The sequence below is a fragment of the Isoptericola sp. Y541 genome, from assembly GCF_059445465.1.
This window is the reverse complement of record NZ_JCAIUJ010000010.1, coordinates 1-105,545: the sequence shown is the minus strand read 5'-3', so window position 1 is coordinate 105,545 and position 105,545 is coordinate 1. Positions and strand designations below refer to the sequence as shown.

General features: G+C 73.4%; 103 protein-coding genes, 1 tRNA gene, 1 pseudogene and 1 riboswitch. Of the genes and pseudogenes, 57 read left to right on the top strand and 48 right to left on the bottom strand.

The features are described from left to right. Positions 1-177: 177 nt before the first annotated feature. From AC1C2V_RS18435 to AC1C2V_RS18420, 4 genes are all read left to right on the top strand, one after another. The gene (locus tag AC1C2V_RS18435) at positions 178-1,449 is read left to right on the top strand and encodes an AGE family epimerase/isomerase (RefSeq protein WP_495391099.1); all 1,272 of its coding nucleotides are present in this window, start codon (positions 178-180) and stop codon (positions 1,447-1,449) included. Continuing rightward, positions 1,446-1,904 (top strand): RrF2 family transcriptional regulator, encoded by a 459-nt coding sequence (locus AC1C2V_RS18430; RefSeq protein ID WP_495391098.1) that lies wholly within the window; start codon positions 1,446-1,448, stop codon positions 1,902-1,904. The genes AC1C2V_RS18435 and AC1C2V_RS18430 overlap by 4 nt, the downstream gene beginning before the upstream one ends. A 160-nt stretch (positions 1,905-2,064) precedes the next feature. Then, positions 2,065-2,985 carry a sulfite exporter TauE/SafE family protein gene (locus tag AC1C2V_RS18425; RefSeq protein ID WP_495391097.1) on the top strand — a complete coding sequence of 307 codons (921 nt, stop codon included), beginning with the start codon at positions 2,065-2,067 and terminating at the stop codon, positions 2,983-2,985. 230 nt (positions 2,986-3,215) lie between these two features. Further along, complete coding sequence (locus tag AC1C2V_RS18420) at positions 3,216-4,013, top strand: PAS domain-containing protein (protein WP_495391096.1); 798 nt, start codon at positions 3,216-3,218, stop codon at positions 4,011-4,013. Positions 4,014-4,040: 27 nt separating this feature from the next. On the opposite strand, the gene AC1C2V_RS18415 is transcribed toward AC1C2V_RS18420, so the two are convergent. After that, positions 4,041-4,307: a DUF4235 domain-containing protein gene (locus tag AC1C2V_RS18415; protein WP_495391095.1), complete on the bottom strand. Its 267-nt coding sequence runs from the start codon at positions 4,305-4,307 to the stop codon at positions 4,041-4,043. 141 nt (positions 4,308-4,448) lie between these two features. Further along, positions 4,449-4,551, top strand: a riboswitch (TPP riboswitch). A gap of 70 nt (positions 4,552-4,621) precedes the next feature. On the opposite strand from AC1C2V_RS18415, the gene AC1C2V_RS18410 reads away from it, so the two are divergent. The 3 genes from AC1C2V_RS18410 to AC1C2V_RS18400 all read left to right on the top strand — a co-directional run bounded on the left by AC1C2V_RS18410 (position 4,622) and on the right by AC1C2V_RS18400 (position 8,285). Further along, the gene (locus AC1C2V_RS18410; protein WP_495391094.1) at positions 4,622-5,731 is read left to right on the top strand and encodes a thiamine ABC transporter substrate-binding protein; all 1,110 of its coding nucleotides are present in this window, start codon (positions 4,622-4,624) and stop codon (positions 5,729-5,731) included. 116 nt (positions 5,732-5,847) lie between these two features. Then, the gene (locus tag AC1C2V_RS18405; RefSeq protein ID WP_495391104.1) at positions 5,848-7,485 is read left to right on the top strand and encodes an ABC transporter permease; all 1,638 of its coding nucleotides are present in this window, start codon (positions 5,848-5,850) and stop codon (positions 7,483-7,485) included. Further along, entirely contained in the window at positions 7,485-8,285 is an 801-nt protein-coding gene (locus AC1C2V_RS18400; protein WP_495391093.1) for an ABC transporter ATP-binding protein, read from the top strand. The genes AC1C2V_RS18405 and AC1C2V_RS18400 overlap by 1 nt, the downstream gene beginning before the upstream one ends. A gap of 25 nt (positions 8,286-8,310) precedes the next feature. On the opposite strand, the gene AC1C2V_RS18395 is transcribed toward AC1C2V_RS18400, so the two are convergent. Both AC1C2V_RS18395 and AC1C2V_RS18390 read right to left on the bottom strand, forming a co-directional pair. Next, a complete protein-coding gene (locus AC1C2V_RS18395) occupies positions 8,311-9,009 on the bottom strand; it encodes a response regulator transcription factor (protein ID WP_495391092.1) in 699 nt (232 codons plus the stop codon). Then, positions 9,006-10,274 (bottom strand): sensor histidine kinase, encoded by a 1,269-nt coding sequence (locus AC1C2V_RS18390; RefSeq protein WP_495391091.1) that lies wholly within the window; start codon positions 10,272-10,274, stop codon positions 9,006-9,008. Before AC1C2V_RS18390 ends, AC1C2V_RS18395 begins: the two co-directional genes overlap by 4 nt. Before the next feature lie 279 nt (positions 10,275-10,553). Here AC1C2V_RS18390 and AC1C2V_RS18385 point away from each other — a divergent pair, with 279 nt between their 5' ends. Continuing rightward, complete coding sequence (locus AC1C2V_RS18385; RefSeq protein WP_495391103.1) at positions 10,554-10,919, top strand: DUF6069 family protein; 366 nt, start codon at positions 10,554-10,556, stop codon at positions 10,917-10,919. Here the strand turns inward: AC1C2V_RS18385 and AC1C2V_RS18380 are convergent. Continuing rightward, positions 10,867-11,997, bottom strand: a complete 1,131-nt coding sequence (locus tag AC1C2V_RS18380) for a PrsW family intramembrane metalloprotease (protein WP_495391090.1) — start codon at positions 11,995-11,997, stop codon at positions 10,867-10,869. The two genes, AC1C2V_RS18385 and AC1C2V_RS18380, sit on opposite strands and share 53 nt — an antisense overlap. 39 nt (positions 11,998-12,036) lie before the next feature. Here AC1C2V_RS18380 and AC1C2V_RS18375 point away from each other — a divergent pair, with 39 nt between their 5' ends. Continuing rightward, entirely contained in the window at positions 12,037-12,651 is a 615-nt protein-coding gene (locus tag AC1C2V_RS18375) for a dihydrofolate reductase family protein (protein ID WP_495391089.1), read from the top strand. Positions 12,652-12,696: 45 nt separating this feature from the next. Here AC1C2V_RS18375 and pgi read toward each other — a convergent pair whose 3' ends face one another. Continuing rightward, positions 12,697-14,406 (bottom strand): glucose-6-phosphate isomerase, encoded by a 1,710-nt coding sequence (gene pgi, locus AC1C2V_RS18370; protein ID WP_495391088.1) that lies wholly within the window; start codon positions 14,404-14,406, stop codon positions 12,697-12,699. 138 nt (positions 14,407-14,544) lie between these two features. Beyond that, positions 14,545-14,832: a hypothetical protein gene (locus AC1C2V_RS18365; RefSeq protein ID WP_495391087.1), complete on the bottom strand. Its 288-nt coding sequence runs from the start codon at positions 14,830-14,832 to the stop codon at positions 14,545-14,547. A 147-nt stretch (positions 14,833-14,979) separates the two neighbouring features. Here AC1C2V_RS18365 and AC1C2V_RS18360 point away from each other — a divergent pair, with 147 nt between their 5' ends. The 3 genes from AC1C2V_RS18360 to AC1C2V_RS18350 are packed head-to-tail and all read left to right on the top strand — an operon-like array spanning position 14,980 to position 17,019. Continuing rightward, positions 14,980-15,771, top strand: a complete 792-nt coding sequence (locus AC1C2V_RS18360; RefSeq protein ID WP_495391086.1) for a copper homeostasis protein CutC — start codon at positions 14,980-14,982, stop codon at positions 15,769-15,771. Positions 15,772-15,779: 8 nt separating this feature from the next. Then, positions 15,780-16,478: a DedA family protein gene (locus AC1C2V_RS18355; RefSeq protein ID WP_495391085.1), complete on the top strand. Its 699-nt coding sequence runs from the start codon at positions 15,780-15,782 to the stop codon at positions 16,476-16,478. Between the two features lie 22 nt (positions 16,479-16,500). Continuing rightward, entirely contained in the window at positions 16,501-17,019 is a 519-nt protein-coding gene (locus AC1C2V_RS18350) for a hypothetical protein (protein ID WP_495391084.1), read from the top strand. A gap of 41 nt (positions 17,020-17,060) precedes the next feature. Here AC1C2V_RS18350 and AC1C2V_RS18345 read toward each other — a convergent pair whose 3' ends face one another. Next, positions 17,061-18,137 (bottom strand): LacI family DNA-binding transcriptional regulator, encoded by a 1,077-nt coding sequence (locus AC1C2V_RS18345; RefSeq protein WP_495391083.1) that lies wholly within the window; start codon positions 18,135-18,137, stop codon positions 17,061-17,063. A gap of 198 nt (positions 18,138-18,335) precedes the next feature. Here AC1C2V_RS18345 and AC1C2V_RS18340 point away from each other — a divergent pair, with 198 nt between their 5' ends. The 5 genes from AC1C2V_RS18340 to AC1C2V_RS18320 all read left to right on the top strand — a co-directional run bounded on the left by AC1C2V_RS18340 (position 18,336) and on the right by AC1C2V_RS18320 (position 24,552). Continuing rightward, positions 18,336-19,652: an ABC transporter substrate-binding protein gene (locus AC1C2V_RS18340; RefSeq protein WP_495391102.1), complete on the top strand. Its 1,317-nt coding sequence runs from the start codon at positions 18,336-18,338 to the stop codon at positions 19,650-19,652. 7 nt (positions 19,653-19,659) lie between these two features. Next, positions 19,660-20,628 carry a carbohydrate ABC transporter permease gene (locus AC1C2V_RS18335; RefSeq protein ID WP_495391082.1) on the top strand — a complete coding sequence of 323 codons (969 nt, stop codon included), beginning with the start codon at positions 19,660-19,662 and terminating at the stop codon, positions 20,626-20,628. Further along, entirely contained in the window at positions 20,625-21,518 is an 894-nt protein-coding gene (locus tag AC1C2V_RS18330) for a carbohydrate ABC transporter permease (RefSeq protein ID WP_495391081.1), read from the top strand. Before AC1C2V_RS18335 ends, AC1C2V_RS18330 begins: the two co-directional genes overlap by 4 nt. Before the next feature lie 14 nt (positions 21,519-21,532). After that, on the top strand, positions 21,533-23,971 hold the full coding sequence (locus tag AC1C2V_RS18325; RefSeq protein WP_495391080.1) for a beta-xylosidase/alpha-l-arabinosidase: 2,439 nt from the start codon (positions 21,533-21,535) through the stop codon (positions 23,969-23,971). Between the two features lie 86 nt (positions 23,972-24,057). Further along, complete coding sequence (locus tag AC1C2V_RS18320) at positions 24,058-24,552, top strand: nitroreductase family deazaflavin-dependent oxidoreductase (protein ID WP_495391079.1); 495 nt, start codon at positions 24,058-24,060, stop codon at positions 24,550-24,552. Between the two features lie 358 nt (positions 24,553-24,910). Here AC1C2V_RS18320 and aspA read toward each other — a convergent pair whose 3' ends face one another. Beyond that, positions 24,911-26,482 (bottom strand): aspartate ammonia-lyase, encoded by a 1,572-nt coding sequence (gene aspA, locus AC1C2V_RS18315; protein WP_495391078.1) that lies wholly within the window; start codon positions 26,480-26,482, stop codon positions 24,911-24,913. Positions 26,483-26,744: 262 nt separating this feature from the next. Between aspA and AC1C2V_RS18310 the strand changes: the two genes are divergently transcribed. Both AC1C2V_RS18310 and AC1C2V_RS18305 read left to right on the top strand, forming a co-directional pair. Then, positions 26,745-27,107 carry an RNA-binding S4 domain-containing protein gene (locus AC1C2V_RS18310; RefSeq protein WP_495391077.1) on the top strand — a complete coding sequence of 121 codons (363 nt, stop codon included), beginning with the start codon at positions 26,745-26,747 and terminating at the stop codon, positions 27,105-27,107. Positions 27,108-27,203: 96 nt separating this feature from the next. Further along, positions 27,204-28,385, top strand: a complete 1,182-nt coding sequence (locus AC1C2V_RS18305) for a dipeptidase (RefSeq protein WP_495391076.1) — start codon at positions 27,204-27,206, stop codon at positions 28,383-28,385. Between the two features lie 12 nt (positions 28,386-28,397). Here the strand turns inward: AC1C2V_RS18305 and AC1C2V_RS18300 are convergent, their stop codons facing one another. Next, positions 28,398-28,706, bottom strand: coding sequence for a hypothetical protein (locus tag AC1C2V_RS18300; RefSeq protein WP_495391075.1), 309 nt, complete (start codon positions 28,704-28,706; stop codon positions 28,398-28,400). A gap of 314 nt (positions 28,707-29,020) precedes the next feature. Here AC1C2V_RS18300 and AC1C2V_RS18295 point away from each other — a divergent pair, with 314 nt between their 5' ends. Then, entirely contained in the window at positions 29,021-31,099 is a 2,079-nt protein-coding gene (locus tag AC1C2V_RS18295; RefSeq protein ID WP_495391074.1) for a gluzincin family metallopeptidase, read from the top strand. Here the strand turns inward: AC1C2V_RS18295 and AC1C2V_RS18290 are convergent. Both AC1C2V_RS18290 and AC1C2V_RS18285 read right to left on the bottom strand, forming a co-directional pair. Beyond that, positions 30,983-31,537, bottom strand: a complete 555-nt coding sequence (locus AC1C2V_RS18290) for a GNAT family N-acetyltransferase (RefSeq protein ID WP_495391073.1) — start codon at positions 31,535-31,537, stop codon at positions 30,983-30,985. The genes AC1C2V_RS18295 and AC1C2V_RS18290 overlap by 117 nt on opposite strands. Positions 31,538-31,818: 281 nt before the next feature. Continuing rightward, positions 31,819-32,400 carry a 1-acyl-sn-glycerol-3-phosphate acyltransferase gene (locus AC1C2V_RS18285; protein WP_495391072.1) on the bottom strand — a complete coding sequence of 194 codons (582 nt, stop codon included), beginning with the start codon at positions 32,398-32,400 and terminating at the stop codon, positions 31,819-31,821. Between the two features lie 85 nt (positions 32,401-32,485). Between AC1C2V_RS18285 and AC1C2V_RS18280 the strand changes: the two genes are divergently transcribed. Continuing rightward, a complete protein-coding gene (locus AC1C2V_RS18280; protein ID WP_495391071.1) occupies positions 32,486-32,866 on the top strand; it encodes a VOC family protein in 381 nt (126 codons plus the stop codon). A 7-nt stretch (positions 32,867-32,873) separates the two neighbouring features. On the opposite strand, the gene AC1C2V_RS18275 is transcribed toward AC1C2V_RS18280, so the two are convergent. Next, entirely contained in the window at positions 32,874-34,058 is a 1,185-nt protein-coding gene (locus AC1C2V_RS18275) for an SLC13 family permease (RefSeq protein ID WP_495391070.1), read from the bottom strand. Between the two features lie 60 nt (positions 34,059-34,118). Between AC1C2V_RS18275 and AC1C2V_RS18270 the strand changes: the two genes are divergently transcribed. Beyond that, the gene (locus AC1C2V_RS18270; protein ID WP_495391069.1) at positions 34,119-34,412 is read left to right on the top strand and encodes a formyltransferase family protein; all 294 of its coding nucleotides are present in this window, start codon (positions 34,119-34,121) and stop codon (positions 34,410-34,412) included. 88 nt (positions 34,413-34,500) lie between these two features. Then, entirely contained in the window at positions 34,501-35,061 is a 561-nt protein-coding gene (locus AC1C2V_RS18265) for a hypothetical protein (RefSeq protein WP_495391068.1), read from the top strand. A gap of 74 nt (positions 35,062-35,135) precedes the next feature. On the opposite strand, the gene AC1C2V_RS18260 is transcribed toward AC1C2V_RS18265, so the two are convergent. From AC1C2V_RS18260 to AC1C2V_RS18245, 4 genes are all read right to left on the bottom strand, one after another. Next, a complete protein-coding gene (locus AC1C2V_RS18260; RefSeq protein ID WP_495391067.1) occupies positions 35,136-35,501 on the bottom strand; it encodes a DUF2255 family protein in 366 nt (121 codons plus the stop codon). Positions 35,502-35,532: 31 nt separating this feature from the next. Continuing rightward, on the bottom strand, positions 35,533-35,670 hold the full coding sequence (locus AC1C2V_RS18255) for a hypothetical protein (RefSeq protein WP_495391066.1): 138 nt from the start codon (positions 35,668-35,670) through the stop codon (positions 35,533-35,535). 270 nt (positions 35,671-35,940) lie between these two features. Next, the gene (locus AC1C2V_RS18250) at positions 35,941-36,957 is read right to left on the bottom strand and encodes an aldo/keto reductase (RefSeq protein WP_495391065.1); all 1,017 of its coding nucleotides are present in this window, start codon (positions 36,955-36,957) and stop codon (positions 35,941-35,943) included. Positions 36,958-37,052: 95 nt separating this feature from the next. Continuing rightward, complete coding sequence (locus AC1C2V_RS18245) at positions 37,053-37,943, bottom strand: aldo/keto reductase (RefSeq protein WP_495391064.1); 891 nt, start codon at positions 37,941-37,943, stop codon at positions 37,053-37,055. A gap of 126 nt (positions 37,944-38,069) precedes the next feature. Here AC1C2V_RS18245 and AC1C2V_RS18240 point away from each other — a divergent pair, with 126 nt between their 5' ends. From AC1C2V_RS18240 to AC1C2V_RS18225, 4 genes and pseudogenes are all read left to right on the top strand, one after another. Further along, positions 38,070-39,005, top strand: a complete 936-nt coding sequence (locus AC1C2V_RS18240) for a 1-phosphofructokinase family hexose kinase (RefSeq protein WP_495391063.1) — start codon at positions 38,070-38,072, stop codon at positions 39,003-39,005. Between the two features lie 78 nt (positions 39,006-39,083). Further along, positions 39,084-39,845: a 5'/3'-nucleotidase SurE gene (gene surE, locus AC1C2V_RS18235; protein ID WP_495391062.1), complete on the top strand. Its 762-nt coding sequence runs from the start codon at positions 39,084-39,086 to the stop codon at positions 39,843-39,845. Positions 39,846-40,098: 253 nt separating this feature from the next. Continuing rightward, a pseudogene (locus tag AC1C2V_RS18230) lies at positions 40,099-40,401 on the top strand (MmyB family transcriptional regulator); the annotation flags it as partial. Further along, positions 40,401-40,814 (top strand): (R)-mandelonitrile lyase, encoded by a 414-nt coding sequence (locus AC1C2V_RS18225; RefSeq protein WP_495391061.1) that lies wholly within the window; start codon positions 40,401-40,403, stop codon positions 40,812-40,814. The pseudogene AC1C2V_RS18230 and the gene AC1C2V_RS18225, both read left to right, overlap by 1 nt. A 74-nt stretch (positions 40,815-40,888) precedes the next feature. Here the strand turns inward: AC1C2V_RS18225 and AC1C2V_RS18220 are convergent, their stop codons facing one another. The 4 genes from AC1C2V_RS18220 to AC1C2V_RS18205 are packed head-to-tail and all read right to left on the bottom strand — an operon-like array spanning position 40,889 to position 44,453. After that, complete coding sequence (locus AC1C2V_RS18220; RefSeq protein ID WP_495391060.1) at positions 40,889-41,314, bottom strand: universal stress protein; 426 nt, start codon at positions 41,312-41,314, stop codon at positions 40,889-40,891. Beyond that, entirely contained in the window at positions 41,311-42,888 is a 1,578-nt protein-coding gene (locus AC1C2V_RS18215; protein ID WP_495391059.1) for a tripartite tricarboxylate transporter permease, read from the bottom strand. The genes AC1C2V_RS18220 and AC1C2V_RS18215 overlap by 4 nt, the downstream gene beginning before the upstream one ends. 12 nt (positions 42,889-42,900) lie before the next feature. Beyond that, the gene (locus AC1C2V_RS18210; protein ID WP_495391058.1) at positions 42,901-43,437 is read right to left on the bottom strand and encodes a tripartite tricarboxylate transporter TctB family protein; all 537 of its coding nucleotides are present in this window, start codon (positions 43,435-43,437) and stop codon (positions 42,901-42,903) included. Then, positions 43,434-44,453: a Bug family tripartite tricarboxylate transporter substrate binding protein gene (locus AC1C2V_RS18205; RefSeq protein ID WP_495391057.1), complete on the bottom strand. Its 1,020-nt coding sequence runs from the start codon at positions 44,451-44,453 to the stop codon at positions 43,434-43,436. Before AC1C2V_RS18205 ends, AC1C2V_RS18210 begins: the two co-directional genes overlap by 4 nt. A 195-nt stretch (positions 44,454-44,648) precedes the next feature. Here AC1C2V_RS18205 and AC1C2V_RS18200 point away from each other — a divergent pair, with 195 nt between their 5' ends. Both AC1C2V_RS18200 and AC1C2V_RS18195 read left to right on the top strand, forming a co-directional pair. Further along, positions 44,649-46,319 (top strand): sensor histidine kinase, encoded by a 1,671-nt coding sequence (locus AC1C2V_RS18200; protein ID WP_495391056.1) that lies wholly within the window; start codon positions 44,649-44,651, stop codon positions 46,317-46,319. Then, a complete protein-coding gene (locus AC1C2V_RS18195) occupies positions 46,316-47,014 on the top strand; it encodes a response regulator (RefSeq protein WP_495391055.1) in 699 nt (232 codons plus the stop codon). The genes AC1C2V_RS18200 and AC1C2V_RS18195 overlap by 4 nt, the downstream gene beginning before the upstream one ends. A 3-nt stretch (positions 47,015-47,017) precedes the next feature. On the opposite strand, the gene AC1C2V_RS18190 is transcribed toward AC1C2V_RS18195, so the two are convergent. The 4 genes from AC1C2V_RS18190 to AC1C2V_RS18175 form a co-directional block, all read right to left on the bottom strand. Beyond that, complete coding sequence (locus tag AC1C2V_RS18190; RefSeq protein ID WP_495391054.1) at positions 47,018-48,394, bottom strand: hypothetical protein; 1,377 nt, start codon at positions 48,392-48,394, stop codon at positions 47,018-47,020. Continuing rightward, a complete protein-coding gene (locus AC1C2V_RS18185; protein WP_495391053.1) occupies positions 48,391-48,969 on the bottom strand; it encodes an RNA polymerase sigma factor in 579 nt (192 codons plus the stop codon). Before AC1C2V_RS18185 ends, AC1C2V_RS18190 begins: the two co-directional genes overlap by 4 nt. A gap of 175 nt (positions 48,970-49,144) precedes the next feature. Then, positions 49,145-49,327: a hypothetical protein gene (locus AC1C2V_RS18180; protein ID WP_495391052.1), complete on the bottom strand. Its 183-nt coding sequence runs from the start codon at positions 49,325-49,327 to the stop codon at positions 49,145-49,147. 142 nt (positions 49,328-49,469) lie between these two features. After that, positions 49,470-50,339 carry an SDR family oxidoreductase gene (locus tag AC1C2V_RS18175; RefSeq protein WP_495391051.1) on the bottom strand — a complete coding sequence of 290 codons (870 nt, stop codon included), beginning with the start codon at positions 50,337-50,339 and terminating at the stop codon, positions 49,470-49,472. Between the two features lie 119 nt (positions 50,340-50,458). Between AC1C2V_RS18175 and AC1C2V_RS18170 the strand changes: the two genes are divergently transcribed. Continuing rightward, positions 50,459-51,121 (top strand): histidine phosphatase family protein, encoded by a 663-nt coding sequence (locus AC1C2V_RS18170; protein WP_495391050.1) that lies wholly within the window; start codon positions 50,459-50,461, stop codon positions 51,119-51,121. 92 nt (positions 51,122-51,213) lie between these two features. Next, the gene (locus tag AC1C2V_RS18165) at positions 51,214-51,579 is read left to right on the top strand and encodes a cupin domain-containing protein (RefSeq protein WP_495391049.1); all 366 of its coding nucleotides are present in this window, start codon (positions 51,214-51,216) and stop codon (positions 51,577-51,579) included. A 17-nt stretch (positions 51,580-51,596) separates the two neighbouring features. Here AC1C2V_RS18165 and AC1C2V_RS18160 read toward each other — a convergent pair whose 3' ends face one another. The 3 genes from AC1C2V_RS18160 to AC1C2V_RS18150 are packed head-to-tail and all read right to left on the bottom strand — an operon-like array spanning position 51,597 to position 54,288. Continuing rightward, positions 51,597-52,601, bottom strand: a complete 1,005-nt coding sequence (locus tag AC1C2V_RS18160; RefSeq protein ID WP_495391048.1) for an NAD(P)-dependent alcohol dehydrogenase — start codon at positions 52,599-52,601, stop codon at positions 51,597-51,599. 41 nt (positions 52,602-52,642) lie between these two features. Beyond that, positions 52,643-53,509: a sugar phosphate isomerase/epimerase family protein gene (locus AC1C2V_RS18155; RefSeq protein WP_495391047.1), complete on the bottom strand. Its 867-nt coding sequence runs from the start codon at positions 53,507-53,509 to the stop codon at positions 52,643-52,645. A gap of 41 nt (positions 53,510-53,550) precedes the next feature. Then, positions 53,551-54,288 (bottom strand): HAD-IA family hydrolase, encoded by a 738-nt coding sequence (locus AC1C2V_RS18150; RefSeq protein ID WP_495391046.1) that lies wholly within the window; start codon positions 54,286-54,288, stop codon positions 53,551-53,553. Between the two features lie 105 nt (positions 54,289-54,393). Here AC1C2V_RS18150 and AC1C2V_RS18145 point away from each other — a divergent pair, with 105 nt between their 5' ends. Next, the gene (locus AC1C2V_RS18145) at positions 54,394-55,329 is read left to right on the top strand and encodes a sugar-binding transcriptional regulator (protein ID WP_495391045.1); all 936 of its coding nucleotides are present in this window, start codon (positions 54,394-54,396) and stop codon (positions 55,327-55,329) included. A 50-nt stretch (positions 55,330-55,379) separates the two neighbouring features. Here the strand turns inward: AC1C2V_RS18145 and AC1C2V_RS18140 are convergent, their stop codons facing one another. The 4 genes from AC1C2V_RS18140 to AC1C2V_RS18125 are packed head-to-tail and all read right to left on the bottom strand — an operon-like array spanning position 55,380 to position 59,422. Then, positions 55,380-56,090 carry a glycerophosphodiester phosphodiesterase gene (locus tag AC1C2V_RS18140; protein WP_495391044.1) on the bottom strand — a complete coding sequence of 237 codons (711 nt, stop codon included), beginning with the start codon at positions 56,088-56,090 and terminating at the stop codon, positions 55,380-55,382. 34 nt (positions 56,091-56,124) lie between these two features. Continuing rightward, positions 56,125-57,510, bottom strand: a complete 1,386-nt coding sequence (locus AC1C2V_RS18135) for an ABC transporter substrate-binding protein (protein WP_495391043.1) — start codon at positions 57,508-57,510, stop codon at positions 56,125-56,127. A gap of 44 nt (positions 57,511-57,554) precedes the next feature. Then, positions 57,555-58,481, bottom strand: coding sequence for a carbohydrate ABC transporter permease (locus AC1C2V_RS18130; protein WP_495391042.1), 927 nt, complete (start codon positions 58,479-58,481; stop codon positions 57,555-57,557). Beyond that, on the bottom strand, positions 58,481-59,422 hold the full coding sequence (locus tag AC1C2V_RS18125) for a carbohydrate ABC transporter permease (protein WP_495391041.1): 942 nt from the start codon (positions 59,420-59,422) through the stop codon (positions 58,481-58,483). The genes AC1C2V_RS18130 and AC1C2V_RS18125 overlap by 1 nt, the downstream gene beginning before the upstream one ends. Before the next feature lie 197 nt (positions 59,423-59,619). Here AC1C2V_RS18125 and AC1C2V_RS18120 point away from each other — a divergent pair, with 197 nt between their 5' ends. The 8 genes from AC1C2V_RS18120 (at position 59,620) to AC1C2V_RS18085 (ending at position 68,254) form a co-directional block, all read left to right on the top strand. Continuing rightward, positions 59,620-60,351 (top strand): MgtC/SapB family protein, encoded by a 732-nt coding sequence (locus AC1C2V_RS18120; protein ID WP_495391040.1) that lies wholly within the window; start codon positions 59,620-59,622, stop codon positions 60,349-60,351. A 99-nt stretch (positions 60,352-60,450) separates the two neighbouring features. Then, complete coding sequence (locus tag AC1C2V_RS18115; RefSeq protein ID WP_495391039.1) at positions 60,451-62,034, top strand: HNH endonuclease signature motif containing protein; 1,584 nt, start codon at positions 60,451-60,453, stop codon at positions 62,032-62,034. Between the two features lie 114 nt (positions 62,035-62,148). Further along, positions 62,149-63,090 carry a cold-shock protein gene (locus tag AC1C2V_RS18110; RefSeq protein ID WP_495391038.1) on the top strand — a complete coding sequence of 314 codons (942 nt, stop codon included), beginning with the start codon at positions 62,149-62,151 and terminating at the stop codon, positions 63,088-63,090. Positions 63,091-63,569: 479 nt separating this feature from the next. Then, positions 63,570-65,453 carry a molecular chaperone DnaK gene (dnaK, locus tag AC1C2V_RS18105; protein ID WP_495391037.1) on the top strand — a complete coding sequence of 628 codons (1,884 nt, stop codon included), beginning with the start codon at positions 63,570-63,572 and terminating at the stop codon, positions 65,451-65,453. Beyond that, on the top strand, positions 65,450-66,094 hold the full coding sequence (gene grpE / locus AC1C2V_RS18100) for a nucleotide exchange factor GrpE (protein WP_495391036.1): 645 nt from the start codon (positions 65,450-65,452) through the stop codon (positions 66,092-66,094). The genes dnaK and grpE overlap by 4 nt, the downstream gene beginning before the upstream one ends. A 219-nt stretch (positions 66,095-66,313) precedes the next feature. Continuing rightward, entirely contained in the window at positions 66,314-67,336 is a 1,023-nt protein-coding gene (locus AC1C2V_RS18095; RefSeq protein WP_495391035.1) for a DnaJ C-terminal domain-containing protein, read from the top strand. Positions 67,337-67,357: 21 nt separating this feature from the next. Continuing rightward, complete coding sequence (locus tag AC1C2V_RS18090) at positions 67,358-67,789, top strand: heat shock protein transcriptional repressor HspR (protein WP_495391101.1); 432 nt, start codon at positions 67,358-67,360, stop codon at positions 67,787-67,789. Between the two features lie 156 nt (positions 67,790-67,945). Continuing rightward, complete coding sequence (locus tag AC1C2V_RS18085; protein ID WP_495391034.1) at positions 67,946-68,254, top strand: DUF1540 domain-containing protein; 309 nt, start codon at positions 67,946-67,948, stop codon at positions 68,252-68,254. A 45-nt stretch (positions 68,255-68,299) separates the two neighbouring features. On the opposite strand, the gene AC1C2V_RS18080 is transcribed toward AC1C2V_RS18085, so the two are convergent. Continuing rightward, positions 68,300-69,070: a hypothetical protein gene (locus AC1C2V_RS18080; RefSeq protein ID WP_495391033.1), complete on the bottom strand. Its 771-nt coding sequence runs from the start codon at positions 69,068-69,070 to the stop codon at positions 68,300-68,302. Positions 69,071-69,281: 211 nt separating this feature from the next. On the opposite strand from AC1C2V_RS18080, the gene AC1C2V_RS18075 reads away from it, so the two are divergent. Next, entirely contained in the window at positions 69,282-73,271 is a 3,990-nt protein-coding gene (locus tag AC1C2V_RS18075; protein WP_495391032.1) for a sigma-70 family RNA polymerase sigma factor, read from the top strand. 49 nt (positions 73,272-73,320) lie between these two features. Here the strand turns inward: AC1C2V_RS18075 and upp are convergent, their stop codons facing one another. Next, positions 73,321-73,956: a uracil phosphoribosyltransferase gene (gene upp, locus AC1C2V_RS18070; RefSeq protein ID WP_495391031.1), complete on the bottom strand. Its 636-nt coding sequence runs from the start codon at positions 73,954-73,956 to the stop codon at positions 73,321-73,323. 156 nt (positions 73,957-74,112) lie between these two features. Here upp and AC1C2V_RS18065 point away from each other — a divergent pair, with 156 nt between their 5' ends. Both AC1C2V_RS18065 and AC1C2V_RS18060 read left to right on the top strand, forming a co-directional pair. Further along, complete coding sequence (locus AC1C2V_RS18065) at positions 74,113-74,661, top strand: nucleoside deaminase (protein WP_495391030.1); 549 nt, start codon at positions 74,113-74,115, stop codon at positions 74,659-74,661. Between the two features lie 38 nt (positions 74,662-74,699). After that, on the top strand, positions 74,700-75,731 hold the full coding sequence (locus AC1C2V_RS18060) for a transglutaminase domain-containing protein (RefSeq protein WP_495391029.1): 1,032 nt from the start codon (positions 74,700-74,702) through the stop codon (positions 75,729-75,731). A 20-nt stretch (positions 75,732-75,751) separates the two neighbouring features. Here AC1C2V_RS18060 and AC1C2V_RS18055 read toward each other — a convergent pair whose 3' ends face one another. Continuing rightward, complete coding sequence (locus tag AC1C2V_RS18055; protein WP_495391028.1) at positions 75,752-77,305, bottom strand: phytoene desaturase family protein; 1,554 nt, start codon at positions 77,303-77,305, stop codon at positions 75,752-75,754. A gap of 111 nt (positions 77,306-77,416) precedes the next feature. On the opposite strand from AC1C2V_RS18055, the gene AC1C2V_RS18050 reads away from it, so the two are divergent. The 3 genes from AC1C2V_RS18050 to AC1C2V_RS18040 are packed head-to-tail and all read left to right on the top strand — an operon-like array spanning position 77,417 to position 80,294. Then, positions 77,417-78,769: a sensor histidine kinase gene (locus AC1C2V_RS18050; protein ID WP_495391027.1), complete on the top strand. Its 1,353-nt coding sequence runs from the start codon at positions 77,417-77,419 to the stop codon at positions 78,767-78,769. After that, positions 78,757-79,419 carry a response regulator gene (locus AC1C2V_RS18045; protein WP_495391026.1) on the top strand — a complete coding sequence of 221 codons (663 nt, stop codon included), beginning with the start codon at positions 78,757-78,759 and terminating at the stop codon, positions 79,417-79,419. Before AC1C2V_RS18050 ends, AC1C2V_RS18045 begins: the two co-directional genes overlap by 13 nt. Beyond that, on the top strand, positions 79,416-80,294 hold the full coding sequence (locus AC1C2V_RS18040) for a DUF4097 family beta strand repeat-containing protein (RefSeq protein ID WP_495391025.1): 879 nt from the start codon (positions 79,416-79,418) through the stop codon (positions 80,292-80,294). The genes AC1C2V_RS18045 and AC1C2V_RS18040 overlap by 4 nt, the downstream gene beginning before the upstream one ends. Positions 80,295-80,308: 14 nt before the next feature. Here the strand turns inward: AC1C2V_RS18040 and AC1C2V_RS18035 are convergent, their stop codons facing one another. From AC1C2V_RS18035 to AC1C2V_RS18000, 8 genes are read right to left on the bottom strand one after another with little or no spacing between them, the layout of a single operon-like run. Further along, positions 80,309-80,761 (bottom strand): thioesterase family protein, encoded by a 453-nt coding sequence (locus tag AC1C2V_RS18035; protein ID WP_495391024.1) that lies wholly within the window; start codon positions 80,759-80,761, stop codon positions 80,309-80,311. After that, on the bottom strand, positions 80,758-81,702 hold the full coding sequence (locus tag AC1C2V_RS18030) for a 3-hydroxyacyl-CoA dehydrogenase NAD-binding domain-containing protein (protein WP_495391023.1): 945 nt from the start codon (positions 81,700-81,702) through the stop codon (positions 80,758-80,760). The genes AC1C2V_RS18035 and AC1C2V_RS18030 overlap by 4 nt, the downstream gene beginning before the upstream one ends. Further along, complete coding sequence (locus AC1C2V_RS18025; RefSeq protein ID WP_495391022.1) at positions 81,699-82,586, bottom strand: beta-keto acid cleavage family enzyme; 888 nt, start codon at positions 82,584-82,586, stop codon at positions 81,699-81,701. Before AC1C2V_RS18025 ends, AC1C2V_RS18030 begins: the two co-directional genes overlap by 4 nt. Positions 82,587-82,645: 59 nt before the next feature. After that, entirely contained in the window at positions 82,646-83,791 is a 1,146-nt protein-coding gene (locus AC1C2V_RS18020; RefSeq protein ID WP_495391021.1) for a serine hydrolase domain-containing protein, read from the bottom strand. 12 nt (positions 83,792-83,803) lie between these two features. Next, positions 83,804-85,612 carry an ABC transporter ATP-binding protein gene (locus AC1C2V_RS18015; RefSeq protein WP_495391020.1) on the bottom strand — a complete coding sequence of 603 codons (1,809 nt, stop codon included), beginning with the start codon at positions 85,610-85,612 and terminating at the stop codon, positions 83,804-83,806. Beyond that, positions 85,609-86,475: an ABC transporter permease gene (locus AC1C2V_RS18010; protein ID WP_495391019.1), complete on the bottom strand. Its 867-nt coding sequence runs from the start codon at positions 86,473-86,475 to the stop codon at positions 85,609-85,611. Before AC1C2V_RS18010 ends, AC1C2V_RS18015 begins: the two co-directional genes overlap by 4 nt. Next, complete coding sequence (locus tag AC1C2V_RS18005; protein ID WP_495391018.1) at positions 86,472-87,539, bottom strand: ABC transporter permease; 1,068 nt, start codon at positions 87,537-87,539, stop codon at positions 86,472-86,474. Before AC1C2V_RS18005 ends, AC1C2V_RS18010 begins: the two co-directional genes overlap by 4 nt. 1 nt (position 87,540) lies before the next feature. Continuing rightward, complete coding sequence (locus AC1C2V_RS18000; RefSeq protein WP_495391017.1) at positions 87,541-89,091, bottom strand: ABC transporter substrate-binding protein; 1,551 nt, start codon at positions 89,089-89,091, stop codon at positions 87,541-87,543. Positions 89,092-89,243: 152 nt separating this feature from the next. On the opposite strand from AC1C2V_RS18000, the gene AC1C2V_RS17995 reads away from it, so the two are divergent. Further along, on the top strand, positions 89,244-90,038 hold the full coding sequence (locus AC1C2V_RS17995) for an IclR family transcriptional regulator (protein WP_495391016.1): 795 nt from the start codon (positions 89,244-89,246) through the stop codon (positions 90,036-90,038). 6 nt (positions 90,039-90,044) lie between these two features. Here AC1C2V_RS17995 and AC1C2V_RS17990 read toward each other — a convergent pair whose 3' ends face one another. Further along, positions 90,045-90,899: an NAD-dependent protein deacetylase gene (locus tag AC1C2V_RS17990; protein ID WP_495391100.1), complete on the bottom strand. Its 855-nt coding sequence runs from the start codon at positions 90,897-90,899 to the stop codon at positions 90,045-90,047. A 445-nt stretch (positions 90,900-91,344) separates the two neighbouring features. Between AC1C2V_RS17990 and AC1C2V_RS17985 the strand changes: the two genes are divergently transcribed. Genes AC1C2V_RS17985 through AC1C2V_RS17975 form a run of 3 tightly spaced genes read left to right on the top strand, consistent with a single transcriptional unit; the run spans position 91,345 to position 94,279 of the window. After that, positions 91,345-91,599 (top strand): hypothetical protein, encoded by a 255-nt coding sequence (locus AC1C2V_RS17985; protein WP_495391015.1) that lies wholly within the window; start codon positions 91,345-91,347, stop codon positions 91,597-91,599. Continuing rightward, complete coding sequence (locus tag AC1C2V_RS17980) at positions 91,596-92,657, top strand: FUSC family protein (RefSeq protein WP_495391014.1); 1,062 nt, start codon at positions 91,596-91,598, stop codon at positions 92,655-92,657. Before AC1C2V_RS17985 ends, AC1C2V_RS17980 begins: the two co-directional genes overlap by 4 nt. A gap of 47 nt (positions 92,658-92,704) precedes the next feature. Continuing rightward, positions 92,705-94,279: an NAD-dependent epimerase/dehydratase family protein gene (locus AC1C2V_RS17975; RefSeq protein WP_495391013.1), complete on the top strand. Its 1,575-nt coding sequence runs from the start codon at positions 92,705-92,707 to the stop codon at positions 94,277-94,279. A 22-nt stretch (positions 94,280-94,301) separates the two neighbouring features. Here AC1C2V_RS17975 and AC1C2V_RS17970 read toward each other — a convergent pair whose 3' ends face one another. Continuing rightward, on the bottom strand, positions 94,302-95,255 hold the full coding sequence (locus AC1C2V_RS17970; RefSeq protein WP_495391012.1) for a manganese catalase family protein: 954 nt from the start codon (positions 95,253-95,255) through the stop codon (positions 94,302-94,304). Positions 95,256-95,384: 129 nt separating this feature from the next. On the opposite strand from AC1C2V_RS17970, the gene AC1C2V_RS17965 reads away from it, so the two are divergent. Beyond that, the gene (locus AC1C2V_RS17965) at positions 95,385-96,692 is read left to right on the top strand and encodes an APC family permease (RefSeq protein ID WP_495391011.1); all 1,308 of its coding nucleotides are present in this window, start codon (positions 95,385-95,387) and stop codon (positions 96,690-96,692) included. Here AC1C2V_RS17965 and AC1C2V_RS17960 read toward each other — a convergent pair. Next, on the bottom strand, positions 96,689-97,888 hold the full coding sequence (locus AC1C2V_RS17960; protein WP_495391010.1) for an alcohol dehydrogenase catalytic domain-containing protein: 1,200 nt from the start codon (positions 97,886-97,888) through the stop codon (positions 96,689-96,691). The genes AC1C2V_RS17965 and AC1C2V_RS17960 overlap by 4 nt on opposite strands. Positions 97,889-97,890: 2 nt before the next feature. Next, positions 97,891-98,481 carry a DUF2231 domain-containing protein gene (locus AC1C2V_RS17955; protein ID WP_495391009.1) on the bottom strand — a complete coding sequence of 197 codons (591 nt, stop codon included), beginning with the start codon at positions 98,479-98,481 and terminating at the stop codon, positions 97,891-97,893. Between the two features lie 285 nt (positions 98,482-98,766). Between AC1C2V_RS17955 and AC1C2V_RS17950 the strand changes: the two genes are divergently transcribed. Further along, positions 98,767-98,961: a hypothetical protein gene (locus AC1C2V_RS17950; RefSeq protein ID WP_495391008.1), complete on the top strand. Its 195-nt coding sequence runs from the start codon at positions 98,767-98,769 to the stop codon at positions 98,959-98,961. A gap of 19 nt (positions 98,962-98,980) precedes the next feature. On the opposite strand, the gene AC1C2V_RS17945 is transcribed toward AC1C2V_RS17950, so the two are convergent. After that, positions 98,981-99,673 carry a PAS and ANTAR domain-containing protein gene (locus AC1C2V_RS17945; protein ID WP_495391007.1) on the bottom strand — a complete coding sequence of 231 codons (693 nt, stop codon included), beginning with the start codon at positions 99,671-99,673 and terminating at the stop codon, positions 98,981-98,983. Positions 99,674-99,886: 213 nt separating this feature from the next. On the opposite strand from AC1C2V_RS17945, the gene AC1C2V_RS17940 reads away from it, so the two are divergent. From AC1C2V_RS17940 to AC1C2V_RS17925, 4 genes are all read left to right on the top strand, one after another. After that, on the top strand, positions 99,887-100,597 hold the full coding sequence (locus tag AC1C2V_RS17940; RefSeq protein WP_495391006.1) for a PAS and ANTAR domain-containing protein: 711 nt from the start codon (positions 99,887-99,889) through the stop codon (positions 100,595-100,597). Between the two features lie 59 nt (positions 100,598-100,656). Next, positions 100,657-101,520, top strand: a complete 864-nt coding sequence (locus tag AC1C2V_RS17935; protein WP_495391005.1) for an SDR family oxidoreductase — start codon at positions 100,657-100,659, stop codon at positions 101,518-101,520. A 208-nt stretch (positions 101,521-101,728) separates the two neighbouring features. Continuing rightward, complete coding sequence (locus AC1C2V_RS17930) at positions 101,729-103,462, top strand: glycosyl hydrolase family 18 protein (RefSeq protein WP_495391004.1); 1,734 nt, start codon at positions 101,729-101,731, stop codon at positions 103,460-103,462. Between the two features lie 152 nt (positions 103,463-103,614). Further along, positions 103,615-103,703, top strand: a tRNA-Ser gene (locus AC1C2V_RS17925). 134 nt (positions 103,704-103,837) lie between these two features. On the opposite strand, the gene AC1C2V_RS17920 is transcribed toward AC1C2V_RS17925, so the two are convergent. Next, complete coding sequence (locus AC1C2V_RS17920) at positions 103,838-104,500, bottom strand: DUF2625 family protein (RefSeq protein WP_495391003.1); 663 nt, start codon at positions 104,498-104,500, stop codon at positions 103,838-103,840. A 42-nt stretch (positions 104,501-104,542) separates the two neighbouring features. On the opposite strand from AC1C2V_RS17920, the gene AC1C2V_RS17915 reads away from it, so the two are divergent. After that, positions 104,543-105,232 (top strand): YdcF family protein, encoded by a 690-nt coding sequence (locus AC1C2V_RS17915; protein WP_495391002.1) that lies wholly within the window; start codon positions 104,543-104,545, stop codon positions 105,230-105,232. Positions 105,233-105,545: the final 313 nt, after the last annotated feature.

Here is a 105,545-nt window from a genome sequence, read left to right as displayed (position 1 = left end):
GGGTGGGAGAGTAGGACGCCGCCGGACATCTATTCACGAGAGGCCCACCCCTGACCCGGGGTGGGCCTTTCGCGTACCCCGATACATTTCGCGTACCCCGATACAGGAGCGGCCCCGTAGCACGGCACGTGGCGGGCGACGCTTCGCCGTCGCGGCACCGGCCGATAGGCTCACCGGGTGACCGGAGCTGCCTTCCTTCCTCCCGCGGGCCCCACGTCGTCGTGGCGCGCTGACCACTTCTTGTCCCTCCTGGACTTCGCCCAGCCGTCCGTCGGCGCCGACGGCGCGGCGGGTTGGCTCGACGATGCGGGCGCGGTGGACGCCACCCAGCCCACGCACACGTGGATCACCTCCCGCATGACGCACACGTTCGGCCTGGGGCACCTGCTGGGCGTCGAGGGCGCCGGGGATGTCGCGGAGCGGGGCGTGGCGGGTCTGGATCGCGTGCTCGCCGATGCCGAGCACGGCGGTTGGGTGGCCTCTCGCGGCCCCGGAGCCGACGAAGTCGACGGGACCAAGCAGGCGTACGGCCACGCGTTCGTCGTCCTCGCGGGAGCGACGGGAACCTTGGCCGGGATCACCGGAGCCGAGCCGCTGCTCGAGCGCGCGCTGTCCGTGCTGGACGGGGAGTTCTGGGAGGCGGAGCACCAGCTGCACCTGGACGAGCGCTCGCGCGACTGGGCGGTCGTGGACCCGTACCGGGGCGTGAACGCCAACATGCACTCGGTCGAGGCGCTGCTGGCCGCCCATGACGCCACCGGGGAGCGTCGGTGGCTCGACCGGGCGGCGACGATCGCCGACCGCGTCATCGGATGGGCGTCGTCGAACGACTGGCGCATCCCCGAGCACTTCGACTCGTCCTGGCAGCCCCAGCTCGAGTACAACGCCGACCGGCCGCACGACCCGTTCAAGCCCTACGGCGCGACGCCGGGGCACGGGCTCGAGTGGTCCCGACTGCTGCTGCAGGTCGACGTCGCGGCCGGGGCTGAGGGCACGCGCGCGGACGCGGCGCGGAGCCTGTTCGAGCGCGCCGTGACCGACGGCTGGGACCCGTCGGGCGGCGGCTTCGTCTACACGACCGACTGGACGGGGCGGGCGGTCGAGCCGCGCCGCTTCCACTGGGTGGCCGCCGAGGCCGCCGCGGCGGCCGACGTGCTGCACCGAACCACCGGCGACGACCGCTTCTCCGGCCTCGCCGACGAGTGGTGGGCCTGGATCGACGCCCACCTGGTGGACCACGGCCAGGGCTCCTGGTTCCACGAGCTCGGCAGCGACAACCTGCCGTCGGGGCGCACCTGGGTCGGCAAGCCGGACATTTACCACGCAGCGCAGGCGGTCATCCTTCCGGAGCTCCCGCTCACCGGCTCGTTCGCGGCCTCGGCCCGGGCGGTCGGCCGGCTGCTCGAAGGGGCGCGGCTCGCTGCCCCGACGGAGAGCGCCGGGCGATGAGGATCTCCGCCAAGGCGGACTACGCGGTGCGGGCGGCGGCCGAGCTCGCGGCCTCCGTCGACGACGGTCCGGTGCCCGCCGAGGCGCTAGCCCGGGCGCAGCAGGTGCCGCACCGCTTCCTCGAGGCGATCCTCGGCGATCTGCGTCGCGAGGGGATCGTCGCGAGCCGTCGGGGGGCCGGCGGAGGGTATGTTCTCGCACGCCCGGCAGATCACGTCACCGTCGCCGACGTGGTGCGGGCCGTGGACGGGCCGCTCGTCTTCGTGCGCGACGCGCGCCCCTCCGATCTCGAGTACTCGGGGGCGGCGGCCGCGTTGCTGCACGTCTGGGTGGCGCTCCGGGTCAACGTACGGGCCGTCCTCGAGCAGGTGACGCTGGCGGACCTGGCGGCCAGAAGCCTGCCCGACGTCGTGCGGGAGCTCACGGACGGCGAGTCCGCCTGGCTCAACCCCTGACGTCGCCCCACCGCAACATGAAGGCCTGACGATCCGGGCGCCTCCAGCGTGTCTCACGGTACGGACAAATCAGCGAGACCCGTTGAATCCGATCGGACCGATCGGGTAAGTTCGCATAGGTCGCGGTGGACCGGCTGCCGTGCCGACGGAGGGAACACCCGTGCGGACTCTCGTGCTCCTTGCACTCGTAGGCCTCGGCGCGCAGCTCGTAGACGGCAGCCTGGGCATGGCCTACGGCGTGACCTCGACGACCCTGTTGCTCGCGATCGGCACCAACCCCGCGGCCGCCTCGGCGACGGTGCATCTCGCCGAGGTCGGCACGACGCTCGCCTCGGGCGCGTCGCACTGGCGCTTCGGCAACGTCGACTGGAAGGTCGTGGTCAAGATCGGCATCCCCGGCGCGATCGGGGCATTCGCCGGCGCGACGTTCCTCTCGTGGCTCTCGACCGAGATCGCGGGGCCGCTCATGTCCATCCTGCTGCTCGGCCTCGGTGTCTACGTGCTGCTGCGCTTCACGCTGCGCGGCCTGCGCACCGACCGCCTCGGGCAGCCGCTGCGCAAGCGGTTCCTCACTCCGCTCGGGCTCGTGGCCGGCTTCATGGACGCCACGGGTGGCGGCGGCTGGGGCCCGGTCGGGACGCCCGCGATCCTCGCGAGCGGCCGGATGGAGCCGCGCAAGGTCATCGGCTCGATCGACACCAGCGAGTTCTTCGTGGCGGTCGCCGCCAGCCTCGGCTTCCTGTTCGGCCTCGGTGTCGCCGGCATCAACCCCTCGTGGGCGCTGGCGCTGCTGATCGGCGGCCTGATCGCGGCCCCCATCGCCGCCTGGCTCGTGCGGCTGGTCCCGCCGCGGGTCCTGGGTTCCGCCGTTGGCGGCATCATCGTCCTCACCAACGCGCGCACCCTGATGAACCTGGACTCGTTCCCGGTGGACGGCGCCGTGCGCGGCATCGTGCTCGGCCTCATCGCCGTCGGCTGGGCCGGGGCGATCGTGTACTCGTTCCGCGAGCACCGTAAGGCCGTCGCCGAGGAGACGGCTGCCGCGCCCGTCGATCCCGCGGTCGCGACGCCCGCCGTCTGAACCAGGTCTGAAGCACAGGGAGGCGCACCCGCCGGTACGACACCCGCGGCCCCGCGCGGTCACCCGACCCCCTGGGCCGTGGGTGAGATCGTGGGCCGGTTCCTGGGGAAACCGGGCCACGTGCCCTCACCACCCCGGGCCGTCCGGTGGCGGTGCTGCCGTGTCCCGGTACGGTGGGGGAGCCAGGAGATCTGCGAGCCCGACCCTGAGCACGGATCGGGGGTGAGCCCATGTCGACGCACAGGACTCCGCACGACTCCCCGCGCCGTGAGCTGGTCGCGCTCGCGGAGCTGCTCGGGGCCGGGAGCCAGCTCCTCGTGGGCCAGTATCGGGTCGACGTCGCCACGGGGGCGTGGTGGTGGTCCGACGAGGTCTACCGGATCTTCGGCCGCGAGCCCGGGACGATCCCGCCGGGGCCCGAGGTGCTGCGCGCCCACCTGCATCCCGACGACCGGGAGCGGCTGTCGCGCACCGCGGTGGTCGCGCTCGGCACGGGCCGCCCGTTCGCGGGCGGGCACCGCATCGTGGACGACCACGGGCGTACGCACACCGTCGTCGTCACGGGGCAGGCGCGGCACGGCACGGACGGCGCGGCGTCACAGCTCGTGGGGTACGTGATCGAGGCGAGCCCCGTCGTCCGCGTCGCGCTCGACCGCGACGCGCACCGGGCCGTCTCGCGCGCGTTCGTCGCGGCGGCCGCCTCGGAGCGTGCCAAGGGCGCGATCATGGCCGTCTGCGGGGTGGACGAGGCGGTGGCCACCGAGGTGCTGGCGGACGCCGGCGCCCAGGTCGGCACCTCCGCGCAGTCGGCCGGAGAACAGGTCATGAAGGAGCTCGCGCGACCCGTCGGCGACGGCGACGGCGACGGCGACGCGGCGCTCACGGCGGCGGAGGTGGTCCGGTCCGCGCCGCCCGCGAAGGACGCCGCGGACCGGCTCAGCCGCGCGCTCGCCGCCGTGCACCTGGTGGACCGCCCGCACGGCCACGACGCGCAGCTCGCGAGGCGTCGCCCGCGGGCGAGCCGCTGAGCGGCTGCACCCGCGGAGGCGCCGTCGTCAGGCGCTGTGCACGAAGCGCCCGGCCGCGCGCACCGCGCCCTTGCGGGCCAGCCGCTTGGCGAAGACCGCGACGCCTCCCGAGACCGCCGCGAACGTCACCGCCTGGACGACCGAGATCTCGTCGTCGTCCACGTTGGTGGGTGCCGCGCTGCCGGTGGCCTTCTCCCAGACCACCCCGATGAGCTTCTGTGCGATCCATCCGGCGGCGATCGTCAGCACGACCGTGCCGACCTTCACCGCGATCGGCTGCTCGGTGTCTGCCACGTGGCCTCCTCGGTTCGTTCTCTCGTGCGTTCTCGGTGCGTGATCGTGGCGCGTGCAGGGGCGTCGTGGCACGTCAGGCACATCACACCCCGTCGACGCGGACGGCACCACGGTAGCGCGGCGCGGGTGTGTAGGCTCGTGGTGATACGACAGGGGAGCGCCACGGCGCTGAGAGTGCGGACCGCCGCAGACCCTCGAACCTGACCCGGTTAGCACCGGTGGAGGAAGTCGGGATTCTCGATCCCTGCGGGCATCCGCGCCACGACGACGCCCAGCGCCCGCAGGACCCCCTTCTCGACCGTTGAGGAGGAACCATGACCCACAGCGCGCAGCGCCCGCTCCCGGCGGGCCGCGAGCGGACGAGGACACGCACGACGGCGGGCCTCGCCGTGGTCGCGCTGCTGCCACTGCTCGCCGCCTGCGGGGCAGGCGAGGCCGGCGGTGGCGCGGCGAGCGGTGGGGACGACAGCACGGTGACGCTCGTGACCCACGACTCGTTCGCCGTCTCCGACGACGTCCTGGCCACGTTCGAGAAGGAGTCCGGCCTCACTGTCGAGCAGGTCGCGCCTGGTGACGCCGGCACCCTGGTCAACCAGCTGGTGCTCACCAAGGACGCGCCGCTGGGCGACGTCGTCTTCGGGGTGGACAACTCGTTCGCGTCGCGCGCGGTGGAGGCGGGCGTCTTCGAGCCATACCAGCCCGCTGACCTCGACCCGCAGGTCGCGGCGTACGCGCCGGACGACCTGGCCGGCACGCTCACGCCGATCGACGTGGGCGACGTGTGCCTCAACCTCGACGACGGCTGGTTCGCCGAGCACGACGTCACCCCGCCGGAGACGCTCGAGGACCTCACGAAGCCCGAGTACGCGGACCTGACCGTGGTGACGAACCCCGCCACCTCGTCGCCCGGGCTGGCGTTCCTGCTCGCCACGATCGGCGCGTTCGGCACCGACGGCTGGCAGGGCTACTGGGCCGACCTGCGTGACAACGGCGTCAAGGTGGCCGAGAGCTGGGAGGACGCGTACTACGTGGACTTCTCCGGCGCGGGAGAGGGCGGGCAGCGGCCGATCGCGCTGTCGTACGCGACGTCGCCGGCGTTCACCGTGTCCGAGGACGGGAAGTCCTCGACCACCAGCGCCATGCTCGACACCTGCTTCCGGCAGGTCGAGTACGCGGGCGTGCTCGCGGGGGCCGAGAACCCGGAGGGCGCGCAGCAGCTGGTCGACTTCCTCACCACGAGCGAGTTCCAGGCCGACGTGCCAGGCCAGATGTACATGTACCCGGCCGACCCGGGCGTCGAGCTGCCCGCCGAGTGGCAGAAGTTCGCGCCTCTGGCCGACGAACCGTTCGAGGTGGCGCCCGCCGACGTCGCCGAGCACCGCGACGAGTGGATCGAGCAGTGGACGGCCACGGTCGTCGGCTGACGCGGCCGCCCGCCCCGGCAACGCGTCCCGTCGCGCGCCCTTCGTCCCGGGCGTCGCTTCCGCGCGCCCACCGGTGGCGCGTGTGGCTCGGCTGGGGCGCCGCGGTCGCGCTCCCGATGGGCTTCCTCGCGGTCTTCTTCGCCTGGCCGGTGGTCTCGCTCGTCCTGCAGGGATTCTTTACGGACACCGCGGCGGGCCGGGTGCTGGACCTGTCCGGCTTCGCGGACGTGCTGTCGCAGGAGCGCACGTGGCGCATCGTCGGCCAGACGCTCGCCCAGGCGGTCGCGGGGACGGTGCTGTCGCTGCTGCTCGGCCTGCCCGGCGCGTACGTGCTGTACAGGTGCCGGTTCCCCGGGCGCACGCTGGTGCGCGGCCTGGTGACCGTGCCGTTCGTGCTGCCGAGCGTGGTGGTGGGCGTCGCGTTCCGCGCGCTCTTCGCGCCCGGCGGGCTGCTCGGCTGGGCCGGGCTTGAGGAGAGCTTCGCCGGCATCGTGCTGGCGCTCGTCTTCTTCAACTACGCGGTGGTGGTGCGCACCGTGGGCGGTATGTGGGAGCGGCTGGACCCGCGCGCCGAGCAGGCCGCCCGCGCGCTCGGCGCCACGCCGTGGCGGGCGTTCCGCACCGTGACCCTCCCCGCCCTCGGGCCGGCGATCGCGTCGGCCGCCGCAGTGGTGTTCCTGTTCTGCGCGACGGCGTTCGGCGTCGTCCTCGTGCTCGGCGGCCTGCGCTACGGCACCATCGAGACGGAGATCTGGACCCGGACCACCCAGTTCCTCGACCTGCGCTCGGCCGCCGTGCTGTCCGTCCTCCAGCTCGTGGTGGTGGCCGGGGCCCTGCTGGTCAGCTCGCGCGCGCGGTCCCGGCGCGAGCGCGCGCTGCACCTGACGAGCGACCGGGTGTCCGCCCACCGGCTGCGCCTGCGCGCGGGCGCGGACCTCGCCCCCGCCGTCGCGACCGTCGTCGTGGTCGCCGGGCTGCTGGTGCTGCCCGTGGCGGGGCTCGTCGCCCGCTCCCTGCGGACGGCCGACGGCTCCTGGGGGCTCGACAACTACCTGGCGCTCGGCACCACGGGGGGCCGCAACGCCCTGACAGTCACCGTGTGGGAGGCGCTCGGCAACTCCCTGCGGACGGCGGCGTGGGCGGCTGTGATCGCCGTCGTCGTGGGCGGGCTCGTGGCCCTGGTCGTCTCCCGCCGCCCTCGCCGCGCGGGGCTGCGGCGGGGCATCGGCGTCCTCGACGCGGCGTTCATGCTGCCGCTGGGCGTGTCCGCGGTGACGGTGGGGTTCGGCTTCCTGATCACGCTGGACCGGCCGCTCGGGCTCGACGTCGACCTGCGCACGTCGGGCGCCCTCGTGCCGATCGCGCAGGCCGTGGTGGCGATCCCCCTCGTGGTGCGCACGATGCTGCCGGTGCTGCGCGCGATCGACCCGCGGCTGCGCGAGGCCGCCGCCGCCTTGGGCGCGACGCCGGGGCGCGTGCTGCGCACCGTGGACGGGCCGCTCGGGGCACGGTCGCTGGGGCTCGCGATCGGCTTCGCCTTCGCCGTGTCCCTGGGCGAGTTCGGCGCGACGTCGTTCCTCGCCCGCCCCGACACGGCGACGCTGCCGGTGGTGATCTTCCGGCTGATCGGGAGGCCCGGGGCCGAGAACTACGGGATGGCGCTCGCGGCGTCCGTGGTGCTCGCCGTGCTCACCGCGACCGTCATGATGGTGGCCGAGCGCCTGCGGGGCGACCGGCCGGGAGGGGAGTTCTGATGGGGCACGCGAACGAGGCGACCCCGGGGGCGCCGGGCGGGCTGGCCGTGCGCGACGCCGAGGTGCGGTACGGCGCGACGCGCCGACGCGCGGGGGCCGTCGCCGTGGACCGGGTGTCGCTCGACGTGGCGGCGGGGGAGATCGTCGCCCTGCTGGGGCCGAGCGGCTGCGGCAAGTCGTCGCTGCTGCGCGCGGTCGCCGGGCTGGAGCCGCTCGCTGGCGGCAGCGTCGCGTTCGACGGCGAGGACCTCGCCGGCGTGCCCGTGCACCGCCGCGGCTTCGGCCTGCTCTTCCAGGACGGCCAGCTGTTCCCGCACCGCGACGTGGCCCGCAACGTGGCCTACGGGCTCGAGACGCAGGGCGTGCCGCGGGCCGAGCGGTCGGCGCGCGTCGCCGAGCTGCTCGCCGACGTGGGTCTGGCGGGCTACGAGCGCCGGTCCGTCGCGACGCTGTCGGGTGGCGAGCAGCAGCGGGTGGCACTGGCCCGCGCGCTCGCCCCGCGACCGCGGCTGCTGCTGCTCGACGAGCCGCTGTCCGCCCTGGACCGCCGGCTGCGCGAGCGGCTCGCCGTGGACGTCCGCGACACGCTGCGCGCCACCGGCACCACCGCCGTCTTCGTCACGCACGACCACGACGAGGCGTTCACCGTGGCCGACCGGGTCGCGGTGATGGACGCCGGCCGGTTGCTGCAGCTGGACGCCCCCGACGTGCTGCTGCGCGCCCCGGCGTCCGCCCGGGTGGCGGAGTTCCTCGGCCTCGCGCCGGGGGCCGAGGACCTCGTGCCGCGGGTCGAGGTCTGAGGGCAGAGGGCAGAGGTCTGAGGGACTAGGCGCCGGCGTCGTGCACGAGCAGCGCCACCTGCGTGCGGTTCTCCAGCCCCAGCTTCACCAGCACGCTCGACACGTGGGCCTTGACGGTGGGGACGCTGAGGTAGAGGCGCGCGGCGATGTCCGCGTTCGACGCGCCGCGGCCGAGCTCGACGGCGACGTCCCGCTCCCGCCCGGTGAGGGTCGCCAGCGCCGCGCGGGCCCGCTCGCGCGTCCCGCCCGACCCGGCCACGGCGTCCATCAGCCGCCGCGCCACGTCCGGCGCCAGCACGGGCTCGCCCGCGGCCGCCGCGCGGACCGCGGCGGCGATCCGGGCGGGTGGCATGTCCTTGAGCAGGTAGCCGGCTGCGCCGGCACGCAGCGCTCCGCCGACCTCCTCGGCGGTGTCGAACGTGGTCAGCACGACCACGGCCGGCGGCGAGGGGCGGGCGCGCACCCGCCGCGTAGCGGCGATGCCGTCGACGCCGGGCATGCGCAGGTCCATCAGGACGACGTCGGCCGGGTGGGCGTCGAGGACGGCGGGGACGTCCGCGCCGTCGGCGGCCTCGGCCACCACGCGCACCCCGTCCGCGCCGTCGAGCATGAGGCGCAGGCCCGCCCGGACGAGGGCGTCGTCGTCCACGAGCACGAGCCGGACCGTGCCGGCGGGGTCAAGGTTCGCGTCCGTGCCGGCGCCGGTGCTGTCAGGGGTGGTCACGGGCCCCACGGTAGCCACGCCTCCACCGCGAAGCCGCCCGACGCCTCCGGCCCGGCGGCGAGCGTGCCGCCCAGGAGCGTGGCCCGCTCGCGCAGGCCGACGAGGCCGGTCCCCGTGCCCGCCCCCGTCGTCGGGCCGCCGCGGGTGGCCCCGTCGTCGGCCACGCGCACGCGCACCTCGCCGCGCATCTCGTCATGGCGCGTCGTCGCGACCGTCACGCGCACGCCCGCCCCCGGCGCGTACCGACGGGCGTTGGTGAGCCCCTCCTGCACCACGCGGAAGACCGCGGTCGCCACGCCGGCGGGCGGTGCGGCGTCCGGCCGGAGGTCACCCGTGCGCTCGAACCGCACGTCGCCCCCGGCGGCGCGGGCGTCGTCGACCAGCCGGCGCACGTCGTCCAGGCCGGGCACCGGGCCGAGGTCGTCGGGGCCGGCGCGCAGCAGGCGGATCACCTGGCGCAGGTCCTCGAGGGCGTCGCTGACGCCCGAGCGGACCCGCCCGGCCGCCGCCGCGACCTGCGCCGGGTCCGCGTCCGGCCGGTACTCCAGGGCCCCCGCCGTGGCTGCCAGCAGGGAGAGCCGGTGCGCCAGCGTGTCGTGCATCTCGCGGGCGATGCGGGTGCGCTCGGCGGTGCGCGCCTCGGTCAGGCGCCGCTCCTGATCGGCCTCCGCCCGGCGGGCCCGGTCGCGCAGCGACCACACCACCAGCGCGCGCTCCCGGCCGTAGGCGCCCCAGCCGAGCAGCGCCGCGTGCACCGCGACGTCGCACAGCAGCCACCAGCCGATGGGCAGGCTCACCGGCCGCCACAGCGCCTGCACGGCGTGCCCGAGGACGCCCGCCGCCGCGACGGGGATCGCCGTCCGCACCGGGTACCAGCGCGCGACCTGCAGCGTCCCCACCGTCGCGGCCGGGGTGGCCGCCCCGGAGGCCGCCGCGAGGATCGCGAGCGCGACGGCGGCGACGACGCTGCGCCGTGTGAACAGCAGCGGCACGATCGCGACCGCGGCCACCGCCACGGCGATGTCGACGGCCGCGGGCACCTTCGGCACCGCCGCCAGGATCGCGCCGGGCCCGGGGACCGAGGTCACGACGGCGGCCGTCGATGCCGCCGTGAGCATGGCGATCAGCGCCCATGCGATCACGAGGAGGCTGCGCGGGGCGGGTGGCGGGCCGTCGCTGGGGGGCGGGCACGGGTCGCTCGTCGCCCAGCCGCCAGGAGTCGGGCGGGGCCGCGCCGCGGTCGGGGTGGTGCCGGAGGTGGTCATGACCGGGACGCTACGGCGGCGTGTGTGCCCGCGACACCGACCAAGGTCGGGGGTGGGGGCGCCGCAGGGTGTGCCGGTTGCCGACCGCGGGAGGGCGCGGTGTATGCCCGGTGCGCGGGAGTCTCGTCGTGTCGGCAGGGAGCCGGCAGAGGAGGGGACGAGACCATGGGCGCGACGGAGACACCGAGGACTCATCGGAACACGCGGAGCACCACGCCGTCGGGCACGAGGACGCCGCGTGGGCGGTGGAACCGCCCGACGAAGGTCGTGGTGGCCGCGATGCTCACGGGCTCGTTCGTGTACCTCGTCGGGATGCTGCTGGGCGTCGACCCGCAGGTGCGGGCCGGGTCGGGCACCCTCGAGGTCGTCATCTCGCTCGTCGTGGCCGCGAGCATGACGACGGCACTGGCAGGCTGGGGGGTCCGGGCGCTCCTGTTCCGCACGCGGAGCGGCGGGCGACGGGCCTGGCTGGTGCTGTGCGCCGTCGTCCTGCTGGTGTCGCTGCTCGGCCCGCTGGGCGCCGCCAACGGCGGCGCCATGGTGCTGCTGATGCTGGAGCACCTCACGGTGGGCGCGGTGATCGCCCTCGGTCTCAGCGGGGCGGGCGCCGCAGGGGCTCGAACACCTGCCGCGCCGCGTGCATGAGCAGCAGCAGGGGCCCGCGACGCAGCTCGAACCGGGGCCGGTCCACCAGCCCGCGCTCGGCGCGACGGTGCAGCATGGCGAGCTCGGTGGCCGCCTGCTGGTAGTCGCGCAGGGCGCGGGCGGGGCCCGGGCCGCCCGCGGCGCGGACCTGCTCGCGCGCCCGCCGGCGCGCCGGCAGCGAGGACAGCATCACGACGTCCGACGGGGTCACGACCCCGGCCGCCGCGTACGGGGGCAGGTAGCGGCCGATCAGCGCCACGATGCGGGCCCGGTCCGCGCGGACGACGGTGAGCAGCCCGACCAGGACGGCGAGGCCCAGGACGTAGACGGCGATCGTCGGGCCGACGCCGGCCGACGCGGCGCCGTTCCACAGCGCGTGGTAGGTCACGGCGCCCAGCAGCCCGAGCAGCACCGGCCAGACGCGCGACCAGCCGCGCGGCGCGAGCGCCGCCATCGCGATCCCGATGCCCGTGAGCGAGGTGCACAACGGGTGCACCAGCGGCGACGCGAGGCCGCGGGCCACGAACGTCAGCGCCAGCCCCTCCGGGCCGGCGACCGTGTAGTAGTGGATGTTCTCCACCGTCGCGAAGCCGAGGCCCACCATCGAGCCGTAGATGATGCCGTCGGTCGGCCCGTTGAGCTCGTGCCGGCGGAACCAGAGCATCCCCACGAGGACGAGGGCCTTGAGCGTCTCCTCGACGACGGGTGCGGTGAGCACCGCCGTCGCGACGAACCCCTCCTCCTGGCCGAGCAGCGGCGTCCACAGCATCGTGAGCCCCGCGGTGTTGATGGCCATCGCCACCAGCACGGACACGCCGGCGCCCCAGAGGAAGGCCAGGACCAGCGCGTCGGGGGGCTCGGGCTCGAGCCGGTCCAGGGAGAGCACGCCGGCGAGCAGCAGGGGCAGCGGCAGCAGGGCGAGCAGCAGGCCCTCGACGAACGTCGGTCCCTCCGCCGCGGTCATGACGAGCGCGGCGATGAGGCACAGCGACGACACGGCGATGGTGACGAGGGCGCCCACCGGTGGGCGACCGGGCGGCCGCCCGGCGAGGATGGCCTTCGGGTCGAGGGCTGCCATGGCCACCGATCCTAGGACCCCCTACCGGAAGGACCTCTCATGGCCTCGGTCGTCTCCACCCTGTTCATCTCGCTCGACGGCGTGGCCGAGATCGACCCCGCCTGGCACTTCCCGTACTTCGACGACCACATGTCGGGCGCCGTCGACGACGACTACCGCGACACCGACCTCCTCCTGATCGGGCGCGTCACCTACGACAGCTTCGCCGGCGCCTGGCCGGAGCGGGAGCTGGCCGGCGAGGAGGACGCGGCGTTCGCCAAGCGCCTCGGCGACATGCGCAAGGTCGTCGCGACCCGCCAGGACCACGACCTCGGCTGGCGCGGGGTCGAGCGCCTCGACGGCGACCTCGTGGCCGCCGTCGAGGCGCTGAAGGCGGAGCCCGGCGTGGAGAAGATCCTGGTCCCCGGCTCGCTGTCGATCGTCCGCCAGCTCCTCGCGGCCGGCCTCCTCGACGAGCTGCGCCTGCTGGTGCACCCCGTCGCGGCCCGGCACGGCGAGCGGCTCTTCGACGAGGGCGAGCCGATCTACCCGCTGACCCTGCTCGCCTCGGAGGCGTTCCCGACCGGCGTCGTGCGGCTGATCTACGCGCCGGGCGAGCTGCCCAACCAGGCCGAGTACGACGACGTCAAGGGCCAGGTGCCCAGCGCTGGTTGAGCTTGTCGAAACCCGGGTCTCGACAGGCTCGACCGACGGTAAGGATCAGGCGCGGTGGTCGCGGTAGTACCGGATGAGCGCGGCGGTGGACTGGTCCTGGGCGGCCAGGGCGGCGTCGTCGCCGGCAACGGCGGGCGCGACCTCGAGGGCGAGCTTCTTGCCGAGCTCCACCCCCCACTGGTCGAAGCTGTCGATGCCCCAGACCACGCCCTGGACGAACGTGATGTGCTCGTAGAGCGCGACGAGCTGGCCCAGGACGGACGGCGTGAGCGCGGGCGCGATGATCGACGTCGTGGGCCGGTTCCCGGGGAAGGTGCGCGCCGGGACGATCTCCTCGGGCGTGCCCTCGGCGCGCACCTCGTCCGCCGTCTTGCCGAAGGCCAGCGCCTTGGTCTGGGCGAAGAAGTTCGCCAGGAACAGCTCGTGCACGTCGGCGCCCGGGGACACGGCCTTGCCGTCGCCCTCGGCGTCGGCGAGCGGGTAGGCGGGGTTCACGACGGCGATGAAGTCGGCCGGGATGAGCCGCGTGCCCTGGTGGATGAGCTGGTAGAACGCGTGCTGGCCGTTGGTGCCGGGCTCGCCCCAGAAGACCTCGCCCGTCTGTGTGGTCACGGGCGAGCCGTCCCAGCGCACCGACTTGCCGTTCGACTCCATCGTGAGCTGCTGCAGGTAGGCGGGGAAGCGGTGCAGCTGCTGGGCGTACGGCAGCACGGCGTGCGTGTGGGCGCCGAGGAAGTTGACGTACCAGACGTTGAGCAGGCCCATGAGGGCGGGCACGTTGCGCTCGAGCGGGGTGGTGCGGAAGTGCTCGTCGACGGCGCGGAACCCGGCCAGCAGCTCGCGGAAGACGTCGGGGCCGAAGGCGATCGCCAGCGACGTCCCGATCGCGGAGTCCACGGAGTAGCGGCCACCCACCCAGTCCCAGAACCCGAAGGCGTTGGTGGGGTCGATGCCGAAGTCGGCGACCTTGTCGAGGGCCGTCGAGACGGCGACGAAGTGTGCGCGCACGGCGGCCTGCTTCGCGTCGGTGTCGTCCTCGATCGCCCCCGCGTCGATGAGGCGCTCCCAGAGCCAGGCCCGCGCGAGCCGGGCGTTGGTGAGGGTCTCGAGCGTGCCGAACGTCTTGGACGCCACGATGAAGAGGGTGGTCTCGGGGTCGAGGTCCGCCGTCTTCTGCGCGATGTCGGTGGGGTCGATGTTGGAGACGAAGCGCACCTCGAGGTCCGCGCGGCCGTAGGGCTTCAGCGCCTCGTAGACCATGACCGGCCCGAGGTCGGAGCCGCCGATGCCGATGTTCACCACCGTGCGCACGGGCTTGCCGGTGACGCCCGTCCACGCGCCCGAGCGGACCTCGTCGGCGAAGGCGGCGACCTTGTCGAGCTCCCCCTGGACGTCGGCGTCGACGTCCTGCCCGTCCACGACCAGCGGCGGCTGCGTGCCGGGCGGCCGGCGCAGGGCCGTGTGCAGCACGGCGCGGTCCTCGGTGACGTTGATGTGGTCGCCGGTGAACATCGCCTCGATGCGCTCGGGCAGGCGCACCTCGTGCGCGAGGCGGACCAGCAGGTCCAGCGTCTCGTCGGTCGCGAGGTTCTTCGAGAGGTCCACGTGCAGGTCGCCGGCGACGTGGGTCATCCGCTCGGCGCGCTCCGGGTCGGCAGCGAACCACCCGCGCAGGTCGCCCCGGAACTCCTGGTAGTGGCCGTACAGGTCGCCCCAGGAGGCCGTGGTGGTGGGATCGACGGGGGAGGAGGTCATGGGCCCCACGGTACTGACCTCCTCGGGACCCGGCCACGCTGGTTCGAGAGGACGGCCGAACAGGCGGTTGACACCGTTATCGGGGCCACGAGCGGCGGATTACGGTGTCAACCGCCTGTTCGGCAGGGAAGGGGGCGGTCAGGCAGGCTGCCAGCGGTTGCCCCAGCGCCGGGTGAGGGTGCCCCCGAACGTGTCCGCCAGCGGGTCGACCCCGTCCTGGACGGCGTCGGCGACCTGGTGCGCGACGTCGTCGTCGTCCGCGGTGAAGCGCACCGTGATGCGTGCGCGTCCGCGCACCACGCCGACGTCGTACGCCTCGACGGTGGCGAGCGCACGGGCCGCGTCGGCGGCCGCGGGCAGCACATCGGCCGGGCCGACGCCCGGCTGGAGCAGACCGATGGCGAGGCTCACGCGGTAGGAGGGCACCCGGAGATCCTGCCACCGACGCCCGCCGAGCCCCGACGCCGCCACCACCGAGTAGTCACCACCGAGTAGTTACCACCGAGTGGTCACCACCGCGCCGTCACAGGCTGCACCGATCGCGCACACGCGTGCCCCCGTAGACTCGCCGCCGTGACTGCCGCCCCCTCGACGGAACCCGTCCCCGAGCCCGTCAGCCCTGCTCACCGGGCCGTCGCCCTCGAGATCGCCGTGCAGGACGTCGCCGGTGCGCGCGTCGCCGCGGAGGGCGGCGCCGACCGCCTCGAGCTGTGCGCGGCCCTCGCGGGCACGGGCGGGCTCACGCCGTCGACGGGCATGGTCGCCGCCGTGGCGGACGCGTTGCGGGGCACGGGCGTCGGCGTGCACGTCCTCGTGCGCCCCCGCGCCGGTGGGTTCGTCTGCACGCCCGACGAGGTGGACGTGCAGGTGCGCGACGTCCGTGCCGTGCTGGACGCCGGCGCGACGGGCGTCGTGGTCGGCGCGCTGACCGAGGCCGGCGACGTCGACGCGTCGACCCTCGCGGCGCTCGTCGTCGCGGCCGGCGGTGCGGACGTGACCTTCCACCGGGCCATCGACCAGGTGGGCCGCCCCGTCGAGGTGCTGGAGACCCTGGCAGCCGCCGGTGTGCGGCGCGTGCTCACCTCCGGCGGCGCGCCCCGGGCGTGGGAGGCACTGGACGTCCTCGCCGCGCTCGCGGAGCGCGGCCGGTCGCTCGGCGTCGAGATCATGGCCGGCGGCGGCGTGCGGGTGCAGGACGTGCCCGCCCTCGTCGCGGCCGGCGTCGACGCCGTCCACCTCTCCGCACGACGCACCGTGGTCGCCGACGGCGGCCCGGGGGGCGGCGGCACCGGCGGGTACGACGTCACCGACCCCGACGTGGTCGCCGCGACCCGTGCCGCGCTCGACGCCGGGACCGCCCTGTGAACGGCGTCGTGAGCGCCGTGGCCGCGGCGACCACCGACCCGACCCAGGGGTACGACGGCTTCATCGGCTGGGTGCTCGGCCTGATGGTCACGCTCGGCGAGGTCGGCGTGGGCGCGGCCGTGCTCATCGAGACGTTCGTTCCGCCGATCCCGTCGGAGGCCGTGCTGCCCGGTGCGGGCTTCCTCGCGTACGCCGGGCACATGAACGCCTGGCTCGCGATCCTCGCGGCCACCGTCGGCGCCGTCGTCGGGGCGTGGATCTGGTGGCTCCTCGGCCTGCTGCTCGGCCGGGACCGCACGCGCGCGATCGTCGACGCGATCCCGCTCATGGACGGCTCGGACTTCGACAAGGCGGAGGCCTTCTTCGCGAAGTGGGGCCGCGTCGCCGTGCTGCTCGGCCGCTGCGTGCCGCTGGTGCGCAGCTTCATCTCCATCCCCGCGGGCATCGAGCGCATGCCGTTCTGGTCGTTCACCCTCTACACCGCCATCGGGTCCGGGGTGTGGAACGGCATCTGGGTGGGCCTCGGCTACGCGTTCGGCCCCGCCATCGAGCCCGTGCTGGAGCAGTGGAGCGGCATCATCTCCAACGGCGTGCTCGTGGTCATCGGGCTGCTGGTGCTGTGGTTCGTCCTGGTGCGGCTGCGCAGCCGGTACCTCGCGCGCCGCGCCCCCCGGGAGCCCGAGCGCCGGCACGGTCGCCAGCGCTGACTCGCAGGCCTACGCTCCCGGCATGTGGACCCGTGGCGGGTGGCCGGGCGGCGTGGCCCTGGCGTCGTTGGTGCTGCTCGTCGGCTGCGAGCTGGCCGACGACGACGCCCTCGACGACCAGGTCCTGGGATTCGACACGCCCCAGGTCCAGGCCCTCGACGAACCCGAGCTACGACCGTACTTCCGTGACGAGCCTGCGCCGCTCTCCGGTGAGCTGCGGGCGCTCACCAACGGCTGTCTCGTCGTGGACATCGACGGCGTCGAGCACGTGGTCTTCTGGCCGGAGGGCACGGAGGCCGTCGCGTCCGGTGACTCGAGCAGGAGTTCCACGATCACGCTCCCCGGCGGGGCGTCGCTCCAGGCCGGCGGCCGGGGCGGAGACCGCTTCACCGCCACAGGCACGGTGGCGGACTCGAACGGAACGATCGCCGTCGACCCCGAGCACCCGGACGGCGACTTCGCCGGCAGCTACCTCGGGTTCTGCGGTGTCGACGCGCCGCCGGTGATGTTCCCGGACGCCGCGACCTTCGTCGTCGACTGAACTACCTCGCCGAGGCTCGGACTACCTCGCGGAGATCCGAACTACCTCGCGGGATTCGGGACTACTTCGGCGGGGGGTGCGGTCGAGGCGCGGACGACGAGCGACGTCGGGAGCCGGAGGTGGCGCTCGCGGGCGGTGCCGTCGAGGAGGTCGAGCACCATCCGCAGGGCCTCGGCGCCCATGCGGTGCATGGGCTGCGCGACGGTGGTCAGCGGGGGAGTGCTGCTCCACGACTCGGGGATGTTGTCGAAGCCGACCACGGAGAGGTCCTCGGGCACCCGCAGCCCGAGCTCCTGCGCCACCTCGAGGACGTGGATGGCGGACAGGTCGTTGGCGGCGAAGACCGCGGTGGGCCGGTCGGAACGGGTCGGGTCGAGCAGGGAGCGCACCGGGGCGTCCGCGAGGTCGGGCCGGTAGCCGCCGACCTTGATCAGCAGCGGGTCGACGGGGATCCCCGCGCCGGCGAGCGCCTGGCGGTAGCCCAGCTCGCGCAGGCGCGCGGACTCGAGGTCGGCGCGTCCGCCGAGGTGGGCGATGCGCCGGTGCCCGAGGTCGATGAGGTGCTCCACGGCCTCGCGGGCGCCCGTGGTGTTGTCGGAGTCGACGGTGGGGGTGCCCTCGGGGCCGGTGTGCGGGTCGACGGCGACGACGGGGACCGGCGAGTCGGCGGACATCACCATCGTGGGCGTCACGACGATCGCCGCGTCGACGAGCGTGCCGGCGAGCCGGGAGAGCGATCGCCGCTCCCACCCGGTCTGCGCGCCGCCGTCGGTGCGCCCGGCGTAGGCGAGCAGCTCGTACCCGGTGCCGTCGACCGCCGCCGAGATGCCCTTGAGCAGCTCCGTGGAGTACGGCTCGAACTCGGCGACGAGCACCCCGATGACGTTGGTGCTGGTGCGGCGCAGGCTGCGGGCCACGAGCGACGACTCGTACCCGAGCTCCTCCACCACGGCGAGCACGCGCTTCGACGTGCTCGGGGAGACGCCGTACCTGCTGTTCACGACCTTGGACACGGTGGCCACCGAGACGCCGGCGACGCGTGCCACGTCGGAGATGGTCACCCGCCCGACGACGGGGGTGGGGGCGCCCGCGGCGGGCGGGTCGGCGGCGGTGCTCACGAGTCGACAGTATGCGGCATGCCCACGCCGGTCACCCCGCCGCGTCCCCGTCGTCGAGCCCGGGCAGGTGAGATGTCGAAATCGTTATCGACAACGATTGACGAAGCGCCGCCCGGCCTGCCAGTCTCGTGCTCAGGCACTCACCCACCTCGCGGCAGCGTCGCTGCCGTGCCCGTCGACGAAGACAAGGGATCGATGATGACGAGGACGAGGATCATGCGCGGCGCCACCGCGGTCGCGATCGGGACCACCGTGGCGCTCCTGGGCGCAGCCTGCGCCGGCCAAGGCGCGGGCAACCAGAGCGACGACGACACCGCCAGCGCCGACGGCGGCACCATCACCTGGTGGCACAACTCCAACACCGGCGACGGCAAGGAGTACTACGACAAGGTCGCCGCAGACTTCGAGGCGGCGCACGAGGGCGTGACCGTCGAGGTCAGCGCCATGCAGCACGAGGACATGCTCACCAAGCTCGACGCCGCCTTCCAGGCCGGCGACTCGCCCGACGTGTTCATGGAGCGGGGCGGCGGCGAGCTCGCCGACCACGTGGAGGCCGGGCTGCTCAAGGACATCTCGGAGCCCGCCGCGGACACGATCGGCACCCTCGAGCCGTACATGCCCGGGTTCCAGGTGGACGGCGCCTCGTACGCGCTGCCCTTCTCGATCGGCGTCGTCGGCTTCTGGTACAACAAGTCGCTCTTCGAGAAGGCGGGGATCACGCAGACCCCCACCACGATGGCCGACCTGTACGACACCTTCGACAAGCTCGAGGCGGCCGACATCACGCCGGTCTCCGTGGGCGCCGGCGACAAGTGGCCCGCCGCGCACTACTGGTACTACAACGTGATCCGGCAGTGCTCCGCGGACACGCTCGACTCCGCCATCGCGGACGTGGACTACTCCGACCCGTGCTTCGTCAAGGCGGGCGATACGCTCGACGAGCTGCTCGCCACCGAGCCCTTCAACAAGGGCTTCCTCACCACCGCGTCGCAGACGGGCCCGACGTCGGCGTCCGGCCTGCTCGCCAGCGGCAAGGTCGCGATGGAGCTCGCCGGCCACTGGGAGCCCGGCGTCATGCAGGGCCTCACCGAGGACGGCACGGGCCTGGGCGACGACACGGGCTGGTTCCCGTACCCGTCGATCCCCGGCCAGCAGGGCACCGAGTTCGCCCAGATGGGCGGCGGCGACGCGTGGGCGGTGTCGAACGACTCGCCCGACGTAGCGGTCGAGTTCGCGCAGTACCTGCTGAGCGACGACGTGCAGCAGGGCTTCGCCGAGCTGGACATGGGCCTGCCGACCAACCCGACGGCGTCCGCGTCCGTCTCCGACGCCGCGCTGGCCGAGCTGCTCAGGGTGCGGGACTCCGCGCCGGAGATCCAGCTCTACCTCGACACGCTGCTCGGGACCTCCGTGGGTGGCGCGATGAACGACGCGATCGCGCTGCAGTTCGCCGGCAAGGCGACGCCGCAGGACGTGGTCGACGCGGTGCAGTCCGCCGCGGAAGCGGACCAGTGACCGACCGATGACGGAGACCGCGGTCCGGTCCGCCGGCCGTGCCCAGGCACGGTCGGCGGACCGCCGTCCGGAGCGTCGCGGCCAGGCAGGGGCGTGGCGCAAGCGGGCGGAGATCGCCTTCTTCGTGACACCTGCTCTCGCCCTGCTGGTCGCGTTCATCGTGGTCCCCATCGCCACCGCCGTGCAGATGTCGCTGTACAAGTGGAAGGGCTTCGGCCCGATGGTCGACTTCGTCGGCCTGCGGAACTACGTCTCCGTGCTGACCAGCGAGGTCTTCACGGACGCCGTCGTGCACAACCTCATCATCGTGGTCGGCTCGATCCTGCTGCAGCTGCCGCTCGGCCTGGCGATCGCGCTGCTGCTCAACCGCAAGATGTGGGGCCAGGGGCTGCTGCGCACCATCATCTTCGTGCCGTACGTGCTGGCCGAGGTCATCGCGGGCGTCGTGTGGTTCCAGCTGCTGCAGCCGCAGTACGGCGTGATCGACTCGATGCTCGCCGCCGTCGGCCTGCACGGGCCGGAGCAGGGCTTCCTCGGCACCCCCGAGTACGCCCTGTGGACCGTGCTCGTGGTGCTGACCTGGAAGTACCTCGGGCTGGCCGTGATCCTGTTCCTCGCAGGCCTGCAGGGCGTACCCGGGGAGCTCTACGAGGCCGCTCAGCTCGACGGCGCGACCTGGTGGCAGGTGCAGCGCCGGATCACGATCCCGCTGCTGGGGCCGACCATGCGCACCTGGGGCTTCCTGTCGATGATCGGCTCGCTGCAGCTCTTCGACATGGTGTGGATCCTCACCGGCGGCGGCCCCGCCAACGCCACCACCACCATGGCCACGTTCCTGGTCAACGAGGGCACCAAGCGGCAGAACTTCGGCATCGCCGGCGCCGCGTCGGTGGTGCTGTTCGTCATCGCGCTGGTGCTCGCGCTGGTCTACCAGCGCGTCGTGCTGCGCCGCGACACTCAGGAGGACGACCGATGAGCGCCGTCACGACGTCCCCGGCCACGACCGCTGGTCGAGCCCGACGAGACGCGGGTTTCGACAGGCTCAACCGGCGGGGACGCAAGGCGCTCGTGTACGCGATCTCCCTCGTGGTGGTCGCCGTGACCCTCGGGCCGGTGCTGTACGGCGTGCTCGGCGGGTTCCGCACCAACGCGCAGCTCGCCGAGGACCCGGCCGGGCTGCCGAGCCCGTGGGTGCTGTCCAACTACGTGGGCGTGCTGTCCCCGGGCTCGCCGTTCTGGGGCTACTTCCTCAACTCCACGATCATCGCGGTGCTCACCACGGCCGTGGTCGTCGTCTTCGGCATCATGGCCGCCTACCCCCTCGCGCGGTACCGCTTCAAGGGGCGCGAGGCGCTGTTCATGGTGTTCGTCATCGGGCTGCTGTTCCCCGCCACCGTGGCGATCATCCCGCTGTTCATCCTGATCACGCAGAACTACCAGATGGGGAACACCTGGTGGGGTGTGGCCCTGCCGCAGGCGGCGTTCGCGCTGCCGATGACGGTGGTGATCCTGCGGCCCTTCCTCAAGGCGCTGCCCGCCGAGCTCGAGGAGGCGGCGCAGCTCGACGGCGCCAGCCGGATCGGGTTCTTCTGGCGGATCCTGCTGCCGCTGTCCGGGCCGGGGATGGTGACCGTGGGCGTGCTCGCGTTCGTCGGCTCCTGGAACGCCTACCTCCTGCCGCTGCTGCTGCTGCAGGGCGACATGCGGACGCTGCCCCTCGGCGTCGCCGACTTCTCCTCGGAGCACTCGGCGGACACCGCGGGCGTGTTCGCCTTCACGACGCTGGCGATGATCCCTGCGCTGGTGTTCTTCCTCGCGATGCAGAAGCGCATCGTGAACGGCCTGCAGGGAGCCGTGAAGGGATGACCCAAGGAGAGCACGTGACCCACCCTGTCCCCACGGCGCCGGAGCTGCCGAAGCTGCCCGTGGTGTCCGAGCGCGTCCGCGCGCTGCACGCCCGGATGACCCTCGACGAGAAGCTCGCGCAGCTGGCCGGCTACTGGCTCGACAAGGGCGGCGACGTCGTCGCGCCCATGCAGGGCGAGATGGGGGTCGGCGACGGCGGTCGGCTCGAGGAGGTCACGCGGCACGGCATCGGCCACTACACCCGGGTGTACGGCACGCGGCCGGTGGACCCGGCCGAGCGGGCGGCGTGGCTGTGGGCGGAGCAGCAGCGGCTGCGTCGTGAGACGCGGCTCGGGATCCCCGCCCTCGTGCACGAGGAGTGCCTCACCGGGCTCTCCGCCTGGAAGGCCGCGACCTTCCCGACGCCGCTGGCGTGGGGGGCGACGTTCGACCCGGAGCTCGTGGCGGAGATGGGCCGCGTCATCGGCGACTCGATGCGCGAGCTCGGCATCCACCAGGGCCTCGCCCCGGTGCTCGACGTCGTACGCGACCCGCGCTGGGGGCGCGTGGACGAGTGCATCGGCGAGGACCCGTACCTCGTCGGCACGGTCGGCACCGCGTACGTGCGGGGGCTGCAGGGCGCCGGCGTGCACGCGACGCTCAAGCACTTCGCCGGCTACTCGGCCTCGCGCGCCGGGCGCAACCACGCCCCGGTCTCGGCCGGCCCGCGCGAGATGGCCGACGTCTTCCTGCCGCCGTTCGAGATGGCCGTGCTGGACGGCGGCGTGCGGTCGATCATGGCGTCGTACGTGGACGTCGACGGCGTACCGATGCACGCCAGCGCCGAGTACCTCACCGGGATCCTGCGGGAGCGGTGGGGCTTCGACGGCACCGTCGTGGCGGACTACTTCGGCGTGGCGTTCCTCGAGGTGATGCACCGGGTCGCCGCCGACCGCGGCGAGGCCGCCGCCCAGGCCCTCCAGGCGGGGCTCGACATCGAGCTGCCGTCCGGCGACGCGTACCTCGAGCCGCTGGCGGCCCTCGTCCGCGAGGGCCGGGTGGACGAACGCTACGTGGACCGCGCAGTGCTGCGCGCTCTCGCCCAGAAGGAGGAGCTCGGGCTGCTCGACGACGACGCCTTCGCCGGCGAGCCGCCGGCGCAGGTCGACCTCGACTCGCCCGCGCACCGCGACGTCGCGCGCCGCCTCGCGGAGGAGTCGGTAGTGCTGCTGACCAACGACGACCTGCTGCCCCTGTCCGGGTGGAGCGCCGCGCCGTCGCGCGTCGCCGTCGTCGGGCCGAACGCGCACCGCAGCGACGCGCTGATGGGTTGCTACTCGTTCGCCAACCACGTGCTGGCGCACCACCCCGAGGTGCCCAAGGGCTTCGAGATCCCCACGGTGTTCGAGGCGCTCGGCGGCGCGTTCCGCACCGCGGGCCTGCCGCAGCCGGAGCTGGTGCACGCCGCCGGCTGCGACGTCGAGGGCGAGGACACGTCCGGCTTCGCCGAGGCCGTCGCGGCCGCCGGGTCCGCCGACGTGGCGGTCGTCGTGGTGGGCGACCACGCCGGGCTGTTCGGCCGCGGCACCGTGGGCGAGGGCAACGACGCGGAGTCCCTCGAGCTGCCCGGCGTGCAGCGCGGGCTGGTCGAGGCCGTGCTGGCCACCGGGACGCCGGTCGTGATGGTGGTGCTCAGCGGGCGCCCCTACGCGATCGACTGGGCGCTGGACGGCGACCGTCGGCCCGGGGCCGTGCTGCAGGCGTTCTTCCCGGGCGAGGAGGGCGGCACGGCGGTGGCCCGGGCCGTCGCCGGCGCGGTGAACCCCTCCGGGCGGCTGCCCGTCTCGCTGCCGCGGTCGGCGGGGGCGCAGCCGTACTCGTACCTGCACCCCGTGCTGGGCGGGCCCTCCGACGTGACCTCCACCGACTCGACGCCGCTGCGACCGTTCGGCTTCGGCCTGTCGTACACGTCGTTCGCCTACACCGACCTGGGGGTCGAGGCCGAGGTCTCGGCCGGCGGCACGTTCGCCGCCGCCGTCCGGGTGACCAACACCGGCACGGTCGCCGGCGCGGACGTCGTGCAGCTCTACGGCCGGGACGTGCTCGGCTCCGTCACCCGCCCCGTCGCGCAGCTGCTCGCCTACCGCCGGGTGTCGCTGGAGCCGGGGGAGTCGGTCGTCGTGACCTTCGCGGTGCCGACCACGCGGCTCGCGTTCTCCGACCGACGACTGGTGCGCGTCGTCGAGCCGGGCGAGGTCGAGGTGTGGGTCGGGTCGCACGCCGCCGCCACGCCCGACGTCGAGGCCGAGGACGTGCAGCACGCCACGGGGGGCGCGATCACCAGCGCGCGCCGGTCCGAGAAGCGCGACGTGCCGGGCACCGCGACGCCGCGCGCGACGCTCGTCGTCTCGGGCGACACCTACGAGGTGACGGCCGCCGACCCGCGGGTCGTGACGTCCGCCCTCGGGTCGTGACGTCCACCCTCGGATAGCGAGATCGGAGGGCTGGGTCGGAGAGCGAGTCGCGAGCAGGGTGGCCGTGCCCCGGTCAGGATGGGGGCATGGCCACCCTGCTGCACGTCGTCCGGTCCGCCGTCGCACCGCTGACGCGCACGCGCGCGTTCCGGGCGGCAGGGCCGGTCGTGCTGCCACCCGTCGAGCGCGCGCTGGCGTGGCTCACGCGCGGCCGGTTCCAGCTCAGTGCGGTGCTGGTGCCGTCGCTGGTACTGCACACGACGGGCGCACGGTCGGGGGAGCCGCGCGACACGTACCTGATGTACACGCCCGTCGGCGCGGGGCGGCTGGTCGTGGCGGGCACGGCCTTCGCGCAGGGCCGGCACCCGGCCTGGACGTACAACCTGCTCGCGCACCCGGACGCGGCCGTCAGCATCCGCGGCCGGCGGTTCGACGTGCGGGCCACACCCATCGAGGACGACGCCGAGCGGGACGCCGCGTGGGCGCGCATCGAGGCGCAGTGGCCGGGCTACCGCGCCTACGAGCGGGACTCCGGCCGGGTGGTGCGGCTGTTCCTGCTGGAGCGCACGCCCGCGTCGTGAACAGAACCGCCGCGCGCGGCTCAGCCTCTTCTGGGCGCGGCCGACTGACGCACGACGAGCTGAGGGGCGGGCTCGGTGATGCTGTTCCTCACCCTCCTGCTGATGGGTCGTCGTCGAGCCTGATCCGAAGCCGCTCTGGATCAGGTGCCCGTCGACCGCCGACGACGTGTGACCCCGCGATGCTCGCCCAGCATCGGGCCGAACGTCGGCGGCTACCTCCCGACCTGGGTCGCTCTGATGCTCATCTTCACGATCTGCTACGACGCGATGCTGGTGGCCCGGTCCGGGTTCATGTCGGAGCTGTTCGACGTGCGCCGCCGGACGGGCGCTCGGTGGCCACGGTCCCGGGTCAGTACAGCTAGGCAGCCCCACCCGGCTCAGACTCGTGCGCCGATTCGTGGTCAGGGTCGGGGTCGGACGGCGCCCCGCCGGCGTTGTCCGACTCCACGACGTGGGACGACCCGCCCTCCTCGTCGACCGGCGGGATGCCACGCTCGTCGGGCGGGTAGAACCGGCCGGTATAGCGCGGGTGCAGGAAGTTCTCCGTGGTGAGGATGGCGTCCACCTCCTCGGCGCTGAGCAGGCCGCGCGCTACGACGACGTCCCGCACGGACCGGCCGGTGACCGCGGCCTCCTTGCCCACCTTGTCGCCGTGGTGGTGGCCGATCACCTCGTTGAGGTAGGCGACGATGCCGATCGAGCCGAGCACGTGGGCGCGCGTGACCTCCGGGTTCGCGGTGATCCCGACGACGCACTTGGTGCGCAGCGCGTTGCACGCGTTGGTGAGCAGCCGGATCGACTCGAACATCGACTCCGCGAGCACCGGCTCCATGACGTTGAGCTGGAGCTGGCCCGCCTCCGCCGCGTGGGTGATGGTCACGTCGTTGCCCATCACCTTGAAGCAGACCTGGTTGACCACCTCGGGGATCACCGGGTTCACCTTGGCGGGCATGATCGACGACCCCGCCTGCAGCTCGGGCAGGTTGATCTCGTTGAGCCCCGCGCGCGGTCCGGAGGACAGCAGGCGCAGGTCGTTGCAGATCTTGGACAGCTTGGCGGCGAGGCGCTTCACGGCCGAGTGCACGGCGAGGTAGGCGCCGTTGTCGTAGGTGGCCTCGACGAGGTTCTCCGCGGGCACCGTGGCCAGCCCGCTCACCTCGGCGAGGCGCCGGGCCGCGACCTTGGGGTAGCCGGGCGGCGTGTTGAGGCCGGTGCCGATGGCGGTGGCGCCGAGGTTGACCTCCAGGAGCAGGTCAGCGGCGACGCTGAGGCGCTTGACCTCCTCGGCGACGTTCACGGAGAAGCCCGCGAACTCCTGTCCGAGGCTCATCGGCACGGCGTCCTGGAGCTGCGTGCGGCCCATCTTGACGACGTCCGCGAACTCCGAGGCCTTCTCGTCGAACGCCCGGGAGAGCCGTCGGACCGCGATGGTCAGCGAGCTGACCAGGGCGTGCACGGCGAGCCGGAAGCCGGTGGGGTAGGCGTCGTTGGTGGACTGCGACTTGTTGACGTGGTCGTTCGGGTTGATGACGTCGTAGCGGCCCCGGGGGAAGCCCGCGAGCTCCAGCGCGAGGTTGGCGACCACCTCGTTGGTGTTCATGTTGACGCTGGTGCCGGCACCGCCCTGGAACACGTCGATCGGGAACTGGTCGAGGCACCGGCCCTTGACGAGGATCTCGTCGCAGGCGCCCACGATGGCGTCCGCGATGTCGCGCTGCACGGCCCGCAGCTCGCGGTTCGCCAGGGCGGCGGCCTTCTTCACCATGACCATGCCGCGGATCATCTCCGGCACGTCGTTGATGGTGGTCCCCGAGATGGGGAAGTTCTCGATCGCCCGGACCGTGTGGATCCCGTAGTACGCCAGCGCCGGGACCTCCTTCGGTCCGAGCAGATCTTCCTCGACGCGCACGTCAGCCCTGGGTTCAGCCATGGGGCAGACGCTAGCAACCGCGGCGACCCGCCACCCGCCGGGACAGGGCGCTCCCTACCGTCGTGAGCCTGCCGAGCATCTGACGGGCGACTGCACCGCGGACGCGTTCGGCGCGCTGTTCCTCGCCAACCCGGACCTGCCTCGTCGGCTGGCCCTTCAACGCGCCGGACCGCACCACCTTCTCCGGGGACGACGCGCGCGGCTACACGGACTACCCGGCGCTCGCGGCCTGAGCCGCTCGCCCTCGTGAGAGGCTGACGACGTGCGAGCGGACGTGTGGCTGTGGGCGGTGCGGCTCTTCAAGAGCCGGTCGTCATCGGCTGCGCTGCTCCGGGCCGGTCGGGTGCGGGTGAACGACGTCGTGGCCAAGGCGTCGACGCCGGTGAAGGTGGGCGACCGCATCACCTGGCGTGACCCGCTGCGCGACCGCAACGTCGTCGTCGTCGAGCTGCTGCCCAAGCGCGTGGGCGCGCCGCTGGCGGTCAAGGCGTATCGCGACGAGAGCCCGCCGGTGCCCACCCGCACGGAGCGGGCCGCCGTCGGCATCCGCGACCGCGGCGCCGGCCGCCCCACCAAGCGTGAGCGGCGCGAGATCGACCGGCTGCGCGGCGCCCGCCGCGACTGATCCCCGTCGGTCGAGCGTGTCTCCCCGCCGGTCGAGCTTGTCGAGACCGGGGTTTCGACAAGCTCGACCGGCGAAGTGCGCCGATAGGGTCGCGGGATGACGACCGACCGCATCGCCGCCCTCCTGCGTGACCACCCCGTCTGGGACGGGCACAACGACCTACCGTGGGAGGCGCGCGCCCAGGTCGCGTACGACTGGTCGCGGCTCGACGTCGCCGCCGGCACCGAGGGCCGCACCCAGACGGACGTGCCGCGCCTGCGCGCCGGGGGAGTGGGCGCCCAGTTCTGGTCGGTCTACGTGCCGTCCAACCTGCCGGACAGCGCCGCGGTCACCGCGACGCTCGAGCAGGTGGACGCCGTGTGCCGCATGGTGGCCCGCTGGCCCGAGCACTTCCGCCTCGCGCTGGGCGCGGACGACGTGGTGGCCGCCTGGGCCGAGGGCAGGATCGCGTCGCTCATGGGCGCCGAGGGCGGGCAGTCGATCGACTCGTCGATGGGCGCGCTGCGGATGCTGTACGAGGTGGGCGTGCGGTACATGACGCTCACCCACAACCACAACAACCCCTGGGCCGAGTCGGCCACGGACACCCCCGCCCCGCACGGCGGCCTGTCCGCCTTCGGGCGCGAGGTGGTGCGCGAGATGAACCGCCTCGGCATGCTCGTCGACCTGTCGCACGTCTCGGCGGGCACGATGCGTGCCGCGCTCGACGTCTCCGAGGCGCCCGTGATCTTCTCGCACAGCTCGGCCCGCGCCGTCTGCGACGTGCCGCGCAACGTGCCCGACGACGTCCTCGCCCGCCTCGCCGACAACGGCGGCGTCTGCATGGTGACGTTCGTGCCGAGCTTCGTCACGCCCGCGATCGGGGAGTGGCGCGCCGCGGCGGGGGAGGCCGCGAAGGCGGCCGGGATCGCGCCCAACGACTACGCCGAGTTCGCCGCGTTCGCCGACGAGTGGGAGAAGAGCCACCCCAAGCCGCCCACCACGCTCGACGACGTCGTCGCACACGTCGAGCACGTGCGCGAGGTCGCGGGGGTCCGGCACGTCGGGCTCGGCGGCGACTACGACGGCGCCAGCGGCTTCGCGGACGAGCTGCGCGACGTCTCCGGCTACCCGAACCTCTTCGCGGCGCTCGCGGACCGCGGCTGGTTGGACGACGACCTGGCCGGCCTCGCCAGCGGCAACGTGCTGCGCGCACTGCGCGGGGCCGAGGACGTGGCCGCGCGCCTGCAGACCGAGCGCGAGCCGAGCGTCGCGCGCATCGAGGTCCTCGACGCCTGACTTTCTCGCGTGTCAGGCGTGGAGGGAGCGCTGCGACCAGCTCACTCCGAGCGTGCGCAACACGTCCTGCGGGTCGCGCTGGGTGGCGTCGGTGTAGGCGCGCAGCGACATCACCGAGGCCGTCAGCATCGTGGTGAGGACCTCGCGGGCGAGGTGCGCGTCGTGGCTCGCCTCGTCGAGCAGCTCCTGGACGACGCGAGACCGGATGCCGAGGTCGGGCTCGGAACAGGCGGTCAGGAGCGCGATCGTCAGCGACCCGGCGTCCACGCCGGGGTCGACGCCCGCGCCCGTGCTCCGGTGCGTGCTCTCGTCAGCGCTCATGGCGTCCCCCTCCGCGGCCCGACCTGCACCGGTCTACCGCACGCCGGGGGCTCGCGCACTCGGAACGTCCATCTCACCAGCGTCGACGGGCTCGCCGGGCGCGACCGGCGGGTGATGTACGGGTCGCGCCTTGCGGTGCCCACGCGCCGCGCGGCAGGATGCGGCGACCGATCACGTCGGTTCCTCCATCTCGGCACCGGGCGGCAGCTCCCGGAGCCCGCCAGCGACAGGACGCGATGACGCTTGTGGCCACCCCCCACGCATGCCCGGCCCGACGGCCGCGTACCCGCCGACAGACGCTCCGGCGTCGACGCGTGCTCCTGGGCCTCGGCGCCGGCCTCGTCGGCGCGCTCGCGCTCGCCGGCCCGGCCGCCGTCGCGGACGAGGGGCTCACGGAGGAGTCGGACAGCCGCTACGTGCTCCGGGCCAAGGACTCCGAGGTCGAAGCGACGGTGACCACCACCATCCGCAACGTCACGCCGGACCAGGGAAACACGTACTACTACTTCACGAGCTACACGATCCCGGTCCCTGCGGGCGCCGAGGACCTGCGCGCCGTCAGCGGCGGTGCGTCGCTGCCGGTGCGGCTGGAGAAGACGGAGGACCCGAGCACCCGGTACGCGACGGCCACCTTCGCGCCGCTGCGTTACGGCAGCTCCCGCTCCGTCGAATGGAGCTTCGTCATCCCGGGCGAGCCCGTCCGGTCGAAGGACTACACGCGGGTGGGGGACGGGTTCGCGACCTTCGCCGCCTCCAGCGTGGGCGACGCCGGGCGCACCCGGGTCGAGGTGGTGCTGCCCGCCTCGATGACGTTCGACGCCACGTCCGACGTCTTCACCGAGAAGCGCACGGGCAAGACCGTCACCTACACGGCCACGGAGAACACCGACCAGGACGGCATCTGGGCCGTGGTCTCGGCCCGCGACCCGAAAAAGTCCGACGAGCGGAAGGTCGAGGTCGGGGACACCTCGCTCACGCTGCAGAGCTTCCCGGGCGACGAGAAGTGGACCGGCTTCGTCGGCAAGCGGCTGGAGAAGGGGCTGCCGGTGCTCGAGGAGCTCGTCGGGCGGCCGTGGCCGGGCGGCCTCGAGACGATCCGCGAGGACGTCTCGCCGAAGGTGCTCGGCTATGCCTGGTTCGACCCGGGCAAGGACGAGATCGTCATCCCGGAGGACCTCGACGAGGTCACGCTGTACCACGAGCTCGGCCACGCCTGGCTGAATCCGGACCGGCTGCGCGAGCGGTGGCTGTCCGAGGGGCTCACCGAGGTGGTCGCCCACCGGGTGGTCGCGCGCACGGGCGGCACCAGCGACCCGTGGAAGACGCCCGACCGGCACGCGGACGAGGCCGTGCCACTGTCGGACTGGGAGGGCAACATCGGCGAGCTGGACGAGGACGTCGAGAACTACGGGTACGCCGCCTCGTACACGACGGTGCAGAAGCTGCTCGGCCCGCTCGAGGACGACGCGTTCACCGCGGTCGTCTCGGCGGCGCAGGCGGGCGAGAGCGCCTACGAGCGGCCGGGCTCGACCGAGGAGAACCACGGGCGCACCGACTGGCGCCGCTTCCTCGACCTCGTCGAGACGCGCGGGCAGGTGTCCGGGGCGCCGAAGGTGCTGCGTACGTGGGTGCTCGACCCTTCGACAGGCTCAGGGGAGACCGCTGACCAGGAGGCGCTCGCGGACCGGGCGCCGGCGCGTGCCGCCTACGCGGAGACGGACGAGGCCGACGGGGAATGGTCGCCGCCGCTCGGGCTGCGTGCCGCGATGACCGACTGGGAGTTCGAGGACGCCGCCCGCGTGCTCTCCGCGCTCGACGGCGTCCCGGCCGAGGCAGCCGCCGCCCAGGAGGCCGCCGACGCCGCAGGCGTCCCCGTGCCGGCCGCGGTGCGTGCGGCGTACGAGGGGGCCGACGCGGAGGAGGACTACGCGGCCCTCGCGACGCTGCTGCCCCGAGCCGCAGAGGTCACGACCGACGTCGGCCGGGCTGCGCGCGCCGCCGCGGCCGACCGCGACCCGGTGTCGGAGCTGGGCAGCCTCGTCCTCCGAGCCGACCAGGCCGCCGACCGCGCGCAGGACGAGCTGGCGGCCGGCGACCTGGACACGGCCGCCGAGGAGGCGGACGCCGCGGCAAGCCGCGCGGGGGCGGCGCCGTGGGGCGGCGCGGGGATCGTGCTGCTGGTGCTCGGCGGCGCCGGCGGGATCGCCGCGGGCGTGGTGCACCGACGGCGTCGGCGGCGGGCGGCGGAGGAGCGGGCTGACGTCCCCGCCGAGGGGTCAGTCGTGCAGGATGCGCTGGAAGAGCGCGTGGTCCTGCCAGCGTCCGGCGATGTTGAGGTAGCGCGGCGCGGTGCCGATCCGGTCGAACCCGGTGCGGGCGAGCACTCGCTGTGACGCCTCGTTGTGCAACAGGGTCGCGGCCTGGACGCGGTGAAGCCCGAGGTCGTCGCGGGCATAGGCGCACGCGGCCTCCACGGCCGCGGTCATGATGCCGCGCCCGCCCAGCCGCGCGTCGACCCAGTAGCCCAGGTGGGCGCTGTGGAACGCGCCGAGCACGATGTCGCTGAGGTTCACGCGGCCGACGATCTCGCCGTCGCGCTCCAGCACGAGGGGAGTCGACCGTCCGGAACCGTGCGCCAGCAGCTCCACCGGGATGCGCTGGGCGTGGTGCTCGGCGTCGTAGAACGACGCCGGGCGCGCGGGCTCCCACGGTTCGAGGTGGTCGCGGTTGCGCGCGTAGGCCGCCGCGATCGCAGGGCCGTCGTCGCGGTGCAGCAGCCGCAGGGTCACGTCGTCGGGCAGCGCCGTGCGCAGCGTCTCGGTGGGGGGCACGGGCGCGAGCCTAGTCCGGGGAGGGCCCGGAGTCGGACGGTGCGATCTGCCCCACGCAGCGCAGCGCGCGAGCGCGGCGTCTCCGGGTACGTGGTGGACGGGTCGTCCCGGCGGCCGGCCGTGCACATCGGCGACGCCACGCGGGCCGTGGCGCTCGCGCTGGCGAAGGCGCCCGCGGGTCCGTGGTGCACGCCGTCTGCTCGACGACCTGGCGGCCGGGGCGTTCGACCACGCGGCGCGCGGCTGACGCCGGGTCGCCCGTGCCGCCGGCGGTGTGCCGGTCAGGCCGGCCGGTCCTCGTCCTTGAGCCGCGGCTCGGTGCGCAGGCCGGGGCGCAGGCCCGCCTTGTCGGCGTAGAACGCGCGGATGACGCCCATGTCGGCGCGCACGTCGCCGGTGAGGCGGAGGGTCGGGCCGAGGCCCGTCGTCATGGTGGTGCGGTCCACGTACCCCAGGGTGACGGGCAGGTCGGCGGCTCGGGCGATGCGGTAGAAGCCGGACTTCCATCCGTCGCCCGAACGGGTGCCCTCCGGCGTGACTACCAGGTGGAAGACCTCGCCGGCCCGGACCCGGGAGAGCACGTCCTCGACCACGCTGCTGGGGTCGCGACGGTCCACCGGGATGCCGCCGAGCCGGCGCATCAGCGGCCCCCGCCAGCCGGCGAACAGCGTGTGCTTGCCGAGCCAGCGCACGTTCAGCCCGAGCCGCCACGCGATGGCCAGCATGAGCGCGAAGTCCCAGTTGGACGTGTGCGGCGCCCCCAGCAGCACGCCGGCCTGCGCCGGCACGGGCTCGCTGCGGAGGGTCCAGCGGCTGACCCGCCAGTAGACGCGGGCGAGGGCCCTCCGCAGGTTCCTGAGCATCACGCGACTCTACCGGCCGCCGTCCTCCCGCCCGGCCGCGCTGTCGCCCGGCCGTGCTGTCGGAGGCCCGCGGCACGCTGGGCCGATGAGCGAACACACGCACGGCGTCCACCACACCATCGACTACCTCGAGCTGCCGGTGACCGACCTCGCAGCGGCCCAGGAGTTCTACGGCTCAGTGTTCGGTTGGGAGTTCGTCCCGTACGGCCCTCAGTACGCGGGCATCCGCACGGCCGCGGAGCAGGCGCCCGCCGAGGCGGGCGGGCTGCGCCTCGCCGAGGCCGCCGACATCAGCCGGGGCGGCCCGTTCGTGCTGCTGTTCTCCGACGACCTCGACGCGACGCTCGCCGGCGTCACCGGCGCCGGCGGCCGGGTGGTCGACGGCCCGTACGAGTTCCCCGGCGGCCGGCGCTTCCACTTCCTCGACCCGAGCGGCAACGAGCTGGGGGTCTGGGCCACGTCCTGACCACGCGTCAGCCCCCGAGCGCGAGGGCTACGACGCCGGCACCGACGGCCAGCGGGGCCATGACCGTGCCCTGCAGCACCACTCGCCGCACCAGCCCGGACGGCGACGTCCAGACGTGCCGGCGGTACTGCTGCAGCCAGAGCAGCGTGGCGAGCGAGGCCCACGGCGTCACCAGCGGACCCGCGTTCACGCCGATGAGCAGCGCCGCGAGCCGGGCGTCGTCGCCGGTGACGGTGGGGGCGAGCGCCAGATAGGCGGGGAGGTTGTTCACCCCGTTCGCCGCCGTGGCCCCGACCGCCGCGACCTGGGCGAGGCTCGCCGCGTCGTGGCCGTCGCCCACGAGGTGGGAGAGCAGATCGGTGAGGCCGTGCGCGTGCCAGGTGCCGACCGCGACGAACAGGCCGGCCGTGACGACGACCGTGCGCCACGGCACCATCGCGCGCGCCGGGACCACGAGCGGGACGCGCCGCCAGGCCGTCGCGCCGCCGAGCGCGGCTGCGGCGACCAGCGCCGTCGGCAGCACGGGCAGCTCGGCCGCGAACGCGACGCCCATGAGGACCACCACCGCGGCGGCCACGCGCAGCAGCACCGGGTCGCGCGGCGCCGTCCGCTCCGGGACGGCGTAGCGGCCGCGCAGGGCGGGGGCGTGCAGGACGGCGAGGGCGGCCACCGCCACGACGAGCACCGCGGCGGCCGGCCACACCATCACTCCCACGTACCCGGCGTCGAAGGACCGGGCCGCCATGAGGTTGGTGAGGTTGGAGACCGGCAGCAGCAGCGACGCCGTGTTGGCCAGTGCCAGCACGGTGAGCGCGAGGGGGAGCGGGTCGCGGCCGGCGCGCCGGGCGACCGCCACGACGGCGGGCGTGAGCAGGACGGCCGTCGTGTCCAGGGAGAGCACGATCGTGCAGGCCGCGGCGGCGGCCACGACCAGCAGCCACAGCACCGCGGGGCGGCCCCCGGCGAGGCGCGCGGCGCCGTCGGCGACCGCGTCGAACAGGCCGGCCCCGGCGCAGAGCTCCGCGATCACGATGAGCACGACGACGAACGCGAGGACCGGGCCGGTGAGGGTGGCGAGCGCGGCGGCGTCGTCGGCGGGCAGTGCGCCGGTCGCCGGCAGGAGGACGAGCACGACGGCGGCGAGGACCCACGGCTGGGCCAGCGAGCGGAGCCGTCCGCGGCGTCCGGTCACCGCCGGCTCGGGTCGTGCGTCACGGCGTCGATCCTAGTGCGGCGCCGCTGTGCTGGCCGGGTGCTGCGATGCTCGCGTCGTGAGCACCGCGCCTGCACCCACCCGGCGCTCCTGCCGGAGTTCGGCGGCGCCGGCATGTTCGGCGACCGGGTGCACGCGGCCGTGCTCGCCGCCGGTCGCCCGACGTCCGGCGCCACGGTGCACCTGGTCACGGCCGGCTACGACGAGGGACCCGTCGTCGCGCAGGTCGAGGTCCCCGTGCTCCCGGACGACGACGTGCCCGCGCTGCGGGCGCGCGTGCAGGCGGCCGAGAAGGAGCTCCTGGTCGACGCCCTCCGGACCTGGACGGGCTGAGCGCCGGGACGCTGCGACGACGGACCCCGACGACAACGAGTTTTCGATCCTGGGTAGCGATCGCGGGGTTGCCGGCAATGGGGAGGGTATGGGGACTCGACGGCCCGGGGACAGCCCGGGCGGCCTGCTGTTCGCCCTCGTGGCGTGCGGCTGCCTGACGGTATGGGTCGTGGGCGCCGGAGTCCTGCTGCTCACGAGGCCGGGGGACGACGTCGCCGCCGGCGGCTGGGCGTGCGTCGTCGCGGGGTCGGTGGTGCTGGTGGGCCTCGCGGTGACCGTCGTGTCACTGCTGCGCGGCCCGACGACGATCGCCGTCCACAACGAGGCCGGGACGAGCTGGTCGCTGCGGACGTCGCCCGTGCCGCTGCGGCTGGCGAGCTCCGCCCGGCTCGTGGCGGGATCGCGGGGGGAGGCGCTCGCGGCCCAGGTGGTGCGCGCTGCCGCCCGCGACGGGGGCCACCGGGTCGACGTCGCGCACGCGGTGCCGGTGCTCCAGGGGATCCTCGAGATCGCCTCGTCGGACGACGAGAAGGAGTGGTCGCGCGTGCGCGCGGCCGTCGTCGACCTCACGCTGCGCGCCTCGGACCACCCGCCGCACCCGGTGACCCTGCTGCCATGGGAGGAGCACCTCTCCGTGCCCCCGCGCTGACGGGCACGCTCGTGCCGGGGGGCGTCAGGGACTCGAGGAGGTCGGGAACCCGCCGATCGTAGGGGACCGGCGGCTCAGGCCGGGTCGACGCGCAGGGTGGTCGCCGTCGCGTCGGGGCTGGTGATCGAGCGCACGGCCGAGCCGTCGCCGTACTTGACGTGGTACGCCTGGTCGACCGCCTTGTCGTGGGCGTCGTCGCGGGTGAACGTCACCTCGGCGTGGATGCCGCCGGCGTCGATGGTTCCGGTGCCCGTGCGCCGGACGCCGCGGTACCAGGAGCCCTCATCCCCGCGGACGGAGCGGATGAACAGGTCGTCGTCGACGACGACGTGCCAGACGGTCCGCGGGGTGCGGAGCGTGCCGTCGGGCCGGTGCGCCGCGACACGCAGCTCGCCGTCACCCTCGATCGCGGCGAGGTCGGCAGGGTTCCAGCCGGTCATGGTTCCTCCCAGGTCAAACAGGTCCGACAGGTCAGTGCTGTGCGGGGACGACGTCGTCGAGGGCCCGCAGCCCGTTGAGCGTGCGGGGGTACCCGACGTCGGGCAGGAGGCGCGTGAGCACCGCCACCAGCGTCCCGCGGTCGTTGCCCACCCGCACGTTCGCGCGCACGTGCCCGGCCACCTGCCGGGTCGGCGCCGCCGAGCGCGACGAGCAGCGCGATGGCGATCAGCTCGCGCGTGGGCACGTCGATCCCGTCGCGCGTGTAGTGGTCGCCGAAGCAGTGCGCAGACAGGTAGCGCTGCACGTGCTGCTCGTCCGCCGGGGCGTTCGCGTACATGGCGTCGAGGGCGGCGCCGAGCGACTCCCGGAACATTCGGCGGCCGCCCGTCGCGACCAGCGCGGCGAGCCGCACCAGCACCTTGAGGGCCTCGCGGCTGTTCAGCGGCGCCGCTCGCCGGGTGTGAGCTCGTGGGCGCCGTAGCTGTTGTCGTCGGGGTTGACGGTGACCCCCGGAGCGACGAGCTCGTCGATCCGGTCGAGGACGTCGGCGGTGAGCGTGAGTCCCGTGGCGGGCAGGTACGACTCGAGCTGCTCCATCGTGCGCGGCCCGACGATCGCCGAGGTGACGCCGGGGTGGTTGATGACGAACGCGATCGCCAGCTCGAGGAGCGGCATGCCCGCCTCCTCGGCGAGCAGGGCGAGCTCCTCGACGACGTCGAGCTTGCGCTGGTTGGCGGGGCTGCTCATGTCGAAGCGGGCACCGGGCCGCGCGCTCGACGTCGGGGCGGACGCGGCGCCCTTGCGCCACCGGCCGGAGAGCCAGCCGCCGCTCAGCGGGCTGTACGTGAGGGTGCCCATGCCGTGCCGCCGCACGGCGGGCAGCACGTCCTCCTCGATGCCGCGCACGAGGATCGAGTACGGCGGCTGCTCGGTGACGAACCGCTCGAGGTTTCGCTCCCGGGAGGCCCACTGGGCCTCGACGATCTGCGACCCGGAGTACGACGACGAGCCGAGGTAGCGGATCTTGCCCTGCCGCACGAGGTCGGTCAGCGCGCCGAGCGTCTCGGTGACGTCGGTGTCCGGCGACGGCCGGTGCACCTGGTAGAGGTCGATGTGGTCGGTGTTCAGCCGGCGCAGCGAGCTCTCGACCTCGCGGACGATCCACCGGCGGGAGCCGCCGCGGTGGTTCGGGTCGTCGTCCATCGGCATGAAGAACTTGGTGGCGAGGAACACGTCGTCGCGGCGCCCGGAGATCGCCTCGCCGACGATCTCCTCGGAGACGCCGGCGGAGTACACGTCGGCGGTGTCGACCACGTTGATCCCGGCGTCGAGGGCGCGGTGGATGATCCGGGTCGCGTCCTTGCGATCGTCGTTGCCCCAGGGGCCGAACATCATGGCGCCGAGCGTGAGCGGGCTGACCTGGACGCCGGTGCGTCCGAGCGGGCGGTACTGCATGGCTCAGGCCTCCGATTCTGTGGTCGGCATGTGTCTGCGCTCCGCGTCGTGCGGGTGCCTCGTTGCTCGGCCCCCACCCTGTGCTGCGCTCCGACTCATGCCTCGGGGATGTCGCGGCCGAAGGTCTCGAGCGTGATGGCGTCGGGCTCGGGGCCGCCGCGCACGCCGGTGTCGAGGGCGTCGATCGCGGCGAGCTCGTCGGTGGTGAGCTCGAAGTCGAGCACGTCGAAGTTCTCGGCGATGCGGCTCGGGGTGACGGACTTGGGGATCGCGGAGCGACCCTGCTGCAGGTGCCAGCGCAGCATCACCTGCGCGGCGGTCTTGCCGTGCGCCTGGCCGATGCGCAGGATCGTGGGGTCCTGCAGGGTGCTGGTGTGCTTGCCGTCGCGGTAGAACGTGATGCCACCGATGGGCGACCAGGCCTGCGTGAGGATGCTGTGGGCGGCGTCCGCGGCCAGCACGTCGGGCTGGCGGAAGTAGGGGTGCATCTCGACCTGGTTGACGGCTGGCACGACGGTCGTCGCGGCGAGGAGCCGGTCCAGGTGCTCGGGCATGAAGTTGCTGACGCCGATCGCGCGGACCTTGCCGTCGGCGAGCAGCTTCTCCAGGGCCTGGTAGGCCCCGGTCGTGAGGTCGAAGCGGCTGGGCAGGGCCTGGTGCAGGATCAGCAGGTCGATCGTCTCGACGCCGAGCTTGCGGGCGCTCTTGTCGAACGCGTGCAGCGTCGCGTCGTAGCCGTAGTCGCTGATCCAGATCTTGGTCTCGAGGAAGACGTCGGAGCGGTCGACGCCGGAGCGGCGGATGGCCTCGCCGACCTCGTGCTCGTTGCCATAGGCGGCGGCGGTGTCGATGTGCCGGTAGCCGGTGGCGAGCGCGGCCTCCACCGCGGTCACCGTCTCGTCCGGCGGGGTCTGGAAGACGCCGTACCCGCGGGCGGGTATCTCGACGCCGTTGTTCAGGGTGAGGCTGGGAACGGAGTTCGTCATGCCCCCACGCTAGGCACGGTCCGGCGGACTCGGGAGGTGCTGCTGGTACCCCGCTCGTCGGCACTCCGATCACCGTCCGGGCCGCCGACCCGGCGGACACCCCGGATTCTGCCTAGGGTCCGAGGCATGGCATCCGAAAGCGCCCCCACCGTCTGTGTCGTGGCCCCCGAGCCGCTGCTCACGATCGAGATCGAGACCGACCGCGTCCGGGACGCGCCGGAGATCCACGTGCATCCGGGCGGCCAGGGCCTCTGGGTCGCGACGATGGCAGGTTCCCTCGGGGCGGACGTCGTCGTCTGCGGACCGTTCGGCGGCGAGACGGGGGAGATCACCGCCCACCTCGCTCGCAGCCGGGGCCTCGAGCTGCGGGCCACCGTGCAGGGCGGAGGCGGGACCCTGCTGCGCGACCGGCGGAAGGGAGGGGACCCCGAGCTCGTCACGATGCCGTCGATGCGGCTCGACCGGCACGCGCTCGACGACCTCTACGGCACGGCCCTCGTCGCCGCCCTCGAGGCCGACGTCTGCGTGCTGACGGGCATACAGCACGACATCGGGCTGCCGCCGGACTACCTCGCCCGCCTTGCCCGGGACGTCGCCGCGTCCGGGACTCCGGTCGTGGCGGACCTGAACGGCGAGCTCGCCAGCGCCGTGGGCAGGGAAGCGATCGCGGTGCTCAAGATGAGCCACGAGGAGATGGTCGACTCCGACCTCGCCGCCGACGACTCGGTGCCGGCGCTGCGCCGCGCCGCCGAGGGGTGGATCGACGAAGGGCTGGGTGCCCTGGTCGTCTCCCGGGCGCACGAGCCGGCGCTCGTCGTGACGGGCGAGGGCACGTCGACGATCACGACTCCGTCGGTGTCGACCGTCGACCACCGCGGCGCCGGCGACTCGATGACGGCCGGCATCGCGGTGGGGGTCGCGCGCGGGCTGCCGGTCGCCGACGCCGTACGGCTCGGTGCCGCGGCCGGCGCGCTCAACGTGGCGCGGCACGGCCTGGGCTCCGGCCGGCGCGACGAGATCGAGAGCTTTGCCGCGAGGGTGACGGTCGAGCCCATGGACTGAGGAGCCGGTCCTCGCGGGGCGCGGGCGGGCCGGAACGACCGACGGATCGGCAGACGGGAGCAGGCGATGCTGGCGCTGGTGACGAACGACGACGGGATCGACTCCCCGGGCCTCGGGGTTCTCGCCCGGTGCGCCGTCGAGCGGGGGCTCGAGGTGCTGGTCGCCGCCCCGCGGGAGGAGTCCTCCGGTGCCTCGGCGGCCCTGCATGGAGCCAAGCAGGACGGTCGGCTCATCGTCGAGCCGCACCGGGCACCCGGCGTGCCCGACGGGGTGACGTCCCTGGCCGTGGCGGCCGACCCCGCGCTCATCACGTTCGTCGCCGCGTACGGCGCCTTCGGCCCCGTCCCCGACGTCGTGCTCTCCGGGGTCAACCGCGGGCCCAACATCGGCAACGCCGTCCTGCACTCGGGCACCGTGGGCGCGGCCCTGTCCGCGACGTCGCTCGGCATGCGGTCGCTCGCGGTCTCGCTCGACGCCGAGCAGCCGCGGCACTGGGACACGGCAGAGCGGGTGGTCGCCCACGTGCTCGACTGGGTGCTCAGCACCCCGCCCAGCCGCCGGACCCTCAACCTCAACGTGCCGGACGTGCCGGCCCACGAGCTGCGCGGGCTCCGGCAGGCGCCGCTCGCCACGTTCGGGGCGGCGCGCGCGCGGGCGGCGCAGGCCGACGACGACACCGTTCTCGTGGTGCGGTACGAGGGCACGGAGCGGTCCTCCGAGCCGGAGTCCGACGCCGGCCTGCTCGCTCAGGGCTGGGCGACGGCCTCCCTGCTGGTGGCCCCGTACGCGGACGAGTCGGTGGAGGTCCCCGGTTTCGAGGGCGGGTTTCCGGCCGGGTGACCGTCCCGAGCAGTCCTCGCCCGGGTGGTCGTCACCGGCCGTCCCGGGTATCGCCAGTACCTGCCGTGCCGCGGCGGCCGGACGTACCGTCGATGACATGGACCTGAAGCCGAGACGCGAGAGTTCCTGGCCCGTCCGGGTCGAGGAACTGGAACCGTGCCGTGTTGACGGGCTTGTTCGCGGGGCGCTCCGGGGAGTCGTACAGCGGCGCGTAGAGGGCCCGGCCCATGAGGTTCGCGCATTCGCCGGTTCACTCACCGCCCTGGTGGGCGAGCTGTCCACCCGCAGCGAGGACTTCCGCCGGCTGTGGGCCTCGCACGACGTGCGCCTCCACCGCACCGGCACCAAGGTCTTCGACCACCCCGCGGTCGGTGCGCTCGAGCTCGACTACGAGGCGCTGGTGCTGCCCGCAGATCCCGGGCTCCAGATGAACGTGTACACCGCCCAGCCCGGGTCGCCGTCCGACGACGGGCTGAAGGTGCTCGGGTCGTGGGCCGCCACGACGCTCACGGCGCCGGCCGAGAACGCCGCCACCCGAGAAGGAGTCTCCGACTGATGCAGAAGAAGCTCGCCAGGCCCGCGACCACCAAGAACCCGCCGGAGATGTTCGCCGGCGACGTGTGGCTCGACCCGATCGCCTCGCCGCAGGACAGTGACCAGCGCATGACGGTCGCGCTGGTGCGGTTCGCGCCCGGCGCCCGCACCGCGTGGCACTCGCACGCCCGGGGCCAGACGCTGCACGTGACGTCGGGCGTCGCGCTGTTCGGGAGCCGCGACGGGAGCGTCATCGAGGCACGTCCCGGCGAGACCGTCTACTGCCCGCCGGGGGAGGAGCACTGGCACGGCGCCACGCCCGACGCCTTCATGGAGCACCTGGCGATGCTCGAGGGCGCCGATGACCCCGCCGCCACCACCACGTGGCTCGAGCACGTCACCGACGCGGAGTACGCCGCGCGCAGCGCCGGCTGAGCCTGCCGACGTACCGCTGGTTGAGCCTGTCGAAACCAGGTTTCGACAGGTTCAACCAGCGGGTTTCGACAGGCTCAACCGGCGGAGGGCTTGACCGCCAGCACCGGGCACGCGGCGGTGAGCAGGATCCGCTGCGCCACGGAGCCCATGAGCAGCTTCCCCACGGGGCTGCGGTGCCGCAGGCCCACCACGACGAGGCGGGCGTCGAGCTCCGCCGCGACGTCGAGCACCTGCTCCGCGACGTCGCGCCCCATCTCCTGCCGCACCACGTGCGGAAGCCCGGTGCCGCGCAGCCGCTCCGCCAGCGCGGCGAGGCGGTCGCCGGTGGCATACCGCTCGTCCACGAGGGCGTCGCCGCGGGTGCCGTTGACCACCGCGACGCCGCGGCCGCCCTCGTGCGCCCACGCGACCGCGTGCTCCAGGGCGGCGTCGCCGTACTCGTCGGGCGTCCACGCCACCACCACCCAGCCGTCGGCCGAGGGCTGCTCCTGCTCGTTCATCGCGCGTTCCCTTCCGTCACCGTCTCCGCCTCGTCGGCCCCGTCCGCCTCCGCGACGATCCGCGACTCCGTCCGCGACCGCCACCGCGACAGCACCGGCCGGCCCGCGAGCACCAGCAGCAGCACCGCGTAGATCGCGATGGCGAGCGGCTCGCTCCACAGGATGGCGGGGTCGCCGCCGGAGATGGTGAGCGCCTCGCGCAGCTTGGTCTCCATGAGCGGGCCCAGGATGACGCCGAGGATGAGCGGCAGCACCGGCAGCCCGAAGCGCCGCATCGCCAGCCCGAGCAGGCCGAAGACCAGCAGCAGGCCGATGTCGAACGGGTCGAGGTTGGTGGCGTAGGCGCCGAGGCAGGCGAAGAACAGGATGCCCGCGTACAGCTGCGGCCGCGGGATCCGCAGCAGCCGGGCCCACAACGGCGCCAGCGGCAGGTTGAGCACCAGCAGCAGCAGGTTGCCGATCAGCAGGCTGGCCAGCAGCGTCCACACCATGTCCGCGTGCTCGGTCATGAGCTGCGGGCCGGGCTGGATGCCATAGCCCTGCAGCGCCGACAGCATCACCGACGCCGTCGCCGTCACGGGCAGGCCCAGCGCGAGCATCGGCACCAGCATGCCCGCGGCAGACGCGTTGTTCGCCGCCTCCGGGCCGGCGACGCCCTCGATGGCGCCCTTGCCGAACTCGTCCTTGCCGGGACGCTCGCCAGACCGCTTGCGCGCGGCCAGCTTGCGCTCCGTGACATAGGACAGGAAGGTCGGCAGCTCCGCGCCGCCGGCCGGCAGCGCGCCGAACGGGAAGCCGAACGCGGTGCCACGCAGCCACGGCTTCCAGGAGCGGCGCCAGTCCTGGCGGCCCAGCCACGGCTGGCCCACCGGGACCACCCGCGCCGGCTTCCGACGCAGGTGGGCAGCGACCCACAGCGCCTCGCCGAGGGCGAAGATGCCCACCGCCACCACGACGATGTCGAGCCGGTCCACGAGCTGCGTGACCCCGAACGTCAGGCGCGGCTGCCCGGTGTTGAGGTCGAGCCCCACGATCCCGATGGTCAGCCCGACGAACAGGGACAGCAGGCCGCGCAGGGGGCTCGCCCCGAGCACCGTCGCCGTCATGACGAGCGCCAGCACCATGAGCGCGAAGTAGGACGGCGCGCCGATCTCCACCGCGACGTTCGCCAGCGCCGGCGCGAACATCGCGACCAGCAGCGTGCCGATGGTGCCGGCGACGAACGACCCGATGGCCGCGGTCGCGAGCGCCTGCGCGCCCCGCCCGGCCCGGGCCATGAGGTTGCCCTCCAGCGCCGTCATCACCGACGCCGACTCGCCGGGCGTGTTGAGCAGGATCGACGTCGTCGACCCGCCGTACATGCCGCCGTAGTACAGGCCGGCGAACATGATGAACGCCTGCGTGGGCTCGAGGCCGAAGGTGACGGGCAGCAGCAGCGCGATCGCCATCGCCGGCCCGATGCCGGGCAGCACGCCGACGAAGGTGCCGAGCAGCACGCCGATCGCGGCGTAGGCCAGGTTCATGGGGGTGAGGGCGGCGCCGAAGCCGTCCCACAGCAGTCCGAGATTCTCCATCAGGTCACCGCCTCACAGGATTCCGTCGAGGACGCCGGGGGCGAGCGGGATGCCCAGCCCGACGACGAAGCCGTACCAGCTCGCCACCGCGAGCACGAGGCCCACGAGGACGTCGCGGATCAGCGTGCGGCTGCCCAGCGCCCACGCCGCCCCGGCGAAGAGGATGGCGCCCGCGAGCGCCCACCCGAGCCATGTCACCGTGGCGATCGTCAGCAGGATCACCGCCACGAGCTTGAGCACGGTGCTCCAGTCGGCGGACGTCGTGACGTCCACGTCCTCGCCGGCCTCCGGCTCGGGGCGCGAGCCACGCGCCGTCGCGACGACCAGCAGCACGCTCGTCATGACCAGCCCGGCGCCGATGAGCAGCGGGAAGACGCGCGGGCCCACGGGATCGGCGAAGCCCACCTCGAGCGTCGTGGCGTCGTAGACGGTGTAGGCGCCGACGACGAGCAGCACGGCGGCGAGCCCGTACTGGGCGCGGTCGAAGCGCGGGGTCGCGGGCCCGGGGTCCGCGGCCCCCGCGGCGGGCGAGTCCACCTCGGTGCTCACAGCAGGTTCAGCTCCTTCAGGGTGGTCGAGACCCGCTCGTCCTGGTCGCGCAGGAACTGCTCGAAGTCGTCGCCGGTGACGAAGGCGTCGGTCCAGCCGTTGTCGGCGAGGGCCTGCTGCCACTCGGGCGAGTCGTGCATGCGGGAGAGCTGGTCGATGAGCTCGTCGCGGCGTTCGTCGCTGATCCCGGGCGGGGCGATGACGCCACGCCAGTTGGTGAAGACGAGGTCGATGCCGCTCTCGGTGAGCGTCGGGACGTCGGCGAGCACGCCGCCCCGGATCCGTTCGTCGCCGGAGACGGCGAGCACGCGCAGCTCGCCCGCGGAGATCTGCCCCTCGAACTCGGCCAGGCCGGAGAACCCGACCTGGATCTTGTGCCCCAGCAGCGCGCTGGTCAGCGGGCCGCCGCCGTCGTACGACACGTAGCGCACGCCCTTGGGGTCGACGCCGGTGGTCTTCGCGAGCTGCATCGGGAACAGGTGGTCGGGGCCGCCGGGCGAAGAGCCGCCGCCTACCACCACCGAGCTGGCGTCGTCCTGCCAGGCCGCGACCAGGTCGTCGATGGTGCGGAACGGCGAGTCGGCCGGGACCAGCACGCCCTCCTGCTCCTCGATGAGCTGGGCGAGCGGGGTCGCGTCGTGCGGGCGGGCGTCCACGCCGAACGAGTAGGTGGACCCGACGACGCCGAGCCCGAGCGTCATCATCAGCCGCTCGTTGCCCGCCTCGCCCATGAGCCGCGACATCGCGACCGAGCCGCCCGCGCCCAGGATGTTGGTCACCTGGATGTCGCCGCCGGTGATGTCGTCCCGGTCCAGCACGCCGACGGCCGCGCGGCCGGTCTGGTCGTAGCCGCCGCCGGGGCTGTTGGGGATCCACATGTCGATGTCCGCGGAGTCGTCGCCGCGCGTGACGCCGCACGCGGCGGTGACGACGACGAGCGCCGCGGCGAGCGTGGCGGCAAGGGCTGTGCGGGCTGTGTGGGCGTAGCGCCAGGGGCCGGATGTCGTCGACGACATCGGGGTGCCTCCAGACTGGTCGGTGCTGCGGGGCGGCTGTGCCCCGGGAGCGATCGTCACAGGTTGGGACGGCGCGCGTCATCATTGGGCAACCAAAGGAGGTTGTGGAACTTGCGGTCGCAGGCTCGTCCTACGCGTCATGGCGCGCCTCGTCCCACGGGTCGTCGCACGCGTCGCCTCACGCTCGGCGGGCAGGTGCTGGTGCTGCAGCTCGGCGTGCTGCTCGTCGTCGTCGCGGCCGCCGTGACCGTGTTCCTCGGTCAGGCCGATGCCGAGTTCCGCGACGACCGCGCCGACCGGCTCGAGCTGGCGGCGGAGGCGCTCGCCGGCATCCCCGCCGTGCAGCAGTCCCTGGCCGCCGACGTGCCCGACCGCCCCTCCCTCGGCTTCTACCTGCAGACCCGCGCCGACTTCGTCGACGCCACCAACGCCTACCTCACGGACCTCGACGGCCGCGTGCTGGTCGCGACCGACCCGACGCGCGTGGGGGAGCGGCTCGGCCTCGGCGCGCGCCCGACGACTCGCGCGGGCAGCGGCGACGTCGACGACGTGGCCGGGCGGTCCATCGCCGCGTGGGTGCCCGTGTACGGGGCCGGTCAGGCCGTGCCGGACGCCGCCGCGCCCGAGCCGGTGGCCGTCGTCGTCCTGTCCGAGCCGTATCCGCCGCTCGGGGAGCGCCTGTCGCGGGCGGGCGCCGACGTGCTCGTCGTGCTGGTCCTCGGCCTCGGGGTCGCCGCGGCCGGGTCGTGGCTGCTCGCCCGGCTGGTCAAGCGCCGCACGCGCGGGCTGGAGCCGGCGCAGATCGCGGCGCTCGCGGACCACCGCGAGGGTGTGCTGCGCTCGATCCGCGAGGGCGTCGTCGTGGTGGGCGACGACGGCCGGGTGAGCCTCATGAGCGACAGCGCCCGCGAGCTGCTCGGCCTCGCCGGGACGGACGATCCCGCGGGCCGGCCGCTCGACGACCTCGGCCTCGAGCCCGCCGTCCGCGACCTGCTGCGCGGCATCGACGAGGTGCACGACGCGGTGCTCGTCTCCGGCGACATCGTGCTGGTGCTCAACCGCCGCCGCGTGCTGCACGACGGCCGCCCGGCGGGCACCGTCACCACGCTGCGCGACCGCACCGAGCTACTGGCGCTGCAGAGCGAGCTGCACGCCCGCGAGAGCGTCACGGAGACCCTGCGCGCCCAGACCCACGAGTTCAGCAACCAGCTGCACACCGTCTCCGGGCTGCTCGAGCTGGGCGAGTACGAGGAGGTGGGCCGCTTCGTCGAGCGCCTCACCCGCCGCCGCGCGGACCTCAGCGACGTCGTGACCGCGCGCGTGGCCGACCCGGCGGTGGCCGCCCTGCTCATCGCGAAGGCGAGCCTCGCGGACGAGCGGCACGTCGAGCTCGTCGTCGACCCGGAGAGCTCGCTGCCGCGGCTGGACCCTGACCTGTCGGCCGACGTCGGCACCGTGCTCGGCAACCTCGTGGACAACGCCGTGGACGCCGCGGCCTGGGCCGCCGGCCCCGACCCGCAGGGCGTCGCCCGGCCCGCGCGGGTGCGCGTCCGCCTGGCGGTGTCCGGCCCGGAGCGGAGCGTCGTGGTGGAGGTCTCCGACAGCGGGCCCGGCGTGCCGCCCGAGCAGGCGGACACGATCTTCCGGCGCGGGTGGAGCACCAAGCCGCACGGCGAGGTGGGGCGGGGCGTCGGCCTCGCGCTGGTGCACGTGCTCGCCCAGCGCCGCGGCGGCGGCGTGACGGTGCACAATGGCGGCGCCGTCGACGACGGCGCGGGCGGCGCCGTGTTCACCGCGCGGCTGCCGCAGGCCGCAAGCCGGCAGCCGACCGACCGGACGACCGACGAGGGGGTGCGACCGGCATGAGCCTGGACGTGCTCGTGGTGGACGACGACTTCCTGGTCGCCTCCATCCACCGCCGGTTCGTGGAGCGGGTGCCCGGCTTCCGCGTCGTCGGCGAGGCGCACACCGGCGCCGACGCGCTCGCGGCCGTCGAGCGGCTCCGCCCCGACCTCGTGCTCCTCGACGTGCACCTGCCCGACGTCGGCGGCATCGAGGTGCTGCGCCGGCTGCGGGCCGCGGGGCACGACCTGGGCGTGGTCGTGATCACCGCAGCCCGCGAGGCCGACACCGTGCGCGCGGCCGCGGCGGGCGGGGCGGCGCACTACCTGGTCAAGCCGTTCGCCTCCGAGGACCTCGTGGCCCGGCTCGAGGCGTTCCGCCGCTCGCACGAGGCCCTCCAGGGCCTGGCCGGCGCCGAGGACACCGCCGACCAGGCCGCCGTCCAGGCCGACATCGACGCCGCCTTCGCCCCGCAGCCCGCGCGCGTCTCCCCGCGCGCGCCGCTGCCCAAGGGGCTGAGCCAGGAGACGGCGGACGCCGTGCTCGGCGCTCTCGCCGGCGGCGCGGAGCTCAGCGCCGCCGAGTGCGCCGACGCCGTCGGCGTCAGCCGCGTCAGCGCCCGCCGCTACCTGGAGCACTTCGCTACCTCCGGCCGCGCGGCGGTGCGCCTCAACTACGCCACGGCGGGGCGGCCCGAGCGCCGCTACCGCCTGCGCTGATGGTCACGGGAAGGCGGGGCCGCTCCCGAGCTCCGAGCCGTTCGCGTCGTACCAGGTGAGCGTCGCGCCATCCCAGGGGCCGTCGCCGCTCGGGCCCCCGCCCTGGCCTTCAGCGCCATCGTCGAGGTCGGCGCTCCACGCCACCCAGTAGCCGGCGTCGACCGTGGCGTCGAGCCGGACTCCTGCGGCGGTGGTGACCTCCACCCGGGCGACGTCCGCCCCCGCGGTCCCGACCAGGGCACCGCCCGGGCCGGACGCGCCGCCGCCGACCGCGTCCGCGTCGCCCGGCGCCGGATCCTGCTGAGGCAGCGCACCGTCGGCGGTGAACAGCGGCGCATACGGCGCGTCGGCCTCCTGCACGCACGCGGTGAGCCGGTGGGCGGCCTCGTTCACGAGCACCGTGACGCCGTGGTCGTCGCGTCGGCCCTCGAGGACCGGGCCGGCGGCCGCGCCGCCCCAGCCGGGGCTGCAGGCCCGACGGCGCTCGTCGGCGAACGTGGGGGAGCCCGCGTCGACGTCGTGCCAGGCGGCGTCGAGGGGCACGGACCGCGTGGTCCCGTCCACGAGGCGCCACGTGAGCGTGACCTCCGCGTCCTTCGGGACGTCGCCGGGCGCAAGGAACGCGGACCAGTAGCCGTCGTCGGTCAGGTCGGCCTCCACGACGAGGCCGGAGTCCTCCCGGTCGGAGCCGTCGGTGTCCGCGACGCTCCACTCGGCGTGGACGTCCACCGACACGACGCCCTCGCCCACGGTGCCCCACAGCGCGGACCACCCCCCGAGCTGGGTGCCGACCGGCAGGACCGCGCCCGGCTCGGGTGCCGCGTCGCGGACATGGGTCCAGAGCGTGCTGCTCGTCGTCCCGGCGCCGATGGCGCAGAACCCCGCGAGCCCGGAGTCCGTGGCGAGCAGCGTCAGGTCTGCGTCGCCGCGCGACCCTCGCGCGATGGTGCGCCAGGACAGGTCGGCCTCGAACCCGTCGGGAACGGCCGAGGCGGTCAGGTGCTCCTGGCACCCCTCGACCTGCGACGCCGGCCCGACGCGGAGGCCCCCGGGCGCGACCAGGAGCGCGGCGGCGCCCAGGACGACGAGCCCGGTGGCTGCGGCGACCAGGGCGTTCCTGCGGCGGTGCGGGGAACGACGTCGGTCCGGTCCGTGCACCGGAGGTGCCACGTCGACGCGCACGCGGTCGTCCACGAGTTCGAGGAGGTGGGCGCCGGTGCCGGCCGAGCGGCCGCCGTCGCTGCCTGTACCGCCCTCGTGCTCGATCGACGCCTCCAGCGCGGCCCGCGCCGCATCGAGCCGGTCGGGGTCGGGCGAGGTCGCCGGCGCAAGGTGGGTCAGACGACGGTCGATGCCGTCGGTGCGGTCGTCGGTGCTCATGCCGACCTCCTCGGGGTCGGGGTAGGGCCCGTCGGGCGCGCGGTGCCCCTGGCGTCGGTGCCGATGAGGCCGTCTTCTCCGGCCGTGAGCCGCCGTCGGGCCCGGTGCAGCCGCACGTGGAAGGCCGCCGTCGAGCAGGACGCGACGTCGGCGGCCTCGGCGGGGGTGAGTCCGTCCCACGCGACCAGCAGGATCGCCTCGCGCTCGCGGCCGGTCAGGCGCGCAAGGCCGCGCAGCAGGGCGTCCCGCTCGGCGGCCAGTGACTCGGGTGCGGCATTGGGCAGCGGCGCCGAGGCCTCGAGGTTGGTGAGGGCGTCGACGAGCGAGCGGCGGCGGCGGTCCGACCGGTGCGCGTTCCGTACGTGGTTGCGCGCGACGACCAGCAACCACGGCAGCGCCGGGTCCGGCACGTCGCCGATGCGGCGCCACGCGACGAGGAACGTCTCGGACAGCACCTCCTGTGCGGTGTCCGGGTCGGTGTGGCGCAGCGCGTAGGCCTGGACACGGACGGCGTGGTCATCCCACAGCGCGGCCAGCCATGCATGCGGGTCCACGTCGTCGTCGGAAGTGCTCACACCACGTAGTGTCCGGCAGGCCACGGAACTTACGGCGTCTGCAGCCCTGTGCGACCCGTCGTCTCGCGGCTGCTACGGCGGGACGCGACCTCGTGCCAGAGGGCAATGCCCCAGGGGCTGGACACGCCGCGCATGCGCAGCAGATGCGCAAGGCGATCTGACGTCGCCGTGCGGGTCAGAGGACCCGGGCTGCCGACGAGCGCCTCGCAGCCGCGGGGGAGCCGGACCTGCTCGCCGCGGAGAGCCGCCGGCACAGGCGCATGACCGAGTTGAAGTCGGGGTCGGCGGCGCCGTCCGCCGACATCTCTCCGCCGTCGGGGTACCCGGTCGCCGACCAGCGGCGCGCTCGCAGCAGCACGGTCGGGCCCCCGACGACCCGGCCGACGGCCTGGTCGACGCCGTCGAGCCGGCGCCTGTCCGACTCCAGGAGCTAGGCCGCCGTGGTCCGCGCGGCCAGCTCGTCGAGCCTCACCCGCGCGACGGTAGTGCCGTGGGCGACGTCACTGCAGGGTGAAACCGCCGTCGGTCGTGAGCACGCGCCCGACCATCCAGGAGCCCTCGGGCCCGACGAGCCAGCCGATGAGCCGCGCGGGGTCGGCCGGCTCGCCCCAGCGCCCGAACGGCAGGGCGTCGCGGATCTCGTCGAGCTCGGCGAGGGAGCGGTCGGTGGTTTCCGGGTCGAGGTACCCGGTGTTGACCGGTCCGGGGTTGATCGTGTTGAGGACGATGCCGAGCTCGAGGAGCTCGGCGGCGACGGTCGCCGTGACTCCCGCCAGCGCGGCCTTCGAGGTGGCGTAGGCGACCTCGCCGCGCATGGCCCCGCCCTCCTGGCCGGACGTCATCCACACGACCTTGGGAGCCGTGGCGGCGTCGTGCGGGGCGGTGCGCTGCAGCCGGTCGCCGGGCCGGGCGGATGTCGCGGGCGCCTGCCGGAACTGCTCGGCGAACCGCCGCGTGAGCAGCAGCGTGGACCGCGTGTTCGTCTCCCAGAACGCGTCCAGCGCGGCGGGGGACATGTCGAGGATCGACCCGTCGCCGCCGCTCCTGGCGTGGTTGCACACCAGGATGTCCACCGTCCCGGTCAGCGCTCGGGCGGCGTCGAAGAGGGTGTCGACCTGCGCCGGGTCCCGCAGGTCCGCGCTCGCGTCCCCGGCGACGGCGCCGGGGATCAGCGCCGCCCGGATCCCGGAGCGCACGGCGTCGAGGTCGTCCGCTCCCCACGGCCGGTCGACGTCGTGGGCGGCGTAGTGGTGGGTGAAGACGCTCGCGCCGCGGGACGCGAGGTCGCACGCCACGGCGTGGCCGATGCCCCGGCGTCGTGAGACGCCCGTGACGAGCGCGGTACGGCCGGCGAGCGGAAGGTCGGACATGTGTGGACCCTATCGAAGCCCGGTGCGCGTGCCCGCCGACCCCGGGCGAGCTCCGGTCGGTCGTGGGAGCGCCGCCGCACACCCTCGGGACGCGCCACGGCCTCTGCGAGGCTGGGGGCATGCGTCTCCTCCTCCTCCGACACGGACAGACCCCCGCCAACGTGGCGGGCCTGCTCGACACCGGCGCCCCCGGGCCGCGACTCACCCCGCTGGGCGAACGCCAGGCCGCCGCGGTGCCGCTCGCGCTCCGGGACCGGGCGGTCGGCGCGCTGGCGGTCTCCTCTCTCGTCCGGACGTCCCTCACCGCCGGGCCGCTGGCCCAGGACCGCGCGCTGGAGCCGCTCGTGCTCGACGGGCTGCGCGAGGTCGAGGCCGGGGACCTGGAGATGTCCGCCGACCTCGCCGACCACCACACCTACCTCGAGACGGTGTTCGCCTGGGCGCGCGGGGATTACGCGCGCCGCATGCCCGGCGGCCCGGACGGGCACGACTTCCTGACCCGCTTCGACACGTCCGTGGCGCGCCTGGCCGACCTCGGCGAGGACGTCGTCGTGGCCGTGTCCCACGGCGCGGCGATCCGCACGTGGGCGAGCTCGCGCGTGCAGGGCCTCGAGGTCGACGAGGTCGAGCACACGCCGCTGGCCAACACCGGCCTCATCGAGGTCGAGGGCGACCCCGTCTCCGGGTGGCGCCTGGTCGACTGGCAGCGCGACCCCGTCGGCGGCGCGCACCTCGAGCCCGTCGTCGCGAACGACCCCACGGGCGAACCCGTCGACGACTGACCGACGACCGACGACCGACGACCGACGACCAGGCATCCGATCGCTGGACAGGCCCTTGCCATGACCTGCCGCTCTGTCGCTAGCCTCCGATCATGGCCGACGACGTGCGCAACGTGCAGGACGCTCTCGACTCGATCGACACGCAGTGGCAGCCGCACCGGCTGACCAGCGTCAACGACTACGACGTCAAGGTCGTGAAGCTCGAGGGCGAGTTCGTCTGGCACACCCATCCCGACACGGACGAGATGTTCATGGTCGTCAGCGGCGTCCTGACCATTCAGCTCCGCGACCGCGACGTCGTGCTCGGCCCGAGCGACGTCTTCGTGGTCCCGAAGGGCGTCGAGCACTGCCCCAAGGCCGACGCCGAGGTGCACGCCCTCCTCTTCGAACCTCGGGGGACGGAGAACACCGGCGACGTGGGTGGCGACAGGACGGCGTCGCTCAGGGAGCTGAGCTGAACTGAGCTGAGCCGGGCTCAGGTCTGCTGCGGGTAGACGATCGCCTTCATCGAGCGGGGGTCTGTCGACGCGATGTCCAGCGCGGTCGCGGTGTCCGCCAGTGCGAAGGAATGGGTCTGGAGGTCGTCGAGGACCACGCGGCCCGAGGCGACCAGGGAGATCCCCAGCGACCAGGTGTTCTGGTAGCGGTTCACGAGCGCGAGGCTGACCTCCTTCTTGTTGAGGAAGGAGACGGGGAGCTCGACGGGCTGCTTGGGCAGGCCGATCATGGCCGCCCGGCCCGCTTCGCGCAGCCGGTCCATCCCGGCGGCGAGGACCCCGGGCGCCCCCGAGCACTCCAGCAGCACGTCGAAGGTGCCCGCGCCGGGCTCGTCGCTCGTCTCCACGGAGAAGCCCAGCGTGCGGGCGAGGTCCAGGCGGAAGGCGGACACGTCGGTGACCGTGACCGAGCCCGCGCCGAGAGCTCGTGCGGACTGCGCGGCAAGCACGCCCACGGGCCCCGCTCCGGTCACCAGGACGTCGTCGCCGGGCCGGAGCCCGGCACGCTGGCAGGCCCACAGGCCGACGGAGAGCGGCTCGACCATCGCGGCCTGCTCGTAGGTCATCCCCGCGGGGATCGGGAAGAGAGTGCGGGCGTCGAGCGCGACGTACTGCATCAGCGCGCCGTCGAACGGGGGCGTGGCCAGGAACGCGAGGTCCGGGCACAGGTGGTAGCGGCCGGCCATGCACTGCGCGCAGTCGCGGCACGGGGTGCCGGGCTCGATCGCGACGCGGTCGCCGACGGTGAGGCCGGTGACACCCTCGCCGACCTGGACGACCTCACCGGCCGCCTCGTGGCCGAGGACGATGTCCCCGTCGACCACCCAGTCGCCGATGCGCCCGTGGCGGTAGTACGTGGTGTCGGAGCCGCACACCCCGACCGCGTGCACCTTGACCACGGCCGTCCCGGGCGTGGCCTGGGGCATCGGCCGCTCCTGCAGCTCGATGCGACCGATCTCGGTCATCACGGCAGCAAGGTTCATGTCGTTCGTCTCCATTCGTGGGTGCGGGGTGTGCGCGTGGCTCAGTGCAGGTCGATCGTCTCGACGGCCCGGATGACGTTGCGGATGTAGTCGTTGGCATGGCGGCCGAGGTCCGCGCCGTCGCGCCACAGGTTCCGCCAGATGCCGAGGGTCGCGGTGAGCTGCGGGTCCACGACGGCCGAGGAGAACGACTCGAAGACGATCGGGCCGTCGTAGTCCACGTGGCGCAGGGCGCGGAAGAACGACGGGAAGTCGACGGTGCCGGTGCCGAGGTAGCCGCGGTGGCTCTCCCCGATGTGCACGTACTCGAGGCGCCGGGCCGAGTCCACGACCGGTGTGAACAGGCCCGACTCCTCGATGTTCATGTGGTACGTGTCCAGGTGGACGCCCAGGTTGTCCATCCCGATCTCGTCGACGTACGCGACTCCTTGTGCGGCGGTGTTGAGGATGTTCGTCTCGTACCGGTTGACGATCTCCAGGCCGAGCCGGACACCGAGGCCGTCCGCCCGGCGGGCGAGCCGACGCAGGGCGTCCTGCCCGTTGACGATCTCCGCCGCGGTGGCCGGGCGCATGTGCTTGCGCATCGGGCCGTAGACGACGCCGCACAGGTGCGAGGAGCCGAGCTCGTGCAGGATCTCGAGGACCGCCGTCAGGTGCGCCTCGCCGCGGCTCACGACCTCGGCGTCCTCGGAGCTGATGTTTACCTCGTCGGTGAGCCCGAGCGAGGCGGTCACCGCGAGGTCGTACTCCGCCGCCAGCGACTTGGTGAGCTCGACGTTCCACCCGCGGGGGTCGAACATCGGCAGCTCGATGAGGTCGAAGCCGGCCTCCGCGGTGCCGCGGAACGCCGTCCTCAGGCCCTCGTCGTCGAACGTGCCGGTCCAGACGGAGGCGTGACAGCCGATCATGGTCTTCCCTTTCGACAGGATGGGAGAAGTCGTGGGCGCGGTCATGCCGGCGTCGCCGTCGCCGTGAGCCGGTCGCCGTCCTCGCGCACTCGCAGCACCTCGAGGGAGGGGACGACGAGGTGCGCGTGCGGGGCGAGCTCGTCCCGGTCGAACGTGCCCACGACGCCGATGGCCAGGCAGCCGGCGGCCCGAGCGGACCGCAGCCCGGCGATGGTGTCCTCCAGCGCGATCACCGGGCCGTCGCAGCCGCGCCCGCGCAGCTCGTGCAGCCCCTTCGCGAACGGCTCGGGCGCGGGCTTCCCCGAGGCCACGTCGTCGCCCGTCACCAGGAAGGTCGGGAAGGGCAGGCCGGTGGCGCCGTACCGCGCGCGGGCGACCGGCCGCGCGGCCGAGGTGACGATGCCCCACCGCGGCGCGGGCAGCGACGCGACGAGCTCGCGCACCCCCGGCAGCGGGTCCAGCAGCTGCCCGTCGCGCGACTCGATCTCGGTGAGCCGGTCCTCCGCCCGTCGGCGGTCGTCGGCGGGGATCCCGAAGGCCGCGACGACCGCCTGCACGGTGAGGCCATGCGACCCCGCGAGCAGCATCGGCACGTCGTACTCGGAAGCCAGGATCCGCCAGGCCTCCTCGACCGCCGGCACCGAGTCCACCAGGGTGCCGTCCATGTCGGACAGCACGCCCCCGATCTCGATCGGCCGCCCGGCGGCGAGGTCCGCGACCAGGTCGGCGGCGAGGGCCTCCCGCGTGCCCGTCGTGCTCTGCATGAGGTCGTACTCCATTCCGCGAGTTCTCGACGCCCGAGTGCCGGGGCCGCTCCCTCGTGTCCGTTGCGGTGTCCGAGCAACGTAGAACGGAATGCTCTTACGTTGACCTACCATGCTCGGATGAGCAGACCGCTTCCCATCGATCAGCAGGTCCTCCACACGTACGTCGCGATGCAGAACCTCGCTCACGGCCGTGCCATCAACGACATCGCCGAGGAGATCGGCAGGTCCCGGTTCGCCACGGCCCGCATGGTGAAGCGCGCGCGGGAGCTGGACCTGATCGAGGTGAGGGCGAAGGTTCCCGACCCGGTCGACGTCGACCTCTCCGCGCGGCTGGTGCAGCGGTACGGGCTTCGTTCGGCACTCGTCGTGGCGGCGCCCTCGACGAGCATGTCCGAGGCGCGGGAGGCGATCGCCCGGATCACCGCGCGCTACATCGCCGACGACCTCGAGGAGGACGACGTGATCGGGATCGCCCCGGGGCGGACCCTCGTGCTCGCGTCGCGGCTGGTCGCGGACCTGCCCTCCGCCGACATCGTCCAGCTCACCGGCGTGGGCGCACCGCGGCTGGAGGACGGCGTCGAGGTCATCTCGAACCTTGGCCGGGCGAGCGGCGGCGCCACCTACCCCCTGTACTCCCCGGTGCTGCTCATGAAGGACCCGAAGGCGCGGATGCTCCTCCAGCACCCGTCCATCCAGCGCACGCTGCGCCGGATGGACCACCTCGGGAAGGCCTTCCTGACGATCGGCGGCTGGCCCGGGGCGTCGCTGCTGGCGCAACAGCTGACCGATCTCGGCGAGCGTGCGGCCTTCGAGAAGAAGGGTGTCGTCGCGGAGATCGGGACGGCCCTGCTCGACCGCGACGGCAACTCGGTGTCGGGCCTGGAGGAGCGGCTGGTCGGGATCTCCGAGGAGAGCCTGCGCCGGGTGCCCACCCGCGTCGGCATCGGCGGGGGCGCGGGCAAGGAGCAGGCGGTCACCGCCACCCTGCGATCCGGGATCTGCCACGTCCTCATCACGGACGTGGGCTGCGCGCAGGCGGCGCTCGCGGCGTGACCGCCGCGGCCCGATGGCCGCAGCGGTCACGCCTGCGCGAACGGGTCGGTTCAGGCCCGCGCCGTCTGCTCGGTGCGCACCTGGTCGTACCAGGTGCGCGCGAGCCCGGGGTCGTCGGAGGTCGTGCCGTCCGCGCCCAGCTCGACGGCCCGGCGCATGTCGTCGACCGTGCGCAGCGGCCAGACGTGCAGCTCGAGGCCCAGCTCGTGCACGGCGTCGACGACCTCGGGGGTGAGGCCCTCGAGGCCGCAGGCGAAGCGCGTGGAGCGGGTGTGGTCCAGCAATCCCCGCCAGCCGCCCTCGAACTCGTCGGCGACGGCGATCGTCTTCACGATGATGCACCGGCCGATCGTCGGCATCAGCTCCGCGGCGTGTCGGAGGGCGTCGGGGTCGAAGCCGGTCAGGATCGTGCGCTCGGCCTCGTCGGGGTGCGCCGCGAAGTACTCGGCGAGGTAGGGCACCGTCGCGGGATCCTTGATCTCCAGCTGGATGAAGGTGCGCGTCGCGTCGTACATCTCGGCCAGCGTGACGACGCCCCGGCCGGAGTCGAGCCGCGCCGCCTGCAGCTGGGCGAGGGTCAGCTCCGCCGCCGAGCCGAGCCCGCGGGCGGCGTCGTCGCCCGCGGTGCGGTCGAGGGTGGCGTCGTGCAGCAGGAAGAGCTCGTCGTCCTTGCTCAGCCGCACGTCGAGCTCGATCTCGTCGACCCCGACCCGCTCGGCGAGGGCGTACGACTCGAGGCTGTTCTCGGGCTTGTGGGTCATCGCGCCGCGATGACCGACGATCGACAGTGGCATCTCAGTTCACTCGTTCCTCATATTGGGGGCGGATCCGATCGATCGACAGCTCCAGGTTGGACGCCATCGTCGAGAGGGTGGATTCCGGGTCGGCACCGCCGGAGTACACGGCCTGGATGGTGTTCTTCGCCTCGGGCAGGCACTCCGGCACGTAGCGGCGGACGATGTCGGGCGCCTTGGCGGCCGCGAGCTGGTCGATCGCGACCTGGTAGTTCCGGTTCTCCGCGGCGCGCCGACGGATCTCGTCGGACTCCTTCGCTGCCTTGGTGGTCGGCATGTAGCCGGTGCCGACCGTCCAGTCGACGGAGGCCTGCCCGGAGCTGAGGAACTTGATGACCTCCCAGGCCGCCTGCTTGCGCTCCTGGGAGGCGTAGCGGAGCACGGCCAGCCCGCCGCCGCCGGTCGGCACGCCGGTCGTCGCCTGCTCGGGCAGGAAGCCGCACCCGACCTCGAACTCCGCGGACTCGATGATGCTGGTGAGGGCCCCGGTGGACTCCAGGATCGTCGCCGCCGTCCCCGCGACGAAGTCTCCGGACGGGTCGTTCGAGAGATACCCGGCGCCGTCGTCGTGGATGACGGCGCGATCGAACTCGAGCGCCGCCATCGTGGCGTCGGAGGTGAGCCGCATGTCCAGACCGTCCGAGTAGCCGCCCCCGAACGCCCAGGTCGACCCCTGGAAGTACCAGTCGTCGGCGCCGGTGTAGGCGCGCATAGACACGGACTGGCCGTCGGCCGAGTAGCCGGCCAGCTCCTTGCCCCAGTCCCGGTACTCGTCGTAGGTCTCCGGCGCGCGATCGGGCAGGCCGACGGCGGCGAAGAGGTCGCGGTTGTAGTAGAAGAGCGGCGTCGAACGCCCGAACGGCAGCCACCAGACGTCGTCCTTGACGGTCCCCTCGGCGAGGAACCGCTCGTCGAAGGCGTCGGTGCCGAAGCCGCCGTCGAAGTATCCGGTGAGCGGCTCGAGGGCGTCGGCGAGGTAGAAGCGGTTCCAGACGACGTCGCTCATCACCGAGATGTCCGGCACCTGCCTGGCCTGCAGGCTCGCGGCGAGCTTCGACTCGACGTTGTCGTAGCCCTCGAAGATCTGGATCTCGCAGAAGATGTCGCTCTGCGCCGCGTGGAAGGCGTCGACGTTCCGCTGCAGCACCTCGGCGTTGTGGGACGTCCAGTTGCTCCACAGCACCACGCGCAGACGGTCCGCGAACTCCGCCGGCACGTCTCCGCCGGGCTGTTCCATGATGGCGCCGGGGCCCCGGCCGGCGCCGAAGCAGCCGGTCAGGACGGGCGCCGCGGCGGCCATCATGCCCGCGGCGAGCACCTGCCGGCGGGTGAGTCCGCGAAGCCTGCTTCCGTGCCCTCCTGCATGGGGGCGTCTCTGGGCGTGCATGATCTCCTTCGATCGTCGGGGGACGGGTGGGAGCACGTCGGGGCTCAGCGGCCGCTGCCCGCGGCGGCGCCGGTGAGCCCGGAGACGATGTACCGCTGGGCGAAGAGGAAGACGAGCAGCATCGGCAGCACCACGAAGAGCGTTCCGGACATGAGCACGCCCCACGAGACCATCCCGTCGTTGGCCTTGAGGTACATGAGGCCGATGGGCAGCGTGCGCATGTTGACGGAGTTGGTGATGATCAACGGCCACACGAAGCTGTTCCACTCGTCGATCACCGCGACCAGGGCCACTGTCGCGACGGCGGGCACCGACATCGGCAGCACCATCGAGCCGAGCTTGCGGAGGTGCCCGGCCCCGTCGACCTCGGCGGCCTCGAACACCTCCTTGGGCAGCGACATGAAGTGCTGCCTCAGCAGGAAGGTGCCGAACGCCGATCCGACGCCGGGCAGGATGATGCCGGCGTAGGTGTTGATCAGGCCCATGTTGCCGACGGTGATGTAGTTGACCAGGAGGGTGACGTGCCCGGGGACCATGAGGGCGCCGAGCATCAGGAGGAACAGGACGTTCTTGCCGGGGAACGGCAGGAAGGCGAAGGCGTAGGCCGTGAAGACGGCGAGCACGACCTTGAGGGCCGCCCCGACGACCGTGACGATCACCGAGTTCTTGATGAAGGTGCCGAACGGCGCGAGCTGCCAGGCGGTGCTGACGTTGTCCCACGTGAGGTCGGTGGGCAGGACCTTGGGGGGCCAGGAATAGATGTCGGAGTTCGTCTTGAACGCCGTCGTCACGAGGATGTAGAGCGGCACGACGAATACCAGGGCGGCGGCCACGAGCAGGAGGATCCCCCACCAGCGGTGGCGGAGCTTCCCGAGGCGCCGGGCCCCCGTCGTCGGCTGCTGCCGTGCGGTGCGGGTCCGCGCGGTGCCCTCGTCGCGAGAGGCGGCCGGCCGCGTGGTCGTGGCGGACATCAGTAGTGCACCTTCCTCTCGACGTACCGGAACTGCAGCATGGTGATGACCATGAGGATCACGAACATCACGGTTCCCGAGGCGGCGGAGTAGCCCACGTTGGAGCGCTGGAAGGCCTGTTCGTAGATGAACCAGCTCAGCGTCGTGGTGGCGGAGGCCGGGCCGCCGCCGGTCATGATGGCGATGATGTCGAAGGCCTGGAACGCGGCGATCGTCTGCGTGATCACCAGGAAGAAGGTCGTCGGCGACAGCAGCGGCAGCACGACCCGGGTGAAGAGCTGCCAGCGGGTCGCGCCGTCCAGGCGTGCGGCCTCGAGCACCTCCGAGGGCAACCCCTGCATCCCGGCCAGATAGACGATCGACACGAAGCCGACCCCCTTCCAGATCGAGACGATGATCAGGGCGGGCAGGGCCCAGTTCGCGTCCGTGGTCCAGCCCGGCGAGGTCAGACCCACGGCGTCGAACAGGGTGCGGGCGAGGCCGTAGTTCGGGTCGAAGATGAACAGCCACACGGCGCCGATCGCCGCCCCGGCGATGACGTGCGGGGTGAAGACGATCCCGGTGACGACGGCCGTCCCGGGCAGCTTCATCGAGAACAGCGAGGCGAGCGCGATCCCGAGGACGAGGCTGACGCCCACGACCACGACGACCCACGTCACCGTGGTCACCATGACGTCGAGGAACATGGGCGACGTGAACAGCTGGGTGTAGTTGCTGAGCCCGACGAAGATCGGCTCGGGAGAGATGAAGTCCCAGTTGGTGAGGCTGAGGTAGAGGTTCTCCAGCACCGGCCAGTAGGCGAAGACCGCGATCAGGGCCAGGTTGGGGAAGGCGAACAGGGCGAAGAGCGCGGCCCCCCTGCGCTGTCGGCGCCGATGGAGGAGTGAGTGCCCGCGTACCGGGCGGCGGGTCCCCCGCACGCCGACGTCCACTTCGGCCACGCTCGCCATCGCTCGCCATCCCTTCTCGGGTGCCTCGTTGCTTTCGGGCGCCCGACTGCTGTGTCGGAAGCCGCCAAGGTAGTGCCGGGTATCTCGGGTCCGGGCGGGGGTGCTCGGATGAGCGCGCCGAGCTCGCATTCGAGCGGAGGGGGAAGGGTAGGGTCGCGGAGGACCGCAGCCGACGGAGGTGATCGCGCATGGAACCGTTCGTCGGGATCGTCACCGGCACCAGCCTGGTCGAGGCCGAGCTGCTCCTGACGACCTTCGTGCTGTGCTCCCTCATCGGGGTCGAGCGTCAGCTCCGCCAGAAGGCCGCCGGGTACCGGACCCACGTGCTGGTCGGGCTCGGGTCCTGCGCCTTCACCCTGGTCTCCGCCTACGGCTTCTCCGCCGTGCTCGGCAGCGACGTCAACCTCGATCCCTCGCGCATCGCCGCCCAGATCGTCTCCGGGATCGGCTTCCTGGGGGCGGGCGTGATCTTCAAGGGGCGCAGCTTCGTCCGAGGGCTCACCACCGCGGCCACGATCTGGGTCGCCGCGGCGGTGGGCATGGCCTGCGGCGCTGGGATGCTCTCGCTGGCGGTCGCGCTCACCGCGCTCCACCTCACCACTCTGTTCGTCGTCGCCCCGCTGGTCCGTAGGCTCCCCGACCCGGACCGCAAGCGCATGCTGCGGATCACCTATGCCGACGGCGCCGGCGTGCTCCGCGACGTCCTTGCCGTTGCCTCCGCCTCCGGGTTCACGAGCTCGATCGAGAGCAGCCGACGGGTCGCCACCGGCGGGAAGCCGTTCGTCGTCATGGACATCCGGTTCCACGGACGGCCTCCGGTGCGCGACCTCATCCCGCAGCTCGTCGAGGTGCAGGGCGTCGACCGGGTGGACCTCCGGCACGACGCCGACGAGCTCGACGAGGACGTCGACCAAGCCTGACCGCCGCGCGGGAGGACTGCCGGCGAGAGGTCGAGGCGGTCGTCCACAGGCCCTGTGAGGCCTTGTGGCCGAGGTGCGGCGACCGATAGGATCGAACGTATGTTCGAACATGCGAGCGGGGGTGACGGTGCCCCGAAGATGTGGTCGCGCGGCTCGGTCGTCGCCCCGGCTCGCTCGGGCGTGGACGCGCCGGCCGACGTCGCGGGTGCGGTAGACGTGCTGCGCCGGGTGAACCCGGGGCCGCGACCGTCAGTGCACGACATCTCGGCGGCGATCGACGAGGCCGTGACGATCCAGGCGCGGATCGACGCGCTGGAGGGCGCCAAGCTGCTCGCGGTCGAGCGGGCGCGCAGGGCTGCCGTCGGGTGCGAGCGCGCCCTGCTCGACGAGAACGACCCGGAGCTGCGCCGGGCGTCAGCGGTGCGGCGGCACGAGCTCGCGGCGCGGGCGTTCGTGGCGGACCTCGCGGTGGCTCTGCGGTGGCCCGAGCAGCAGACGTCGCACCTGGTCGACACGGCCCGCACACTGACAAGCGCGGCCCTGGATGCCGGCGGCATGGATGCCGACGGCACGAGCGGTGTGGGCGACGTCGGCACCGGGTCTGCGCTGCTGCAGCTGTGCCGGGGGCGGATCTCCGCGGCGCACGCGCGCGCCCTCGCCGACACGCTCGCAGACTTGCCGGACGCCGTGGCCCGGCGCCAGGTCGAGGGCACTGTGCTCCCCGCCGCCGGGCAGCTCACTGTGCCGCAGTTCCGCCGCCACCTGCGTCGTGCGCGGGATCGGGTGCACCCGGTGCCGCTGACGGTGCGGCACCGCGCTGCGCTCGAGAAGCGGGCGGTCTATGTCGACCCGGGCGCCGACGGCATGGCCTGGCTGACCGCACAGCTGCCCGCCGTCCAAGCACACGCGATCCACGACCGGCTCACCCGCGCTGCGCGGACCGCCCGTGACGGCGGTGATCCCCGCGGGGTCGGGCAGCTGCGCGCGGACGCGCTGGCAGGCCTCCTGCTGACGGGTCCCGGCGCCGACGGTGGTCGCATCGGCGAGGTGCGCGCCGGGGCCGGGGGTCCCGGCGCTGGTGACGGCGCTGGGCGCCCCGACGCCGTGCCGGACCTGGCCGGCCTGACGAGCCGGATCTCCCCGACGGTGCGGATCACGGTGCCGGTGCTGACGCTGCTGCGTGGCACCGACGTCGCAGAGCTCGACGGACAGGTCCCGGTCGACGCGGAGACCGCGGCCCACCTGACGGCGAACGCGCCGTCACTACGACGGTTCCTGGTCGACCCGGCAGACGGGACGGTCCTGACCGCCGACCCCGGCACGTACGCCGTGCCCGCCGCGTTGCGGGCCCTGCTGCAGTCCCGCGACGTCACGTGCACGTTCCCGGGCTGCACCCGCGCCGCGTCCGGTTGCGACATCGATCACCTGCTGGCCTGGGCCGACGGCGGGGCCACCGTCGCGGACAACCTCTCCCACCTGTGCCGCCACCATCACGTGCTGAAACATCAGACGGGCTGGCGCGTCGCCCGTGCCGCCGACGGCGTCCTGACCTGGACCTCGCCCACAGGACGCACCCGTCGCAGACCCCCGGAGAGCGGACCGCCCGACCCGGGAGGTCCCGAGGTGGCGCCGCGACCCCGCCCCGCGCCATCGGCGCCCGAGCCCGGGCCGCCACCTTTCTGACGTGCGATGGCGGCAGGGCGTGCACGGGCTACGCCGGAAGCGGCTGGACCTCCGTCTGCTGTTCTGTCGGGGACACTGGATGACAGCAATGTTTGCCAAGACTAGGAGTACCAGGTGCCTCAGGGAACTGTCCGATGGTTCGACGCCGACCGAGGGTTCGGCTTCATCGACCTCGGGAACGAGGCCGAGGACCTGTTCGTGCATGCGTCCGAGATCGTCGGCGACGACGGACCGAGGCTGCTCCGCGAGGGGCAGGTCGTCGAGTTCGAGGTGGGCGAGGGTGACCGTGGCCCGCAGGCGCGCCGCGTCCGGGTCACGGGCGACCGGGCCGCCGACGCGCCCGTGGGCGTGCTCGGCACCGTCGCCTGGTACGAGCCGGCCAAGGGATACGGCTTCGTCACGCCCGACGACGGGCGCGGCGAAGTCTTCGTGCACAGCTCGGCCATCGTCGGGGGCGGCGTGATCTCGGAGGGGCAGCGGGCGGCGTTCCTCGTCGTCGACGGGGAGAAGGGGCCGCAGGCGGACCACCTGCTACCGCTGGGGGCGGAGGCTGCACCACCGGCAGCCGACGGCGCGGACGGCACGGTGTCCTGGTACGACGACACCAAGGGCTTCGGGTTCGTCGCTCCAGACTCCGGTGGCGACGACGTCTTCGTCCACGTCAGTGCGCTCGGCTCGGGGTTGACCGAGCTCTCCGAGGGTGCGCGCGTGACGTATGGCGTCGTCGACGGCGACAAGGGGCCGAATGCCCGCAACGTGCAGCTCGTACGCGGCTCCGGGAGTGCGCGCGCGGCCACGGGGCGTGACCGGGACCATGGTCGGTCGAGCCGCCCCGCGGCGTCCGGCGGGCCTGTGCGCGGAGGTGAGGGCACCGTCGCGCGCTACGACGCGGAGCGCGGTTTCGGCTTCATCACGCCCGATGCCGGGGGCGTGGACCTGTTCGTGCACGTGTCGGTCGTGCGGGGCACCGAGGTCCTGGAGGAGGGCGACCGGGTCCGCTTCAAGGTGCGTCAGAGCGACCGGGGACCGCAGGCCGACAGCGTCGAACTGGTGTGAGCTAGCTCGGTGAGCAGTTCGCCTCCGACTGCGCTCCGGGGCGCTGTCACGCTTGCTGATCCCTGACGCCATCGCCGCCCTGCGTCACGCGGAAGCCGTGTCGTCCCCCCCCCGCGGCGGCCACTACTTGCCCATGACACGGCCACGATCCTTCGTGCGCGAGCTCGAGGCGTTCGCCTCCGTCGGGTGACCCGGCCAAGGGCGACGCAGCGTTCGTGGAGGTTCTCGCGGTGACCACGACGGCGTGATGGAAACTCGCGACCTCTTAGAGCGACCTCTGAGGTGAAACCTGCAGTTCGCTCAGGGCGAACAGTCCGCCTGCCCAGGAGGAATATCGGTGCCACCGCCAAGGTTGAGCCATGCAGACTCAACTTTCGCCCCCGTGGTTTGCGAGCCGCGGCGCCGCGATTTACGTTGAGTGCAGACGACTCAACCTCGGGCGCTCACCTGGCACCCGGACTCACGCATGGAGGCAGCACATGGCTCGAGCAGTCGGAATCGACCTCGGCACCACCAACTCGGTGGTCGCCGTCCTGGAGGGCGGAGAGCCCACCGTCATCGCGAACGCAGAGGGGTCGCGCACGACGCCGTCCGTCGTCGCGTTCTCCAAGACCGGCGAGGTTCTCGTCGGTGAAGTGGCCAAGCGCCAGGCGGTCACCAACGTCGACCGCACGATCAGCTCGGTCAAGCGCCACATGGGCACCGACTGGTCGGTGGAGATCGACGACAAGAAGTACACCGCGCAGGAGATCTCCGCGCGCGTGCTCGGCAAGCTGAAGCGGGATGCCGAGGAGTACCTGGGCGAGCCCGTCACCGACGCGGTCATCACCGTCCCGGCGTACTTCAACGACGCCGAGCGCCAGGCCACCAAGGACGCCGGGCAGATCGCCGGCCTCAACGTCACCCGCATCGTCAACGAGCCCACCGCGGCCGCGCTGGCGTACGGCCTGGAGAGGGGCAAGGAGGACGAGCTCATCCTGGTCTTCGACCTGGGCGGCGGCACGTTCGACGTCTCGCTCCTCGAGGTCGGCAAGGACGAGGACGACTTCTCCACCATCCAGGTCCGCGCAACCTCCGGCGACAACCGCCTCGGCGGCGACGACTGGGACCAGCGCATCGTGGAGCACCTCATCAAGCAGGTGAAGAACAGCTCGGGCGTCGACCTGTCCAAGGACAAGATCGCCCTGCAGCGCCTGCGCGAGGCGGCCGAGCAGGCCAAGAAGGAGCTCTCGTCCGCGACGAGCACCACCATCTCGATGCAGTACCTCTCGATGAGCGAGAACGGCCCCATCCACCTGGACGAGAAGCTCACGCGGGCCCAGTTCCAGCAGATGACGCAGGACCTCATCGACCGCACGAAGGCGCCGTTCCACGCCGTCATCCGCGACGCCGGCATCTCTGTCTCCGACATCGACCACATCGTGCTCGTGGGTGGTTCCACCCGCATGCCCGCCGTGTCCGAGGTCGTCAAGGAGCTCACCGGGGGCAAGGAGCCCAACAAGGGCGTCAACCCGGACGAGGTCGTCGCCGTCGGCGCCGCCCTGCAGGCCGGCGTCATCGGCGGTGAGCGCAAGGACATCCTGCTCATCGACGTCACCCCGCTGTCCCTCGGCATCGAGACCAAGGGTGGCGTGATGACCAAGCTCATCGAGCGCAACACGGCCATCCCGACCAAGCGCAGCGAGATCTTCTCCACGGCGGAGGACAACCAGCCGTCCGTGGCGATCCAGGTCTTCCAGGGCGAGCGCGAGTTCACCCGCGACAACAAGCCGCTGGGCACGTTCGAGCTCACGGGCATCGCCCCGGCGCCGCGCGGCGTGCCGCAGATCGAGGTCACCTTCGACATCGACGCGAACGGCATCGTGCACGTGTCCGCCAAGGACCGCGGCACGGGCACCGAGCAGTCGATGAAGATCACCGGCGGGTCGGCCCTCCCCAAGGAGGACATCGACCGCATGGTGAAGGACGCCGAGGAGCACGCGGCCGAGGACAAGCAGCGTCGCGAGGAGGCGGAGACCCGCAACCAGGCGGAGTCGTTCGCGTACTCGATGGAGAAGCAGATCGCGGACAACCGCGACAAGCTCCCCGCCGAGGTCGTGACCGAGGTCGAGGCCGACGTCGCCGAGGTGAAGTCCGCGCTCGAGGGCGAGGACGCCGGTGCCGTGAAGGCCGCGTACGAGAAGCTCGGCGTGTCGTCGCAGAAGATCGGCCAGGCGCTCTACGCCACGGCGGAGCAGGAGCAGGCCGCGGGTAACACCGGGGCCGCTGCCGACGACGCCGCCTCCGCGGCCGGCGCGACCTCCGCGCCGGACGAGGACGTCGTCGACGCCGAGATCGTGGACGACGAGGACGAGCGCAAGTGACGGACGAGAGCCAGCGGTCGGTCCCCGAGCCCCCGGAGAACTCCGAGGGCTCGGGGGAGACCCCATTCCAGTTCACCGACAAGCGCAAGGTCGACCCGCAGTCGGGTGACGCCCGCGCTGCCGGCCCGGCCGGCCCCGCCCAGCCCTCCGAGGGCGACGACCCGCTCGCCACGCTCGACTTCGAGCCCGCGGGCGACGGGGCCGAGAGTGCCGCGGTCCTGGCGGCCAAGGCCCAGGCGGCCGAGCGCCTGGACGCGCTGCAGCGCGAGCGGGCGTCGTTCACGAACTACCGCAACCGCTCGCTGCGCGACCAGGAAGCGGCACGCACGCAGGGCACGCAGGACGTGCTCGCTGCGCTGCTGCCCGTGCTGGACGACATCGAGCGCGCCAGGCAGCACGCCGAGCTGAGCGGGCCCATGGCGGCCATCGCGGAGAAGCTGGACGCGTCGCTGGCGAAGTTCGGAGTCGAACGGTTCGGCACGGTCGGGGAGGAGTTCGACCCCACCGTGCACGAGGCGCTCATGCACAACGTCGACGCGGAGGCGACGACCGCCACGGTCAGCCTGGTGGTCGAGCCCGGCTACCGCATCGGCGACAAGGTGGTCCGCGCCGCCCGCGTCGGCGTCGTCGGGCCGGAGTAGCACACCCGTCGCCGGTTGAGCCTGTCGAAACCCGCTGGTTGAGCTTGTCGAAACCGGCTGGTTGAGCTTGTCGAAACCGGCTGGTTGAGCTTGTCGAAACCCGCTGGTTGAGCTTGTCGAAACCCGGGTTCGACAGGCTCAACCAGCGGGGCTCCGGCTCAACCAGCACTCGCACGACGAGGATGATGAGATCACGAGCATGACCCGGAAGGAGGCGTCGTGACAGGTCAGGACTGGATCGAGAAGGACTTCTACTCCGCCCTCGGCGTCCCCAAGGACGCGGACGACGCGGCGATCAAGAAGGCGTACCGCAAGCTGGCCCGCAAGTACCACCCGGACCAGAACCCGGGGGACGACGCGGCCGAGACCAAGTTCAAGGAGATCGGCGAGGCGTACGCGGTACTCTCCGACACCGAGCAGCGCCAGCAGTACGACGCCGTACGGGCGATGGCCGGCGGCGGCGCGCGGTTCGCGGCAAGCCCCGGCGGTGGCGGCGGCAACGGGTTCGAGGACGTCTTCGGCAACATGTTCGGCGGCGGCGGCGGCGCCGGCGCCGGCGGCCCGAACGTCCGGTACTCGCAGTACCCTCAGGGCGGCGCCGACAGCGGGTTCGAGGACATCCTGAGCTCGATGCTCGGCGGCCAGGGCGGCGGCGGGTTCCGCACCAGCCGGCGCGCCGGCTTCACCACGCCGCAGAAGGGCGCGGACGTCGCAGCGGAGACCACGCTGCCGTTCCGCACGGCTGTGCAGGGCGCCACGGTGGAGTTCACGGTGGACGGCCGCAAGGTCAAGACCAAGATCCCGGCCGGCGTCAACGACGGGCGCAAGCTCCGCATCCGCGGCAAGGGGCGCCCGGGCCCGGGAGGCGGCGACCCCGGAGACCTCGTGGTCACGGTGCACGTGTCCCCGCACCCCGTGTTCACGCTGGACGGGTCCAACCTGCGCATGACCGTGCCGGTCACGTTCGCCGAGGCGGCGCTCGGAACCACGATCGAGGTGCCCACGCTCGACGGGCAGACCGTGCGGCTCAAGGTGCCTGCGGGCACGCCGTCGGGCCGAGTGCTGCGCGTCAAGGGTCGTGGCGTCCCGACGCCGAAGACCCAGGGCGACCTGCTGGTGACCGTGCAGGTCACCGTGCCGCAGAAGCTCGGCAAGAAGGCGAAGGAGGCGCTCGAGGCGTTCGCCGCCGAGAGCGACCACGAGGACGTGCGGGCGGGCCTGGCGCAGCGCGCCGCGCAATAGCGCTGGTCGAGGGAGGAAATCATCGTGGACGTCGACGCCCCGGTGCTGACCGTGTCGCAGGCGGCCGGGCTCGCGGGGATGCATCCGCAGACCCTGCGGCAGTACGACCGCCTCGGCCTGGTGACGCCCCGGCGCGCCACGGGCCGCGGTCGGCGCTACTCCCAGCGCGACGTGACGCGCCTGCTGGAGATCCAACGGCTCGCCCAGGTGGAGGGCATCAACCTCGCCGGTATCCGGCGCATCCTCGACCTCCAGGAGCACGTGACGCAGCTCGAGAGGCGCCTCGCGGCGCTCGCGACGCATCCGGGCGGCAGGGTCTTCGCCGCCGGGTCCACGGGCGGCGACGTCGTCGTCGTGCGCCGTGGCCAGCGCGTTCGCCGGGCCGAGCGGTCGGAGCTCGAGGCGGCCGACGGCGCGATGGTGCTGTGGCGCCCGGGGCCCCGTCGCGGCTGAGAGTATTTTCGCAACGCCATTCTTCGTTAATTGGAATTGCGTTCGGTAAGGCTCTCCTCAGTAAATTCGATATCGCATTCGCTGTGCAATTCCGCGCACGAGTCATACCCTGGCCGAAGGCGGCGAGAGCCGGTGTCGAGCGGCGAGGAGCATGCGATGAGCACGCTGATGGAGATGCCCGAGGTGACCGAGTGCACCGTCGAGCGCTGCGGATACAACCACGAGCACGGCTGTCACGCCGGGGCGGTGACCATCGCCGGGCACCACGGCGACGCGTCGTGCGCCACGTTCATCCCGCTCAGCACCAAGGGCGGCCTCGAGAAGGTCATCGCCCACGTGGGTGCGTGCCAGCGTGGGGACTGCGTCCACAACCAGGAGCTCGAGTGCGGGGCGGGGGCGATCCGCGTCGGCGCCGGGCCCGACGACGAGAGCCACGCCGACTGCCTCACCTACGCCCAGCACTGACGGTCGTCGGCTGATCGTCGAGGTTTCGACAGGCTCAACCAGCGATCAGCGTGCCAGCTGTGCGAGCAGCTCGACCGCGGCGGCGTGCGACGTCGGCAGGGACTCCATCCACACCCGGGTGGGGCGTCGCAGCGTGTCCCCGAGTCCCATCAGCATGGCGTTGCGCTCCACGACGCTCTGGACGGCCTTCGCCAGGTCGGGGACCCCGGAGTCGCGGCGTACCAGCACGGCGAAGACGCCGTCGGTCAGCGCCGCCATCGGGTGCCCGTCCCCGAACACCTGCTCCAGGGCGCGGCCCACCGTCGCCGACCGGGCCGCGCGATCCCAGGGGGCGAGCCCGTCGACGGCCACGTCGACGACCACGAGGCCGAACATGCTCAGGACGTCGTCCGTGCCCGGCGCCCCGTACGTCTCCCGCAGCCGCTCACCCAGGTAGTCGCGCGTCGGCAGCCCGGTGGCGGGGTCGCGCACCCCGCCCAGCGCCGGCTCGGCGTCCCGGCCGCGCACCCAGCCCACTGCCACCGCGCGGACCGCCTCCGGGTCGGGCTCGCGACGCACCGAGCGGTACAGGCACTCGACGTCGTCCAGGGTCTCGCCCAAGCCCACGCCCGCGCCCCCGCGGGCGGCTCCGAGCCGGTGGGCGGCGGCGTGCGGCGACGTGCCGTCGTCGAACGTCTCGGCGAGGGCGTCGACCGCCGGGTGGTACCAGTCGTTCGGGCGCAGCCACACCTCGGCCAGGCTCGTCGCACGCCAACGGTCGCGGACGTCGGAGCTTTGCTCCGGCGCGTCCGTGGGCCCGCTCGCTGACCGGTTCATGATGAAGGGACTTCCATAGCGGCTCATCATGACGCAGTTGTGGGGCACTTTCTCAAGGAACTTCCCCCGCCCATTTTCATATGGTGCTCGAGGCACGGAATCCCGCGGCTTCTGGCCTGAACTTCACCCTCCCGGAGGATGCTCCGGGCGCGTAAAGTACGGAGGTCTGCGTGGCGCGGGTCGCGCAGGGTTCTCGGAGCGAGGAACGGCCATGACGGACGTCTACGTAGGGTCTGACGACTCGGCGCGGAGCGATGCCGAGCTGATCCTCGACGTGCGCGGCGGAGACCTCGAGGCGTACGGCGCGCTCTACGTGCGGCACGTCCCGGCAGCCCGCGCGGTGGCCCGGCAGTACGTGCGCTCGTCGGCCGACGCCGACGACGTCGTGTCCGAGGCGTTCCACCGCGTGCTGGACGTGCTGCAGCACGGCGGCGGGCCCGACGCGACGTTCCGGGCATACCTGCTGACCGTCGTCCGGCACCTGGCCGCCGACCTCGCCCGCGGGGTGCGCCGCACGCGCCCCACCGACGACGACGGCACGTTCGAGGCCGCGCTCGGCCTTGTGGACTCCACCGACGTCGCCACCTTCGAGGGCTTCGAGCACTCCGTGGTGAAGAACGCCTACGAGGGGCTCCCGGAGCGATGGCAGGCCGTGCTCTGGTACACGGAGATCGAGGGCCGGGCCCCGGCGGAGGTCGCGCCGATCCTCGGGCTCACGCCCAACGGCGTGTCTGCCCTCGCGTACCGCGCCCGGGAGGGCCTGCGGGTCGGGTACCTCCAGGAGCACCTGACGTACGCGCCGACCGACGGCTGCCGCGCGGTCAACCCCCTGCTCGGCGGGTACGTGCGGGGCGGCCTCGCCCGGCGCGAGGTCACGAAGGTCGACGCGCACCTCGGCGACTGCGGCGAGTGCCGGTCCCTGGTGCTCGAGCTCGGCGACATCGCGCACGGGATGCGCGCCGTGGTGGCGCCGCTGATCGTCGGGCTCGCGGGCATGGCCGTGGTGGGTGCCCTGCCGATCGGCGGCTCGATCGTCGGGGCCCTCGGCGGCAGCGGCGTCGCCACCGGGAGCGCCGTGACCGTCGGCACGGTGACGGGCGGCTCGGCCGGCAGCGCGACGGGCGGTGCCACGGCCTCGATCTGCACGACGGCAACCACGACCACGACCACCGCGGCCTCGGCAGGGACGACCACGGCGACCGGCGCGGCGTCGCTGGCAGGCACGGCAACGGCGGGCGTGGCGACCGGGTCGGCGGCCACCGCCGGCACCGCGGCCGCGGCCGGGGCCGGGGCGTTCATGGGGACGACAGCCGGAGTGGCCGCGGCGGCGGGTGCGGTCGCCGTCGCGACCGTCGGTGTGGTCACCGTGCTCAACGCGCTCAGCACGGCGCAGGACCCAGCGGCCGCACCGCCGGCAGCCGTCACCATCCCGGGCCAGCCGTGGGCGGCGCCGTGGGAGCCGCCCGTCGAGGCGGAGGTCGAGCCCGGCGAGGACGCCGTGGACACCCCGACCGCCGACCCCTCGAGCCCGGCCAACCTGCTGGCCGTCAGCCCGTTCCCGCCGCTCGCCGACCTCACCGTCGCCTCCGCGACGGGACCGCTCGAGCCGCGCATCGTGCAGTCCCTCGTGCTGACGGTGACCAACACCGGGGGCGCGACGGCCGACGGGGCCGTGGTCGAGGTCGCCATGCCCGACGGGGTCGATCTCGCGCTCCCCGACGCCCCCCTCGGCGCGGCCGCGGGAACCGCCTTCGCCGCGGACGCGCTCGCCTGTACCCCCGCCGACGGCGACGGACGGCTGGCACGGTGCGCGCTCGGCACGATCGAGCCGGGGGCGTCGCGCACCGGGTCGGTCCCCGTGCGGGCCGGGTCGGGTGGCAGCTACCCGATCGGCGCGTCCGTGTGGGCCGACAACCTGGCGGCGGAGACCGTCGACCTGCCGCCCACGACCGTCCTGCCGTACGGCGCCGAGCTCACCGCGTCCACCGGGGACGCCGTCGTGCTCTCCAACCCGGGCGCCGCGTGGGTGCCGCTGGCGGTCCGCAACACCGGCGACCAGCCCGCGTCTGCCGGCTGGTCGGTGCTCGTGACCGTCCCGGACGGGCTGCGGCCGGTCACTTCCGACGGCGACCTGACGTGCTCGCCGGCGACCGGCGGCACCACCACCTCCCACGGCGGGACGTCCTCCACCGGGGAGGCGACCACGGCCACGGACGCCGTCCTGACCACCACGGGCAGCACGTCCGCGGCCGGTGCGGCGCACGGCACCTCCTGGTCGTGCGCCTCGGGCGCGGATGCCGCACCGCTCGGCCCGGGCGAGCAGCGCTCGGTCCGGGTGCGCGTCGTCGCCGACGGCACCTTCGCGCCGGGAACCACGACCGTCACCGCCGCGCCGCAGCTGCCCGGCTCCTCGCACGCGCTGCCCGGCCGCACCGCCGTCGACGTGGCGCAGCCGTGGGCGGGAGCCACCGGGGGCGTCCGGTCGGTCCAGGCGCGCTGCGCCGCGGTCGGCGGGGTGACCACGGCGTCCGCCGTCGTGGACGCCACGTACGTCAACCAGACCGACCAGAGCCTCGGGGTGCGGCTGGACGCCGCGGGCAGCTCCGGCACGGCCGGGCGGCAGGTGGCGCCGGGGGAGTCGGTCACCGTGCGGGTGCCGGACGGGCTCCGCGTGCCGGCGGGCGGCGCCAGCTGGACGCTGTCCACGACGCTCGGCGGCGAGACCTACCGCACCTCCGTCGCCGCCGGCCCGCACTCGTCGGCCGAGTGCTACGACCCGCGGTGGGACACGAGCACCGGGGCCGAGACCGTGAACGCGGACGGCCGCCTGCAGGTGCGGGGCACCCTCACCAACACCAGCGACGAGGCGATGCGGGTGGGTATGACCGCCGCCGGCGGCAGTGCCGACCAGAAGCGGGTGGCCCCGGGCGAGTCCGCGACCTTCGTCGTCCCGACCGACCGGACGACGCTGGGCGCCGCCGCCGCGGAGTTCGAGCTGTACCGGTGGGTGGCGGATGCGGACGGTGACCAGCCCCAGCAGGGCGTGGTGCCCGCGGTGGCGCCCACCGCCCGGTACGCGTCCGCCGTCCTCGCCCCGGCCGTGGGCGGGCCGGCGCAGCTCTCGGCGGGCGAGTGCGCGTACGACGCCGACACGGAGACGTCGCGGCGCACGGTCACGATCCCCCTCGACAACACCGCCTCGACGCACGCAGTACGGTTCGCCGTCGCCGGCGGGGTCGGCGGCGGGCGCGCGGCCACGGTCGAGGCCGGGAAGTCCGGGACGCTCGAGGTGCCCGTCGCATGGGGCACGCGCGGCGTCACGCTGACCGCGGACGGCCGCGAGCTCGCCATCGTCGACGTGCCGGCGTTCGACGGCTGCGCCACCGTCTCCTGGCCCGACGCGACCGTCGACGTGACCACCGCGGCCCGGTGCGTCGACGACCGCGCCCAGGTGGACGTGGAGGTGCGCAACCGCGGGAACGTGGCGTGGGAGGCGGGGCTCGCGGGCGGCGACGGGTCCGTCGTCCAGCCCGGCTCGAGCACCACGCTCGTGGCCCGGACGGGCGGGCTCGAGACCGACGGCGGTTCCGTGACGGTGCGGCTCACGCGGACGATCGAGGACCGCCGGCCCGCCGTCGAGCACACGGTCACCTACGACGCCGTGTCCTGCGTGGTCGTCGCCCCGCAGGCCCGCCTGGACCTGGGCGACGTACAGCTCGACAAGCATCGGTGGCGGTCCACGTCGACGCGCACCGCGATGGTGACGCTGGACAACAGCGGGTCGTCCGTCCCCGTCGACTTCCGGGTGACGGGCACGAACGGCGTCATGCAGGAGACGACCGTCGGGGCGCGGCAGACCGCGAGCGTGGACGGCGGCACCGTGGCCGGGCGCTCCGGCGCGACCTTCACCGTGAGCGCGGGCGACTGGTCCACCGCGCTCTCCGTCGAACCCTTCACCGGGACCACGGGCTGGTGCGCCTCACCCCTGCGCTGGTGGGACGACCACGAGGCGGGCGAGGTCGGGTCGTGGCGGGGGTCGAACTACCGGTACGTCGGCGCACAGGGGCGGGGCGGCGGCTCCGGCGGCAACGGGCACGGCGTCGCCCAGGGGCAGGGTGTGGCGACGGCCCAGGGCCACGGGCGCTGGTTCGGTCACGACGGTCGGCACCGGGGCTGGGAGCGGATCGGCGCCTGCGAGTAGCGGTCAACCGGCAGGTGCCCGGCCGCCGCGGGTCCGGCAGCCGTGCAGGTCAGACGATGCCGTACAGCCGGTCGCCGGCGTCGCCGAGGCCCGGGACGATGTACTTCTGGTCGTCGAGGCGCTCGTCGACCGCGGCCACGACGATCTGCACGTCCACGCGCGAGCCGATCGCGTTCTCGAGCACCTTCAGCCCCTCCGGGGTGGCCAGCAGGCAGACGGCGGTGACGTCGCGCGCGCCGCGCTCGAGCACGTAGTCGATGGCCGCGACCAGCGTGCCGCCCGTGGCGAGCATCGGGTCGAGCAGGAACACCTGCCGGTCGGTGAGGTCGTCGGGCAGCCGGTTGGCGTAGGTGACGGCCTCGTAGGTGGTCTCGTCGCGCTGCAGGCCGAGGAAGCCGACCTCCGCCGTCGGGATCATGCGCGTCATGCCCTCGAGCATCCCCAGCCCGGCGCGCAGGATGGGGATGACGATGGGGCTGGGATCGCTCAGGCGCACCCCCGTGGTCGTGGTGACCGGGGTGCGGATCTCCTTGGGCTCGGTCCGCACGTGCCGCGTCGCCTCGTAGGCGAGCAGGGTGACGAGCTCGTCGACGAGGAGGCGGAACGTCGCCGACGGGGTCTTCTCGTCGCGGAGGACGGTGAGCTTGTGGTCCACCAGCGGGTGGTCGGCGACGTGCAGGCGCATGGGCACACCGTACCCGGGAGTTGTCAGGGCGACGGCGACGAATACATGGTCCTGGCCCTGACAGCTCGGCGAGCCCGGGAGTTGTCAGGGCCAGGAGCAGGGAAACGTGCACGTCGACCTGACAACTCGGGTGGGGTTGGCGGCTAGCCTGGCGGGATGACGTCGGACGGCGGAGCGCCTGAGCCTGTTCGGTCCGGCCTCGCGCTGCCCTGGGCCGACGGCGAGTTTCCGCCGGCCACGGTCAGCGGGCGGCGGCAGGTGTGGGACGCGTTGATGGGGATGGCGCTGCACGAGGCGTCGCACGCGCTGGCCAGCGACGACGTGCCCGTCGGGGCGCTCGTCGTCGACGCCGACGGCCGGCTCGTCGGGACGGGTCGCAACCGCCGCGAGGAGACCGGCGACCCGACGGCGCACGCCGAGATCCTCGCGCTACGGCAGGCCGCGCTGACCCGCGGCGAGTGGCGGCTCGAGGGCTGCACGCTCGTCGTCACGCTGGAGCCGTGCGCGATGTGCGCGGGGGCGCTCGTCGCGGCGCGGGTACGGCGGCTCGTCCTCGGCGCCTGGGACCCCAAGGCGGGAGCGACCGGCTCGGTCTGGGACCTCGTGCGCGACCAGCGGGCGAACCACGCTGTCGAGGTGGTCGGGGGTGTGCGCGAGGACGAATGCGGCGAAATCCTGCGAGACTTCTTCGAGTCTCGCCGCTGAGGGTGATGACGCGGAACGCCGATGGAGGTCTGACAGGGATGGACACGCCCACCACGACGGAGTCACCGATCACCGGTCGGGGCCCGACGGTGCCGACGCTCGCCGACTACGCCCGGCACAGCGCCTACTCCGACCCCGGGGCGCACGCCGACCTGCTGAGGGCCGTCGCCCCGGACGCCGCGAGCGCCGGCGCCGCGGCGTGCGCCACGATCGTGCACTACCGGTCGGGCAACCCGCTCACCGACGAGCAGTCCGCGGACGTCGACCGCCGCTGGCTGTCCTCGGTGCTGGACGCCGCCGCCGCCCGGCAGCCCGGGCCGCTCGACGCACCGCGGGAGCTGCCCCGGCAGGTCGCCGGCTGCTGCCGCGACCACACCCTGTTCGCCCTCGGGGTGCTGCGCGAGCACGGCGTCCCGGCACGGTCGCGGATCGGGTTCGCCGGGTACTTCGGGCCGCCGTTCTTCGGCGACCACGTCGTGGTCGAGCACTGGTCCGAAGGGGAGGACGACGGCGACGGCCGGTGGGTGCGCTGGGACCCGGAGCTGACCCCCGACGGGTCGTGGGAGTTCGACGTGCGCGACATGCCCACCGGGCCGGCGTCGCCGTTCCCCACGGCCGCCGAGGTGTGGCGGGCGATCCGGGCCGGCGACGTGGACCCGGCGTCCTACGGCGTCGACCCGAGCCTGCCGCACCTGGTCGGCAAGGACTTGGTGCGCGGCTACGTCATGCTCGAGCTGGCGCACCGGATGCGCGACGAGGTGCTGCTGTGGGACGTCTGGGGCGCCGTCCCCGACCTTCCCGGGGTCCCGGAGCTCCTGGCCTCCGCGCAGCCCGGGAGCGTCCCCCTGGTGCCGCTCGACCCGGAGACCTGGGACGCGCTGACGGACGTCCTCGCCGCCCTGCTGGTGGCGGCGGACGCCGGTGACGCGGACGCGGAGCGGAGCCTCGCCGCCCGGTACGAGGCGGGGCTCGGCCCCCGCGGGCGGCTGCTCACGGCGTCGCCGATGGGCCGCCTCGGGATCACCGACCTGCGCGAGCGCACGACGCGCTGGGCCACCGCGCCTGTCTGACCGGGGCCGTCCACGGGCGGCTACAGCGGCGCCACCCGGACCCCGAAGACCTGGCGCAGCGCGCGACGGGCGGCGTGCCAGCCGCCCATGCCGTGCACGCCCGGGCCGGGCGCGGTGGAGGCGGAGCACAGGTACACGCCGCCGGCGCCGACTCGGTACGGGTCCGCCGCGGCGGTGGGCCGCGCGAGGATCTGCCACATCGTGGCGGCGCCGGCGGAGATGTCCCCGCCCACGTAGTTCTGGTTGTGCTCCGCCATCGCGGCGGCGGGGACGGCGCGCGACGCGACGACGACGTCGCGGAACCCCGGCGCGAACCGCTCGATCTGCGCGGTCACGGTCTCGGTGACGTCGACGTCGGAGCCGGCCGGCACGTGCGTGTACGCCCACAGGGGTCGCAGCTCGCCCTGTCCGCCCGGGCCGGGGACGCGGCGCGACGTGTCCACGACGGTCGGGTCGCTGACCAGGCACACGGGGCGCTCGGCGTGCCGCCCGGCGGCCACCTCGCCCTCGGCCCGGGCCATCTCGGCGCGGGTGCCGCCCACGTGCACCGTGCCGGCCCGCGCGACCTCCGGGGCGCTCCACGGGACCGGGCCCGAGAGCACGAAGTCGACCTTTGCGGCCGCGTTGCCGTAGCGGAACCGCGAGAGGCGGCGGTGCACGGACGGCGGCAGCGACGCCCCGAGGACGTCGAGCAGCGTGCGGGGCGTCGTGTCGAACAGCACGGCGCGGGCTGCGGGCAGGTCCGCGGGAGTGCGCACCCGGTGTCCCGCGACGACCGTGCCGCCGTGGGCCTCGAGGTCCGCCCGTAGGGCGGCGACGATCGCCCCCGACCCGCCGCGGGGGACCGGCCACCCGCCGTCGAACCCGCCGTCGAACCCGCTGGCGGACCTGCTGTCGGGGGCGGCGTGTGCCAGGGCCCCGAGCAGCAGGGACGTGCCTGCCCCGGACAGCGACGGCAACGCCGTGATGGCGTGGGCGGCGACGCCGGTGAGCAGCGCCCCGCCGTCGCCCGAGAACCTGCCGCCCCAGGCGTGGGTGCCCTGCTCGAGCACGCCGAGCGCGAACCGGGCGGCGCCCGCGGTGGCCCGCACGGGGTCCGCCGCGTCGAACACCCCCGGCGGCACGGAGCGGTGGTCGCCCATCCCGACGGCGACGACGGCCTCCCACTGCTCCGCCAGCGGGCCGAGCAGCGAGCGCCACGCGGCGCCGTCAGGACCCAGGCCCTCGGCCGTACGCTCGAGGTCGCGGTGGGCGACGGCGGCGCGCCCGCCGGGCAGCGGCTGCGCGTAGGACACCTCGGGGGTGAGCAGCTCGACGCCGTGCGCGCGCAGGTCGAACGCCCGGAAGAACGGCGATGCCCAGGCCATCGGGTGGACGGCGGAGCACAGGTCGTGCACGACGGCGCCCGGCAGGCCGGCGAGCAGGTCGCCGTCGTCGCCGGGGGCGAGCGTCCGCGCGCCGCCGCCGACGGTCGCGTTCGCCTCCAGCACCGTCACCGACAGCCCCGCCCGGGCCAGCGTCACGGCGGCCGCCAGGCCGTTGGGACCCGAGCCGACCACCACGGCGTCGTGCACGTCGTCCTCCCTCTGCCGGCACCGCCGGCCGCCTCCGGTGGGTATTCCCTACCGCGACGACGTGGGGATGCAGACTGTCCGGCCGATACGTCGCAGCCTAGTCTCGACACCATGACCAGCACGGACGCCCGCGGGCCCACCATGAGCCTCGTACCGGCCCTGACCTCCGGAGCGGGCCTGCTGCGGGCGCCCGTGGACCCGGCCACGGGCCGCGCCGTCGCGCAGCTCGCCGTCGGGACGGTGTGGTTGGCGAGCGTGGGCGTCGTGGTGTGGGTGCTGGTCACCGTGTCGACGGTCCTCGTCGCCGCCGTGGGGCTGGGCCTCGTCCTCCTCGGGCTCACCCTGTCCCTGGCGCGGCGGTTCGCCGCCCTCGAGCGCGAACGCCTCGCCGTCCAGACCGGGGTCGTCGTGCCTGCGCCGTCGCCGCCCACGGCCCCGTTCCCTCGGTCCTTGGCCGCCCTGCGGTGGACGCTGCGCGACGACCGCGCGTGGGCCGCAGCGGCGTACGCCCTGCTCGCCCTGCTCGTGTCCGTCGCCTTCCTGGTGACCGCCGTCGGCCTGGCCGCGGGGGCGATCGCGCTCGTCGTGCTCCTGGTCCGGGGCGCGGTCGGGAACATGTCCGGCCTGACCGGGAACCCGTGGCCCTTCGCGGTGCTCTTCGGGGCCTTCGTCGGCGCCGGGCTGTTGTGGGCCGCGTCCGCCGTCGCCCAGGCCGGCACCGCCCTCGTGGTGTGGATGGCGCAGAACTGCCTCGGCCCCTCGGCGGCCGACCTGGCCCGGGAGCAGGCCCGGGCCGCCGAGCAGGACGCCGCGACCGCGCGCGAGCGCGCCGTCGCCCTCACCGAGACGCGCTCTCAGGCCGTCGCCGCCGCTGCCGACGAGCGGCGGCGCATCGAGCGCGACCTGCACGACGGCGCCCAGCAACGTCTCGTCGCCCTGGGTGTCGAGCTCGGCGTCGCGCGCCGCCTCGCGGGGCAGGACCCCGAGGCGACCGCCGCAACGATCGAGTACGCGCACGGCGAGGTGAAAGCGACGCTCGCCGAGCTGCGCGACCTCGTGCGCGGTATCCACCCCGCCATCCTCGACGACCGTGGGCTCGACGCGGCCCTGTCTGCCCTGGCGGCCCGCAGCCCCGTCCCGGTGCAGGTCGAGACGGCTTCCGACCTCTCCCGGGCCGGTTCGGCCGCGCAGGCCGCGGCCTACTTCGTCGTCGCCGAGGCGCTGACCAACGCGGCCAAGCACGCGGACGCCCGGACCGCCCGGGTGCGTGCCGACGTCACGGAGGACGGGACCCGCCTGCGGGTGGTCGTCGAGGACGACGGCCGCGGCGGGGCCGAACCGGCACTCGGCAGCGGCCTCGCCGGGCTGCGGGGGCGCGTCGCCGCGCTCGACGGCAGCTTCGAGCTCACCAGCCCGCCCGGCGCGGGCACCCGACTCACCGTGGAGGTGCCGTGCGCGTCGTGATCGCGGAGGACTCCGTGCTCCTCCTGGACGGGCTGTCCCGGCTGCTGGCCGCGGAGGGCCACACGGTGACGGGCCACCGCACCGCCGACGAGCTGGTCGCGGCCCTCTCGCGCCCCGGGGCCGTGCTGCCCGACCTGCTCGTCACCGACGTGCGCATGCCGCCGTCGCACACCGACGAGGGGCTGCGCGCCGCCCTGCACCTGCGCAGCCTGCACCCCGACCTGCCGGTCCTCGTGCTCTCGCAGTACGTGGAGCAGCGGTACGCGTCCGAGCTGTTCGCCGCCGGCGCTCGCGGGCTAGGGTACGTGCTCAAGGACCACATCGCCGACGTCGACACGTTCCTCGACGCGGTCGACCGGGTGGCAGGCGGCGGTACCGTCGTGGACCCCGAGGTGGTCACGCAGGTCATCGCGCGCAGCCGCCGCTCCGGCCTCGACATCCTGACCCGGCGCGAGCGCGAGGTACTCGGGCTCATGGCCGAGGGCCGCTCCAACACCGCGATCGCGGAACGCCTCGTCGTGGGGATGCCCGCCGTCGAGAAGCACGTCACGAACATCCTCACCAAGCTGGGACTTCCGCCCGACGCCGACGACAACCGCCGCGTGCTCGCGGTGCTGCGATGGCTCGACGAGAACGGAGCACGACCATGACCACGACCACGACCAACCCCACGCCCGCGCCTGCACCCAACCCCGCGCCCGCGGTGCCCCCGCCGCACCGCAGCTCTGTCGGCCGCGCACTGCTCGTCATCGGCGCCGTGGTCGCGACCCTGGCTGGGCTCTGGGTCGCGTTGTTCCTCGTGGACGGCGCGGTGGCGGAGACGGCTGCGAAGCACGAGAGCTACGCCGCCCCCGCCACGGTAGAGCTGGTCGCCGACGGCGACGTGACGGTGCGGGCCTCGGACGGCAGCGGCGACGTCGAGGTCGACCGGATCGCGCACAGCGGCCTGACGAGCCCCACGTACCGCGCCGACGAGTCCACCGGCCGCCTCGTCCTCACGCACGAGTGCACGGGCTGGCTGAGGAGCGCCGGCCGGTGCAGCGGCGAGCTCGCGGTCACCCTTCCCGCGGACACCGCGGTGCTGGTCCGCACGTCGAACGGCGACGTGCTGGCCGCCGGGGTCGCGGGCGACGTCGAGCTGCGGTCCCGCAACGGCGACGTCGAGGCCACCGACATCGGGGGCGCCCTGGACGTCGGCACCAGCAACGGTGACCTCGTCATCGACCAGGCCGCCGGCGACGTCGACGCCCGGTCGTCGAACGGGTCGATCGACGTCACGGACGTCGGGGGCAGCGTGGACGCCGACACGAGCACCGGCCGCGTCGACGTCGCCGAGGTGAGCGGGGACGTGCGCGCCACGAGCAGCAACGGCGACGTCACGGTCGTCGGAGACGGCGAACCCGTGCGACTCCAGATCGAGACGTCGAACGGGGAGCAGACCACCGAGGGGCCCACCGACCCCGACGTCGACCGGAGCGTGGCGATCCGCTCGTCCAACGGGGACGTGTCCTACCTGGCCCCGTGACCCGGCCCCGGCGGTCAGCGACCTATCCGGATGGCCCGGCCGACGTCCGGGCCGGGTGGCGTGCGCACCGCGTCGATCCGTTCGACGACCTCGGGTGGGAACGGCGCCGACCGGCCGCCGACCACGTGCAGCCCGAGCACCTCCTCGGTCGCCCGCAGGCGGCCGCCGGTCCACAGCTCGTGCCAGAGGTGCAGTGCCTTGCCCGTGGCGCCGACAACGCTCGACCGCACCTCGAGGTCGGCGCCGGCCGGCACCTCGTCCAGGTACCGCAGGTGCGCCTCGACCGTGTAGAGCGACGCGTCGTGCCGCTCGCGGTAGTCGGGTCCGAGGCCGACGTGGTCCATCAGCGCATCGGTGGCGTGCCCGAGGACGAGCACGTAGTAGGCCTCGCTGAGGTGGCCGTTGTAGTCGATCCACTCGTCGCGGACCGGCTCGCGCCAGGGCGGGAGCACCGCGGGCGTTGTCACGCGCGTCCCGTGGCGCGCAGCAGGGCGACGACCTGGCGGTCGCGCTCGGCGATGAGGTCGTCCACCGTGCGGCCGTCGGCCTCGTCCTCGCACCCGTCGACGACGGCGTCCCGCAGCTCGGGCGTGAGCTCCGGGGCGTCGAGCCGCGTCCACGGCGAGAGCAGCGACGGCCCGAAGTGGTCGAGCATGTGCGCCATGCCGCCCTGCCCGCCGGCCAGGTGGAAGGTGAGCATCGGCCCCTGGAACGGCCACCGGAGCCCGGGGCCGTCCGTGATGGAGCGGTCGATCTGCTCGACGGTCGCCTCGCCGGCGTCCACCATGTGCAGGGCCTCGCGCCACAGCGCCTCCTGCAGGCGGTTGGCGATGAAGCCCGGCACCTCGCGGTCCATGGTGATCACCGACTTGCCGGCGGTCGTGAGGAACTCCGAGGCCCACGCGACGGCGGCGTCGTCGGTCTGCTCGCCGCCCACGACCTCGACGAGCGGGATGAGGTACGGCGGGTTGAACGGGTGCCCGACGACGGTGCGGCCCGGAGTGGCACAGTCCGTCTGCATGTCCGTCATCGGGTAGCCGGACGTCGACGACGAGATCACCACGTGGTCCGCGGTGGCCGCGTCGATGTCGGCGAGCAGCGTCCGCTTGAGCTCGAGGTTCTCCGGCGCGCTCTCCTGCACGAAGTCGGTGCCCTCGACGGCCTCGGCCAGCGTGGCGCAGACGGTGAGGTTCGTCCGGTCGGCGCCGTCCGCGAGGCCGAGCTCGGTGAGCGCGGGCCAGGCCGCGTCGACCAGGTGGCGCAGCCTGGTCCCGGCGTCGGGCGCCGGGTCCCAGGCGCGGACGTGGTAGCCGCGGGCGAGGAAGTAGGCGGCCCAGCCGCCGCCGATGACGCCGGCGCCGACGCAGGTGACGGTGCGGACGTCGTGGGGTGCGGTGCGGGCGGTCATCGGGCACCCTCCAGCTGCAGGATCTCGCGGGCGTCGTCGGGGGTGGCCACCGCGGCGCCCATCGCCTCGACGATGGTCCGGGCCCGCGTGACGAGCTGCGCGTTCGTGGCCTTGACCCCCTTGCTCAGGTACAGGTTGTCCTCGAGGCCCACGCGCACGTGGCCGCCCAGCAGCACCGACTGCGCCACCCAGGGCAGCTGCATGCGGCCCAGCGCGAACGAGGACCACACCGCGCCCTCGGGGAGCTGGTCGACCATCGTCGCCAGCAGCCGCGGGTCGGCGGGCGCGCCGTAGGGGACGTCCATGCACAGCTGGAACATCGCGGGGGAGTCGATGAGGCCCTCGGCGACCAGCTTCTTGGCGAACACGAGGTGGCCGGTGTCGAAGATCTCCATCTCGACGCGGGTGCCGAGCTCCTGGATGCGGCGGGCGCCGTCGCGCAGGATGTCGGGCGTGCTGATGTAGACCAGGCTGCCGTCGCCGAAGTTGAGGCTGCCGCAGTCGAGCGTGCAGATGTCCGGCCGCACCGTCTCGACGTGCTTGAGCCGCTCCACGCCGTTCACCAGGTCGGTGCCGGGCAGGATGGTGGTCGGGTCCTTGGGGTCGAGGTACAGGTCGCCGCCCATGCCGGCGGTCGTGTTGATGACGACGTCGACGTCGCTGGCGCGGATCAGCTCGACCGCCTCGCGGTAGAGCTCGGTCTCGCGCGAGGGGGCGCCGGTCCGCGGGTCGCGCACGTGGATGTGCACGATGGCGGCGCCCGCGCGGGCGGCGTCGATGCCCGCCTGGGCGATCTGCTCGGGGGTGACCGGCACGTGCTCGGAGCGGCCGACGGTGTCGCCGGCGCCGGTGAGCGCGCAGGTGATGATGACGTTGCGGTTCATGGTGTCCTCTCGGGGGTCCTCGGGGACGAGGTGTTCGGACGGTGGTGGGTGGTCGGAGGTCAGGGACGCGTGCCGGGCACCGCGGCGGCGATCGCCTGGAGCCCCAGGTAGCTGAGGTCGCGGTAGTGCCGGTCCTCCCAGGCGTCGGCGTACGGCCACAGGGAGGTCTTGACCACGACGACGCCGCGGTCGCGGTCGACGAGGGTGAACTGGCCGTGGCTGCCGTCGGCGACGAGCACCCGGCCGGCGGTGTCCAGCGGCCACCAGTGGCAGGAGTAGCCCGCGTGGGTGGTGTACGCGCTGGGCAGCCGCCCGGGAGCGAGGAACGGGTACGGGGGGACGCCGTCGGCGGCGACCCAGTCCTCCGCGAGGAGGCGGGTGCCGCCGGGGGTGCCGCCCACCCGTCCGTCGAGCGCGAGAAGGCCCACCCGGGCCCAGTCGCGCGCGGTGGCGGCGACGCCGCCGCCGGCCATGGCGGCACCGTCGCCGTCGATGCCGACGACGGCGTCCTCGGCGCACCCGAGGTCCGCCCAGAGGCGTGCCACGGCGTCGGCGAAGGCCTCGCCGGTGGCGCGCTCGCGGACCCAGTCGAGCACCTGCGAGTCCGCTGTGCAGTACCCCCACTGGGTGCCCGGCCGGTGCTTGGGTCGCGTCTCGGCGAGCAGGGTCCGGGTGCTGCCACCGGTGCGGAATGCGCCGACCAGCCGGGCGGCCGCGCCGTCGGGGTCGCGGTGATCCTCCACCCAGTCGAGCCCGGTCGTCATGGTGATGACGTCGGTGACGGTGCACTCGGCGTAGCCGGACCCGGCGAGCTCGGGCACGTGGCCCGTGACCCGGTCGGCGAGGCGCAGGCTTCCCTCGGTGACGGCGCGGCCCACCAGCGTGGCGAGCAGGGACTTCGTCATCGACGCGCCGAGGAACTTCGTCCGCGGCCCGAGCCCCTCGGCGTACCACTCGTGCACGACCTCGCCGCGGTCCAGCACGAGCAGGCTGGTCGCGTAGGTCTCGGCGCGCCACCGCCCCAGGTCGGCGAGGTGCCCGGCCCCCGCCACGTCGACCTCGAGGTGGCGGTGCGCCTCCGGCAGGGCGCTGGGCCGCGGCGCCGGGACGCGCACGTGGGGCATCACGGGGGAGCCTTCGCCGGACAGGTGCGGGTCGATGAACCGCAGCGCCGCGACGCCGTCGGTGCTGGTGCTCTGCGTCAAGGAACGTGCCTCTCAGTCGATGCGCGGCGTGTTGGCCAGCAGGGTCCGCGTGTAGTCCTGCTGCGGGTGCTCCATGACCTCGGCGACGGGCCCCGACTCCACGAGCCGGCCCTCGCTGAGGATGTCGACCCGGGTGGCGATGGAGCGGACCAGCGCGAGGTTGTGTGTGACGAAGAGCATGGCGATGCCGCGCTGCGTGCGGAGCCGTTCCAGCAGCTCGACGATCGAGCCCTGCACGGAGACGTCCAGCGCCGAGGTGATCTCGTCGCACACGAGCACATCGGGCTGAGCAGCCAGGGCGCGGGCGATGGCCACGCGCTGGCGCTCGCCCCCGGAGAGCCGGTCGGTGCGCAGACCGAGCACCGACGGGCCGAGCGCGACGGCCTCGAGCAGCTCGACCGCGCGGTCCGTGGCCTGCTTGCCCCGGGCGAGCCCGAACAGCTCCATCGGCCGCCGGACGATCTGCCCGACGGTCTGCCGCGGGTTCAGCGACAGGTACGGGTTCTGGAAGATGTACTGGACGCGCTTGCGGTCCTCGGTGCTGCGTCGTCGCGTGGACCTGGCCAGCTCGTGGCCGTCCAGCTCGATCCGGCCGGACCACTGGCGGTGCAGGCCGCCGACGCTGCGGGAGATCGTCGTCTTGCCGCTGCCGGACTCGCCGACCAGCGCGACGCACTCGCCGCGGGCGAGGTCGAACGAGACGTCGTGCACCACCTGCGTGCGTCCGTACGACACGTCGAGCCCCGTCACGGACAGCACGACGTCGCGCGCGGCGTCGTCCGTGACGGCGTCGGGCACCCGGCCGAGGTCGATGTCCCAGGCGCCGAGGACGTCGGCGCGCAGGCACCGTGCCCGGTGCCCCTCGCCGATGTCGACGGGCACGGGCACCGTGGTCGCACAGGCTTCCGTCGCGAACCGGCATCGGTCGTGGAACCGGCAGCCGCTCGGGCGTCGGCCCGGCTGCGGCGTACGGCCTGGGATCCCGCTGAGGGCGCGGGCCTGCCCGACGTGCGGGATCGCGTCCAGCAGCGCCCGCGTGTACGGGTGGGCCGGATGCGCGAAGACCTGCTCCCGTGGCCCGAGCTCCACGATCTGGCCGGCGTACACGACGGCGACCCGGTCGGCGATGTTGCCGATCACGGCCAGGTCGTGCGTGACGTACAGGGCGGCGACGTCGTGCGTCTCGCAGAGCCGCGACATCGTCTCGAGCACCAGGGTCTGGGTGGTGACGTCGAGCCCGGTCGTCGGCTCGTCCAGCACGAGCACCTGGGGCCGCGGGAGGAACGCCATCGCCAGGGCGACGCGCTGCACCTGCCCGCCGGAGAGCTGGTGCGGGTACCGGGCCAGGAAGGCGTCGTCGTCGGGCAGGCCGACCTCGGCCAGCCCGGCGCGGGCACGCTCCAGACGCCCTGCGCGGGTGTCGATGCCGCGCAGCTCGAGCAGCTCGACGATCTGCCGCCCGATGCGGATGCTCGGGTTGAGGGCCGAGGCCGGGTCCTGCGGCATGTACGCGATGTGCTCGCCGCGCAGCATCCGGACCTCGTCCGCGGGCATGCCGAGCACGTCGTGACCGTCCACGACGACCGTGCCGGCCTCGAGGACGGCACCCGTGCGGGCGTGGCCGAGCAGCGCGGTGCCGATGGTGGTCTTGCCGGAGCCGGACTCGCCCACCAGGCCCACGACCTCGCCGGGCCGCAGGGTCAGGTCGATCCCGTCGACGACGTCCACGCCGCTGCTCGCGAGCGCGACCCGCAGGCCGCGCACGGAGCAGATCGCGGACGGGGCATCGAGGTCGCCGGGTGTTGTCGTGATCGTCGTCATCGGTCGCCTCCCTTCGAGGTGAGCTGGGAGATTCCGTCGGCCATCAGGTTCGTGCCGATCGCGAAGATGCCGATCATGATCACCGGCGCCAGCACGCCCCAGGGCTGGACCAGGAGCGCCAGCCGGTTCTCGTTGATCATCTGTCCCCAGTCGGCGGCGCCGGGGTTCGTGGAGAAGCCCAGGAACGCGATGCCGGCGACCATGCCGATCGAGTAGGTCAGTCGGAGGCCGGCCTCGGCCAGCATGGGGCCGCTCATGTTGGGCAGCACCTCGCGCACCACGATGCGCAGCCGCCGCTCGCCGAGCGCCTCCGCGGAGGTGACGAAGTCGCGGCGGGTCAGGCCGAGCGCCACGCCGCGGGCCACCCTGGCGACGCGTGGCGCGTGCGAGATGCCGACCAGCAGGACGACCATCCACGCCGTCGGCTCCGCGACGGTGGACAGCACGAGCAGGGTGAGCAGGATCTGGGGGAAGGCGAGCACGGCGTCGTTGAGGCGCATCACGATCTCGTCGAACCACCCGCCGACGTACGCCGCGAGCACCCCGACCAGCACGCCCAGCACGAGGCCGACGACGGTGGCGAGGAGGGCGACCACGAGGACCGAGCGCCCGCCGTACAGGAGCCGGGAGAGCACGTCCTGGCCGATGTAGTCGGTCCCCAGGAGCCCCGCGTCGCTGTACGGGTCGCCGGTGATCTGGTTCTCGCCGAAGGGCGCGACCCACGGGCCGGCCACGGCGACCAGCACCACGAACGCGGTGATCACGACGCCGACCGTCAGCCGCGAGCTGCGCGCCCGGTGGGCGGCGGTCGCCGTCGAGGCCTCGCTCGTCGTCGTGCCGGTAGTCAGCTGGATGCTGCTCATGAGCTGATCGCCGTTCTCTCGCGGGGCGTGCACAGGATGGACAGGGCGTCGGCGACCAGGTTCACCACGACGTACACGGCGGCGATGATCATCGCGAGGGCCTGGACCATCGGGACGTCGCTGTTGCGGACGCTGTCGACGAGGCTGGCGCCCATGCCGGGGTAGGAGAAGAGGTACTCCACGAGCACGATCCCGCTGGCCAGCCAGGCGAGCTGGAGCGCCACCACCTGGATGCCCGGGACGACGGCGTTGCGCAGCGCGTGCCGCCGCAGCACCACCCGCTCCGGGACGCCCTTGAGGCGCGCGAGCTCGACGTAGTCGCTGTCGAGGACGTCGAGCAGCGTCGAGCGCATGATCCGGATGACATACGGGGCGACCACGAGGACCAGGGTCGCCACCGGCAGCACCATCGACGCCGGCTGGGTCCACGGCGCCTCGCCGCCGGCACTGATCGTGACCGCCGGCAGGGCGTGGAACACCACGGTGGAGAAGACCGCGACCAGCACGATGCCGACCACGAACTCCGGCAGCCCGGCGAGGGTCAGCACCACGAGCTGGATCCCGTGGTCGAGCCTGCGGCCGCGGTGGCGGGCGCTCAGCAGCGCAGTGCCGAAGGCGACCGGGATGATGACGATCGCGGCGATCAGCACCAGGATGCCGCTGTTCACGACGCGGTCGCCGATCAGCTCGCTCACCGGCAGGCCGTTCGCGACCGACGTGCCGGGGTCGCCCGTGAGGAGGCCGCCGAGCCAGTGCCAGTAGCGGTCCCACAGCGACTCGTCCAGGTGCAGCTGCTCGCGGATCTGGGCGGCGCGGCCGGGGCTGGTGGCGGCCTCCTTGCCGAGGATCGCCTTGACCGGGTCGCCCAGGGCGGCCGTGGCCAGGAAGACCAGGGCGGAGACCAGCCACAGCGTCAGGGCGGCCAGCCCGACCCGCCGCACGGTCCAGAGCGTCCAGGCCGTGACCGGGGACCCGGGTCGGCCGCGGCCCCGGGGGGTTCCGCCCGGGGATCCGGGGGTACCGGCGGACCGGGTGGCGCTCGCGGGTGTCTCGGTCGCGGTCATGTCAGGCTCCCTCGACGAAGGACACGCGGTGGAACTTGTATCCACCGCTCGGCAGGTAGCGGTCGGGCTCGAATCCCTGGACGAGGTTGGAGTACCCGTCGACCTGCTTCTTGAAGCCCCAGACGATGAGGCCGCCGCGCTCGTGCTCGATCTCCTGGCAGCGGTGCAGCAGCTCGCCGCGCTCCTGCTCGTCGACCGTGGCGGTCGCCTGCGCGAACAGCCCCTGGAACTCGGCGTCGTCGAAGTGGGTCTCGTTGTACGGCGCGCTCGGCAGGGCGCAGGTCGCGGCCTGCGGGATGTAGTTGCGGGTGACCCAGAAGTCCTGCGCGAACGGCCACTGGAGATACTGCTCGCCGTAGAAGGTGTTGGGGTCCGCCTTGTTCAGACGGACGTCGATGCCGGCCTGGCGGGCCTGGTCGACGAAGAGGTTCGCGGCCTCGACGCCGCCGGCGCCGACAGCGGTCGAGGTGACCAGCTCCACCTGGAGGTTCTCCTGGCCGGCCTGCTTGAGCAGCGACCTGGCCTTGTCGACGTCCTGGTGACGCTGCGGCAGGTCGTCGGCGTAGGCGGGGTCGAAGGGCGCGTAGAGGTCGTTGCCGATGAATCCGTAGCCGCCGAGCGCCTGGTCGATCATCTGCTGGCGGTCCACGACCAGCCGCAGGGCCTCGCGCACCCGGACGTCCGAGAACGGTTCGGCGTCCACCCGCAGGGTGAAGGGGATCCACGCGCCGGTGTCGGAGACGAGGGCGGACGCGCCCTGCTCGGCGACCGCGTCGACGAGGTAGTTGGGCAGGTTGTCGACGCTCTGCACCTGGCCGGCCAGCAGCGCGTTGACCTTGGCCGCGTCGTCGGCGAAGTCGAAGATGACCAGCTCGTCGACCCAGGCGGCGTCGCCCCAGTAGTCGTCGAACCGCTGGAACCGGCTGAGCTGGCCCGGCGTGAAGGTGTCCGCCCGGAAGGCCCCGGTGCCGACGGGGTTCGCCGGGTCGAAGTCCGTCGGGACGATCCCCGCCGTGTACTCCGCGATCAGCTGGTCGAACACCGAGTAGGGCTGCTTGAGGGCGAACCGGACCGTGTGCGGGTCGAGGGCCTTCGAGTTCTTGATGTCGAGGACGTCGCTCAGCGCGCCCGCAGCGCCCGTCTCCGGGTCGGTGATCCGCGCCATCGTGAACAGGACGTCGTCGGCGGTCATCGTCTTGCCGTGGTGGAACTGGACGTCGCGGCGCAGCTCCACCGTCCACGACGAGGCGTCGCGGTTCGGGGTCACGGCCGTGGCGAGCGCGGGGGCGAGCTGGTAGCCCGAGTCCCAGAAGAGCAGCGGCTCGTACAGGTTGTTCACCCGGGCGATGTCGGGGTTGGTCACGGGAAAGTGCGGGTCGAGCGAGTCCTTGAGGCCTCCGCCCGTGGCGCCGTGGCTGAGGATGCCGCCACGCGTCCGCGGTGCCGAGGCGCCGGGCGCCTGCGGGACGGTGCCGCACCCTGCGAGCGCCGTCGCGCTGACGGCTCCTGCTGCCGCGATCGCCGCCAGTCGGAGTACGTCGCGCCGCGACACCCCGCGACCACCCGGGCCGAGTCCGTTGTAGATTTGTTCTCTCCTTGTTCGCATTGCGAGCACATGGTTGAGCGATGCGAACATAGGGGGTCCCGTGGGTCGAGTCAACCTGGCCTGGGGCGACAGGAAAGCGGCGGCAAAGGAGTCGGCAGGTGGATGAAACGGCCATCAACGGGGTCGAGAGCACGCGTCGGAGCGGGCGGGTGCAGTCCGTGGATCGGGCCGTCGCGCTGCTGCGTGCGGTCGCCAGGTCGGGTGCTCCCGGGGACGCCACGGTGGCGGCACTCGCCGTCCGATGCGGGCTCAACCGCGCCACCGCGTGGCGCATCCTCACGACCCTCGAGGCGGAGGGCATGGTCGCGTGCGACCGGCGGACCGGCGAGTGGCAGATCGGGGTGGGTCTCGTCGAGCTCGCGGGAGCGGGCAGCGTCGAGACGGTGATCCGCTCCGCGCACCACGTGCTCGAGAAGCTGTGCCTGCAGACCGGAGAGACGGCTGCGCTCGCCGTGTTCCGGTCCGGCCGGCTGACCTACGTCGACGAGGTCGCCCCGACCTCGGTCGTGGCGGCGACCTGGCACGGACGGGTGGTCCCCTTCCACGCGACGTCGACCGGCAAGGCGCTGCTCGCGTCCCTGCCCCCGGAGTCGGCCCGCAAGCTGCTCGTCGGGCGCCTCAAGCGGTACACCGACACGACCGTCACCGACCGGCAAGCCCTCGACGTCGAGCTCGAGGAGACGCGGCGCCGCGGCTACGGCGTCTGCCGCGGAGAGTTCGAGGCATCGGCGTTCGGGATCTCCGCGCCGGTGCTCGACTCCAACGGCCACCCGCTCGCCGTCGTGAGCATCTGGGGTCCGGGGAGCCGGCTCACCGAGGACCGGTTCGAGGCGATCGGCGAGGTCGCCCGGGGCGCCGCCGACACCATCGCGAGGCCGGCCACGCGCCGGTAGCCGCCCTCAGAGCCGCTCGGCCAGGGTGGTGAGCGTGGCCGTGACACCGGCGTCGACCTTCACGGTCGCGAGCGGGTCGGCCCGCGTCGCGCCACGGTTGACGATGACCACCGGCTTCTCCGCCTTCGCGGCGTACCGCACGAAGCGCAGCCCGCTCATCACCGTGAGCGACGTGCCCGCCACGAGCAGCGCGTCGGCGTCGTCGACCAGAGCGAACGCGCGCTCCACCCGCTCGCGGGGCACGTTCTCGCCGAAGTACACGATCTCCGGCTTGAGCACCCCGCCGCAGAACTCGCACGCGGCCGGCACGAAGTGGCCGGTCTGCTCGATCACGGCGTCCGCGTCCGGCGCGGTCTCGATGTCCGCGACCGTGGTGCCCTCGGCGAGCACCGACTCGACGAACCCGGGGTTGAGGGCGTCCAGCCGTTCCGCCAGGTGCGCGCGGCTGATGACGCGCCCGCACTGCAGGCAGATCACCCGGTCGTAGCGGCCGTGCAGGTCGATGACGTGCCGCGACCCCGCGTCCTCGTGCAGCAGGTCCACGTTCTGCGTGATGACGCCGCGCATGATGCCGCGGTCCTCCAGGGCGACGAGGGCGCGGTGCCCCGCGTTCGGCTCCGTGCGGCGCACCACCTGCCAGCCCACGTGGTTGCGCGCCCAGTAGTGGCGGCGGAACGCCTCGTCGGCCACGAACTGCTGGTACGTCATCGGCGCGCGCGGCGGCGAGTCCGGGCTGCGGTAGTCCGGGATCCCCGAGTCGGTGGAGATGCCCGCGCCCGTCAGCGCGGTGATCGTCCGCCCGCGCAGCACGCGCACCGCGTCGTCCACCGTGCCGTGGTGCACCACCGCGTCCGGCGGGATCTCCCACCGTCGGTCCTGGTACGTCGGGGCGAGCGGCCGGGGCACAGGTTGCACCGTTCGAGCGTACGACGCTGCGGTCGTGCGCGAGGTTCCGGCTGCTGGCGAGGTAGTCCAGCCGACAGCCGCACCGTGCCGCCCGAGACCGTGGTGCCATCGGCGGAGTCGAGCGCCCCGTCGCCTCCGGCGTCGACCGCGATGGTGGACGGCGATCCGGTGACCATCGTCGACGACCTCGAGGTCGCCGGCCCCGGGCGGCCGGGAGGCAGTGCCCGGACAGGCGGCGCACGTCGCCGGGATCCTCATGGGCTCGGTGCTGGTCACGAGGCTCTGCGGTCGAGCTCACAGTGCCCTCCGACCGGCTCGACGCCGACTGGGTGGAACACTGGGTGCGCGAGCGGCTGATCGCGCGCATCCCCAGCGGACGGCACGACCCGGAGGCGGAGTCATGAACGTTGGCGACCTTCTCGACGCGCGGGTGCTCGGACCCGACGGTGCGGCCCTCGGCGTCGTCACCGACGTGCGGCTCGCGCTCGAGGTGCTCGACGAGCAGGACGACGCGCCGGGACGGGAGCAGGACCGTGAGGGCCGCGACCCGCAGGAGGCACCGCTGAGCGAGCACAGGCGGCCCAGCGCGGTCGGCGGCAAGCAGCGCGTCCGGCTGTCACCGGAGTACGCGGAACTCTCGCGGGAGCTCGGATGACTGCGCCGCGTCTCCTCGTCGCCGCACGCCGCGCCTGGATGCTGCACCCGCGCTGGTCGATTGCCTTGAAGGGCGCCGTCGCGGCCGCCCTGGCCTGGACGGTGGGCGTGCTTGCGCCTGCGCCGCTCTCCGACTACCCGTACTACGCGCCGCTCGGCGCGGTGATCGCGACCACGAGCACGCTGGCGCGCTCGGTGCGCGAGTCCGTGCAGGCGGTGGGGGCACTGCTGCTCGGCATCCTCATCGCCCGGGCGGCGGACGTGGTGCTGTCTCCGGGCGCGTTCTCCGTCGCCCTCGTCGTGGGGGTCGCCCTGCTCTGTGCCGGGTGGCGGTGGTTCGGGCAGATGGGCACCTGGGTCGCGACGTCGGCGCTCTTCGTGCTCATCCTGGGCGACGTCCAGACGGCCGAGTACGTCGGCGCCTTCTCGGGGCTGGTCGTGGTGGGCGCGGTGATCGGCATCGGGGTCAACCTCGTCCTGCCGCCCTTGCCCCTGACGCCGTCGGAGCGCGCGCTCGACCGCCTGCGCGACGCGCTCGCCGACCACCTCGAGGAGCTCGCCGACGCGCTCGACGGCGACGAGGCCCTGTCGGTCGACAAGTGGGAGCGCCGCCGACGCGACCTGCAGCCCGTGATCGAGCTGGCGCGGACGGCGGTCGCGAGCACCCACGAGGCGACGCGCGGGAACCCGCGCGTGCGCAGGCACCGGGACCGGACGGAGACCCAGGGCCACCGCGCGCACGAGCTCGGCACGTCCGCCGCGGTCGTCGACGACGCCGCGAGCCTGCTGATCGCGCGGGACGCCGAGGGCTACGACCGCGTGGTGCTGGGCCCTGGGCTGCGGCCGGCCACGGGGACCGCCCTGCTCGCGTACGCCGGTGCTTTGCGCGCCGACGCGACGGAGGGAGGTCGCGCCGAGACCGCGGACCGGTTCGCCACGGCGCTGGCCGACCTCCGCGAACGGGTTCTGGCGGAGCGGGGATCCGGGTCCGGTGACGAGCTGGCCGCCGGGGCGCTGGTGCTCGTCCTGCAGCGCGGCGCGGGGGCGCTCGCGGTGTGACACCGCGGCCCACCTGCGTGCACCGGGGACCGGTGTCACGGTGGGGCATGCGCATCGTCGTCGTCGGAGCGACCGGGAACGTCGGCACCGCGGTCCTCAGGGCCCTGGGGGGCGAGCAGGCGGTCACCTCGCTCCTGGGCGTCGCCCGGCGCCTGCCGGACCGGACCGCCGAGCCCTACCGCCGGGCCGAGTGGGCGGCCCTCGACCTGACGCACCCCGCAGACGAGGTGGTCGAGCGGCTGACGACCCTGTTCCGCGGCGCGGACGCCGTCGTCCACCTCGCCTGGCTGACCCAGCCCCACCGCGACCGCGCACTCCTGCGCCTGACCAACGTCGAGGGCACCCGGCGCGTGGCGTGGGCGGTGGCGCGCGCGAGCGTCCCGCATCTCGTCGTCGCGTCCTCCGTGGGCGCGTACTCGCCGGTCGGCGACGACTCACCGCGGCGCGAGGGCTGGCCCACCGGCGGCGTGCCGACGTCGCACTACAGCGTCGACAAGGCGGCCCAGGAGGACGTGCTGGACGAGCTGGAGCGCGAGCACCCTGAGGTCGTCGTGGCCCGGCTGCGCGCCGCCCTGGTGTTCCAGGGCGACGCCGGGGCCGAGGTGGTGCGCTACTTCGTGGGCCGGCTCCTGCCCGTCGGGCTACTGCGCCACGGGCGCCCGCCCGTGCTGCCGCTGCCCGCGGGGCTGCGGTTCCAGGCGGTGCACGCCGACGACGCCGCGGACGCCTACCGCCGGGTGGTGCTCCAGCAGGCCGGCGGCGCGTTCAACGTCGCGGCGCACGACGTGCTGCGCGGCCGGGACGTCGCCCGGCTGGTCGACCACGGCCGCCTGGCCGAGGTGCCGGTCGCGGCCGTGCGGGCCGCCGTCTCCCTCGCCTACCGCACGCACGTCGTGCCCACCGATCCCGGCTGGGTCGACATGGCGATGGGCGCCCCGGTCATGGACACCGCCCGGGCGACCGTCGAGCTCGGGTGGCAGCCCCGGCACTCCGCGGCGCAGGCGCTCGACGAGGTCGTGCGGGGGATGGCCGACGGCCGTGGTCTCGCCTCGGCGCCGCTGCGTCCGAACCCCTCACGGCCGGCGGGCGCGTCGACCCTCCCGCTGCGGGGGACGGACCCCGCCGTGCCGCCGGGGCTGGACCGGGACCTGCTCGGGTTGTACCTCTCCGACCACCTGACGGGCGCGACGGCGGGCCTCGGCCGGGTGGAGCGCATGGTCGGGGACTACGGGGACCTGCCGCTGCACGCGGAGCTGGTCGAGCTGGCGGAGCAGATCCGCGGCGAGCGCGAGCTGTACGTGCGGCTGCTGCAGGCGCTGGGCCTGCCCCGGCGCCGCCACCGCCAGCTCCTCGCCGGGGTGGCGGAGCGCGTCGGCCGCCTCAAGCTCAACGGGCGGCTGGTCACCCGGTCGCCGATGTCGGTGGTGCTGGAGACGGAGCTCATGCGGTCGGCCGTGGTGGGGAAGCTGGGCGGCTGGCAGACGCTCGAGGAGCACGCCGACGACCTCGGCCTCGACCCCGCCCAGTTCCGCGAGCTCGTCGAGCGCGTGCAGCGTCAGCTCGCGACGCTCGACCGCCTGCACGAGTACGCGCGCCGGCGCGCGTTCCGGGAGCAGACCTGACCGCCGCGTCCCCGCCCAGGCGTCAGGTCGTGGGCCCGAAGAGCGGGTCCGCGGCGGCGGCCATCTCGAGGTCCGCCGTAGCCTGGACGAGGGCGAGCAGGTCGGGGTCGAGGCCCGGGGAGAACTCCTCGAAGCGTTCGCGCGCGATCGTGGAGGGGACTCCGGCGGGTGCCTGCTCCCTCGCATCGAGAGAGGTGCCGTCGTTGGACGGGGACATGCCCTGGAAGATGCGTCCGGCCTCGGAGGCGCCCTCGAGGTCGAAGGTGTACTGCTTGGACTGCAGCCCCAGGTCGAGGAGCTTCTTGACCTCGGGGAACTTCTCGGCGTTCGTCTTGGGGATGGGCAGCACGGTCGACCAGTTCACGCCGAGCGTCTCAAGGGCCCGGGCGTAGGCGTTCTCGTGGGCCTGGTCGCGCACGATGAGGTACGCGATCGTGGAGCGGGCGGCCTTGTTGTCCGTCATCTCGTAGATGCGGCACTTCTGGAGCCGGCCGGTCGACTCGAGCATGAGGTTGTAGAGCAGGTCGAGCACGAGGTTGCCGGAGTTGTAGACGTAGCTGCCGCTCCACGGGTTGCCGGCGGCGTCCACCGGGAGAGCTCCCTGGGCGGCGACGAGGTAGTGGTGGATGTTGCTGGTCCCCAGAGCCAGGCCGAGCGGTGTGTCGCCGCCGGCGCCGGGGGTGTCCAGCGGGTCGGTCTTCTTCCCGTTGTACCGCGGAGACCCGTCCAGCAGGCGGGCGATGGTGGTGCCGATCAGCTCGACGTGGCTGATCTCCTCGGTGCCGATCCCCTGGAGCAGGTCCCGGTAGGGCTTCGCCGTGGGGCCGCGGAAGTTCATGCTCTGGAAGAGGTACTGCATCATCGTGCGCATCTCACCGAACTGGCCGCCCAGGCCTTCCTGGAGTGCGTTCGCCGCCGCGGGGTCCGGCTCGTCGGTCTCGATGTCGTTGATCAATCGCTGCACGTGCAGGTACATGTCGCGTCTCCTCGTCGGCCGGTTCAAGGCTCTCACCGTCACCCCGGAGCCGGGTGCTTGCATCTGGGCGCTCCCGGAGCCAGGTCGCTCGGCGAGCGTGGACGTCGTCGGGACGCCAGACTCGGCCGGATGACGAGCACGGAGACCACTGGTCCGATCGGCCTGCGCCGCGCCGTGACCGGACACCTGCTGTTCCTGTTCATCCTCGGCGATGTGCTCGGCGCCGGCGTGTACGCACTCATCGGCGAGATGGCCGGGGACGCGGGGGGCTTGGTGTGGCTGTCCTTCGCGGTCGCGCTCGCCATGGCCATGCTGACGGCCTTTTCCTACGCCGAGCTCGTCACCAAGTACCCCCGGGCAGGCGGGTCGGCGGTCTTTGCCGAGAAGGCGTTCGGCAGTCCTCTGGTCGCGTTCCTGGTCGGGTTCTGCATGCTGTCCGCCGGGGTGGTGAGCGCCGCCGGGCTGTCGCTGGCTTTCACCGGGGAGTACCTGACCGCGTTCCTCGACGTCCCCCAGGTTCCGGCCGCGATCGTCTTCCTGCTGGTCGTGGCGCTCGTCAACGCGTGGGGGATCAGGGAGTCGCTGCGCGCCAACGTGGTGATGACCGTGATCGAGTCCGCCGGCCTGGTGCTGGTCATCGTCCTGGGCGCGTGGGTGATCGGGCGCGGCGACGCCGACCTCAGCGGGGCGTTCACCCCTCCGGAGGACACCTCCGTGGGGCTCGCCGTCCTGGGGAGCGCGCTGGTCGCGTTCTACTCGTTCGTCGGCTTCGAGACGTCGGCGAACCTCGCCGAGGAGGTCCGGGACGTCTCCCGGGTCTACCCACGGGCCCTGTTCGGTGCGCTCGCCGCCGCCGGGGCGGTGTACGTGCTGCTCGGGTTCGTCGCGCCGGCCGTCGTGCCCCCGTCCGAGCTCGCCGCGTCCTCCGGCCCCCTGCTCGAGGTCGTCCGGGCGGCCGGGGCCGTCTCACCGGAGCTCTTCGCCGTCGTCGCGCTCGTGGCCGTCGCGAACGGGGCGCTGCTGACCATGATCATGACGAGCCGGCTCTCCTACGGCATGGCGAAGCAGGGGCTGCTGCCCGCACCGCTCGCCCGCGTGCTGCCGCGGCGCCGCACCCCGGGCGTGGCCATCCTGGTGACCACCGCCGTCGCGATCGTGCTCGCCGCGACCGGTGAGCTGGTCGACCTTGCCTCCACCGTCGTCCTGCTGCTGCTCTTCGTGTTCCTCTCGACCAACATCGCGGTACTCGTGCTGCGCCGCGACCAGGTCGAGCACGACCACTTCCGGTCTCCGACGGTGATGCCGGTGCTCGCGATCGCCACCTGCCTGCTGCTCCTGACCCAGCAGGAGGCCCAGCACTGGGCGTTGGCGGGCGCACTCCTCGTCGTCGGCCTCGGCGTCTACCTCGTCATGCGGCTGGCGCGGCGCGCGGCCTAGGCGTGGTTCGCCCAGGGGTCGAGGACGACCTTGACGCAGCCGTCCTCCTTGCGCTGGAACGTGCGGTAGGCCCCCGGGGCGTCCTCCAGGGGCAACCGGTGGGTGCGCAGGTCGAGCACACCGAGCGGGTCGGCCGGGTCCTGCACCAGCGGCAGCAGGCCGTCGGTCCAGCGGCGCACGTTCGCCTGGCCCATGCGCAGGGTGAGCTGCTTGTCGAAGAGCTGCATCATCGGCAGCGGGTCCTTCGCGCCGGCGTAGACGCCCGAGAGGGACACGGTGCCCCCGCGCCGTACGAGGGCGACCGCCGCGAGGAGGGCGGCGAGCCGGTCCGCGCCGCCGCGCTCGGTGAGCGGCGCGGCCAGGACGTCGGGCAGCAGGCCCACGAGCTTCTGGGTGGTCTCCGCGAGCGGGGACCCGTGCGCTTCCATGCCGACGGCGTCGACGACGGAGTCCGGGCCACGACCGTCCGTGAGGTCGAGCACCGCCGCGCGCACCCCCTCCTCGGCCGGGTCGAAGACCGTGACGCCGTGGCGCTGGGCCATGGCCCGCCGCTCCGGCACCGGGTCGATGCCGATGACGATCTCGGCGCCGCGGTGCCGGGCGATCCGCGCCGACATCTGCCCGATGGGCCCGAGCCCCAGCACCAGCACGTTCCCGCCGTCCGGGACGTCCGCGTACTCCACCGCCTGCCACGCGGTGGGCAACACGTCGGACAGGTAGAGGTAGCGCTCGTCGGGAGACCCGTCGTCGGGGACGACGAGGGGCCCGTACTGGGCCTGGGGCACCCGCAGGTACTGGGCCTGGCCGCCGGGAACCTGGCCGTACAGGCGGGTGTATCCGTACAGGGCCGCGCCCTTGTCCTGGCTGCGCACCTGCGTGGTCTCGCACTGCGACTGCAGGCCGCGGGCGCACATCCAGCACTGTCCGCAGGAGATGGTGAACGGCACGACGACCCGGTCCCCGACGGCGAGATCGCCCGCGGCACTGCCGACCTCCTCCACCACGCCCATCGCCTCGTGCCCCAGCACGTCCCCGGCGTCGAGGAACATCCCCAGGACGCCGTACAGGTGCAGGTCCGACCCGCAGATCGCGGTCGACGTCACTCGGATCACGGCGTCGGTCGGCTCCTGGACGCGCGGGTCGGCCACGTCCTCGACGCTGACGCTCTCCCGGCCCTGCCAGGTCACGGCGCGCATGGTCACCCCGCCCCCGGCATGTGGCGCGGCTCGCGCATCGCCTGCGCGAGGTGCCCGCCGAGGTAGCCGCCCGCACCCGCCGCGCCCATCCCGACCATGGTCAGCAGCGCACCCGCGCCCGTCCGGCCCGAGCGTCGCGCCCGCCACGAGGCCAGGGCCAGCAGCGTGCCCACCGCGTTGCACGACGCGTGCACCACGGCGACGCGCCGCGCCGGCACGCTGAGCGCCCGGTAGTCCGCGAGGCCGGTCAGGGCCGTCGGCGGGGCGGCGAGCAGTCCCAGCCCGACCAGACGCCGGGCAGCGGCTGCGTGGCCCGGCGGTCGCGTGAGGTCGAGCGCCAGCGCGCTCGTCCACAGGCCGATCGGCAGGTCGGTGAGCGTGCTGTGCACGGGATGGCCCACCGACCGCCCGCGGAGCTCGTCGCGCACGCGGCCCGTCGACGGCACGACGGTGCGCGCGAGCCGATCGAAGAGCCCGGCCGCCTTGTCGAGGCCCTGCATGCGCTCGAGCTCGGTGGCGAGTCGCGGCAGGGGCTCGTCGGGAAGGGGCTCGTCGGGAAGGGGCGGGGCCAAGGGGCGCTGGTCGGCTGGCATGACGGCCTCCTCGTGTCGACCTGGGGTGTCCTGTGTCTTGTGTCCGATGGCGGTCGGCTGGTGGGCGCGTCCCGACTCGACGCCATCCTTCGACGGTAGGCCGGGGGTCCGGTGCTCGCCCGCCGTCGCGCGCGCTGACGGCGGGGAGCGCCCTGACCTGGTGGGGGACGGGCGGATCGTGAGGAGACCACGGCGGAGTTACGGTGCACGCTCAAGCGACAGGCCGTCGCCACCGCACCGCGGGAACACCCTGTCCCACCGTTCCCCGAGAGCTGAGGAGAACCGATGAGCGAGAGCCCGACCGGCCACGACCGCATGGCCGAGGACCGCGACGACGACAGCACCGGCGGCTCGCAGCACGTCGACGAGCAGCACACGACGCCGGTGCCCGGCAAGGCGGCGGACATCGAGACGATCCCCGGCGAGAAGCCGAAGGACGACCCCGACGAGGAGGGTGAGGACCGCTTCGACGCCGGGTGACGGGGGCCCGCCCCGGCGGTCAGCCGGCGGTGCGGTCGATCGGCGGTGCGGTCAGCCCGCGGTCGGGGGCCGGCTCGTCGAGCAGTTCGAGCACGGGCGCCAGCCGCTCGTCCCGCGTCGCGCCGGCGTGCGCGCGCTCCATCAGGCGGCTCGCCAGCTCCCGCACCGGAGTGTTCGTCACGTTGGATCGTCTGCGCAGGACGGCGAACGCCTCCTCGTCGCTGACGCCGAGGGCCACGGCGACCACCGCCTTGGCCTGCTCGATGTCGCGACGGCTGCGTGCCGCGGCTTGGATCGAGGCGTCGGCACCCTCGGCCGCAAACTGCTTGACGCTCGCGGTCAGGTCGAGCACATAGCCCACGAGCTCGACGATCTCGCCGGCGTCGTCGCGCTGGCCCTGGCCGACGATCGAGACGACGTGGTGGCCGCCTTGGGAATCGACGATGCGGTGCACGGAGGCGAAGGGCTCGCCCGTGCGACGGGCGCCTTCGAGAATATGGCCGACCCGGTCCCGGTCGTCGGGATGCTTGTGCGCGAGCACCATGGCGGTCGTCGGGACGACGTCGCCGGGTTCGAAGCCGTGGATGCGGAAAGTCTCGTCGGACCACCACCAGCGCTCGGTGGCCAGGTCGGCGCGGTACCGGCCGATCGTCGTCGTGTCGCCGACGGCCAGCACGTGCTCGGGCTGTGGGTCGTTCAGGGGTTGGGACATCGGTCCCCACTTTCAGGGAGCGCGTCGACCACGTCCTGGCCGATGCCGCCGAGGCTAGCGCTCCTGCGTGCCGAGCGCCGGTCGTGCGGCACGACGTGCGCGAAGATCGCCCGCTCCGGGCCGGACCCGGTGGCTGACTTCGGTCCTCGGCGTTAGCGTGAGGTCCCGGCGTCAGGAAGCGGCACCGATCCTCCGTATCCCCTGGAGGCCACCATGACGACACATCCCCCTGCCGGCACCGACCGTCTCACCGAGGCCCTGGCCGTCGGGACGCACCTGCTGATCGGCCGCTACCGGGCCGAGACGGAGACCGACAGGTGGTGGTGGTCGGACGAGGTCGACGTGCTCCTCGGTCAGGAGCCGGGCGCCGTCGAGCCTGGCGCGGACGCGCTGCAGGCACGGCTGCACCCCGACGAGCGCAGCCGCGTGGTGCACGACGCCGCTCGCGCCCTGGCGGCGGGTGGCCCCATCGTGACCGCGCGCCGGACCGTCGACGCCCACGGCCGCCCCCGCACCCTGCTCGTGACCGGGCAGGTGCGCCGCGGTCGCGACGGGTGCCCGGACGCGGTGGCCGGGTACGTCATCGACGTCACGCCCGTGCAGCGCGAGGCCGTGCAGCGCGACGTGCGCCGCGCCCTGAACAGCGCCTTCGTCTCGGCGGCCGCCATCGAGCGGGCCAAGGGGGTGCTCATGGCCGTGCACGGCGTGGACGAGCGCGAGGCGGAGAGCCTGCTCACCGAGGCGGCGGGTGCCTCGGGCGCGACGCTACGGGAGGCGGCGGCCCAGGTGATGGAGCATCTCTCGGCTGGCGACGGCTTCGGCCGCACCGCCCGGGAGCGGGTGCGCGACGCGTGCAACGCCATCCGGCCCAGCCAGCGACCCCACGAGCACGAGGCGCAGCTCGCGCGCCGTCGTGCCGCCTGACCCGACGGACGAGCGAGCCGAGCGAGCCGCGCGGCGACCCCTACCACCAAGGAGACAGCATGGCCGACGACCAGCAGTCGTTCCCCGCCCAGCGGCAGGAGCCGCCCGGGCTCACCGGCGCGATGACCCCGGTGCCCGACCACGGCGAGCAGAGCTACCAGGGCGCCGCCCGCCTGTCGGGCCTGCGGGCGCTGATCACCGGCGGCGACTCCGGCATCGGGCGCGCCGTCGCGATCGCGTTCGCACGGGAGGGCGCGGACGTGGCGATCGGCTACCTGCCCGAGGAGGAGGACGACGCGCAGGAGACCGCGCGGTGGGTCCGCGAGGCGGGCAGGACGGCGGTGCTGCTGCCCGGCGACATCACGGCCGAGGCCACGGCCCGGGCGCTCCCGGGCAAGGCGGTCGAGGGCCTCGGCGGCCTCGACGTGCTGGTGAACAACGCCGGGTTCCAGATGGCGCGGCGCGAGTCGGTCGAGGACATCACGACCGACGAGATCGACCGGGTCTTCAAGACCAACCTGTACGCGCTGCTGTGGATCACGCAGTCGGCGCTGACGCACCTGGGCGAAGGGGCGAGCATCATCAACAACTCGTCCATCCAGGCCTACCAGCCGTCGTCGTCGCTGCTCGACTACGCGTCGACCAAGGCGGCCATCAACAACCTCACGGTGAACCTCGCCGCCGAGCTCGGCCCGCGCGGGATCCGCGTGAACGCCGTGGCGCCCGGGCCCATCTGGACCCCGCTGCAGCCGGCCACGCAGCCGGAGGAGAAGCTGGAGAAGTTCGGCCAGGACGCGCCGCTCGGCCGCGCGGGCCAACCGGCGGAGGTCGCGCCCGCGTTCGTGTTCCTCGCCTCGCCGCGGGACGCGAGCTACGTCTCCGGCACGGTGCTCGGGGTCACGGGCGGCAAGCCGGTCTTCTGACGAGTCCGCCGGTTGAGCCTGTCGAAGCCCCGCGACCCGCTGGTTGAGCCTGTCGAAGCCCCGCGACCCGCTGGTTGAGCCTGTCGAAGCCCCGCAACCCGCTGGTTGAGCCTGTCGAACCTGGTCACCGGCGCACGTGCGCGCTAATGTGCAGGAGCCCGAACAAACCTGGTTCCGGGTACGCCCGGAGGAAGCAACGAGGCTCCCGATGAGACATCGACCGTCCCCGCGCCGCCATGGCGCCCTCATGCTCGTCGCGGCGGCCGCCGTCGTCGGGCTGACCGCAGGCGCGGCGTCTGCGGTGCCCGCGACTCCGTCGTCCCCGCCCACCGGGTCGTCCGGCCACGACGCCGACGGCGTCAACGGCTTCACGACGCTCGGCTACTTCCCCGGCTGGGGCCCGTCCGACTCCCACGACTACGAGGTGGCCGACCTCGTGCGCACCGGAGCGGCCGCGGACCTCACGCACCTCAACTACGCGTTCGGCAACGTCACGAGCGACCTCGTGTGCGACATCACGGACGCCCAGGGGGCCGAGGGCCCGGAGGGCGACCCGGAGAACGACTACCTGCGCCTCGTCGGGGCAGCCGACTCGGTCGACGGCGTGGCCGACGCCGCCGACCAGGCGCTCGCGGGCAACTTCAACCAGCTCCGCAAGCTCAAGGAGATCTACCCCGACCTGAAGATCCTGCTGTCGATCGGCGGCTGGACCTGGTCGGACAACTTCTCCGAGGCCGCGCTCACCGCCGAGAGCCGCGAGCGGCTCGTCGACTCCTGCATCGATCTCTACCTCGACGGCGACCTGCCCGCCGTCGGCGCGCAGGGCGGCGCCGGCGCCGCGGCCGGCATCTTCGACGGCTTCGACATCGACTGGGAGTGGCCCGCCGCCACGGGCGAGCACCCGAGCCAGCACCCCGACGTCGACCAGGAGAACTTCCTGTCCCTCATGGAGCTGTTCCGCGCCGAGCTCGACGAGCGGGCCGCCGCGACCGGCGAGGACTACGAGCTCACGGGGTTCGCCCCCGCGGGCTGGGAGCCCCGCACCAGCGGCGGCTGGGTCGACCCGCGGCTGGCCGCCGTCGTCGACCACCTCAACGTGCAGGGCTACGACTACCACGGCACCTGGGTGGCGGACCGCACCGGCCACCAGGGCAACCTGCACCCGTACTCCTGGCCGGACGCGCCGGACCAGGACGCCAACTGGGGCCTGGCCGCCGACGGCCTTCTCGGCGCGTACCGCGCGGCGGGCTACCGCGACGACCAGATCGTGCTCGGCCTCGCCGCCTACGGGCAGGGCTGGTCCGGGGTCGACGACCCGACGCCCGGGGCGCCGGCCGAGGCCGCCGTCGGCATCAAGAACTACTCCGAGCTGCGCACCCTCGGCACCGAGTACTACGACGAGACCGCCGTGGCCGGCTACCGGTACGACGGCGACCAGTGGTGGAGCCTCGACACCCCGCGCTCCGTGACGGCGAAGGCGGAGTGGGTCGCGGAGAACGGGTACGGCGGCGCCTACTTCTGGGACATCGCGGGCGACTACCGGAACGAGCTGGGCTCGGCCCTCGCCGACACGCTGCGGGCGGCGACGCCCGGGCCGCTGGTGACGGGCGAGGGGGCCAATCCCTGGTATGCCACCGGCGTCTACACCGAGGGCGACGTCGTCTCCCGCGACGGCGTCGAGTACCGGGCGAAGTGGTGGACCCGCAACCAGGCGCCCGGCAACCCGCACGGGCCGTGGGAGGAGATCGGCCCGCGCGGCACCGCGCCCGCTCCCGCGGCGGCCGAGTGCGCGGCCGACTGGTCCGGAGACACCATCTACCGCAAGGGCGACGTCGTCTCCCGGGCCGGCGTCAACCACACGGCGCTCTGGTACGCCGCCGGGTCGCGACCCGGTGACGACGTGAACGGCCCCTGGGACGCCGGAGCGCCCTGCGCCGGTTGAGCCTGTCGAGCATCGCCGGTTGAGCCTGTCGAAACCGCTGGTTGAGCCTGTCGAAACCAACCTGTCGAACGCCGCTGGGTTGAGCCTGTCGAGACCGGATTTCAGGTCTGCGGCTCCGTTGGGTATCCTCGGACGGCTGGTTCTTCCGGCGAGGTAGCGTGTCCGAGCGGCCTAAGGAGCACGCCTCGAAAGCGTGTGAGGTTCATAGCCTCCGTGGGTTCAAATCCCACCGCTACCGCCACACGAGGGCCCCACCCGCGCAATCATGCGGTCGTGGGGCCCTTCGTCGTTCCCCGCACTCCTTTTTCACTCCGTTTTGCCCACGGCTCGCGGCGCAGGATGAGTTGGACGCGGGTCGGCCGGTGCGGTGAGCTCTCAGAGCTGCGAGGCGGCCTCGTCGTAGAAGGCGAAGAGCTCGTGCAGCGGAACTGGACGACGCGATACCCGGCCCACGTCGCGGCCCTCTTCGCTGAAGGGCGGCGGGTACGCGCTGAACCCCTGATCGAGCGCCACGGCTTCGACGTCGCGTTGCCAGGTGCTCCAGCGCAGATCGGCGAACGTCTCGCCCATCGCTCCGGTCACCACGGCTTCCACAAAGGCCGAGTGTCCGCCACCGAGCCCGTCCCACGTCAATGTGTCCGGACCGAAGTAGCACACCTCGCCTGGAGCCACGCCCAGACCGCCGCCGTCGATGGCAAAGCGGCCCCCCATGACGTCGTACCCGACGAGCAGAGACGAGGGCGGCGCCGGGTTCGTGTCGGGGCTCAGTTGGTTGGCGGTCGCGAGGTCCGGCAGACCGTCTCCTCCTCCACCCAGTAGGCGAAACCACCCGTGGTCGGCGACGATCGCCCCACAGTTGAGGGCGAGCGCGCCGAGAGTCGACCGAGCTGTGACCTGGAGAGCTTCCAGCGTGTGGAGCCCCTGGGCGCGCGAGATGGGTAGAGCCCGCGCGCCGGACGCGGCATCGATGCGTTCGTAGAGGCCGGGCCACGCAGGATCGTCTACGTCGGCGAGCTGAGCGCCACTCAGGAAAGTCATGGCGCCAGTATCGGGCCTGGACACCGCAGCTGATCCTGAGGGATGCGGCGTATTTCACGGGGCATCACCCTTCGCCGCTGCCGCCTGCGTGACCAACCGATCGATGAAGACCCGAAGGTCCGGCGCCACGTGGGTCCGCTTCACGTAGTGCCGCACGGTGGTGCCCTCGTCGGCGTGGCCGAGCAGCGCGGTCGCGTTGGCGATGGTGGTCGAGTTGGCGACCTGCGTGGCGACGGTGCGGCGGAAGTCGTGTGGCGTGACCTTCGTGCCGATGGCGGCCTGGGCGTCGCGGAGCTGGTCGCCATCGGACTCGGCAGCCATGACATCGGCGTCGCCGAGCATGCCGCCGAGCTCTGGCATGAGGGCCGTTTCCCGCTCATCGTCTTCACGGGCGCCAACGCGCCGACGACCATCGAGGTCTGCCCGCGGGGCGAGGCCATGCACTATGCCGAGCGGGCGCACGACCTCGGGGTGCCAGCCGACGCAATCCTCACCGAGACGCGCGCGACGAACACGGGCGAGAACTTCACCCTCACCCGTGAGTTGCTGGGCGGCCTTGGACTCCATCCAGCGTCAGCCACGATCGTCAGCAGGCCGTACCAGCAGCGTCGCGCATTCGCGACAGCCCGCAAGCTCTGGCCGAACTGGATGTTGTTTGCTCAGCCCGGTCACAGGCTCTCGACGGCTACATCGCTTCGATCGGTGACGTCGACCGAGTTCTCAACATGCTAGTCGGCGACACCCAAAGGATCTGGGTCTACGCAGAGGCCGGGTTCGCCGAACCTCAGCCACTCGACAGACGAACGGTCGCCGCCTACGAGCGGCTCGTCAGAGCGGGCTACACCAGTCGTCTCGTCCCCACCGCGCCGTAAAGCGCTGAGTCCACTGCGTTGAAGCCCTTCGAGGCGAAGAGGGTGAATCTTCCGCTCCGTGCGCGACAGTCAGGCCTAGGCCCGTAACCTGGGGCACTGAGGTTTTCTCACCAGCGTGATCGCCGGGTCCCGCGTTGAAGGTTGAGTAGCACGAGTGCTGCGGCGGTGATCTC

What these genes read in the sequence shown, in the direction of transcription:
- AC1C2V_RS17970 (WP_495391012.1), bottom strand. Translation starts at nt 95,255, where the DNA reads ATGTACCTGCACGTGCAGCGATTGATCAACGACATCGAGACCGACGAG.
- AC1C2V_RS17980 (WP_495391014.1), top strand. Translation starts at nt 91,596, where the DNA reads ATGACTGCGCCGCGTCTCCTCGTCGCCGCACGCCGCGCCTGGATGCTG.
- AC1C2V_RS17935 (WP_495391005.1), top strand. Translation starts at nt 100,657, where the DNA reads ATGGCCGACGACCAGCAGTCGTTCCCCGCCCAGCGGCAGGAGCCGCCC.
- AC1C2V_RS17940 (WP_495391006.1), top strand. Translation starts at nt 99,887, where the DNA reads ATGACGACACATCCCCCTGCCGGCACCGACCGTCTCACCGAGGCCCTG.
- AC1C2V_RS18340 (WP_495391102.1), top strand. Translation starts at nt 18,336, where the DNA reads ATGACGAGGACGAGGATCATGCGCGGCGCCACCGCGGTCGCGATCGGG.
- AC1C2V_RS18135 (WP_495391043.1), bottom strand. Translation starts at nt 57,510, where the DNA reads ATGCACGCCCAGAGACGCCCCCATGCAGGAGGGCACGGAAGCAGGCTT.
- AC1C2V_RS18165 (WP_495391049.1), top strand. Translation starts at nt 51,214, where the DNA reads ATGGCCGACGACGTGCGCAACGTGCAGGACGCTCTCGACTCGATCGAC.
- AC1C2V_RS18405 (WP_495391104.1), top strand. Translation starts at nt 5,848, where the DNA reads ATGGGCTTCCTCGCGGTCTTCTTCGCCTGGCCGGTGGTCTCGCTCGTC.
- AC1C2V_RS18205 (WP_495391057.1), bottom strand. Translation starts at nt 44,453, where the DNA reads ATGTCGTCGACGACATCCGGCCCCTGGCGCTACGCCCACACAGCCCGC.
- AC1C2V_RS18175 (WP_495391051.1), bottom strand. Translation starts at nt 50,339, where the DNA reads ATGTCCGACCTTCCGCTCGCCGGCCGTACCGCGCTCGTCACGGGCGTC.
- AC1C2V_RS17960 (WP_495391010.1), bottom strand. Translation starts at nt 97,888, where the DNA reads ATGCGCGCCGTGACCTGGCAGGGCCGGGAGAGCGTCAGCGTCGAGGAC.
- AC1C2V_RS18140 (WP_495391044.1), bottom strand. Translation starts at nt 56,090, where the DNA reads ATGACCCACAAGCCCGAGAACAGCCTCGAGTCGTACGCCCTCGCCGAG.
- AC1C2V_RS18240 (WP_495391063.1), top strand. Translation starts at nt 38,070, where the DNA reads ATGGCATCCGAAAGCGCCCCCACCGTCTGTGTCGTGGCCCCCGAGCCG.
- AC1C2V_RS18320 (WP_495391079.1), top strand. Translation starts at nt 24,058, where the DNA reads ATGGCCACCCTGCTGCACGTCGTCCGGTCCGCCGTCGCACCGCTGACG.
- AC1C2V_RS18040 (WP_495391025.1), top strand. Translation starts at nt 79,416, where the DNA reads ATGACCACGACCACGACCAACCCCACGCCCGCGCCTGCACCCAACCCC.
- AC1C2V_RS17985 (WP_495391015.1), top strand. Translation starts at nt 91,345, where the DNA reads ATGAACGTTGGCGACCTTCTCGACGCGCGGGTGCTCGGACCCGACGGT.
- AC1C2V_RS18385 (WP_495391103.1), top strand. Translation starts at nt 10,554, where the DNA reads ATGCTCACGGGCTCGTTCGTGTACCTCGTCGGGATGCTGCTGGGCGTC.
- AC1C2V_RS18390 (WP_495391091.1), bottom strand. Translation starts at nt 10,274, where the DNA reads ATGACCACCTCCGGCACCACCCCGACCGCGGCGCGGCCCCGCCCGACT.
- AC1C2V_RS17950 (WP_495391008.1), top strand. Translation starts at nt 98,767, where the DNA reads ATGAGCGAGAGCCCGACCGGCCACGACCGCATGGCCGAGGACCGCGAC.
- AC1C2V_RS18120 (WP_495391040.1), top strand. Translation starts at nt 59,620, where the DNA reads ATGGAACCGTTCGTCGGGATCGTCACCGGCACCAGCCTGGTCGAGGCC.
- AC1C2V_RS18375 (WP_495391089.1), top strand. Translation starts at nt 12,037, where the DNA reads ATGGCCTCGGTCGTCTCCACCCTGTTCATCTCGCTCGACGGCGTGGCC.
- AC1C2V_RS17915 (WP_495391002.1), top strand. Translation starts at nt 104,543, where the DNA reads ATGCGGCGTATTTCACGGGGCATCACCCTTCGCCGCTGCCGCCTGCGT.
- AC1C2V_RS18335 (WP_495391082.1), top strand. Translation starts at nt 19,660, where the DNA reads ATGACGGAGACCGCGGTCCGGTCCGCCGGCCGTGCCCAGGCACGGTCG.
- AC1C2V_RS18225 (WP_495391061.1), top strand. Translation starts at nt 40,401, where the DNA reads ATGCAGAAGAAGCTCGCCAGGCCCGCGACCACCAAGAACCCGCCGGAG.
- AC1C2V_RS18030 (WP_495391023.1), bottom strand. Translation starts at nt 81,702, where the DNA reads ATGACCGCCCGCACCGCACCCCACGACGTCCGCACCGTCACCTGCGTC.
- AC1C2V_RS18220 (WP_495391060.1), bottom strand. Translation starts at nt 41,314, where the DNA reads ATGAACGAGCAGGAGCAGCCCTCGGCCGACGGCTGGGTGGTGGTGGCG.
- dnaK (WP_495391037.1), top strand. Translation starts at nt 63,570, where the DNA reads ATGGCTCGAGCAGTCGGAATCGACCTCGGCACCACCAACTCGGTGGTC.
- upp (WP_495391031.1), bottom strand. Translation starts at nt 73,956, where the DNA reads ATGCGCCTGCACGTCGCCGACCACCCGCTGGTGGACCACAAGCTCACC.
- AC1C2V_RS18430 (WP_495391098.1), top strand. Translation starts at nt 1,446, where the DNA reads ATGAGGATCTCCGCCAAGGCGGACTACGCGGTGCGGGCGGCGGCCGAG.
- AC1C2V_RS18265 (WP_495391068.1), top strand. Translation starts at nt 34,501, where the DNA reads ATGGGGACTCGACGGCCCGGGGACAGCCCGGGCGGCCTGCTGTTCGCC.
- pgi (WP_495391088.1), bottom strand. Translation starts at nt 14,406, where the DNA reads ATGACCTCCTCCCCCGTCGATCCCACCACCACGGCCTCCTGGGGCGAC.
- AC1C2V_RS18420 (WP_495391096.1), top strand. Translation starts at nt 3,216, where the DNA reads ATGTCGACGCACAGGACTCCGCACGACTCCCCGCGCCGTGAGCTGGTC.
- AC1C2V_RS18115 (WP_495391039.1), top strand. Translation starts at nt 60,451, where the DNA reads ATGTTCGAACATGCGAGCGGGGGTGACGGTGCCCCGAAGATGTGGTCG.
- AC1C2V_RS18005 (WP_495391018.1), bottom strand. Translation starts at nt 87,539, where the DNA reads ATGACCGCGACCGAGACACCCGCGAGCGCCACCCGGTCCGCCGGTACC.
- AC1C2V_RS18155 (WP_495391047.1), bottom strand. Translation starts at nt 53,509, where the DNA reads ATGATCGGCTGTCACGCCTCCGTCTGGACCGGCACGTTCGACGACGAG.
- AC1C2V_RS18015 (WP_495391020.1), bottom strand. Translation starts at nt 85,612, where the DNA reads ATGACGACGATCACGACAACACCCGGCGACCTCGATGCCCCGTCCGCG.
- AC1C2V_RS18380 (WP_495391090.1), bottom strand. Translation starts at nt 11,997, where the DNA reads ATGGCAGCCCTCGACCCGAAGGCCATCCTCGCCGGGCGGCCGCCCGGT.
- AC1C2V_RS18065 (WP_495391030.1), top strand. Translation starts at nt 74,113, where the DNA reads ATGACGTCGGACGGCGGAGCGCCTGAGCCTGTTCGGTCCGGCCTCGCG.
- AC1C2V_RS18025 (WP_495391022.1), bottom strand. Translation starts at nt 82,586, where the DNA reads ATGAACCGCAACGTCATCATCACCTGCGCGCTCACCGGCGCCGGCGAC.
- AC1C2V_RS17965 (WP_495391011.1), top strand. Translation starts at nt 95,385, where the DNA reads ATGACGAGCACGGAGACCACTGGTCCGATCGGCCTGCGCCGCGCCGTG.
- aspA (WP_495391078.1), bottom strand. Translation starts at nt 26,482, where the DNA reads ATGGCTGAACCCAGGGCTGACGTGCGCGTCGAGGAAGATCTGCTCGGA.
- AC1C2V_RS18190 (WP_495391054.1), bottom strand. Translation starts at nt 48,394, where the DNA reads ATGAGCACCGACGACCGCACCGACGGCATCGACCGTCGTCTGACCCAC.
- AC1C2V_RS18250 (WP_495391065.1), bottom strand. Translation starts at nt 36,957, where the DNA reads ATGCAGTACCGCCCGCTCGGACGCACCGGCGTCCAGGTCAGCCCGCTC.
- AC1C2V_RS18050 (WP_495391027.1), top strand. Translation starts at nt 77,417, where the DNA reads ATGACCAGCACGGACGCCCGCGGGCCCACCATGAGCCTCGTACCGGCC.
- AC1C2V_RS18245 (WP_495391064.1), bottom strand. Translation starts at nt 37,943, where the DNA reads ATGACGAACTCCGTTCCCAGCCTCACCCTGAACAACGGCGTCGAGATA.
- AC1C2V_RS18060 (WP_495391029.1), top strand. Translation starts at nt 74,700, where the DNA reads ATGGACACGCCCACCACGACGGAGTCACCGATCACCGGTCGGGGCCCG.
- AC1C2V_RS18195 (WP_495391055.1), top strand. Translation starts at nt 46,316, where the DNA reads ATGAGCCTGGACGTGCTCGTGGTGGACGACGACTTCCTGGTCGCCTCC.
- AC1C2V_RS17945 (WP_495391007.1), bottom strand. Translation starts at nt 99,673, where the DNA reads ATGTCCCAACCCCTGAACGACCCACAGCCCGAGCACGTGCTGGCCGTC.
- AC1C2V_RS18410 (WP_495391094.1), top strand. Translation starts at nt 4,622, where the DNA reads ATGACCCACAGCGCGCAGCGCCCGCTCCCGGCGGGCCGCGAGCGGACG.
- AC1C2V_RS18075 (WP_495391032.1), top strand. Translation starts at nt 69,282, where the DNA reads ATGACGGACGTCTACGTAGGGTCTGACGACTCGGCGCGGAGCGATGCC.
- AC1C2V_RS18260 (WP_495391067.1), bottom strand. Translation starts at nt 35,501, where the DNA reads ATGACCGGCTGGAACCCTGCCGACCTCGCCGCGATCGAGGGTGACGGC.
- AC1C2V_RS18010 (WP_495391019.1), bottom strand. Translation starts at nt 86,475, where the DNA reads ATGAGCAGCATCCAGCTGACTACCGGCACGACGACGAGCGAGGCCTCG.
- AC1C2V_RS18160 (WP_495391048.1), bottom strand. Translation starts at nt 52,601, where the DNA reads ATGAACCTTGCTGCCGTGATGACCGAGATCGGTCGCATCGAGCTGCAG.
- AC1C2V_RS18150 (WP_495391046.1), bottom strand. Translation starts at nt 54,288, where the DNA reads ATGGAGTACGACCTCATGCAGAGCACGACGGGCACGCGGGAGGCCCTC.
- AC1C2V_RS18280 (WP_495391071.1), top strand. Translation starts at nt 32,486, where the DNA reads ATGAGCGAACACACGCACGGCGTCCACCACACCATCGACTACCTCGAG.
- AC1C2V_RS17975 (WP_495391013.1), top strand. Translation starts at nt 92,705, where the DNA reads ATGCGCATCGTCGTCGTCGGAGCGACCGGGAACGTCGGCACCGCGGTC.
- AC1C2V_RS18305 (WP_495391076.1), top strand. Translation starts at nt 27,204, where the DNA reads ATGACGACCGACCGCATCGCCGCCCTCCTGCGTGACCACCCCGTCTGG.
- AC1C2V_RS18285 (WP_495391072.1), bottom strand. Translation starts at nt 32,400, where the DNA reads ATGCTCAGGAACCTGCGGAGGGCCCTCGCCCGCGTCTACTGGCGGGTC.
- AC1C2V_RS17955 (WP_495391009.1), bottom strand. Translation starts at nt 98,481, where the DNA reads ATGCCAGCCGACCAGCGCCCCTTGGCCCCGCCCCTTCCCGACGAGCCC.
- AC1C2V_RS17920 (WP_495391003.1), bottom strand. Translation starts at nt 104,500, where the DNA reads ATGACTTTCCTGAGTGGCGCTCAGCTCGCCGACGTAGACGATCCTGCG.
- AC1C2V_RS18130 (WP_495391042.1), bottom strand. Translation starts at nt 58,481, where the DNA reads ATGTCCGCCACGACCACGCGGCCGGCCGCCTCTCGCGACGAGGGCACC.
- AC1C2V_RS18350 (WP_495391084.1), top strand. Translation starts at nt 16,501, where the DNA reads ATGTGGACCCGTGGCGGGTGGCCGGGCGGCGTGGCCCTGGCGTCGTTG.
- AC1C2V_RS17930 (WP_495391004.1), top strand. Translation starts at nt 101,729, where the DNA reads ATGAGACATCGACCGTCCCCGCGCCGCCATGGCGCCCTCATGCTCGTC.
- AC1C2V_RS18080 (WP_495391033.1), bottom strand. Translation starts at nt 69,070, where the DNA reads ATGAACCGGTCAGCGAGCGGGCCCACGGACGCGCCGGAGCAAAGCTCC.
- AC1C2V_RS18300 (WP_495391075.1), bottom strand. Translation starts at nt 28,706, where the DNA reads ATGAGCGCTGACGAGAGCACGCACCGGAGCACGGGCGCGGGCGTCGAC.
- AC1C2V_RS18085 (WP_495391034.1), top strand. Translation starts at nt 67,946, where the DNA reads ATGAGCACGCTGATGGAGATGCCCGAGGTGACCGAGTGCACCGTCGAG.
- AC1C2V_RS18170 (WP_495391050.1), top strand. Translation starts at nt 50,459, where the DNA reads ATGCGTCTCCTCCTCCTCCGACACGGACAGACCCCCGCCAACGTGGCG.
- AC1C2V_RS18215 (WP_495391059.1), bottom strand. Translation starts at nt 42,888, where the DNA reads ATGGAGAATCTCGGACTGCTGTGGGACGGCTTCGGCGCCGCCCTCACC.
- AC1C2V_RS18330 (WP_495391081.1), top strand. Translation starts at nt 20,625, where the DNA reads ATGAGCGCCGTCACGACGTCCCCGGCCACGACCGCTGGTCGAGCCCGA.
- AC1C2V_RS18145 (WP_495391045.1), top strand. Translation starts at nt 54,394, where the DNA reads ATGAGCAGACCGCTTCCCATCGATCAGCAGGTCCTCCACACGTACGTC.
- AC1C2V_RS18400 (WP_495391093.1), top strand. Translation starts at nt 7,485, where the DNA reads ATGGGGCACGCGAACGAGGCGACCCCGGGGGCGCCGGGCGGGCTGGCC.